This window comes from Hoeflea prorocentri (assembly GCF_027944115.1).
In the GTDB taxonomy this organism is placed as follows: domain Bacteria; phylum Pseudomonadota; class Alphaproteobacteria; order Rhizobiales; family Rhizobiaceae; genus Hoeflea_A; species Hoeflea_A prorocentri.
On the sequence record NZ_JAPJZI010000001.1, the window covers coordinates 1544275 to 1659617 of the forward strand.

At 57.2% G+C, this 115343-nt stretch carries 112 protein-coding genes, 6 tRNA genes and 2 pseudogenes (2 of these 120 only partly in view); 67 read left to right on the forward strand and 53 right to left on the reverse strand.

All coding sequences use genetic code 11. From position 1 onward, the window contains the following. Both ald and OQ273_RS07145 read left to right on the forward strand, forming a co-directional pair. Positions 1-276, forward strand: partial view of an alanine dehydrogenase gene (gene ald / locus OQ273_RS07140; protein ID WP_267989777.1) — the end only. The gene continues 843 nt to the left of window position 1, outside the view; 276 of the gene's 1119 nt are visible here — the last part of the coding sequence; its start codon lies off the left edge, out of view; its stop codon occupies positions 274-276. 224 nt (positions 277-500) lie between these two features. Then, complete coding sequence (locus tag OQ273_RS07145; protein WP_267989778.1) at positions 501-875, forward strand: hypothetical protein; 375 nt, start codon at positions 501-503, stop codon at positions 873-875. Positions 876-937: 62 nt separating this feature from the next. Here OQ273_RS07145 and OQ273_RS07150 read toward each other — a convergent pair whose 3' ends face one another. The 7 genes from OQ273_RS07150 to OQ273_RS07180 all read right to left on the reverse strand — a co-directional run bounded on the left by OQ273_RS07150 (position 938) and on the right by OQ273_RS07180 (position 6764). Then, a complete protein-coding gene (locus OQ273_RS07150; protein WP_267989779.1) occupies positions 938-1564 on the reverse strand; it encodes an OmpA family protein in 627 nt (208 codons plus the stop codon). A 116-nt stretch (positions 1565-1680) separates the two neighbouring features. Beyond that, positions 1681-2241 carry a GNAT family N-acetyltransferase gene (locus tag OQ273_RS07155; protein WP_267989780.1) on the reverse strand — a complete coding sequence of 187 codons (561 nt, stop codon included), beginning with the start codon at positions 2239-2241 and terminating at the stop codon, positions 1681-1683. Further along, positions 2241-3110 carry a 3-mercaptopyruvate sulfurtransferase gene (sseA, locus tag OQ273_RS07160; RefSeq protein ID WP_425493356.1) on the reverse strand — a complete coding sequence of 290 codons (870 nt, stop codon included), beginning with the start codon at positions 3108-3110 and terminating at the stop codon, positions 2241-2243. Before sseA ends, OQ273_RS07155 begins: the two co-directional genes overlap by 1 nt. Further along, a complete protein-coding gene (locus OQ273_RS07165) occupies positions 3107-3841 on the reverse strand; it encodes an alanyl-tRNA editing protein (RefSeq protein ID WP_267989782.1) in 735 nt (244 codons plus the stop codon). The genes sseA and OQ273_RS07165 overlap by 4 nt, the downstream gene beginning before the upstream one ends. A 3-nt stretch (positions 3842-3844) precedes the next feature. Further along, positions 3845-4882 (reverse strand): cysteine synthase A, encoded by a 1038-nt coding sequence (locus tag OQ273_RS07170; protein WP_267989783.1) that lies wholly within the window; start codon positions 4880-4882, stop codon positions 3845-3847. 175 nt (positions 4883-5057) lie between these two features. Continuing rightward, positions 5058-6323, reverse strand: coding sequence for an SAM-dependent methyltransferase (locus OQ273_RS07175; protein WP_267989784.1), 1266 nt, complete (start codon positions 6321-6323; stop codon positions 5058-5060). 258 nt (positions 6324-6581) lie between these two features. Further along, on the reverse strand, positions 6582-6764 hold the full coding sequence (locus OQ273_RS07180; RefSeq protein ID WP_267989785.1) for a hypothetical protein: 183 nt from the start codon (positions 6762-6764) through the stop codon (positions 6582-6584). Between the two features lie 350 nt (positions 6765-7114). On the opposite strand from OQ273_RS07180, the gene OQ273_RS07185 reads away from it, so the two are divergent. Further along, positions 7115-7549, forward strand: coding sequence for a hypothetical protein (locus OQ273_RS07185; RefSeq protein WP_267989786.1), 435 nt, complete (start codon positions 7115-7117; stop codon positions 7547-7549). 110 nt (positions 7550-7659) lie between these two features. On the opposite strand, the gene OQ273_RS07190 is transcribed toward OQ273_RS07185, so the two are convergent. Both OQ273_RS07190 and OQ273_RS07195 read right to left on the reverse strand, forming a co-directional pair. Next, positions 7660-7782 carry a hypothetical protein gene (locus OQ273_RS07190; RefSeq protein ID WP_267989787.1) on the reverse strand — a complete coding sequence of 41 codons (123 nt, stop codon included), beginning with the start codon at positions 7780-7782 and terminating at the stop codon, positions 7660-7662. Positions 7783-8555: 773 nt separating this feature from the next. After that, a tRNA-Asn gene (locus OQ273_RS07195) sits at positions 8556-8630 on the reverse strand. A 156-nt stretch (positions 8631-8786) separates the two neighbouring features. Between OQ273_RS07195 and OQ273_RS23730 the strand changes: the two genes are divergently transcribed. The 7 genes from OQ273_RS23730 (at position 8787) to OQ273_RS07230 (ending at position 15132) form a co-directional block, all read left to right on the forward strand. Next, positions 8787-9065, forward strand: a complete 279-nt coding sequence (locus tag OQ273_RS23730) for a hypothetical protein (RefSeq protein WP_267989788.1) — start codon at positions 8787-8789, stop codon at positions 9063-9065. A gap of 43 nt (positions 9066-9108) precedes the next feature. After that, entirely contained in the window at positions 9109-9624 is a 516-nt protein-coding gene (locus OQ273_RS07205) for an O-acetyl-ADP-ribose deacetylase (protein ID WP_267989789.1), read from the forward strand. Between the two features lie 186 nt (positions 9625-9810). Continuing rightward, positions 9811-9884: transfer RNA gene (locus OQ273_RS07210), tRNA-Cys, on the forward strand. A gap of 228 nt (positions 9885-10112) precedes the next feature. Next, positions 10113-11066, forward strand: coding sequence for a glycoside hydrolase family 19 protein (locus OQ273_RS07215; protein ID WP_267989790.1), 954 nt, complete (start codon positions 10113-10115; stop codon positions 11064-11066). 454 nt (positions 11067-11520) lie between these two features. Next, the gene (crtY, locus tag OQ273_RS07220; protein WP_267993043.1) at positions 11521-12678 is read left to right on the forward strand and encodes a lycopene beta-cyclase CrtY; all 1158 of its coding nucleotides are present in this window, start codon (positions 11521-11523) and stop codon (positions 12676-12678) included. Continuing rightward, the gene (locus tag OQ273_RS07225) at positions 12671-14176 is read left to right on the forward strand and encodes a phytoene desaturase (protein WP_267989791.1); all 1506 of its coding nucleotides are present in this window, start codon (positions 12671-12673) and stop codon (positions 14174-14176) included. Before crtY ends, OQ273_RS07225 begins: the two co-directional genes overlap by 8 nt. Continuing rightward, positions 14173-15132 carry a phytoene/squalene synthase family protein gene (locus OQ273_RS07230; RefSeq protein ID WP_267989792.1) on the forward strand — a complete coding sequence of 320 codons (960 nt, stop codon included), beginning with the start codon at positions 14173-14175 and terminating at the stop codon, positions 15130-15132. Before OQ273_RS07225 ends, OQ273_RS07230 begins: the two co-directional genes overlap by 4 nt. Here OQ273_RS07230 and OQ273_RS07235 read toward each other — a convergent pair. From OQ273_RS07235 to OQ273_RS07250, 4 genes are all read right to left on the reverse strand, one after another. After that, on the reverse strand, positions 15129-15644 hold the full coding sequence (locus OQ273_RS07235) for a sterol desaturase family protein (protein ID WP_267989793.1): 516 nt from the start codon (positions 15642-15644) through the stop codon (positions 15129-15131). The two genes, OQ273_RS07230 and OQ273_RS07235, sit on opposite strands and share 4 nt — an antisense overlap. Before the next feature lie 105 nt (positions 15645-15749). Then, on the reverse strand, positions 15750-16958 hold the full coding sequence (locus OQ273_RS07240; protein WP_267989794.1) for an ABC transporter permease: 1209 nt from the start codon (positions 16956-16958) through the stop codon (positions 15750-15752). After that, positions 16955-17938 carry an ABC transporter ATP-binding protein gene (locus OQ273_RS07245; protein ID WP_271292094.1) on the reverse strand — a complete coding sequence of 328 codons (984 nt, stop codon included), beginning with the start codon at positions 17936-17938 and terminating at the stop codon, positions 16955-16957. Before OQ273_RS07245 ends, OQ273_RS07240 begins: the two co-directional genes overlap by 4 nt. Before the next feature lie 18 nt (positions 17939-17956). Then, positions 17957-18730: a polyprenyl synthetase family protein gene (locus tag OQ273_RS07250; protein WP_267989796.1), complete on the reverse strand. Its 774-nt coding sequence runs from the start codon at positions 18728-18730 to the stop codon at positions 17957-17959. A gap of 365 nt (positions 18731-19095) precedes the next feature. Here OQ273_RS07250 and fni point away from each other — a divergent pair, with 365 nt between their 5' ends. The 7 genes from fni (at position 19096) to OQ273_RS07285 (ending at position 29048) form a co-directional block, all read left to right on the forward strand. Beyond that, positions 19096-20121 carry a type 2 isopentenyl-diphosphate Delta-isomerase gene (fni, locus tag OQ273_RS07255; protein WP_267989797.1) on the forward strand — a complete coding sequence of 342 codons (1026 nt, stop codon included), beginning with the start codon at positions 19096-19098 and terminating at the stop codon, positions 20119-20121. Between the two features lie 120 nt (positions 20122-20241). Continuing rightward, a complete protein-coding gene (locus tag OQ273_RS07260; protein ID WP_267993044.1) occupies positions 20242-20910 on the forward strand; it encodes a protein-L-isoaspartate O-methyltransferase family protein in 669 nt (222 codons plus the stop codon). 166 nt (positions 20911-21076) lie between these two features. Further along, the gene (locus OQ273_RS07265; RefSeq protein ID WP_267989798.1) at positions 21077-22432 is read left to right on the forward strand and encodes a TolC family outer membrane protein; all 1356 of its coding nucleotides are present in this window, start codon (positions 21077-21079) and stop codon (positions 22430-22432) included. A gap of 157 nt (positions 22433-22589) precedes the next feature. Continuing rightward, positions 22590-23396, forward strand: a complete 807-nt coding sequence (locus OQ273_RS07270) for a PopZ family protein (RefSeq protein WP_267989799.1) — start codon at positions 22590-22592, stop codon at positions 23394-23396. Positions 23397-23521: 125 nt separating this feature from the next. Next, positions 23522-26296 (forward strand): valine--tRNA ligase, encoded by a 2775-nt coding sequence (locus tag OQ273_RS07275; protein WP_267993045.1) that lies wholly within the window; start codon positions 23522-23524, stop codon positions 26294-26296. A gap of 243 nt (positions 26297-26539) precedes the next feature. After that, positions 26540-28264, forward strand: a complete 1725-nt coding sequence (ilvD, locus tag OQ273_RS07280; protein ID WP_267989800.1) for a dihydroxy-acid dehydratase — start codon at positions 26540-26542, stop codon at positions 28262-28264. A 28-nt stretch (positions 28265-28292) separates the two neighbouring features. Then, on the forward strand, positions 28293-29048 hold the full coding sequence (locus tag OQ273_RS07285) for a tetratricopeptide repeat protein (RefSeq protein ID WP_267993046.1): 756 nt from the start codon (positions 28293-28295) through the stop codon (positions 29046-29048). Positions 29049-29084: 36 nt separating this feature from the next. On the opposite strand, the gene OQ273_RS07290 is transcribed toward OQ273_RS07285, so the two are convergent. The 3 genes from OQ273_RS07290 to erpA form a co-directional block, all read right to left on the reverse strand. Beyond that, entirely contained in the window at positions 29085-29408 is a 324-nt protein-coding gene (locus tag OQ273_RS07290; RefSeq protein WP_267989801.1) for a hypothetical protein, read from the reverse strand. A 98-nt stretch (positions 29409-29506) separates the two neighbouring features. After that, positions 29507-30310, reverse strand: coding sequence for an exodeoxyribonuclease III (gene xth, locus OQ273_RS07295; RefSeq protein WP_267989802.1), 804 nt, complete (start codon positions 30308-30310; stop codon positions 29507-29509). Between the two features lie 10 nt (positions 30311-30320). Then, on the reverse strand, positions 30321-30653 hold the full coding sequence (erpA, locus tag OQ273_RS07300; RefSeq protein WP_267989803.1) for an iron-sulfur cluster insertion protein ErpA: 333 nt from the start codon (positions 30651-30653) through the stop codon (positions 30321-30323). A gap of 106 nt (positions 30654-30759) precedes the next feature. Between erpA and OQ273_RS07305 the strand changes: the two genes are divergently transcribed. From OQ273_RS07305 to OQ273_RS07370, 14 genes are all read left to right on the forward strand, one after another. Next, positions 30760-31974, forward strand: a complete 1215-nt coding sequence (locus OQ273_RS07305; RefSeq protein WP_267989804.1) for a deoxyguanosinetriphosphate triphosphohydrolase — start codon at positions 30760-30762, stop codon at positions 31972-31974. 69 nt (positions 31975-32043) lie between these two features. Then, on the forward strand, positions 32044-33804 hold the full coding sequence (gene argS, locus OQ273_RS07310) for an arginine--tRNA ligase (protein WP_267989805.1): 1761 nt from the start codon (positions 32044-32046) through the stop codon (positions 33802-33804). 63 nt (positions 33805-33867) lie between these two features. Continuing rightward, positions 33868-36258, forward strand: a complete 2391-nt coding sequence (locus OQ273_RS07315; RefSeq protein ID WP_267989806.1) for an SPOR domain-containing protein — start codon at positions 33868-33870, stop codon at positions 36256-36258. Positions 36259-36344: 86 nt separating this feature from the next. After that, a complete protein-coding gene (nagZ, locus tag OQ273_RS07320; RefSeq protein WP_267989807.1) occupies positions 36345-37373 on the forward strand; it encodes a beta-N-acetylhexosaminidase in 1029 nt (342 codons plus the stop codon). A 12-nt stretch (positions 37374-37385) separates the two neighbouring features. Beyond that, entirely contained in the window at positions 37386-38246 is an 861-nt protein-coding gene (locus OQ273_RS07325) for a segregation and condensation protein A (protein WP_267989808.1), read from the forward strand. Further along, positions 38247-38990 carry an SMC-Scp complex subunit ScpB gene (gene scpB, locus OQ273_RS07330; RefSeq protein WP_267989809.1) on the forward strand — a complete coding sequence of 248 codons (744 nt, stop codon included), beginning with the start codon at positions 38247-38249 and terminating at the stop codon, positions 38988-38990. A 32-nt stretch (positions 38991-39022) separates the two neighbouring features. Then, positions 39023-40114 carry an ABC transporter ATP-binding protein gene (locus OQ273_RS07335; protein WP_267989810.1) on the forward strand — a complete coding sequence of 364 codons (1092 nt, stop codon included), beginning with the start codon at positions 39023-39025 and terminating at the stop codon, positions 40112-40114. 42 nt (positions 40115-40156) lie between these two features. Then, the gene (locus OQ273_RS07340) at positions 40157-40357 is read left to right on the forward strand and encodes a twin-arginine translocase TatA/TatE family subunit (RefSeq protein WP_267989811.1); all 201 of its coding nucleotides are present in this window, start codon (positions 40157-40159) and stop codon (positions 40355-40357) included. A 75-nt stretch (positions 40358-40432) separates the two neighbouring features. Continuing rightward, a complete protein-coding gene (gene tatB, locus OQ273_RS07345; RefSeq protein ID WP_267989812.1) occupies positions 40433-41059 on the forward strand; it encodes a Sec-independent protein translocase protein TatB in 627 nt (208 codons plus the stop codon). Positions 41060-41094: 35 nt separating this feature from the next. Then, entirely contained in the window at positions 41095-41886 is a 792-nt protein-coding gene (tatC, locus tag OQ273_RS07350) for a twin-arginine translocase subunit TatC (RefSeq protein ID WP_267993047.1), read from the forward strand. Positions 41887-41964: 78 nt separating this feature from the next. After that, complete coding sequence (serS, locus tag OQ273_RS07355; RefSeq protein ID WP_267989813.1) at positions 41965-43248, forward strand: serine--tRNA ligase; 1284 nt, start codon at positions 41965-41967, stop codon at positions 43246-43248. 23 nt (positions 43249-43271) lie between these two features. Next, positions 43272-44027, forward strand: coding sequence for a 5'/3'-nucleotidase SurE (surE, locus tag OQ273_RS07360; protein ID WP_267989814.1), 756 nt, complete (start codon positions 43272-43274; stop codon positions 44025-44027). Beyond that, positions 44024-44677, forward strand: coding sequence for a protein-L-isoaspartate(D-aspartate) O-methyltransferase (locus OQ273_RS07365; RefSeq protein ID WP_267989815.1), 654 nt, complete (start codon positions 44024-44026; stop codon positions 44675-44677). The genes surE and OQ273_RS07365 overlap by 4 nt, the downstream gene beginning before the upstream one ends. 160 nt (positions 44678-44837) lie before the next feature. Continuing rightward, the gene (locus tag OQ273_RS07370) at positions 44838-46559 is read left to right on the forward strand and encodes a peptidoglycan DD-metalloendopeptidase family protein (protein ID WP_271292095.1); all 1722 of its coding nucleotides are present in this window, start codon (positions 44838-44840) and stop codon (positions 46557-46559) included. Positions 46560-46632: 73 nt separating this feature from the next. Here the strand turns inward: OQ273_RS07370 and OQ273_RS07375 are convergent, their stop codons facing one another. Continuing rightward, the gene (locus OQ273_RS07375; protein WP_267989817.1) at positions 46633-47520 is read right to left on the reverse strand and encodes an ATP-binding protein; all 888 of its coding nucleotides are present in this window, start codon (positions 47518-47520) and stop codon (positions 46633-46635) included. A 184-nt stretch (positions 47521-47704) separates the two neighbouring features. Here OQ273_RS07375 and yajC point away from each other — a divergent pair, with 184 nt between their 5' ends. From yajC to OQ273_RS07400, 5 genes are all read left to right on the forward strand, one after another. Further along, complete coding sequence (gene yajC / locus OQ273_RS07380; protein WP_267989818.1) at positions 47705-48046, forward strand: preprotein translocase subunit YajC; 342 nt, start codon at positions 47705-47707, stop codon at positions 48044-48046. Between the two features lie 78 nt (positions 48047-48124). After that, positions 48125-50701, forward strand: coding sequence for a protein translocase subunit SecDF (gene secDF, locus OQ273_RS07385; protein ID WP_267989819.1), 2577 nt, complete (start codon positions 48125-48127; stop codon positions 50699-50701). A 3-nt stretch (positions 50702-50704) separates the two neighbouring features. Beyond that, a complete protein-coding gene (locus OQ273_RS07390; RefSeq protein ID WP_267989820.1) occupies positions 50705-51091 on the forward strand; it encodes an Mth938-like domain-containing protein in 387 nt (128 codons plus the stop codon). 15 nt (positions 51092-51106) lie between these two features. Then, positions 51107-51964: a phytoene/squalene synthase family protein gene (locus tag OQ273_RS07395; RefSeq protein WP_267989821.1), complete on the forward strand. Its 858-nt coding sequence runs from the start codon at positions 51107-51109 to the stop codon at positions 51962-51964. 61 nt (positions 51965-52025) lie between these two features. Continuing rightward, positions 52026-52499 carry a hypothetical protein gene (locus tag OQ273_RS07400; protein ID WP_267989822.1) on the forward strand — a complete coding sequence of 158 codons (474 nt, stop codon included), beginning with the start codon at positions 52026-52028 and terminating at the stop codon, positions 52497-52499. On the opposite strand, the gene OQ273_RS07405 is transcribed toward OQ273_RS07400, so the two are convergent. From OQ273_RS07405 to OQ273_RS07430, 6 genes are all read right to left on the reverse strand, one after another. Then, a complete protein-coding gene (locus OQ273_RS07405) occupies positions 52485-53330 on the reverse strand; it encodes a crotonase/enoyl-CoA hydratase family protein (RefSeq protein WP_267989823.1) in 846 nt (281 codons plus the stop codon). The two genes, OQ273_RS07400 and OQ273_RS07405, sit on opposite strands and share 15 nt — an antisense overlap. Before the next feature lie 9 nt (positions 53331-53339). After that, complete coding sequence (trmFO, locus tag OQ273_RS07410) at positions 53340-54758, reverse strand: methylenetetrahydrofolate--tRNA-(uracil(54)-C(5))-methyltransferase (FADH(2)-oxidizing) TrmFO (protein WP_267989824.1); 1419 nt, start codon at positions 54756-54758, stop codon at positions 53340-53342. 159 nt (positions 54759-54917) lie between these two features. Beyond that, positions 54918-55064 carry a DUF1127 domain-containing protein gene (locus tag OQ273_RS07415; RefSeq protein ID WP_267989825.1) on the reverse strand — a complete coding sequence of 49 codons (147 nt, stop codon included), beginning with the start codon at positions 55062-55064 and terminating at the stop codon, positions 54918-54920. Between the two features lie 296 nt (positions 55065-55360). Then, complete coding sequence (locus tag OQ273_RS23690; RefSeq protein ID WP_333781702.1) at positions 55361-55501, reverse strand: DUF1127 domain-containing protein; 141 nt, start codon at positions 55499-55501, stop codon at positions 55361-55363. Positions 55502-56198: 697 nt separating this feature from the next. After that, complete coding sequence (locus OQ273_RS07425; protein WP_267989827.1) at positions 56199-56468, reverse strand: hypothetical protein; 270 nt, start codon at positions 56466-56468, stop codon at positions 56199-56201. Between the two features lie 2 nt (positions 56469-56470). Then, positions 56471-57322: a hypothetical protein gene (locus OQ273_RS07430; RefSeq protein WP_271292096.1), complete on the reverse strand. Its 852-nt coding sequence runs from the start codon at positions 57320-57322 to the stop codon at positions 56471-56473. 485 nt (positions 57323-57807) lie between these two features. Between OQ273_RS07430 and OQ273_RS07435 the strand changes: the two genes are divergently transcribed. After that, positions 57808-57892: transfer RNA gene (locus OQ273_RS07435), tRNA-Leu, on the forward strand. A 12-nt stretch (positions 57893-57904) separates the two neighbouring features. Here OQ273_RS07435 and OQ273_RS07440 read toward each other — a convergent pair. Together OQ273_RS07440 and OQ273_RS07445 are read right to left on the reverse strand one after the other, a co-directional pair. Beyond that, complete coding sequence (locus OQ273_RS07440; RefSeq protein WP_267989829.1) at positions 57905-58465, reverse strand: hypothetical protein; 561 nt, start codon at positions 58463-58465, stop codon at positions 57905-57907. 259 nt (positions 58466-58724) lie between these two features. After that, complete coding sequence (locus OQ273_RS07445) at positions 58725-59903, reverse strand: helix-turn-helix transcriptional regulator (RefSeq protein ID WP_267989830.1); 1179 nt, start codon at positions 59901-59903, stop codon at positions 58725-58727. A 194-nt stretch (positions 59904-60097) separates the two neighbouring features. Here OQ273_RS07445 and OQ273_RS07450 point away from each other — a divergent pair, with 194 nt between their 5' ends. Both OQ273_RS07450 and tig read left to right on the forward strand, forming a co-directional pair. Next, entirely contained in the window at positions 60098-61291 is a 1194-nt protein-coding gene (locus tag OQ273_RS07450; RefSeq protein WP_267989831.1) for a cytochrome P450, read from the forward strand. A 328-nt stretch (positions 61292-61619) separates the two neighbouring features. Further along, positions 61620-63107: a trigger factor gene (gene tig, locus OQ273_RS07455; RefSeq protein WP_267993048.1), complete on the forward strand. Its 1488-nt coding sequence runs from the start codon at positions 61620-61622 to the stop codon at positions 63105-63107. Positions 63108-63168: 61 nt separating this feature from the next. Here tig and radC read toward each other — a convergent pair. From radC to OQ273_RS07480, 5 genes and pseudogenes are all read right to left on the reverse strand, one after another. Next, positions 63169-63831, reverse strand: a pseudogene (gene radC / locus OQ273_RS07460) (RadC family protein); the annotation flags it as partial. Between the two features lie 54 nt (positions 63832-63885). Next, positions 63886-64713, reverse strand: a complete 828-nt coding sequence (gene map / locus OQ273_RS07465) for a type I methionyl aminopeptidase (protein ID WP_267989832.1) — start codon at positions 64711-64713, stop codon at positions 63886-63888. Between the two features lie 9 nt (positions 64714-64722). Further along, on the reverse strand, positions 64723-65433 hold the full coding sequence (gene sfsA / locus OQ273_RS07470) for a DNA/RNA nuclease SfsA (RefSeq protein WP_267989833.1): 711 nt from the start codon (positions 65431-65433) through the stop codon (positions 64723-64725). Positions 65434-65493: 60 nt separating this feature from the next. Beyond that, positions 65494-66276 (reverse strand): aminoglycoside phosphotransferase family protein, encoded by a 783-nt coding sequence (locus OQ273_RS07475; RefSeq protein ID WP_267989834.1) that lies wholly within the window; start codon positions 66274-66276, stop codon positions 65494-65496. A 53-nt stretch (positions 66277-66329) separates the two neighbouring features. Next, on the reverse strand, positions 66330-68111 hold the full coding sequence (locus OQ273_RS07480; protein WP_267993049.1) for a PHA/PHB synthase family protein: 1782 nt from the start codon (positions 68109-68111) through the stop codon (positions 66330-66332). Between the two features lie 283 nt (positions 68112-68394). Here OQ273_RS07480 and OQ273_RS07485 point away from each other — a divergent pair, with 283 nt between their 5' ends. The 5 genes from OQ273_RS07485 (at position 68395) to recJ (ending at position 74588) form a co-directional block, all read left to right on the forward strand. Continuing rightward, on the forward strand, positions 68395-68853 hold the full coding sequence (locus tag OQ273_RS07485) for a hypothetical protein (protein WP_267989835.1): 459 nt from the start codon (positions 68395-68397) through the stop codon (positions 68851-68853). An 86-nt stretch (positions 68854-68939) separates the two neighbouring features. Continuing rightward, the gene (locus OQ273_RS07490) at positions 68940-70157 is read left to right on the forward strand and encodes an LL-diaminopimelate aminotransferase (protein WP_267989836.1); all 1218 of its coding nucleotides are present in this window, start codon (positions 68940-68942) and stop codon (positions 70155-70157) included. Between the two features lie 75 nt (positions 70158-70232). After that, positions 70233-71552 carry a homoserine dehydrogenase gene (locus OQ273_RS07495; protein ID WP_267989837.1) on the forward strand — a complete coding sequence of 440 codons (1320 nt, stop codon included), beginning with the start codon at positions 70233-70235 and terminating at the stop codon, positions 71550-71552. Between the two features lie 167 nt (positions 71553-71719). Next, on the forward strand, positions 71720-72706 hold the full coding sequence (gene glpX, locus OQ273_RS07500; protein WP_267989838.1) for a class II fructose-bisphosphatase: 987 nt from the start codon (positions 71720-71722) through the stop codon (positions 72704-72706). Between the two features lie 79 nt (positions 72707-72785). After that, positions 72786-74588: a single-stranded-DNA-specific exonuclease RecJ gene (recJ, locus tag OQ273_RS07505; RefSeq protein WP_267989839.1), complete on the forward strand. Its 1803-nt coding sequence runs from the start codon at positions 72786-72788 to the stop codon at positions 74586-74588. 19 nt (positions 74589-74607) lie between these two features. Here the strand turns inward: recJ and OQ273_RS07510 are convergent. The 3 genes and pseudogenes from OQ273_RS07510 to OQ273_RS07520 form a co-directional block, all read right to left on the reverse strand. After that, positions 74608-74682, reverse strand: a tRNA-Glu gene (locus OQ273_RS07510). Positions 74683-74785: 103 nt separating this feature from the next. Then, positions 74786-75169, reverse strand: a pseudogene (locus OQ273_RS07515) (YcbK family protein); the annotation flags it as partial. Positions 75170-75772: 603 nt separating this feature from the next. Then, positions 75773-76213, reverse strand: a complete 441-nt coding sequence (locus OQ273_RS07520; protein WP_267989840.1) for a VOC family protein — start codon at positions 76211-76213, stop codon at positions 75773-75775. Positions 76214-76395: 182 nt separating this feature from the next. Here OQ273_RS07520 and OQ273_RS07525 point away from each other — a divergent pair, with 182 nt between their 5' ends. The 7 genes from OQ273_RS07525 (at position 76396) to OQ273_RS07555 (ending at position 79036) form a co-directional block, all read left to right on the forward strand. Next, positions 76396-76974 carry a cold-shock protein gene (locus OQ273_RS07525; RefSeq protein ID WP_267989841.1) on the forward strand — a complete coding sequence of 193 codons (579 nt, stop codon included), beginning with the start codon at positions 76396-76398 and terminating at the stop codon, positions 76972-76974. A 59-nt stretch (positions 76975-77033) separates the two neighbouring features. Continuing rightward, a complete protein-coding gene (locus OQ273_RS07530; RefSeq protein ID WP_267989842.1) occupies positions 77034-77516 on the forward strand; it encodes a DUF192 domain-containing protein in 483 nt (160 codons plus the stop codon). A 52-nt stretch (positions 77517-77568) separates the two neighbouring features. Continuing rightward, positions 77569-78012, forward strand: a complete 444-nt coding sequence (locus tag OQ273_RS07535) for a TspO/MBR family protein (RefSeq protein ID WP_267989843.1) — start codon at positions 77569-77571, stop codon at positions 78010-78012. 130 nt (positions 78013-78142) lie between these two features. Continuing rightward, positions 78143-78219: transfer RNA gene (locus tag OQ273_RS07540), tRNA-Pro, on the forward strand. A 47-nt stretch (positions 78220-78266) separates the two neighbouring features. Next, the gene (locus tag OQ273_RS07545; protein ID WP_267989844.1) at positions 78267-78572 is read left to right on the forward strand and encodes an ETC complex I subunit; all 306 of its coding nucleotides are present in this window, start codon (positions 78267-78269) and stop codon (positions 78570-78572) included. A 29-nt stretch (positions 78573-78601) separates the two neighbouring features. Next, a tRNA-Arg gene (locus OQ273_RS07550) sits at positions 78602-78678 on the forward strand. A 43-nt stretch (positions 78679-78721) separates the two neighbouring features. Continuing rightward, on the forward strand, positions 78722-79036 hold the full coding sequence (locus OQ273_RS07555) for a TfoX/Sxy family protein (protein ID WP_267989845.1): 315 nt from the start codon (positions 78722-78724) through the stop codon (positions 79034-79036). A 27-nt stretch (positions 79037-79063) separates the two neighbouring features. Here OQ273_RS07555 and OQ273_RS07560 read toward each other — a convergent pair whose 3' ends face one another. The 4 genes from OQ273_RS07560 to bcp form a co-directional block, all read right to left on the reverse strand. Continuing rightward, positions 79064-80470, reverse strand: coding sequence for a DEAD/DEAH box helicase (locus tag OQ273_RS07560; protein WP_267989846.1), 1407 nt, complete (start codon positions 80468-80470; stop codon positions 79064-79066). Positions 80471-80733: 263 nt separating this feature from the next. After that, entirely contained in the window at positions 80734-82002 is a 1269-nt protein-coding gene (locus OQ273_RS07565) for a M23 family metallopeptidase (protein ID WP_333781682.1), read from the reverse strand. 77 nt (positions 82003-82079) lie between these two features. Continuing rightward, positions 82080-82916 carry a ferritin-like domain-containing protein gene (locus OQ273_RS07570; protein WP_425493359.1) on the reverse strand — a complete coding sequence of 279 codons (837 nt, stop codon included), beginning with the start codon at positions 82914-82916 and terminating at the stop codon, positions 82080-82082. Between the two features lie 35 nt (positions 82917-82951). Then, positions 82952-83416, reverse strand: a complete 465-nt coding sequence (gene bcp / locus OQ273_RS07575; protein WP_267989847.1) for a thioredoxin-dependent thiol peroxidase — start codon at positions 83414-83416, stop codon at positions 82952-82954. Positions 83417-83557: 141 nt separating this feature from the next. On the opposite strand from bcp, the gene OQ273_RS07580 reads away from it, so the two are divergent. After that, positions 83558-87094 (forward strand): YhdP family protein, encoded by a 3537-nt coding sequence (locus OQ273_RS07580; protein ID WP_267989848.1) that lies wholly within the window; start codon positions 83558-83560, stop codon positions 87092-87094. A gap of 13 nt (positions 87095-87107) precedes the next feature. Here the strand turns inward: OQ273_RS07580 and tyrS are convergent, their stop codons facing one another. Further along, positions 87108-88361: a tyrosine--tRNA ligase gene (gene tyrS, locus OQ273_RS07585; protein ID WP_267989849.1), complete on the reverse strand. Its 1254-nt coding sequence runs from the start codon at positions 88359-88361 to the stop codon at positions 87108-87110. Positions 88362-88478: 117 nt separating this feature from the next. On the opposite strand from tyrS, the gene OQ273_RS07590 reads away from it, so the two are divergent. Further along, a complete protein-coding gene (locus OQ273_RS07590; protein ID WP_267989850.1) occupies positions 88479-89639 on the forward strand; it encodes an anhydro-N-acetylmuramic acid kinase in 1161 nt (386 codons plus the stop codon). On the opposite strand, the gene OQ273_RS07595 is transcribed toward OQ273_RS07590, so the two are convergent. Next, positions 89636-90517, reverse strand: a complete 882-nt coding sequence (locus OQ273_RS07595; RefSeq protein WP_267989851.1) for a formylglycine-generating enzyme family protein — start codon at positions 90515-90517, stop codon at positions 89636-89638. The genes OQ273_RS07590 and OQ273_RS07595 overlap by 4 nt on opposite strands. A gap of 15 nt (positions 90518-90532) precedes the next feature. After that, positions 90533-91210 carry an alpha/beta hydrolase gene (locus tag OQ273_RS07600; RefSeq protein WP_267989852.1) on the reverse strand — a complete coding sequence of 226 codons (678 nt, stop codon included), beginning with the start codon at positions 91208-91210 and terminating at the stop codon, positions 90533-90535. Between the two features lie 200 nt (positions 91211-91410). Here OQ273_RS07600 and OQ273_RS07605 point away from each other — a divergent pair, with 200 nt between their 5' ends. From OQ273_RS07605 to sufA, 7 genes are all read left to right on the forward strand, one after another. After that, complete coding sequence (locus OQ273_RS07605; protein WP_267989853.1) at positions 91411-92589, forward strand: cysteine desulfurase family protein; 1179 nt, start codon at positions 91411-91413, stop codon at positions 92587-92589. A gap of 156 nt (positions 92590-92745) precedes the next feature. Continuing rightward, entirely contained in the window at positions 92746-94215 is a 1470-nt protein-coding gene (gene sufB, locus OQ273_RS07610) for a Fe-S cluster assembly protein SufB (protein ID WP_267989854.1), read from the forward strand. Between the two features lie 72 nt (positions 94216-94287). Continuing rightward, positions 94288-95043 carry a Fe-S cluster assembly ATPase SufC gene (sufC, locus tag OQ273_RS07615; RefSeq protein WP_267989855.1) on the forward strand — a complete coding sequence of 252 codons (756 nt, stop codon included), beginning with the start codon at positions 94288-94290 and terminating at the stop codon, positions 95041-95043. A gap of 26 nt (positions 95044-95069) precedes the next feature. After that, a complete protein-coding gene (gene sufD / locus OQ273_RS07620) occupies positions 95070-96341 on the forward strand; it encodes a Fe-S cluster assembly protein SufD (protein WP_267989856.1) in 1272 nt (423 codons plus the stop codon). 16 nt (positions 96342-96357) lie between these two features. Then, the gene (locus OQ273_RS07625) at positions 96358-97590 is read left to right on the forward strand and encodes a cysteine desulfurase (protein WP_267993052.1); all 1233 of its coding nucleotides are present in this window, start codon (positions 96358-96360) and stop codon (positions 97588-97590) included. 21 nt (positions 97591-97611) lie between these two features. After that, entirely contained in the window at positions 97612-97989 is a 378-nt protein-coding gene (locus OQ273_RS07630) for an SUF system Fe-S cluster assembly protein (RefSeq protein ID WP_425602978.1), read from the forward strand. A gap of 56 nt (positions 97990-98045) precedes the next feature. Beyond that, positions 98046-98444, forward strand: coding sequence for a Fe-S cluster assembly scaffold SufA (gene sufA, locus OQ273_RS07635; protein ID WP_267989858.1), 399 nt, complete (start codon positions 98046-98048; stop codon positions 98442-98444). Between the two features lie 89 nt (positions 98445-98533). Here the strand turns inward: sufA and OQ273_RS07640 are convergent, their stop codons facing one another. Beyond that, positions 98534-99022: a LysM peptidoglycan-binding domain-containing protein gene (locus OQ273_RS07640; protein ID WP_267989859.1), complete on the reverse strand. Its 489-nt coding sequence runs from the start codon at positions 99020-99022 to the stop codon at positions 98534-98536. A gap of 158 nt (positions 99023-99180) precedes the next feature. Then, entirely contained in the window at positions 99181-99630 is a 450-nt protein-coding gene (locus OQ273_RS07645) for an SRPBCC family protein (protein ID WP_267989860.1), read from the reverse strand. A 165-nt stretch (positions 99631-99795) separates the two neighbouring features. On the opposite strand from OQ273_RS07645, the gene OQ273_RS07650 reads away from it, so the two are divergent. The 5 genes from OQ273_RS07650 to OQ273_RS07670 all read left to right on the forward strand — a co-directional run bounded on the left by OQ273_RS07650 (position 99796) and on the right by OQ273_RS07670 (position 103786). Beyond that, positions 99796-100290, forward strand: a complete 495-nt coding sequence (locus tag OQ273_RS07650; protein WP_267989861.1) for a GNAT family N-acetyltransferase — start codon at positions 99796-99798, stop codon at positions 100288-100290. A 28-nt stretch (positions 100291-100318) separates the two neighbouring features. After that, on the forward strand, positions 100319-100705 hold the full coding sequence (locus OQ273_RS07655; protein ID WP_267989862.1) for a methylglyoxal synthase: 387 nt from the start codon (positions 100319-100321) through the stop codon (positions 100703-100705). Positions 100706-100712: 7 nt separating this feature from the next. Then, the gene (locus tag OQ273_RS07660) at positions 100713-101720 is read left to right on the forward strand and encodes a threonine ammonia-lyase (protein ID WP_267989863.1); all 1008 of its coding nucleotides are present in this window, start codon (positions 100713-100715) and stop codon (positions 101718-101720) included. A 162-nt stretch (positions 101721-101882) separates the two neighbouring features. Continuing rightward, a complete protein-coding gene (mgtE, locus tag OQ273_RS07665; protein WP_267989864.1) occupies positions 101883-103298 on the forward strand; it encodes a magnesium transporter in 1416 nt (471 codons plus the stop codon). 101 nt (positions 103299-103399) lie between these two features. Then, positions 103400-103786, forward strand: a complete 387-nt coding sequence (locus OQ273_RS07670) for a MerR family transcriptional regulator (RefSeq protein ID WP_267989865.1) — start codon at positions 103400-103402, stop codon at positions 103784-103786. Positions 103787-103792: 6 nt separating this feature from the next. Here the strand turns inward: OQ273_RS07670 and OQ273_RS07675 are convergent, their stop codons facing one another. The 4 genes from OQ273_RS07675 to OQ273_RS07690 all read right to left on the reverse strand — a co-directional run bounded on the left by OQ273_RS07675 (position 103793) and on the right by OQ273_RS07690 (position 106944). Then, positions 103793-104296: a methyltransferase family protein gene (locus OQ273_RS07675; RefSeq protein ID WP_267989866.1), complete on the reverse strand. Its 504-nt coding sequence runs from the start codon at positions 104294-104296 to the stop codon at positions 103793-103795. Beyond that, the gene (locus OQ273_RS07680; RefSeq protein WP_425493410.1) at positions 104257-105225 is read right to left on the reverse strand and encodes a heparan-alpha-glucosaminide N-acetyltransferase; all 969 of its coding nucleotides are present in this window, start codon (positions 105223-105225) and stop codon (positions 104257-104259) included. Before OQ273_RS07680 ends, OQ273_RS07675 begins: the two co-directional genes overlap by 40 nt. A gap of 1 nt (position 105226) precedes the next feature. Then, the gene (locus OQ273_RS07685) at positions 105227-106111 is read right to left on the reverse strand and encodes a DMT family transporter (RefSeq protein WP_267989868.1); all 885 of its coding nucleotides are present in this window, start codon (positions 106109-106111) and stop codon (positions 105227-105229) included. A gap of 140 nt (positions 106112-106251) precedes the next feature. Then, on the reverse strand, positions 106252-106944 hold the full coding sequence (locus OQ273_RS07690) for a DUF599 domain-containing protein (protein ID WP_267989869.1): 693 nt from the start codon (positions 106942-106944) through the stop codon (positions 106252-106254). Positions 106945-107507: 563 nt separating this feature from the next. Between OQ273_RS07690 and OQ273_RS07695 the strand changes: the two genes are divergently transcribed. Both OQ273_RS07695 and OQ273_RS07700 read left to right on the forward strand, forming a co-directional pair. After that, positions 107508-108908, forward strand: coding sequence for an L-serine ammonia-lyase (locus OQ273_RS07695; protein WP_267989870.1), 1401 nt, complete (start codon positions 107508-107510; stop codon positions 108906-108908). A gap of 78 nt (positions 108909-108986) precedes the next feature. Further along, positions 108987-109424 (forward strand): DUF1489 family protein, encoded by a 438-nt coding sequence (locus OQ273_RS07700; protein ID WP_267989871.1) that lies wholly within the window; start codon positions 108987-108989, stop codon positions 109422-109424. On the opposite strand, the gene OQ273_RS07705 is transcribed toward OQ273_RS07700, so the two are convergent. The 7 genes from OQ273_RS07705 to OQ273_RS07735 form a co-directional block, all read right to left on the reverse strand. Beyond that, the gene (locus tag OQ273_RS07705) at positions 109421-110392 is read right to left on the reverse strand and encodes a branched-chain amino acid ABC transporter permease (protein WP_267989872.1); all 972 of its coding nucleotides are present in this window, start codon (positions 110390-110392) and stop codon (positions 109421-109423) included. The genes OQ273_RS07700 and OQ273_RS07705 overlap by 4 nt on opposite strands. Next, positions 110392-111282, reverse strand: coding sequence for a branched-chain amino acid ABC transporter permease (locus tag OQ273_RS07710; protein ID WP_267989873.1), 891 nt, complete (start codon positions 111280-111282; stop codon positions 110392-110394). The genes OQ273_RS07705 and OQ273_RS07710 overlap by 1 nt, the downstream gene beginning before the upstream one ends. Then, a complete protein-coding gene (locus tag OQ273_RS07715) occupies positions 111279-111998 on the reverse strand; it encodes an ABC transporter ATP-binding protein (RefSeq protein ID WP_267989874.1) in 720 nt (239 codons plus the stop codon). The genes OQ273_RS07710 and OQ273_RS07715 overlap by 4 nt, the downstream gene beginning before the upstream one ends. After that, positions 111995-112768: an ABC transporter ATP-binding protein gene (locus tag OQ273_RS07720; RefSeq protein ID WP_267989875.1), complete on the reverse strand. Its 774-nt coding sequence runs from the start codon at positions 112766-112768 to the stop codon at positions 111995-111997. Before OQ273_RS07720 ends, OQ273_RS07715 begins: the two co-directional genes overlap by 4 nt. A gap of 17 nt (positions 112769-112785) precedes the next feature. Next, entirely contained in the window at positions 112786-113988 is a 1203-nt protein-coding gene (locus OQ273_RS07725; protein WP_267989876.1) for an ABC transporter substrate-binding protein, read from the reverse strand. A 62-nt stretch (positions 113989-114050) separates the two neighbouring features. Continuing rightward, on the reverse strand, positions 114051-115139 hold the full coding sequence (locus OQ273_RS07730) for a cupin domain-containing protein (RefSeq protein ID WP_267989877.1): 1089 nt from the start codon (positions 115137-115139) through the stop codon (positions 114051-114053). A gap of 10 nt (positions 115140-115149) precedes the next feature. Then, on the reverse strand, positions 115150-115343 hold the end of the coding sequence (locus OQ273_RS07735; protein ID WP_267989878.1) for a GntR family transcriptional regulator. The gene runs 514 nt beyond the window's last position; only the last 194 of its 708 coding nucleotides appear in the window; the start codon falls outside the window, past its right edge; the stop codon is at positions 115150-115152.

Sequence of the window (115343 nt, forward strand, 5' to 3'; positions counted from 1 at the left end):
ACACATTCCGAACCGACCTACGAGGTCGACGGCATTATCCACTACTGCGTTGCGAATATGCCCGGCGCCGTGCCGGTGACGTCGGCCCATGCGCTTAACAACGCAACGCTGCACTACGGTCTGCAATTGGCTGACAAGGGTCTGAAGGCAATCGCTGAAGACCGGCACCTGCGCGCCGGCCTGAATGTACATCGTGGCCGTATCACCAACGCACCTGTTGCAGATGCGCTCGGTTATGAACTTGCTGAGCCAGACGCGGTTCTCCAGGTCGCCTGACCAACCAGTCCAGGCAGTTTGAAACCGCTCGCCAATCGGCGGGCGGTTTTTTCATGCACGCGCTGTGGAAGATTGCCGTGTGTCTACAATACCCTTTGCGCCGCATTTGCCGGAAGTGTATGGAATCCTGAAATAATTTCTGTTGAATTTTATCAAATTCCTCAATCGGACTGAAATCCTGTTCATGTACAAATATGTGAACTGAAAGTTGGGGGGCTTGTCAGGTGAATACTGGATCATTTGTGATTGCCGGCGTTTTTGGTGTGGCCTTGTTTGGTGCTATGGCCAATATGCAGCCGAGCATTTTGACCCAAGAGGACTATGAACGGCTGGTGGCGCCGTCGGATGATTTCGGGCAACATGGACCAGCCTTTGCCGGTGCAGCCCGCTGGCTGATCGAGGCAGGCATCTGCGCCGAGAACGACCTGCGGGTTAATGGCGGCTGGGTGACATCCTGGACCCATAGCGATCAGCCGATCTATTTTACCTATTGTGGCGGATCGAACCTGGCGGACAGAGTGTATTTCAACGCTGAATCCATGGAGTTTTACGGCCGCGCCAGAGGTACGGGCGACAATGTCAGGTTGGTGGATATTTGACCGCCGGCCGATTCTGAACCGGGCGTCCGCGCCGCTCATAGGCCGCGCGGACTGCTTTTGCGCTATTGATAGATGATATCGGTGATCCGGCGCAGCGTGACACGGCGATTGCGCCAATCTGCATGGGGTGTCGGCACAAGAAGGTCATCCTCTCCATATCCGACGGTCTCAAGCGCGTGATCGGGCACGCCGAAATATTCCGACAGGACCCGGTAGAGCGAGTAGGCGCGCCGTTCAGACAGATATTGATTGCTTTCAAAGGATCCGACGGCATCGGTATGGCCCTCGATGAGGAACACCTCATTTGGGTTGTTGCCCAGCATATTGTGCATCGCCATGGCAATCTGTTCGACTTTCCAGTGCTGGCTGGAATGAATGCGCGGTGAACCGAATGCGAAGTTGATGGCCTGGATTTCTATCGATGGCGCAATGTGACGCAGGGCCTTGCGGCGTTTGACGTCCTTGATGCTTCCCTTCATGGATGGCTTGATCTTTACCTTGGGCGGCGCCTTGAGACTTTTCTCGATTGTCAGAGCGGATGGTGCCTTCTTGTTGTACTTCTGCGCGATGAAGGCGGGTTTGACCGGCGTATCGGTCCCGACGGACAGCTTGAGCTGGCTGGCCGAGGCGGCTGTGATCGGTGCTGCCGCCAGAGCGGCAAGGGCTGTGATGAATGTGCGGCGCTTCATGACGGTTGTCCTTCTTTTGCGGATCCGAAGCGCTGGAGCGCTTTGGATGAGAGGACGTTAGTCTTGCGCCGCTGAAGCCAGGATGAACGGCCTGTTCAGACAATTGACGGGATGCATCAAGGTGATTTTGCGGTGCGCAGGAGATCGGCGTCGGTCAGGGGATGGAGAAAGGTTTCACTTTGACCGATCGGATCAAAGCCGAGCTTTTGATAAAGCGGCAGCGCAGCGGGGTGATCCAGCGTGCAAGTGTTGACGGTCACCTTTGACGGGCTGTTCTCCCACGCGGATTCCAGTGCCTGGGAAAGCAGCCAGCGGCCGAGACCGCGCCCATGGGCATGGGGCATCAGGCCGAAATACTCCAGATTGACCGTTTCCTTATTTGTCTGACAGAGTTCAAAAAAACCTGAAGGCGCGCCATTGAGATAAAGCACATTGATGGACGTTTCCGGTGCGTGGACGATTTTTGCCAGTGCGTCATCGTCCAGCCGCAACCTGGCAACCCAATGCCACTCCCGGCCCGTACGGTAGTGCAGGTAGCGGTAAAAATGCAGCGGGATATCCTGCTGCTTCATCAACGCCACATGAAGATTTACGGGCATCGGACACAAAAGCGCCGGGCGTTGCCTTTGTTCAAGATAGGTGACGACCGCTTTAAGCGGCGCGCGGCCTTTTGGCATCACTCTTCTCCGGTGACGACGGGTGTATCCTTGCGGGCGCCCCATTCTGACCAGGATCCGTCATAGAGCTGCGTGTCTTCATTGCCAAGCGAATGCAGCGCAAGTGTGATCACCGCAGCCGTCACACCAGAGCCGCATGTGGTGATGACGGGGCCATTCGGGTCAATTCCGGCCTCTTCAAGCGTCGCCCGTAAATCTTCGAGGGATTTGAGCTCTCCGTCTTGCGAAAGCGAAAAAACGGGCACGTTCCGGGCACCGGGCATATGACCGCATCGCATGCCCTCGCGTGGCTCCGGCTCATCGCCGGTAAAGCGCCCCGGACTGCGCGCATCGGCGATCTGACTTGAGCCGTTTCCGGCAACCTCGAGGACGCGCTCAAGGTCTGCCGCCCAACCGTCCCTGAAAACGGCTTTGAACGTGCCGCGGGCGTATTCGGGGATCTCGGTCGTTACAGGTCTGCCATCGGCCTTCCAGCGATCAAAGCCGCCATCGAGAACAAAGACGTTCGGCGCGCCCATCGCTCTGAACATCCACCACACGCGCGGTGCGGTGAACATGCCCGGACCGTCATAAACGACGATCGTGTCGTCGGTTGATATACCAAGACCGGAGACCTGCCCGGCAAAATGTTCAGGGCCGGGCAGGGCATGGGGAAGGTCCATGTCCGGATCGACCACGACATCCTGGTCAAAAAACACCGCTCCCAAGATATGCCCGCTCTCATATTCCGAGCGGGCGTTGCGCCCCTGCGCCGGCAGATACCAGGACGCATCGACGATCTTCAGTCCGGTGTTCCCAATGCGTTCCTGCAGCCAGTCCGCCGATACAACAAAAGCGCTTTTTTCAGCCATGGATTTTGCGCGGATCATTGCGGCATATCGCCGAAGCGAATGCGGAACCGTCTGTTCTCGCGCCCTTTCTTTTCAATCTTGCCAATGTGTATGGCGCCTACTTCGCCGGTTTCGGACACATGTGTTCCGCCACAGGGTTGGCTGTCTATGGCCGCGTCTTCGCCGATGCAAATCAGCCTGATGCGCCCGCTGCCCTGTGGCGGCCGCACATTCTTGGATTTGACGAGGCCAGGATTGGCTTCGAGTTCGCTCTCGTTGATCCAGTTTGAAAAGACCGGATGATTGGCGTTGACCAGCTCCATGAGTTTTTCGGTCACGGAAACCTTATCGGTTGCTTCACTCATGTCGAAATCGACGCGGCTTTCGTTTTCACCGACGGAAGCGCCGGTGATCGGAAAAGGGCACACGACGGTGAGCAGATGACATGCGGTGTGCATGCGCATCAAACGGTAGCGCCGCTCCCAGTCGATATGCAGGACCAGCGGTTCGCCTATTTCGGGTACGGCCTGTTCATTCGACGGAACGTGGACGATTTCCGACTTGCTCTGTCCGTTGACTGTTGCGGCGATCTCGATCTTCGAGCCGTCCTCGCGTTCAAAAAAGCCGATATCACCAGGTTGGCCTCCCGATGTTGCGTAGAAACAGGTCTGATCGAGAAGGATGCCGCCGCGGTCATTAACGGCCGTGACCTTTCCCTCGGCGGTCGAGAGGTAAGCGTCTTCAATGAACAGCGGATGTGTTTGTGACAAGGCTCAAACCTCTTCAAAGGGGATGGATATATCCGGCACGGTTTCCATCCATTCAGGAACCGGCAGATCCTTGGAGCGAAGGAATTCCGGGTTGAACAGTTTTGACTGATAGCGATTTCCGTAGTCACAAAGGATGGTGACGATGGTATGACCCGGCCCCATGTCACGGGCCATTTTCATAGCGCCGGCGATGTTGATGGCCGACGAGCCGCCAAGGCACATGCCTTCCTCCTCAATCAGCCGGTAGATATACGGAAACGATTCCGCGTCGGAGACCTGGTAGGCAAAATCCGGCGTGAAACCCTCAAGGTTTGCCGTTATGCGTCCCTGGCCGATTCCTTCAGTGATCGAACTGCCTTCGGATTTCAGTTCGCCGTTCTTGTAGTGATTGTAAAGCGCGGCGCCCTGCGGGTCGGCTATGCCTATCTTGACGCCCGGGTTGCGTTCGCGAAGCCCGACCGCGACACCCGCCAGCGTTCCACCCGAGCCGCAAGCGCAGATGAAGCCATCGACTTTGCCGTCGGTATCGTTCCAGATTTCCGGCGCGGTGGTCTCGATATGGGCCTGTCGGTTTATCGTGTTGTCGAACTGGTTGGCCCAAATGGCGCCGTTGGGATCCTCTTTCGCCAGTTGCTCGGCAAGGCGGCCGGACAGGCGGACATAATTATTGGGATTGCGATAGGGCAGGGCCGGCACTTCGATCAACTCAGCGCCCAGCAGGCGCAGGGCATCTTTCTTCTCTTCGCTCTGCGTTTCGGGAATGACGATGACCGTGCGATATCCAAGAGCCTTTGCAACCATGGAGAGGCCGATTCCGGTATTGCCGGCGGTGCCTTCCACAATCACGCCGCCCGGTGCCAGCTTGCCGCTTTTGATCGCATCACGAATAATGAACAGTGCGGCGCGATCCTTGACAGACTGGCCGGGATTAAGGAACTCGGCCTTGCCAAAAATAGTGCAGCCGGTTTCCTCCGATGCTCTTTTCAGTTTAATCAGCGGTGTGTTGCCGATGCCATCCAGTACGGATTGTAAAATAGTCATTTCCTGGCCCCGATTGAGTTGCTGCGACAGTATTTTGCCGGTTGTGCATTATCAACACGGCCGGTGGCAAGAAATGCCATTTGCCGAAGGCATTTACCGGAAAAATTCTATTCCAGCCTCTGCGCGGGCGGTTTTGTCTGCGGCTGCTGTTGACGGGCGCGAATTGCGAAACCGCTCAGCTTGAATTTCTCTGGTAGACGATCTGGCGCACATTGATGTTTTCGGCGCGAAAGCCGGCTTCACAGTAGTGAAGGTAGAATTCCCACAGCCGCTTGAACCGGTCGTCAAATCCCATCGGCCGAATACTCGGCCACGCATCCCAGAACCTTGTGCACCATTCGGACAGGGTGCGGGCGTAGTCCTGAGCGAATGCCCGGTGACCGGCAAGCTTCAGGTTTGCCTTGCGCCCCAGGTCCTCGAGTATCTCGTAGGTCGGCAGCATGCCGCCCGGGAAGACGTAGCGTTGGATAAAATCCGGGTTGCGGCGATAATTCTCGTAGGCATCCTCGTGGATCGTAATGATCTGAAGACCGGCGCGGCCACCCGGTTTGAGGCACTGGTGAATCTTGTCGAAATAGCCTGACCAGTATTTCTCCCCCACCGCCTCGAACATCTCTATCGACGCGACGTGGTCATAAACGCCCTGCTCATCGCGATAATCCTGGAACTTTAGATTGACCCGGTCCGACAGGCCGGCCTTTTCCATTCGCTTTGTTGCATAATCGAGCTGTTCGCGGCTGATGGTCAGGCCGGTTACACGCGCGCCGATTTCGCCAGCCGCATACTCCGCGAAGCCACCCCAGCCACAACCGATTTCAAGGACGTGACTGTCTCGCGTGATGCCGATTGCATCCGCGAGCGCCTTGTATTTGGCCTTCTGGCCGCTTTGCAGATCGTTTGCGCCCGTCTGAAACAGCGCTGAAGAATAGGTCATGCTCGGGTCGAGCCATTTTTCATAGAAGGCATTGCCGAGATCGTAATGGGCGGAAATGTTCTTCCTGGCCTGCGACTTTGTATTTGACCGGAACAGGTGCCGCAGCTTTTCAATGATGCTCGCAATGCCTTGCGCGCCGCTTGCAACATGATTTCCGATGTCGGTATTGACCAGGAAAAGCTCCAGGAAGGTCGGGATGTCCGGGCTTTCCCAGTCACCATCCATATAGCTTTCCGCAACGCCGATCGTCCCACGGCGGAACGCGCTATAGGGCAGGTTCCAGTTGTTGAGGGTGATTTCGGCGCGGGGTCCCGACTCCTGTCCCTCAATGCGGATATGCCTGCCGTCGGGCAAGTTCATGTCCAGGGCGCCGCGCCTCAGCTCGGAAATCGCCCGCAAGGCCAGTTGAGCCTTGAAGGGAAGGCCCCTGGAGATATCACCGACATTGTCTGCCGATACGATTTCTACTGCGTTTTTCACGCCTTCATTTTTGTCCGTGATGTTCATTCGAGTGCCTCCGGTGCGCCTCCAGACGATCCCGCTATGAATAATCGTTACAGACGGAACAATCATTCGTACGGAGCAGGCGCTACATCCACCCATATTGTTCATCCACCGGCACAGTTATGCAAGTGTGAAGAAACTTCAAGAGCTTAAGAAAACTGTGAGCAGTGGAATTAGCCGGTTATCTTTCGCGCCGGAACCGGAATTTCGGCATTGAACCCGGCATATGCGGGCCGGATTCAATGCTGTGTGACGCCAGGCTCAACTGACATGTGGCGGGCGCATTTCATGAATGGCCGCTCGAACACGCCGCCAGTTTTCCGCGTCTTCGACTTTGCCCTTCGCATCCAGGTCAATCGCTTTTTGCGCTGCTTCGGCTTCTGCACGGTCACCATGTGCGTCCAGAAGTTGACGGGCATGTTCGACAATCTTGGTGGCTTTCATCATCTCCTCCATTGCTGGATAGGTATCATGTTCCAACCGGAGCCGCAGATCTTGACGCAGGTCAATCTGTTGGTCATTGCCGCACCCTCATGGCGCGCGTGCCGGAAACAAACACGCCACTTGCGACCATAGGTCCGCTTCTCAGGCCTACTACCATTAGTTTAGGGCAGTGTTCGCACCGCCGCCACTAAGCATATAGCTGGCGGCATGCTCAAACGCCTCCTTTGCCGGCCGCGAACTCATCAGGATTCATGTGTTGAGCGGCGGGCTGTGATGTGGGATGACGTCATTGGCGCTAACTTGCGGAAACAGCGATTCAATGACGCAACAAAGGATACTGGAGAACGCCTTTGAAAAGGATATCGAGCACATTTGCGCTGCTGGTTCTGTCGACGCAGATCGCTTGGGCCGACCGACCTGTGACTGCTGAGGAGCATGCAAGGATCAATTCGGTGATTGCCGCCTTCGGCTGCTTTGCAACCGATATCGAGTTCGATGATGACGACAATCGATATGAGATTGACGACGCGGATTGTGGTGGCCGGGAGCGCTACGACATGGAGTTGAACACGTCATTTGAGATTGTTGACGGCGAGCGCCCGGTAACGCCGCTGGAAAGGCAATTGATCGACGCGGCGCTGGAGAAACTGGGCTGTAGCGGCGGGACCGCCGAGTTCGAATTTGACGACAAATATTTCGAGATTGAAGATGTAAGATGCGATGGCGGGCGCTATGAGGTGAAGTTGACCCAGGATTTCGACTTCATCCAGAAATCGCCGGACTAGCCATTGGCTTTGCCATGATCAACAGCAACAGCGCGGCTACCCGGACGTGGCCGCGACCAATTTGTACGTTCGATATGAGGCGCCGATTTCCGGCTGAGTGCGCGTAGCCGCTAGGTGTTGCCCGGAGGCGTAAACGGAATGAACTTTGGCGCTCCGGACACTGTCAGCTTGGCTGTTACCTGGCTGAGTTTCGCACGTTCAGTAACGCGCGGCTTTTCATAAGTTTTTTTCACGACTGTATCCCATCTGTTATGATATTTTTTAAACCAATACTTTCTTGGTACTTTCCGGTCAATGCTTCAGAATTTGTATCACTGAAGTTATCCCAAGAACCGTAGCGTTTGATATTGAACAGATGGTGGTCGACGGCCCATCATTTCTGAAAACCCGAAACGCCTACCTGGTATACGATGACCTGGGTTGCAGCGGCAAACGCTGCGCGGTGCAATCGGTCCCGGACTTCGGCCTCATCCGGAAATCGCTGGGCTAGCCCTCGGCACCCATTAGGCGAAAAAAGTCGCGGCCACCCGGAAGTGACCGCGATTGATTCAGAAGTTTGATAAAAGGCGCCGGTTTTAGACTAGGCGCGGATTGCAGCTAGCTGACTTCTTCAATCAGCGGAGGTATTGCAATCTTCCGCACACCAGACGCTGGCGCCACCAGGGCTGTCACCCGGCTGAGTTTTGAATTTGCAGTAACCTGCGGCTTCTCATAAGCTTTTTTCACAGTACACCCCATCTGTTGCTTGAGCCTTACGACGGATACTTTTCCAGTATTTGTTAGTCAACAGCCTATTGTTATTTGGGCGAAAGATGTCACAAGAATAACACACTTGGTTGCTGAAACATGCAACGCGTGGCGGGCCACAATTCTGAAAACTCGAAATGGACACGCCGTGCTCGCCGATAGGGACCCTGCGGCAAGTGCTAAGAGGTGGAGCGGATCCACGATCCCGGTCTCATCCGAAAACGAACCGGATTGAACGTGTTGTGTTGTGAGAAAAAAGTGGCTCCCCGGGCCGGATTCGAACCAGCGACCAATTGATTAACAGTCAACTGCTCTACCACTGAGCTACCGGGGAACGGGCCATGATGTGGCGTGGGACGGCGTATAGAAAAGAAATACGCCCTTGCCAAGCCATTTCACAAAAAAAATCTTCTGCCTTGCGCATTCGCCTGCTCGTGGCCAAATGTGCCTGTGCGCCGCGACGTCCATGCGGTCAGCCAGGATTGGGAGAATGATGGCGGATAGCGGTTCGGATCGCCATTCGGTAAACGGTTCAGCGGGCAAGGTTCTTCGCATCGGCCCATACCGTATTCGCATGCCAGAAAGCCGGCTGCTGCGGATCGGGCTTGGTTGTCTCCTGATATTCTGCGGTATACTCGGCTTCTTGCCCGTTCTCGGCTTCTGGATGATCCCGCTTGGCCTGCTGGTGCTGTCGCATGATCTTCCAGCCGTGCGCCGTTGGCGTCGGCGTCTGGCCGTCAAATGGGGGCAGAGGAAGAGAAAACGGTGACAGGCTGCCCTGATTGCCAACGCTTCCGGGGATCAAGGCATTCATGGAACTGACACCGGTCAGAACGGATATTACCAAACTCAAGGTCGATGCGGTGGTCAATGCCGCAAACCCGTCTCTTATGGGAGGTGGTGGCGTCGATGGGGCGATCCACCGCGCCGGTGGGCCGGATATCCTTGCTGAATGCGGGGCGATTATCGACCGGATCGGGCGTTGTGAACCGGGGCAGGCTGTTATCACACATGCCGGACGTCTTCCGGCCCGTTTTGTCATTCACACGGTCGGTCCGGTGTGGCGTGGAGGTGGCGAGGGGGAAGAGCACGTGCTGGCGTGCTGTTATCAAGCAAGTTTGCAGCTGTGCTTCGAAAACGGCCTGCGCTCCGTGGCGTTTCCCAATATCAGCACCGGCATTTACGGTTACCCAAAACAGGCCGCTGCGAAAACGGCAATCGAGACAATCAAAGCGGCCGCCGTCTGCGATCAGATGGAGGCGATTTTCCTGTGCTGTTTTGACTGGGAGAACTTCCAAATCTATCAGGAATTACTTCGGGTTGAGTGAGCAAATACATAGCGTGAAGCGGCTGTGTGTCGGCGACTGCGAATGACACAGCGGCAACCGATAGCTGCCGGTTACGTTTCGGCAACCTAAAGCTTTTTGAATCTGCGGATTTGCAGCAATGCCCTCTTGCGCATCCGTGGTTTTCATTCTAAGTGCGGGCGTCGGTTGAACAGACCGGCCTTGCGAGGCCTCGTGGCGGAATGGTTACGCAGAGGACTGCAAATCCTTCTATCCCGGTTCGATTCCGGGCGAGGCCTCCAGCAAATCTCATTTTTCATAGTTCTTACAATCGCATAGCGCGTAACGCGCCGTGGCGGGGCTTTCTCGAGTTACAGGCCCATGGCCCGATCGGACCCGGGCTGTGCCGAGTGGCGATAAACACTTGTAATTCGGCCGCGAATATTTCTTGAACGGGTCATATGCTTGCCTGCGGCAGGGGGTTGGCGTACAAATATTTCTCTCAGCGTTTTGCAAAGTCGGGAATCCAAATGGACCGTGCAGCATTCTATGCGGCGCTGCGGCGTCGGTCGAGTGGCGTCTTTGGAACATCGCTTTCCCAACCGCAAGTTGACGGTATGGAGGGGATTATGGACGCCTTCGTCACCCACGGAGACGGCCGCCCCAAGACGCTGGCCTATGCTCTTGCCACGGCCTACCATGAAACAGGCCGCCAGATGATGCCGGTGCGCGAGGGATTTGCAAAAACCGACGCGCAGGCGCGCCAGCGGGTCAACCGCCTTGCTGCCCAGCGCGGACCGAATTCTGCCGTCGCCAAATATGCCAAGCCTCAACCGCCCCACGGTCACGTCTATTATGGTCGCGGTCAGGTGCAACTCACCTGGAAAAAGAACTACGAGACGTCCAGTGCGGATGCCGGCATCGACCTCGTTCGCTTTCCGGACAAGGTCCTTGATCCGGTGATCGGGGCGAGGATCCTTGTTCGCGGACTTCTGGACGGCCGGTGGAACGGTCATGGCCATGGTATTGCGCATTATCTGCCAGACAGCGGCACCGATGATCTGCGCAACGCGCGCCGGACAGTCAATATCACAGATAAATGGCAGCAGATCGCCGACTATTACCGGTCCTTCCTCGGAGCGATAGAGACGGCGGGTGGCGTGCCGACCACGGTGGTGTCTGAGGATGTCGATACGCCCACGGACACGCCAGGTGCTGAGGTGGGTTCGCCGGAAACGGAAGAGACGATCGAAACGGATACTGCCGCCGATGGTGGTGCAACGCCCCTGGACGGGCCGTCGGCGGGCCATGATGAGCCTGACGCGCCGGATGTGGCAGACGCGCCCGTCATCGCGGAAGACCCGGTCATCCCGGATGCCCCGGTTGTTCCGGAGGTAGCTGATGTTGCTCCCGAGCCTCCTAAAACCGGGCTCGGAGCGCTTTGGGACAATGTTGTCGGCTTCTTCACCGGCCGGAGCCGATGAGCCTTGCGTTGGTGCAGTCTCAAGACCGAAAAACCTGCTCCCGAAAACGTGATTTCCGGGCCGTCGCCTGACCATTGCGGCACCGGTTTGGCGTATCCATATCTCTTTCAGTTGCCCCGCCTTAGGGCGGCGGAGGGGATAGCGCTCTCCTTGCGAACCCCGACCGTAACTCGACCCGCGCAGCGCCGGATGTCACCGCGTTTGCAGGCGCTCAGGCGGGGCAACAAATCTTTCTTTCCTGCATATCGTGACAATGCCAAATTGACGGCCATATTGATTGCTGTTGATATGCTTCGGTTGAGTGCGTAAGGGGTAGCAGCTGGTCGGCTCGCTGCAGCCCGCGTGGCGCAGGACCGTCTGGCATGGCGTCTCAAACGACGACCTGAAGAACAATAAAAGGATTGCGGCACTGGCAGCTTCCGAAACCGATCGCACGGCGAAAGCGGATGTCATCCTGGCGGGCGGCGGCCTTGCCGGCTGTATCGTGGCGCTGCGTTTGGCCGAATGCGGGATGAGGATCCTGATTGTCGAAGCCTCAGAGCGTATATGCGGCAATCACACCTGGTCGTTTCACAAGACCGATATATCACCGCTTGACTATGAGCGGCTGAGGCCAGCCATCGGTTACGAGTGGTCCGGGCAGCAGGTCATCTTTCCCGAATTCAAACGAAAACTGTCCACGCCCTATGCCAGCCTGACGTCGGAGCGTCTGCGCGACACGGTCTATGCGGCAGACGGCATTGAGGTTCTTGAAAACACACGGATCGAGCAGATTGCCGAAGATGGTGTCGTCCTGTCCGATGGTTCGCAGATTTCCGCAGCGTGTGTGATCGACAGCCGGGGTTTTGCGCCGTCCGAAGGCCTCAAGCTTGGCTATCAGAAATTTGTCGGTATCGAACTGGAGCTTGGCAAGGCGCATGGCGAGGATGTTCCGACGATCATGGATGCCTCGGTGGATCAACTCGACGGCTACCGGTTCTTCTACGTGCTGCCCCTGTCAGACACGCGCCTGCTTATCGAGGATACGCGATACAGCGATAGCGCCGGTCTGGATTTTGATGCGCTGCATTCCGATGTTCTTGCCTATGCGGCGAACCGCGGTTGGGTCGTGAAAAGATCAATTCGTACTGAAAAGGGTGTTCTGCCCATCACACTGGCCCATGATGCCGAACTGTTCTGGGGCGGCTTTGCGGACCACCTTGCCCCAATCGGTCTTCGTGCGGCACTCTTTCACCCAACGACGGGATACAGCCTGCCGATGGCGGTTGAGACGGCGAACATTGTTGCCGGGCTGAAAGCGCCGCTGACGACGGCTGCCGCGCGCCAGGCAGTTTTTGTCCACGCGCAGAAACGTATCGCGGATCAGGCCTTTTATCGCTTCCTCAACCGTATGCTTTTTCAGGCCGCTGTTCCGTCTCTGCGTTATCGCGTTCTGCAACGGTTTTACCGATTGCCTCAATTGCTGATCGAACGCTTTTATGCCGGTCGCATCAGGCGGTCGGACAAACTGAGAATTCTGATCGGAAAACCGCCCGTACCGATCCAAAGGGCGGTCGGTTGCGTAAGTGAGGCAAGGGCATTGGCAAAGGAGCGGCAGGTGGTGAATGGGTAGCGGCAGGACGGCGGCAGTCATCGGTTCAGGTTTCGGAGGATTGGCTCTGGCCATCCGTCTGCAAAGCGCCGGCATATCGACAACACTCTACGAGAAGCGCGACCGTCCCGGCGGACGGGCCTATGTCTATGAAGATGAAGGCTTCGTGTTCGATGCCGGGCCGACGGTGATCACCGATCCCGCATCCTTGCGCGAGCTTTGGGAGTTGTCCGGGCGCAACATGGATGACTACGTTACCCTGCTGCCGGTCGATCCGTTCTATCAGTTGTGCTGGGAGGACGGCTACCGGTTCGACTATGTTAACGACCAGGAACGGCTGGATGCGCAGATAAGCCAGAAATCTCCGCAAGATGTGGATGGCTACCGGCGCTTCCTTGAGTATTCCAACGATGTTTACCGGGAAGGTTATGAGAAGCTTGGCGCGGTGCCTTTTTTGAGTTTCTGGAACATGGTGAAGGTCGCACCCCAGCTTATCCGTCTGGAGAGCCATCGCAGCGTCTATTCAAAAGTGTCGGCCTTCATAAAGGACGAGCAGCTTCGGCAGGCGTTTTCGTTCCACTCACTGCTGGTTGGCGGCAATCCGTTCGATACATCGTCGATCTATACGCTTATTCACGCGCTGGAGCGGCGCGGCGGCGTCTGGTTCGCCAAGGGCGGGACCGGCTCACTGGTTCGTGGCATGGTCAGGCTTTTTGAGGATCTCGGCGGAACGGTCCATCTGAGTACCCCTGTCGACCGGGTCGAAACGGAAAACGGACGTGCAAGGGCGGTTATCGCCCAGGGCAAACGCACCGCGTTCGACATGGTGGCCTGCAATGCCGACGTCGTGCATCTGTATGAGCACCTCCTGCGTGACGACGCCCATGGCAAAGGCCAGGCAAACGCCCTGAAAAAGAAGCGCTTTTCCATGTCGCTCTTTGTCATTTACTTTGGATTGAAGGGCAAGCGGCCGGACCTGAAACACCACATGGTCCTGTTCGGACCGCGATATCGCGAGCTGATCAACGATATCTTCAAGGCGGACCAGCTTGCCGATGATTTTTCACTTTATCTGCATTGCCCATCGGTGACGGACGATACGATGGCGCCAGAGGGCGATAGTGCCTATTACGTGCTGTCGCCGGTGCCGCATCTGGGAACGGCCGACATAGACTGGGAACAGGAAGCGCCGCGCTATCGCGACCGCATTCTGGATTATCTTGAAGAGCGGTATATTCCGAACCTGAAGCGTGATCTTGTGACGTGTCGGACATTCTCGCCCTTTGATTTTCGCGATGAGCTTAACTCGCATCTGGGCTCGGCCTTTTCCGTTGAACCGCTTCTGACCCAGAGTGCATGGTTCCGGCCGCATAACCGCGATTCAAAGATAGAAAATCTCTACCTGGTTGGAGCAGGAACGCATCCGGGTGCGGGTATCCCCGGCGTGGTGGGCTCAGCAAAGGCGACAGCCGGGCTCATGATCTCCGAGGCGGATTTGGACATTGCAGACGCCTCATGAGCGCCTCGATGGAAAGCAACGCCGCCACGGACACTGTTTTACGCGTCAGCGAAGAGATGATCGCCGCGGGGTCCAAAAGCTTCGCTGCGGCCTCGCGGCTCTTTGACCCTGAAACGCGTGCCGATGCGGTCATGCTTTATGCGTGGTGCCGCCATGCGGACGATGTGATTGACGGGCAGACACTTGGTCATGGGATGACTGCCGATCATCGTGCGGGTCAGCAGGCGCGGCTTGATGAGCTTCGCGATATGACGCAGGCCGCTTTAGCCGGTCAAAAAACGGACGATCCTGTTTTTGAAGCGTTGCGGCAGGTGATTGCGCGCAACGATATCCCGCACCGTCATCCTTTGGAGCTGCTGAAAGGCTTCGAGATGGATGTGAATGAACGTATCTATCAAACCGAAGCCGACATGCTGGATTACTGCTATCACGTTGCGGGCGTGGTCGGTGTCATGATGGCGATGATCATGGGTGCGCGCGAACAAAGCGTGCTGGACCGGGCCTCCGATCTCGGACTTGCCTTTCAACAGACCAACATTGCGCGTGACGTGATCGACGATGCGCGGGCAGGGCGGACCTATCTGCCAGCCGAGTGGCTGACGGAGGTCGGCATCGTGCAAGTCGATGCGGATGATCCGGATCAATGGCCGAAGCTGCACCGGCTCGCGCTGCGCCTGTTGGACGGTGCCGAACCATATTATGAGTCCGCCTATTGGGGGCTTGCAGCGCTGCCGTTTCGTTCCGCCTGGGCGGTGGCCGCCGCGCGGCGTGTCTACCGTGAAATCGGCAGGGTATTGCGGGCCGGCGGTCCGGAGGCGTGGAAAAATCGCGTTTCCACGTCGAAACAGCGCAAGATCATTCTGCTGGCCCTTGCGCTTGGCGACGTGATCGCGACGCGCTTCAAGGGTGCTGCATCCGGTGCTGAAAGGGTTGGTTTTTATCAAAGACCGCTTTAGCGATCGTCCAGCGTGGCGGTATTGTCGTAGAGTTCCAGATCCAGCGCCTTCCTGTTCTCGCGCAGTTCTTCCTTCAGACTGTCCAGGCTCGGCGCCCACAAAAACCCGAAGGATACGCAGCCTTCCTTGCCCTTGACCGCATGGTGCAGGCGATGAGCCTGGTAAAGACGTTTGAAATAGCCTTTTTTGGGAACGTAGCGGAACGGCCAGCGATGATGGACCAACCCGTCATGGGCGATGAAATAAAGCGCGCCGTAGCATGTTATTCCCACGGCGAGCCACCAGATGACCCAATAGGTTGTCCCGATCCAGAACAACGCTATCGCCACGCAAGCAAAGACGGCAGCGTAGAGGTCGTTCTTCTCGAAAGCGTCATCGTGCGGCTCATGGTGGGAACGGTGCCAGCCCCATCCCCATCCATGCATGACATATTTGTGCGCCCACCAGGCAAACAGCTCCATCAACGCAATGGTGCCGACGACTATGGCTGCAGCGATCAGAAAGTTGCTCATGGTTCCTTCACATCCTGTGTGGTGTGCCCGCCGGCGGTCTCACTATAGCGCAATGTAGTGGAGCCCGGCAGTGCGGCAATCGGACCGCACCGGCTTTTAATTCCCTTATCCGATTTTCAACCGGTAGCGCGACAGGGCCAGGGCCGCGGCAAGGCCCAAAAGGGCGGCGACGGCCAGCGGCCAGAACGACGGTAGCAAAGCCGTCAAAGGTGCACCGCGCCATAGTGCGCCCTGATAGGCTTCGATCGCCCAGGCGTTCGGCGTGAACCATCCAAGGTCCTGCAACCAAGGTGGCATCATGAAACGCGGCACCATCGAGCCGCCCACAGCAGAGGCGACGAGGACGAGGAAACTCGAGATGGTATTGGCCTGTTGCCGCGAGACGCAGGCCGACGCCATAGCCAACGCAAGGCCCGCTGCCGCGGCGGCTGCCAGCACCGTTGTAAAAGCCCACGGCACAAAACTTCCCGGAACATTGACGCCATAGGCCAGCCACGCGACGAGAAAAATCAGGCTGACTTGCAGGATGCCCTGTATCGACAGGAACAGGAACTTTGCCAGCACAATGACGTCCGTACCTGCCGGTCCGACTGCAACCCGGTCGATAATGCCGGAACTGCGCTCCTCGATTAAGGTTGCCGCGCCTTGCATGGCTGAAAACAGCAAAAACATGATGGCTACAGCGCCTGCGTAGTAGCTCACGGTCACGCCGCCGGATCGCCCGGTCAGTGTTTCGATGGAAACGAGTGAAGTGCCGGCGTCACGATCCTTATCTTCGCCCTCTTCCATGGCAGACAGTCCTGCATCAAGCCGCGCACGCTGTTCCGCCGAAAGGCCGCCGGCAAGTTCTTCGACAGCCGGGAGTGACCGCTGCATGGCGACAGCGGGCAGGTTGCGGGCAATCAGCCGCTGAACCTGGCCTGCAAGGATCGGGCCGGTCATCGAACGGCCGGCGTCTGCCACAACCAGTATCGGCGCTTCGTCGCTTTCCCCCAGCAGGTCGCCACGGACGACCAGTCCGACATCGGCATCACCGGAGAGAACGGCGGCGCGAACAGCCGCCTCGCTTTCGAATGCCGTTTCATGCAGGCGCAGCGTCGGTTCTTCACGGAGTGCTTCTTCAAGCGTTTGCGATTGCTGCGAGCCGACCGCATTGAACAGCGCGACCTTCAAACGCATTTCGTCGCCGCTGGTGCCGGAAAAAATTGCGGCGAAAATCACAAAAATCAACGGCGGCAGGAGGAAAGCCATTGCGAACGCGCCACGATCACGCACCAACCCCAGAACCATGACCTTCAAAATTGCTCCGGTCATGGGCTCTTTCTCTTGCGGGCGAGCTTCAGGAACAGCGTATCAAGACCCGGTTCGCGAAACCGTATTTCCTTGATGTGCAGATCGGTCTGGTGCAGTGCGCGTGTGAGTGCCGCCTGTTTTTGCGCCGATGCGTCGATCATCCGGCTCCATTCCAGGCCGGATGGATGTTCCTGGAAGCCGATGCGTCGAAGCATGACACGGGTGTCTTTTGAGGCGTGCTCGAAAAGATCGACCAGCAAGACGCGGTTGTCGCCGAACGCCTTTTTCAATAGGTCATCCGGCCGACCCGACGGTGATATCGTGCCCCTGCGAAGGAAACCGACACGTTCGCAAAGTGACTGGGCCTGATCGAGATCGTGGGTGGCCAGTAGTACGGCCAGGCCGGACCGCCCGAGATCGCGGATGACCTCATGCAGGGCATTGCGGGCGTCGACATCCACGCCGACCGTGGGTTCATCGAGTATGAGCAGGGACGGGCGATGAAGCAGTGCCGCGGCGATGTTGGCGCGTCTTTTCCATCCGCCCGACAAGGTGTGGATATAGCTGTCCGCCCGCTCGTCAAGGCGTGTCGCCTTCATGGCAAAACGCAGGGCGTCCCGGCATGATTTGCGGGACAGACCCGACAATTGGCCGAAGGCCATGAGATTTTCCCGGGCGGTCAAGTGCGGATAAAGGGCAATCTCCTGCGGAACCAGGCCGATGCGGCGCAGCGCAGCGCGTTTGCTGTTTTTTTGTCCTGCAATGCGTATCTGCCCGCTGGCCGGGCCGATACGGCCGCAAATGGTGCGCACAAGCGTTGTCTTTCCGGCCCCGTTCGGTCCCAGCAGGCCGAAGATCTCACCGGGCCGGATTGCCAGGTTGAGACCATTGAGAACCCGGGTCTGACCGTACTGCACAGATAGACCCTCGACCTGGAGAGCCGCAACATCACTCGAGGCTGATCGTGGCGTGCGGGCACGCTCATGCGCTAAGTCGGTCAAGGTCATATCGACTGCAGCTTATATTTTGGAACCGAAGATGCTGTCCACCAGCCCTGCCAAACCTATTCGGTCAAGGCCGGCGCCGGCAAGGGCGTTTTCCGCATCCTCGAGATGTTCCTCACATGAACGCCTTGCGGCCTCGGGACCGGACAGGGAGACCAGGGTCGGCATGCCGACATCCTTGCCTACATCCTTGCCTATTTTATCGGGATCTGCGGACTGGTCGATCAGATCATCGGCTGTCTGAAAGGCAAGGCCAACCGATTTTGCGAAACCTTTCAGTGCCTTGACCCCGGTCTCGTCGAGCCCTGCCGCTATCGCGCCGATATGCGCGGAGGCAACAAACAGCACACCCGTTTTCAGCCAGTTGAGGTCCTCAATCGGCGGAGCGCGCCGGAATTCGCTTCTTTGGTGGAGGTCGATTTCCTGGCCGGCGATCATGCCGTTTGAGCCAATAGCGTTGCTCAGTACCTTGAGGGCAGCGGTTTTGCTCTCATCTGCCGCATCTGTGTTTTCGGCTATGATGCCGTAGGCGCGATTCAAAAGCCCGATCGCCGCAAGTATCGCGGTTGCTTCGCCAAACTTCTTGTGGGTGGCCGATTGGCCGCGCCGCATATTCGCATCATCCATGCAGGGGAGATCATCAAGTACCAAGGAGGCGGTGTGGACGCATTCGATCGCGCAGCCCGCGTCCAACGCAAATGATCGTCCTTTGCCCTTTGCCGCCTCGCTTATCAGAACGCTGAGGATGGGCCTGATTCGCTTGCCCGAGCCAAGGGTGGCGAAACGCATTGCTTCATGCAGCTTAACGGGATGCGTGTCGGCCGGGGGGAGGAGCTGGTCGAGACGCTCGTTGACCTCGTCTTTGAGCCGGGCGACATGCCTGTCGGCGTGAAGCGGGTTTGTCGCTCTGTTGAGCGTTTGTGCGAATGTACTGATGTTAGTACCCCTCCATTATGGCGAACGGCTTTTTTCCGTATTCTCTTTTTTTACAGGTTGGACGATCAACCCGTGCTGCGGCAAGCTGAAAATTCCACTTGACCGATAAACAAATTTTTCCACCTACTATGTGGCCACATGATGCTGTCACGGTCGATCCCGTGTTTGGGGCATAAAACAGGGGGCTTTATGAATCCGGTGCGGGGACTTTGGTCCAAATGCTGACAAGCCGAAAAGATGAACACCTTTCGGTCGTTCTTGGGCAGCGGCACAAAAAGTCCGGCAAGACGACCGGGTTCGAGGCCATTGATTTCGTTCACTGCGCGCTTCCCGAGATGAAGTTAGACGACGTCGATGTTAGTACGACGTTTTTGGGCAAACGGATCAGTGCTCCTTTGCTTGTCAGTTCGATGACGGGTGGTCCCAAGCGCGCCGCGTCGATCAATGAGAACCTTGCGCGCGCCTGCGAAGATCTCCGGTTGCCGTTTGCGGTCGGTTCGCAAAGGATTGCGATAGAGGAAAGCGAATATGGTGGACTGGGCCGCAGCTTGAGGACGCTTGCGCCCTCTGTGCCCATTCTTGGAAATTTCGGCGCCGCCCAGCTCAATTTGGGTTTTGGTCTCGATGAGGCGCGCAAGGCGGTCGAGATGATCGATGCGGATGCGGTTTATATCCACCTCAATCCGTTGCAGGAAGCGGTGCAACCGGAAGGGGATCGGGATTGGTCGGGACTTTTTGACAAGATCGTAGCTCTCTCCGATGCATTGCCGGTGCCAGTTGCGATCAAGGAAGTCGGCTCGGGAATTTCCGCCACGCTTGCAAAGCGGTTTGTCGGGGCCGGCATCACGATCATAGATGTTGCCGGCGCGGGCGGAACCAACTGGGCGGCCGTGGAAGCCGCTCGCATGAAGGACCCGCAGCGGGCGGCCCTGGCCAATGCCTTTTCCGATTGGGGTATCCCCACCGCACTGGCCGTGGCCGACATTCGTGATGCCTGTCCGGATGCCACAGTTATTTCTTCCGGCGGGATTCGGTCCGGGATCGATGTGGCGAAGTCAATAAGAGTTGGAGCAAATCTTGCCGGGCAGGCTGCGGGACTTCTCCAGGCCGCCAATACATCGGCCGACTCACTTGTCGATCACTTCACCAATGTGATCGATGAGCTGCGCATCTGTTGTTTTTGTACCGGATCTCAAGACCTGGAAGCGCTCCGCAGTGCAGAGATCAGGCGCGTGTTGGGGTGATCATGGCCAACGCCCGCTCAATACTCCCCGCGCAAATTGGATGCATGCAGTTTGTTCGCTTGAATAGTGCGTCGGCCCGCATTAAGAGCAGGGCAGAAAAACCGGAGAGACCGCATGACAATCGATTTTGACGTTGCGCGCACCAGAATGGTGGACAATCAGATCCGGACAACAGATGTCACTTCGCACGCCGTGCTGTCAGCATTCCTGTCCGTTGCCAGAGAGAAGTTCGTTTCGGGGAACATGCGCGCACTTGCCTATATCGACGACGATATTCGACTTTCATCGGGTGAGGATGGTGTCCCCGACCGTTATCTGATGGAGCCGTCTCCGCTGGCTAAAATGATCCAGTTGGCAGAAGTGCGTGAAGGCGACGTTGTTTTGGAGATCGGCTGCGGGACGGGCTATGTCTCGGCCCTGCTTTCACAGCTTGCCGATTCCGTTGTTGCGCTTGAATCTGATCCGGCCCTTGCGGAAACCGCCGTTCAGACCCTGTCGGAGCTGGGCTATGACAATGTGGCGGTTGTAACCGGAAAGCTGCCGGAAGGGTACAAACCGGAAGCGCCCTATGATGTCATTTTTATTGCCGGAGCCGTTGAAGAACTGCCAAGCGCGTTGTTCGATCAGCTTCGCGATGGCGGGCGCCTGGTGGTCGTGGAAGGCCATGGCAACGCATCCAAGGCAAATCTTTATGTGCGCGAGGGCGGCCATACATCAGCCAGGCGGGGCTTCAACACGTCGGTTAAACCGTTGCCGGGCTTTGAGAAAAAACCGGAGTTTCAGTTCTGACCGGGTGGTCAGGCACTGTTGTTAATGGGTAACACAGCAAACGATACTCGGCACTTGAGCGCAGGAGCTGATGGACAATGGTGAAATCTTAATACCATCGTGTACAATCGTTTAACGTGGCTTTGCAGCTGAATCCACCGGGCGGCCTGTTGAGGGGATTTCGAACTTGTCCAGATTGCGTCAGAAGTTGTTTGTTTCCGCGGCATTGGCTGCTGCATCGATTATGATCTCCGCTCCGGTTTCCGCCGAAACCATACTCGGAGCCATGGCAAAGGCTTATGAAAACAATCCCGATCTGAACGCAGCCCGCGCCGGTTTGCGCGCGACGGATGAAGGCGTTGCCATCGCCAAGTCAGGGTACAGGCCGAAGGTGACTGGAACGGCCAAGGTTTCGGCCAATCGAACCGATGTCGGCGGTGCACCGATCACCAGAAATACAATCGACAGCTCGGTTGGTGTGACCTTTACACAGTCTCTTTTCGATGGCTTTCAGACCAGGAACAATGTGCGCGCCGCCGAAGCGAATGTGTTTGGCGGACGTCAGGACCTGCTGAACACGGAGATGTCGATCCTTCTGTCGGCAGCCCAGATTTATGCAAATGTGGTGCGCGATGCGCAGATTGTGCGTGTTCGCAGGCAGAATCTGGAGTTCCTGCGAGAGCAGCGCAATGCGGCTCAGGCGCGGTTTGATGTGGGTGAGGGGACCCGCACAGATATCGCACTGGCTCAGGCGCAGCTTGAGTCTGCCCGTGCGTCGCTGTTGTCGGCGCAGGCCCAGTATAAATCCAGCGTGGCCGTCTATGTTCAGATCGTTGGCATCGCTCCTAAGAATCTCAAACGTCCCAGCCCGACACGCAAAGCCATGCCCGGCTCCTCATCTGCCGCAGTGCAGATTGGCTTGCGGGATCATCCGAGTATTTTGAGCGCACAATACACCGTCGATGCGGCCGCCTTCTCGGTCAAGGCGGCGGAGGGAACCTTGCTTCCCAGCGTCACTTTGAAAGGATCGGTCAATCATGCGGACGGCGGAACAACGACAAGTTCTGTCGGCGCTGATCTCAGCGTGCCGATCTATCAGGGCGGCTCGGCGTCGGCGTCCGTACGTCAGGCCAAGGAGACGCTCGGACAAGCGCGCATTCTTGTCGATTCGGCCCGCCGCGAAGTTCAACAGAATATTGTAACCGACTGGGCGCAGCTTGAAGCCTCGAAAGCATCGATCGCCGCCAACCAGGCACAGGTGCAGGCCGCGCAACTGGCGTTGAAGGGTGTTGTCGAAGAACGCAAAGTCGGCCAGAGCACGACGCTGGATGTGCTTGAAACCCAGTCCAATGTTCTGTCCGCCCAGGAGAGCCTTGCCCAGTCTCAACGGGATGCGGTGGTTGCCAGTTACAGTCTTCTGAGTTCCATGGGCCGCTTGACCGTGGCGCGTCTGGGCCTGCGAGTGGCGAAGTACCAGCCGGCCAAGCATTATGATGCGGTGAAAGACAAGTGGTTCGGATTGCGCACCGTGGACGGGCGTTAAAACCAGCCTGAATCGCTTTTCATTATCTGTGCACCGGACGGGCAATTCCTGCGCCTGGGATTCTCATTCTCATATCAATAGCCTACACTTGGGTTGTGATTCGGGTTAACCGCCTTGCGGCACGCGGGTCCTGATGCGGCAATTTTCGAGGGACGGTATGGCACAGGCGAATGTGGCAAGTGAGCCGAGTATGGAAGAAATTCTTGCTTCCATCCGGAAAATTATCGAGAGCAATGACGATGCGGAAGGTGATGGTGCCGAGGGTTTCCCGCCTGCAGACGACGCACCGGCGCCCCTGACTGCAAAGTCCGAAGAAGAGCTGGCGGCAAAGGGTTCAAAGGCGGATGATTTCAAGCGGTCATCTCCATCGGCAGATTCACCACTCGGTTCCTCCAATCCGCCCAAGCCTGTCATGCCGCTTGGAAAGGAAGCTGGCCCGGGTGTGCAGCGCGAGACGTTTGCGCCGCGTGGCCTTCCGGGTGATCCGGCACGCACCAAGCCACCCGCGACGCCAATGTCTGCACCCAAGCAACCAGTCTCACTGGCGCAACTGGCAGCAGAAGCCGATAGCGGACTATCGCCCCGGTCGGAGCAAGGAAGCCGGCCCGGCGATGCGGTGACCGAGAGTGAACAGAAACCGGTTGTTCTGAATGGCCCCGGACGTTCAGACGAGAGGTCTGCGCCGAAGGAGGAGACCATGGCACCACAAGGTCAGTCTGAAAGCAGTCTGTTGGACACGCCCGCGAAAGCTCCGGCTCTGATCTCCCCGCAGGCAGGTGCGAAAGTGGCAGCATCTTTTGACAATCTCAACGATGCGCTGGTGAACGGTCCCAGCCGGTCTTTCGATGAAATCGCCGAGGACATGCTGCGGCCGATGCTGCAGCAGTGGCTTGACGATAATCTGCCGACACTTGTGGAACGTCTGGTCAGGGAAGAAATAGAACGCGTGGCCCGCGGCCGGTAAACTCCCGATACGGATACAGCATTGAAAATCCGCGCGGCTTCCGGGTCGTGCGGCGATTTGGCTTGAACGGCTCCCTGAGGGAAGGTACACCGCACTGCGATATTCCCAGACAGATGACCGGTCACATGCTTGAAAAAAACTACAATGCCGCTCAAAGCGAGCCGAAGATAGCCCAAAAGTGGGAAGAAGCCGGTGCCTTCAAGGCAGGTGCCGGGGCGAAAGACGATGCCGATTCCTATTGCATCGTGATCCCTCCGCCCAACGTGACCGGTTCGCTTCATATGGGGCACGCGCTGAACAATACCTTGCAGGATATCCTGGTGCGTTTTGAACGCATGCGCGGCAAGGACGTTCTGTGGCAGCCTGGAATGGACCATGCCGGCATCGCAACCCAGATGGTTGTCGAGCGTCAACTCATGGAGAGGCAGGAACACCGGCGTACCCTTGGCCGGGAAAAGTTCATCGAACGGGTCTGGGAGTGGAAGGACGAGTCGGGCGGCGCCATCTTCAACCAGCTCCGCCGTCTTGGCGCATCCTGCGACTGGTCACGTGAACGCTTCACGATGGATGACGGGCTTTCAAAAGCTGTTCTTGAGGTTTTTGTCACGCTCTACAAGGAGGGCCTGATCTACAAGGACAAGAGGCTCGTCAACTGGGACCCGAAGCTGAACACCGCCATATCAGATCTTGAGGTCGAGCAGGTCGATACCAAGGGGCATTTGTGGCATTTCCGGTATCCTCTGGAGGATGGCGTCACTTACGAGCATCCTGTTGAATTTGATGATGATGGCAAGCCGACAGCCTGGGAGACGCGACCCTATCTCGTTGTTGCCACCACGAGGCCGGAAACCATGCTTGGCGACACCGGTGTTGCCGTCCACCCCGACGACGAACGTTACAAATCGATCGTCGGAAAACATGTGGTTTTGCCTCTGGTTGGTCGCCGCATGCCGATTGTCGCGGACGAATATCCTGATCCCGAAGCTGGAACGGGCGCCGTCAAGATGACGCCGGCTCATGATTTCAACGATTTCGACGTCGGCAAAAGGGCGGGGCTTCGCGCGGTCAATATCATGACGCGCGACGGGCATATCACCCTGAAGGGCAATGAAGATTTTCTTGAAGGTTTGCCGCAGAGCGACGAGCTGGCGCAGACCCTTGAAGCCTATGACGGCGTGGAGCGGTTCGCAGTCCGCAAGAAGATCGTCGAGCGTATGGAAGAGCTCGGCCTTCTGGAGAAGGTTGAGGCGCACAAGCACATGGTGCCGCATGGGGACCGTGGCGGCGTGCCGATCGAGCCTTACCTGACGGACCAGTGGTACGTGAATGCCGAAGTCCTGGCCGCGCCGGCCATTGCTTCGGTTCGCGAGGGCCGAACCGCCTTTGTACCGAAGAACTGGGAAAAGACCTATTTCGAGTGGATGGAAAACATCCAGCCCTGGTGTATCTCCCGGCAATTGTGGTGGGGGCACCAGATTCCGGCCTGGTACGGCCCCGACGGCACGGTCTTTGTAGAGCGTACCGAGGATGAAGCTCTGGCCGAAGCCCACAAGTATTACGGAAAGAGCGTTGAGTTGACCCGCGACGAGGATGTCCTCGATACGTGGTTTTCATCGGCCCTGTGGCCGTTTTCAACGCTCGGCTGGCCTGAACAAACGCCTGAACTCAAACATTATTATCAGACCGATGTGCTGGTGACCGGTTTCGATATCATCTTCTTCTGGGTTGCCCGGATGATGATGATGGGCCTTCATTTCATGAAGGACGACAGCGGCACGCCGCTTGAACCGTTTCACACCGTTTATGTCCATGCGCTTGTCCGCGATAAGAACGGCGCAAAGATGTCCAAATCCAAGGGCAATGTTATCGATCCGTTGGAACTGATGGATGAATACGGCGCAGACGCGCTGCGCTTTACCCTGGCCATCATGGCGGCTCAGGGACGCGACGTGAAACTGGATACGCAAAGGGTCGCCGGTTACCGGAATTTCGGAACAAAATTGTGGAACGCGGCCCGGTTTGCCGAGATGAACGGCGTTGCGCGCAAGGAAGGGTTCGATCCTTCAAGCGTCGAACTGACCATTAACCAATGGATACTGACCGAGCTTTCCCGCACCATAGAGGACGTTACTTCAGGGATCGAGAGTTTTCGCTTTAACGAGGCGGCGGCGGCAGCCTACCGGTTTGTGTGGAACCAGTTCTGCGACTGGTACCTGGAGTTGCTCAAGCCGGTTTTCAGCGGCGAAAACGAGCATCAGAAGAAGGAGGCGCAAGCCTGTGGCGCCTATGTTCTGGATGAGGTCTACAAATTGCTTCATCCCTTCATGCCCTTCATGACCGAAGAACTGTGGGATCAGACCCCCGGTCGCAAGGGTCTGCTGTGTCATGAACGGTGGCCTGCCGCCGGTTACCGGAACGAAGAGGCTGCCGAGGAGATCAACTGGCTGGTTGATGTGATTTCTGAGCTCCGCTCCGTGCGCTCTGAAATGAATGTGCCGCCTTCCGCCGTTTCCCCGCTTGTTGTTGTGGGTGCGCGGGACAAAACGCCGATGCGCCTTCTGCGTCACGATCCGGCCATCAAGCGGCTCGCCCGTGTTGACGATGTGATTCTCGAACAAAATCCGCCGAAGGGGAGCGCGCAGATTGTCGTTGGCGAGGCGACCTATTGCCTGCCGCTGGGAACGCTGATCGATATCGATGTTGAAAAGGCACGGCTGCAAAAGGCGCTCGCAAAGGTCTCGGACGACAAGGCGAAGGTTGCCAAGAAACTTCAGAACGAGAAGTTTGTGGCAAATGCCCGTCCAGATGTCGTCGAGGCGGAGAGGGGACGGTTGCGCGATCTTGAAAGACAGCACGAAAAACTGTCATCGGCTTTGGCCAACATCACAGAGGCTGGCTGACTGCAATTCAGGCCGGTCATTACACGTTTTGTGTGGCCGGCTTGCCCGCACCTTTACTTTTTGATCCAGAATCACCACGTGACTCCTCTATGTGACGAATTGGCAACACTTTTTTGTCAAAGGTTTGCTATGACCGCTGGAACGAGCGGTGGTCAATTTGCCGCCACAAACCGGTTGCATCCGTCGTGTAGCTAAAGTGTGCCCGGTTTATGCGAATACACGTTTTGCATACTGAGGAATTTTATGGACGCCAAATCGATTGACAAATCTAAGCTCCCCAGCCGCTATACAACGGTAGGGCCGGCGCGTGCGCCGCACCGCTCATATCTTTACGCGATGGGGCTGTCGTCCAAGGAAATTGCGCAGCCATTGGTCGGCGTCGCCAGTTGCTGGAACGAGGCTGCACCGTGCAACATTGCGCTGATGCGCCAGGCGCAGGTCGTCAAGAAGGGCGTGGCTGCTGCAAACGGTACGCCACGCGAGTTCTGCACCATCACCGTGACCGACGGCATCGCGATGGGTCACCAGGGCATGAAATCGTCGCTGGTTTCCCGCGATGTCATCGCAGATTCTGTTGAACTTACAATGCGCGGCCACTGTTACGACGCCATCGTCGGTCTGGCTGGTTGCGACAAGTCCCTGCCGGGCATGATGATGTCGATGGTGCGGCTGAACGTGCCGTCCATCTTTATCTATGGCGGGTCGATCCTGCCGGGCAATTTCCGCGGCCGCGAGATTACGGTGCAGGATGTTTTTGAAGCCGTCGGTCAGCATTCCGTCGGCGATATGTCGGACGAGGATCTTGCTGAGATCGAGCAGGTTGCCTGTCCGTCAGCCGGATCCTGCGGCGCGCAGTTCACGGCGAACACGATGGCAACGGTCGCCGAAGCAATCGGACTGGCTCTGCCTTATTCGTGCGGTGCGCCGGCTCCCTATGAGATTCGTGACCGGTTCTGTTATGCATCCGGTGAAAAAATCATGGAGTTGATTGCGAAAAATATACGCCCGCGCGACATCGTTACACGCGAGGCGTTGGAAAATGCCGCTGCTGTTGTCGCCGCCTCGGGTGGCTCGACCAATGCGGCTCTCCATCTTCCGGCGATTGCCCATGAATGCGGCATTGAATTCGATCTGTTCGACGTGGCGGAAATTTTCCGCAAGACACCTTACATCGCGGATCTGAAGCCCGGCGGCAGATATGTCGCAAAGGACATGTTCGAGGCAGGCGGCATTCCGCTCTTGATGAAGACACTGCTCGACCATGGATATCTGCACGGTGATTGTATGACGGTGACCGGCCGCACAATTGCCGAAAACATGGAATATGTAGAATGGAACGATAAGCAGGATGTCGTTCGCGCGGCAAACGACCCGATTACCGAAACGGGTGGTGTTGTCGGGCTGAAAGGCAATCTTGCTCCCGAAGGCGCGATTGTGAAAGTAGCTGGAATGGCCAATCAGGTGTTTTCCGGACCGGCGCGTTGTTTTGATTCTGAGGAAGAATGTTTCGAGGCCGTCACCAACCGAGACTACAAGGAAGGTGAGGTGCTGGTCATTCGATATGAGGGTCCGAAGGGTGGGCCCGGAATGCGTGAAATGCTCGCAACGACCGCGGCGCTTTATGGCCAGGGCGTTGGCGACAAAGTCGCGCTTATCACCGATGGCAGGTTTTCGGGCGCTACCCGTGGATTCTGTATCGGACATGTGGGGCCGGAGGCTGCCGTTGGCGGGCCAATCGGTCTACTCAAGGATGGCGATATCATCGATATCAACGCCGTCGAGGGCACGATCGATGTGCGCCTGAGTGATGAGGAGCTGGCCAAAAGGCGCGAGGGCTGGCAGCCGCGTGAAACGGATTACACATCCGGTGTATTGTGGAAATACGCTCAAACTGTCGGAACGGCACGCGAGGGCGCTGTGACACATCCGGGTGGAGCAAAAGAAAAACAGTGTTATGCAGATATCTAGTTTGACTGCCGGGCGTGTCTTTGCCTGCATGATGGTCCTGACTTTCGGCTTTGCCGGAAGCGCCATGGCGTTCGATCCGGATGCGGGCGTTAACGAAAAGTCCGGCCCGCTTGTTTTGTTCAAGTTCGGCTTTTCTGCCTACAAGAAGGGCAAGAAGGACGATGCCGTCGAGGCATACAGGCACGCAGCCGAGCAAGGCCACCCGGGTGCGCGCTGGGCGCTTGCAAACATGTATGCAGCCGGTGACGGTGTTGTCGAGAATGACTACGAGGCGTTCAAGATCTATGACCGGATTGCGCGTGAGGGTGTCGAGCCCGGTTCCAGCGAAACGGGTTACTTCGTCAACGCGCTTGTTTCGCTAGCAAGTTATTACCGCAGAGGAATTCCGGACAGTCCGGTCAAAGCCGATCCGGCTCAGGCGCGTCAGCTTTATTTTCAGGCGGCCTCCGCATTCGGCATTCCCGAAGCGCAGTTCCAGCTCGGCCGCATGATGTTGCTGGGAGAAGGCGGCAACTCAAATTTGCGGCAGGCAAAGAAATGGCTGAACCGTGCACGCCAGTCGGGCCATCCGGGTGCATCGGCCTTGTTCGGCGACGCCATCTTCCAGGAAGGTCACACCGTTCGCGGTCTTGCCTATATGACCGTGGCGCTTGAGCGGGCTCCAGCTGCCGACCGCGGCTGGATCCGGGACATGCAGGAGCAGGCCTTCTCGGTCGCAGAAGAGGCCGATCGCAGGACGGCGATTGCGCTTGCCGAGGATATGCTCACAAAGGGCAAGAACTAATCTCAACAACACCGGCGGATTTCAGCCGTTGCCAAATCAGCTTAACGGTTTGTCGGGCATCGGTGACCAGTTGACGACGCTCGGGCAGCCCTCCTGCAAACGTTTCCAGGACGTGTTGTTGAGGACCCGTTCGCAACGCGCCAGAAACTCTTTGCCCGAGGCGGCTTTGATGCAGTGGAGCTTGCCCAGCTCGATGCGTTCGCCATTGGCAACGCAATTGCAATCTGTGCCGTCGCCCGCTGATGCCGGCACGGCAGTCAAAAAAACCGAAGCAACAATCCCGGCGCAGGCAGCGGCCAACAGATAACGCTTGTGTGCGAGGCCTTCACGGCTGTCCGCCGACCCTATGTGGTTCTGCATAGCCATGGCTCATGATGCACCCGAACACGGCCTTCCGCAAGCCGGGCACGCGTCGGTAAGGCGTTTTACAAGTCTGGTGTTGGGCGGTTTGTCGGGTTCTAGGCCGGCTGGAAACCCAAATTCGCGACAACGGGCACATGGTCTGACGGTTTTTCCCAACCACGCACGTGTTTTTCGATGTCAGCCGATGTCAGCCGATCCGCAGCTTCGGGCGACAAAAGGAGATGGTCGATGCGAATGCCGTTATTCTTGGGCCAGGCACCGGCCTGGTAATCCCAGAATGTGTAGACCTTGTCCGCATCTGTTGTGTTGCGGATCGTATCGGTAAATCCGAGATTTTCCAGCCTTCGGAACGCGGACCGTGTTTCGTCACGGAAGAGGGCGTCACCTTCCCACACCGACGGATCATGGCAGTCGAAGGGTTGCGGAATGACATTGTAGTCTCCGGCAAGCACCAGTGGTTCTTCAAGCGCCAGACGACCGGCCGCCCACTTTTCGAGCCGATTCATCCAGTCGAGCTTATAGGGGAACTTTTGCGTATCCACCGGATTGCCGTTGGGCAGGTAGAGCGAGACGACCCGCAAGACGCCGCCATCGACAGAAAACACACCCTCAATGAAACGGGCCTGTTCGTCTGCCTCATCGGATGGCGACAGGAGTGGCAGGCCCCGGTTGATCTCGTCAGGTTTCTGCTTGGACAAAAGGGCGACGCCGTTAAAACCCTTTTGCCCGTGGGTTTCGACATGATAACCGAGCGCTTCGATTTCCAGTCGCGGAAAATTCTCATCGACGGATTTGATTTCCTGAAGACAGGCGATATCCGGTTGGCTCTCGGAGAGCCAGCTGACGAGGTTATCAAGGCGCGCCTTGATCCCGTTGATGTTCCAACTGGTAATCTTCATGGCGGGTCCGTCAGATCGTGAAGCTTGTCCCGCAACCGCATGATGCGACGGCGTTCGGATTGTTGATCTGAAAGGACTGACCCATCAGGTTATCGACAAAATCGATTTCAGAACCACCCATATAAACAAGCGAAAGCGAATCGATCAGAACGCGCGCATCGCCCTTTTCAAGCACCAAATCGTCGTCGCCCGCCTGGTCGGCAAGGTCGAACTTGTAGGAGAACCCGGAACAGCCACCGCCCTCGACGGAGACGCGAAGTGCCGACTTTCCATCTTCTGAAGCCAGTATTTGAGCGATCCGGCTTGCTGCCGCATCGGACAGCCTTACCTCATTTTTTTCCATCTTTTCACCTTCTGGCCGGGTTCAAGGCCCGGAGAGATTGTGATTGAACACGATTACCCTATAGGTATGAATAACAACATGCCGCGTCAACGGGGAAGGCGGATCTATGGCATTGGACGAGGGTGCGCTCGGTTTCGGAACCGGTGCACGCGCAGCATGGGCAAGTGATCCGAACCAGAGCAGAGGGCGGCTCTTTGCGGAGGATTCGAGCCGGACGCGTTCCGAATTTCAACGCGACCGGGACCGTATCATTCACACAACCGCGTTTCGCCGACTGAAGCACAAAACCCAGGTCTTCGTTGCCCATGAGGGCGATCATTTTCGTACGCGCCTGACCCACACGATCGAAGTGGCGCAGATCGCCCGTGCGCTGGCGCGTGCATTGAAGCTGGACGAGGATCTGGCGGAGGGCGTGGCTCTTGTGCACGATTTCGGCCATACGCCGTTCGGCCACACCGGGGAAGATGCGCTTGATGAACTGCTGCAGGACCACGGTGGCTTCGACCACAATGCCCAGTCCCTGCGTGTCGTGACCCAGCTTGAGCGCCGTTATGCCGATTTCGACGGACTGAACCTGACATGGGAGAGCCTTGAGGGGCTTGTCAAACACAACGGGCCGCTGACGGACCGGGCGGGCAAAGGTCTCAATGGCCCTGTGCCGCAGCCGATACTGGACTATTGCTCAAGCCAGGATCTTCAGCTTTCGACATTCGCGAGCCTTGAGGCGCAGGTCGCTGCAATTGCCGACGACATCGCCTATAATACGCACGATATCGACGACGGGCTGCGCAGCGGCCTGTTGAAACTCGATATGCTGGAGGATGTGCCTTTCCTCAACGATCTTCTGGCTGATGCTCGCGGCAGATATCAGGACCTTGAGGAAAGCCGGATGATCCATGAAGTCATGCGCCGGCAGATCACCCTCATGGTTGAAGATGTCATAACCGTTGCCCAGGGCAATATTGCCGAGTTGAAGCCGCAAAATGCGGATGATGTTCGCGCTGCTGACCGGTCCTTCGCGCAGTTTTCGCCCGCACTACGGAACGCCGACCGGACCATCAAATCGTTCCTTTACGCCAATCTTTACCGGCATGCGGATGTCATGCGCGTGCGCGAACAGGCCGCAAGCATCGTGCGCGATCTGTTCAATGCCTATGTGGCCGACCCCGCGTTGATGGGAGGCGTCTGGACCGAGGGGGTCACCCGATTCGATGAGGGCGGGATCGCGCGCCGTGTTGCGGACTATCTTGCGGGCATGACCGATAATTTCGCCATCCGTCAGCATCGCGCCTTGTTTGACCAGACACCGGATTTGCGTTAGTCAGCGGCAACTTCCGCAGGCCGGGATATCACCTATATCCCCGCTGCTGTCTTTCCCGGGCGAACAAAGATGAATCTTTTCAAAGACTTTGAAGGTCGAGTTTTAGTTGCACTTGAATCACTGGAACGGATTCGCGCGCAGAGTGATGCTGTTAACCTGCAGCGTGTGGCCGTAGAGCCGCCCCGTGATCCGAGCCACGGTGATGTGGCAACCAACGCAGCCATGGTGCTCGCCAAGTCTCTCGGCACCAATCCACGCGAGCTTGCGGCGGAGATTTCCGGCGTCCTGGAACGTGACGAGGACATTGAAAGCATCAGCGTTGCCGGGCCGGGCTTCATCAATATGAAGCTTTCGCCGGCCTATTGGCAGCGCACCTTGTCGGCTATCATTGCAGCCGGGGACGAATACGGCCGCAGCGATATCGGCGCCGGCGCCAAGATCAATGTGGAGTATGTATCGGCCAATCCTACCGGGCCGATGCATGTCGGACACTGCCGCGGTGCAGTCGTCGGTGACACGCTGGCTAATCTGCTGTCATTTGTCGGTTACGACGTGACAAAGGAATATTACATCAACGATGCCGGTTCCCAGATAGACACTCTGGCGCGCTCTGTTTTCCTGCGTTACCGGGAAGCGCTGGGCGATGATATTGGCGAGATTCCTTCAGGTCTTTATCCCGGAGACTATCTCGTTCCTCTGGGCAGGGAACTTGCGGAAGAATTCGGCTCAAAGCTGCGCGGCATGACCGAGGACGAGTGGCTGCCGCTCGTCAAGGACCGGGCGATCGATGCGATGATGAAGATCATCCGGGGAGATCTTGTTGCGCTCAATGTTGAGCACGAAGTGTTCTATTCCGAGCGCCAGCTGCATGCCAATGGGGCCAAGGCAATCCGTGAAGCCATCAATGAACTGACCTTTAAGGGCCACGTCTACAAGGGCAAGCTGCCGCCGCCGAAGGGCCAGCGCCCGGAAGATTGGGAAGATCGCGAGCAGACGCTTTTCAAGTCGACTGATGTCGGCGACGATATTGACCGGCCGCTCATCAAGTCAGATGGCTCTTACACCTATTTTGCCGCTGACGTGGCCTATTTCCATGACAAGTTCGAACGCGGCTTTGAGGAAATGATCTATGTGCTGGGCGCCGATCATGGCGGCTATGTCAAACGGATGGAGGCCGTGGCGAAGGCAGTGTCCGACGGTGAGGCGAAATTGACCGCGCTTTTGTGTCAGTTGGTCAAGCTCTACCGCGACGGCGAACCGGTCCGGATGTCGAAGCGGTCGGGAGACTTCGTGACGCTGCGCGATGTGGTCGACGAGGTGGGGCGTGATTCGGTCCGATTCATGATGCTTTACCGCAAAAACTCCGAACCGCTGGATTTCGATTTTGCCAAAGTGACGGAACAATCGAAGGACAATCCGGTGTTCTATGTGCAGTACGCCCATGCGCGCTGTCACTCCATTTTTCGCCAAGCTGCGGAGGTTTTTCCGCAGGTTGACCTTGAAGCGGCAGACCTTTCTTCGGCTGTGGACAATCTGATTTCTGACGCGTTCGAAATTCAGCTGGTTGCAAAACTTGCGGAATTCCCCAGGATCGTGGAAAGTGCTGCAGCAACTCACGAACCGCATAAGATCGTGTTTTATCTGTATGATGTGGCAAGTGCGTTCCATGCACACTGGAACAGGGGGAAGGAAAAGCCGGAACTGCGGTTTGTAAACGAGACGAAACCAAAATTGAGCATGGCCAGATTGGGGCTGGTTAGGGCTGTCGCTACGGTGCTCAAATCGGGGCTTACGATAACCGGTACGAATGCCCCGGCGGAGATGCGTTGAGCGTCACCTTTTGCCCACAATGTACTGGCATTAAGCTACGCTCAATGTGCACGAGTGGACGGAATGGCCGACAACCGAATTTCTGAAACGCGCCAGCCGGCGGAGGCGGATCGCAAAGATGACGATCCCCTTGCCGAATTGGCGCGTATCGTGGGATTTGATGACGAGGGAAGAAACGCTGCGGACAGCAGCGATGACGGGCATGCAGACTCGGGGTTCGACCTTGAGGCGGAGTTGATGCGCGAACTCGAAATCGATGTGGCGAGCGAAGACCAGGCAACGCCTGATACGCAGGTACCTGATGCGCCGTTTGAGCAGGTGCAGGAGGAAATCCAGACGACCAGCTCCAAGCGCGCAAACGACATGGTCATGCCTATGCAGCCGGAACCGGAGACCGGACAAGTGTCTGAGAAAGCGGGTGCATGGCCGCATGCGACGTCTGGTGGCGCCACAACACAGATGACCAGTCTTGAGGCGGAATTGCAGGCTGCATTTTCTGCTCTTGAAGGCGATGCACGCAAGCCCGAACCGGTTCCCGTACAGGAGCCGGTGGTCGAGCCTGAACCGGTTGCCGTACCGCTCGAACCGGAACAGCCTGTCGCCGCAGCTGCGCCTGAAGCCGTGCGTATGCCGCAGGCGTCGACCGATTCGCTGGAGACGATTTCCGAGAGCGATGATCTCAAGCAAGCCTATGATCGCCTGCAACGCGATCTCGAAGCGACAAAGACGGATGAGCCCGTCGATGAAGGCGGTAGCCTGACGGATATGCTTCTGGCCGAAATGGCGGAGGTTGAAGCGCAAGCATCAGAGGCGGTTGCAGATGTTCCCGACATGCCTTTCGATCCTGCGGACATTGCCGAGACAGATGCCACGCCGGAAGCCATGTCAGACTTTGCGGTACCCGATTACGACGATGGAGCGGATGTCGTGCAGGACCCGAATGAGGGCAATTTCGGGCTGCCTTTGGAAGACGAACTCGACATGCTGTCCGGGCCCGAACCGGTAACTGCCGCGTCCGCCAACCGGCAAACCGCGCAGAGCTATGAGGATACCTCGCAGCTGCACGACAATGTCGACCTGGAGCCGGCGGCTCTGGACGGATTTGATGATGACTACGACACCGGCAACCTTTCTGCTGTAAATAATGGCTACGATGATCCCGAATTGGGCGGTTATGACGACGGTTATGACCCGGACGAATTCCCGGGCGACGACGACTTTTCCGTTGATGACCTCGCGGCTCCGGAATACCAGGAAGCCGGTGAAGAGCAGGGCGGTCGGCGCGGAATGGTGGCTGCTATCGTCGTTCTGGTGATCGCGGTCGTCGGAGGCGGCGGTTTCTACTGGTGGAATTCCAGCCTTGGCAGCACCGGCGGGTCGGGCGAGCCACCCGTCATCTCGGCTGATAATGACCCGGTAAAGGTCAAGCCCGAAGATCCGGGCGGCAAAACCGTGCCGAATCAAGACCTTGCCGTCTACGACAGAGTTGCTGGAAACGAAACATCGGGAGCAGCCGAGCAGAGTCTGGTGACGACCACGGAAGAGCCGGTTGATGTGGTTCAGCGGACACTGGACCCGGAGACATTGCCTCTCGAAGGACGCGCGACGACGCAAGAGCCATCCGTTAAAGTCGAGGAGAGGCTGACGGCGAGCGAATCGCTCGATCCGGATCCCACAGCTGCCGACGGTAGCGCAGCAGGCGTTGCGCCGCGTAAGGTGCGGACGCTGATTGTCAGGCCTGACGGCACGATCGTTGCACGTGAAGCGCCGGAGCCTGCGGAGCAAACGGCGACTGTGTCCACACAGACAGTCCCTTCGGTATCTCCTGCCACATCTTCTGATGCGAGTGCACAGTCCGCCAATTCACAGAGTGCCGGCGGACAACAGACAGCCTCAACCCAGACGCAAACACCCGCGACGGCGACAAGTTCGGTTGGCACGTCGTCAGCGCCTGCCAATGAAGTCGCTGCCCTGCCGCCGATCGACGACAATCTGCGCGATTCCGGTGCGTTGCCGTTGCCATCGGGTAAGCCGGCGGTGGAACAGGCTTCGCCAGCCACTGGCGCTACGCAAACCCAAGCAGCGACAGCGACAGGCACGCAGTCCGGTGCGCCGGTCCCGGCCACCCGGCCGTCGGAGCAGCCTGTAACCATCGTTGAGGCTGTGACCGAACGGGGAAATCTGGCTGGAAGTCCACCGGCTGCAAATCCAGGTGGTTATATGATGCAGATTTCCTCGCAGCCGTCCGAGGCGGCTGCGCGCGCATCCTATGAGAACCTGTCGCAGCGCTATGCATCGATTATCGGTGGACGGGGCGTTGATTTTCAGCGGGCCGACATACCGAACCGCGGTGTGTTTTATCGCGTGCGCATCCCGGCGGGGTCGAAGGACGATGCAAACAACCTGTGTTCGCGTTACAAAGCCGCAGGCGGTAGCTGTTTCGTCGCACGTTAGAGGTGCGGCGAGCCCGGGTTTTTACTCGCAAACCAGCAATGAAATAGCGGGCTGTGCTTTGCGCTGCGGCGGTGTATGATTCGTCCATGGCCGAATCAAAAGCGATGATCCTTGGATGCGGCGGATTAACGCTTACGGATGAAGAAAGGTCCTTCTTCAGGGCGGAACGCCCTTGGGGCTTCATCCTGTTCGCTCGCAACATCCACGAAAGACAACAGGTCATCGACCTGGTGGCGTCGATGCGCGAGTGCGTGGGGCGTACCGATGCGCCGGTTCTTATTGATCAGGAGGGTGGACGCGTTCAGCGGATAAAGCCGCCACTTGTCCCGGACTATCCGCCTGCCTCGGCAATCGGAGATGTCTACCGATCCAGTGAGGCTGATGGATTGCGCGCCGCCTGGCTGATGGGCCGGCTGCATGCGCATGATCTTTCGGGATTTGGTATCAATGTTGATTGTCTGCCTGTTCTCGACGTGCCAATGGATGGCGGTCATGACGTGATCGGAAACCGGGCTTTTTGCAAAGAGCCCGAGGCAGTCGCAGCCCTGGGGCGTCAGGCAATGGACGGTCTGACCGCAGGCGGTGTGCTTCCCGTCATAAAGCATATGCCCGGACACGGACGGGCAACGGTCGACAGCCATCTTCACATGCCCGTCGTCGATGCGGAACCGGAGGACCTTGAGACTAGCGATTTCGTTCCGTTTAAGAAGCTGGCGGATGCACCGATGGCCATGACGGCCCATGTGATGTTTTCCAAAATCGATCCCGATCGCCCGTCAACCTCGTCACCGGTCATCATCGAGGACGTCATTCGTAAAAAAATAGGTTTTAACGGGCTGCTGATGTCAGATGACCTGTCCATGAAGGCACTTTCTGGGGATTTTGCTTCCAAGACCGATGCAATATTCGGGGCCGGATGCGATGTAGTGCTTCACTGTAACGGTGTGATGGAAGAGATGGTGGAGGTCAGCGCCCACAGTCCGGACCTTGATGGTGCATCAGCACGAAGGGCACAACACGTCCTTTCGCTTTTCGGTGCGGGAGAGAAAGCTGACGAAGAAGCATTGCGGGCTGAGTTTGCCGGCATCATGGGTAAGAAGAGCCCTCTGGTTTGAGGACCTGATATTATGGCGAATGCGTTACGCGAGCAGCAGAAACCGCAGGGGTCGAAAGCCCCGATGGACAAGCTGTGGGAAAATGCTGCGGGCACGGAACGCGGGCTCAGCGAACCGGCTCTGGTAATTGATATTGATGGCTTTGAAGGGCCGCTTGATCTGCTGCTGCACCTTGCACGCACCCAGAAAGTCGATCTGGCGCGGATTTCGGTGCTTTCTCTTGCCGAACAATATCTGACCTTTATCGACAGCGCGCGACGTTTGAGGCTGGAGCTTGCAGCGGACTATCTGGTGATGGCGGCATGGCTGGCCTTCCTGAAATCAAAGCTGCTCATTCCGCAAAAGGCGGATGGAGACGAGCCGACCGGCGAAGAGATGGCGGCGCAGCTGGCATTTCGTCTCAAGCGGCTTGAAGCGATGCGCGATGCGGCGACGCGGCTCGTCAACCGCAACCGGGTTGGCCGGGATGTGTTTGTGCGCGGAGATCCGGAACCGGTGGTTATCCAGCGCACGTCGGAATTCGAGGCCACGCTTTATGATCTACTGAATGCCTATTCCGGACTGCGCCAGCGCCAGTCGGTGACCCAGGTCACGATATCCAAGCGCCGTGTCTGGTCGCTGGGCGATGCGCGGGTGATCCTGCAACGCATGATCGGCGAGTTGCATGAATGGACGGCGCTCGATCACTTTCTCGTCAGATATCTGTCCGATCCGGAAGAACGGGCAACGGCTATTGCCAGTTCTTTTGCCGCCTCTCTGGAAATGGTGCGCGAGGGACGTCTTGAGATGCGGCAGGACGTACCGTTCGCACCGATTTACCTCCGGCGCGGTCAGGACGCGGACAAAAAGGACAATAAAGAGGAGACGGCCTAGATGGCGGAAGGAACGCAGGCCAATGTGGTGCCGTTCGACAAGGATGCGACTGTGACACCGGCTGGCGAAGACGGTGACGACGCGGTAAGGCGCGCACTGCTGGAGGCTGAACGGATCGCTGAAGCGCTGGTCTTTGCTTCAGCCGAGCCGGTGCCGGAAAGCGTGATCGCCGAAAAGTTGCCGGAAGGCACCGACGTCCGTTCCGTCATGAAGCGCCTTGCAGCGTTTTACAGTCTGCGTGGTGTCAATCTGCTGCGCGTGGACAACAATTGGGCGTTCCGCACAGCGGCGGACCTTTCCTTTCTCATTCACCGCGATCAGGTCGACGTGCGCAAATTGTCGCGGGCCGCGCTCGAGGTATTGGCGATTATCGCCTACCATCAACCTGTCACACGCGCCGAGATCGAAGAAATCAGGGGGGTTGCGACATCGCGTGGCACGCTGGATGTTCTGCTCGAATCCGGCTGGATCAGAATGCGCGGCCGCCGCAAGACTCCCGGACGGCCGGTGACCTATGGAACAACGCTGGATTTCCTGGACCATTTCGGGCTGGAGGAACTGCGCGATCTTCCAGGTGTCGAGGAACTGAAAGGAGCAGGGCTTCTTTCTTCGCGCATTCCGTCGAACTTCCAGGTTCCCGTTCCGCCGGCCAATGACGACCTTCTTGAGGACGAAGACCCGATCACACAGGCTGATCTTGAGGAGCTCGGCCTCTTGACACCGATGGGTGAAGAAGACGACTAGTAGCGGAGTTTGATCCACACTGAAGGCGTTCCTTGACTCTAGCCTCCGCACAGTCCCGTCCTCAGCCGAGCGCTGGCGTGACCATCGCCGCCGAGTTGGCGTTTGACGGCATCCGGCACGATTATCACGGCCAGTTCACGGTGGACGGTGTTTCGTTGCATGCGGAGCCGGGTGAGTTGCTGTGTTTGCTGGGGCCATCGGGGTCCGGGAAAACGACACTGCTTCGTCTTGCGGCGGGACTTGAGCTTCCGCGGGAAGGGCGCATCCTGCTGAATGGGCAGGAGATGTCGGGACCTGGTGTCTTCGTTCCGCCGGAGCGTCGTGGCGTCGGTATGATGTTTCAGGACTTCGCGTTGTTTCCGCATATGAGCGTTTTTGAGAATGTGCGCTTCGGATTGAACGCGCTGTCGGAAGCGGAATCCAAAAAGGAAGCGATGGCAGCACTCGAACGGGTTGGGCTTGCGCAATATGCCGAGCAGTACCCGCATGCGCTGTCCGGCGGCGAACAACAGCGGGTCGCCCTTGCGCGGGCGCTTGCGCCACGGCCGTCGGTCCTTTTGATGGATGAGCCGTTTTCCGGTCTGGATTCGCGCCTCAAGGACACCGTTCGCGACGAGACCCTCGCCATTTTGCGCGAAACCCGTGCGACCGCTCTCATGGTGACGCATGATGCCGAAGAGGCCATGCGGATGGCTGACCGGATTGCCCTTCTCAATGAAGGCCGTTTGGTTCAGATCGGCACGGCGGAAGATCTGTATTACCGGCCCGTCGATCTTTTTGCCGCCGCGTTCTTCTCTGAGCTCAACGTGTTTCATGCAACGGTTTCGGATGGCAGGGTTTCGACGCCGCTTGGCAACTTCGGTGCAGGAGATGCGCGGAACGGCGCCCGAGTTGCCGTTGCGATCCGGCTGCCGAGTGTGGAGGTGCGCGAAGATGAGGGAGATATTCCGGCCCGCATCGTGTTCCGCCGTTTTCTCGGTGTTGTCGAGCAATTGGGACTTGCTATCCCCGGTACCGAACAGGTTGTTCAGTCAAGAATAAGGGCAGGCTTGCTCAAGTCGGGATTGCGTGAGGTGATGCTTTGCGTTAACGACCGTGACATAATGGTGTTTGAAAGTGGTTAGAAACAACCTAAATCAGACATATATCCTCAGGGAGACACAGTAATGGGTAGTTTTAGCATTTGGCACTGGCTGATCGTTTTGGTCGTTGTGCTTTTGCTGTTTGGTCGGGGCAAGATACCCGAGCTAATGGGTGACGTCGCCAAAGGCATCAAGAATTTCCGCAAGGGAATGGGTGAAGAAGAGCCTACGGATACGGCAAAGACAGTTGAGCACAAGGCAGACGAGAAGACCGAAAAGAGCTGATCGGCTTTCGCGCCGAACAATCTGTTTTCTTAATATGCATTGTGACCGCAGTTCACGCTGCGGGGAGTGGCATCTATGTTGGATTTAGGCTGGCCCGAACTGCTGCTTGTCGCGATGGTGTTGATCATTGTCGTCGGGCCAAAAGACCTGCCGGCAATGCTGCGCACTTTCGGGCGCACGACCCGCAAGTTGCGTTCCATGGCGGGCGAGTTCCGCAGCCAGTTCGATGAAGCGTTGAAGGAAGCTGAGCTCGACGACGTCAAGGATGTCTTGAATGAAGCCAAGGGCCTCAATCCGAAAAGCATTCTGAAGGACGTCGTTGACCCGATCAGGGATGCCGGAAACGAGATCAAGGCCGATCTCGACAAGGCCATGAAGGATCCGGTTGAATCGAGCAGTGGTCCGGCGTCGGCGTCGACTGGAAAGACTTCAACGACTACGAAGCCAGCGGCGAAAAAACCGGCTGCTGCGGCACAGGCCAAAACTTCGCAATCGCAGACCGCCTCAAAGAAGAAACCGGCAGCACGAAAAACAACTGCCCGCCAACCGGCAACGAAAGCCAACGGTGCCGCCAAAGCGCAATCAGCGACCAAAAAACCGACGGCAAAGAAGCCGGCGGCAGAAAAGGCCACAGCTAAAACGAGTACTCGTAAGCCCCGGGCCAGCGCCAAATCTGCCAAGAGCAGCGGGGATGCCGCGTGACCACTGAGGAACTTGAAGACACTGCTCAGCCGCTGATGGCTCATCTGATTGAGCTGCGCCAACGCCTGCTCTGGGCGGTGGGTGCGTTTTTTGTTGCGTTTCTGGTTTGCTTTTTCTTTGCCAAGCAGTTGTTCAATCTGCTTGTCATTCCGTTTTCGTGGGCTGTCGAATGGGCGGGCCTTGAAGACCGGCAAATCGAATTGATCTACACCGCGCCTCAGGAATTCTTTTTCACGCAGATCAAAATTGCGATGTTCGGCGGCCTGATCATCGCGTTCCCGATGATCGCGGCGCAGATCTACAAGTTTGTGGCTCCGGGTCTCTACAAGAATGAACGGTCGGCTTTCATGCCGTTCCTGATCGCCTCGCCGATCCTGTTTCTGATTGGCGGTGCGCTGGTCTATTTGTTCTTTACGCCCATGGTACTCTGGTTCTTCCTTGCCATGGAGCAGCCCGCCGGTGGCGGACAGGTGGCGATCGAGCTACTTCCGAAGGTCTCTGAATATCTCGATCTGATCATGACGCTGATTTTCGCCTTCGGGCTGGTGTTCCAGCTTCCCGTGGTCACGACGCTGCTTGCCAGGGTCGGGCTGGTAACGGCCGACGGTCTGGCCTCGAAACGTAAATATGCGATTGTTGCGGCCTTCGTCGCCGCGGCCATCCTGACACCGCCTGATCCCGCCAGCCAGATCGGCCTTGCGCTTCCTACGATCCTTCTCTACGAGATTGCCATCTATGCAGCCCGACTCATTGAGCGGCGGCGTGCTGATGCCGTGTCTCAGGACGAGGAAGAGGACTCCTCCACAGAGGAAAAGGCGTCGTCGTAGACACCTGCTTCCCAGGATTGGGTTCCCGGGTTTATAGCCGGGACCGCATATGTTTTTAACTCGCTTCGGGCAAAGACCATGCTTGATATCAAATGGATACGTGAAAATGCTGCGGCTCTGGACGCCGCTCTCGCAAAACGTGATGCGGCGGCAGTCTCGGCCGAGATCATCCGAATTGACGAAGAGCGTCGTGAACGCGTTCAAAAACTGCAGGACATGCAGTCACGGCGCAATGCTGCATCAAAGGAGATCGGCGCCGCGATGGGGCGCAAGGATCAGGAGACCGCCGACAGGCTGAAGGCGGAGGTTGCGGAACTGAAATCGGCATTGCAGAGCGCTGAAGAAGAGGTCCGGGCGCTCGATTCACGCCTGGAAGTGGCGCTGTCCACCATTCCCAACATGCCTTTGGACGACGTGCCGGAAGGTGCGGATGAAGACGACAATGTGGAAGTTCGCAAGGTCGGCACAAAACCGGGTTGGAACCACAAGGCGATAGAACATTTCGAAATCGGTGAAGCGCTTGGGCAGATGGATTTCGAATTGGCGTCGCGGATTGCCGGCAGCCGTTTCGTGGTTCTGCGCGGTCAGCTCGCCAGGCTTGAGCGGGCGCTTGGCCAGTTTATGCTCGACATGCATACCGGCGAGCACGGCTATACGGAAGTTCAGCCGCCTCTGCTGGTTCGCGATGAAGCGGTCTTCGGCACCGGGCAATTGCCTAAATTTGCCGAAGACCTGTTTCACACGACGGATGGCCGCTGGCTCATTCCAACTGCCGAGGTGTCGCTGACCAATCTGGTTCGCGAAGAAATATTCGATCACGATCGCCTGCCGTTGCGCTTTACCGCGTTGACGCCCTGTTTCAGATCGGAAGCCGGATCGGCCGGGCGGGATACGCGCGGCATGCTGCGCCAGCACCAGTTCAACAAGGTGGAACTGGTTTCCATAACCGATCCGGAAAGCTCGCTCGACGAGCTTGAGCGTATGACGTCCTGCGCGGAAGAGGTGCTGAAACGTCTGGGGCTACACTATCGCGTGGTGGTCCTGTGTACCGGGGATATGGGCTTTGGCGCACGCAAGACCTATGACATCGAGGCCTGGCTGCCCGGGCAGGACACTTACCGCGAAATCTCGTCCTGTTCGGTGTGCGGGGATTTCCAGGCGCGCCGGATGAACGCGCGCTTCCGCAGATCCGGCGAGAAGGGCGTGCAGTTTGTGCATACGCTGAACGGTTCCGGCGTTGCCGTCGGACGGGCGCTGATCGCTATTATGGAGAATTATCTCAACGAAGACGGCTCGGTGAGCGTTCCGGATGCGTTGCTGCCCTATATGGGCGGCATAACGCGCATCGAACGCGCTGACTGATTGGATGTGAAAGTTACGGCGCCATGCGGATATTGCTGACCAATGATGATGGAGTACATGCCGAGGGACTGGCCGTTCTCGAACGTGTCGCAAGGCAGTTCTCCGACGACATCTGGGTTGTCGCGCCGGAAACGGATCAAAGCGGTCTGGCGCATTCGCTGACGCTTTCGGAACCCTTGAGGCTGAGGCAGATTTCTGATCGGCATTTTGCCCTTAGGGGCACGCCGACCGATTGTGTCATTATGGGCGTGCGCGACCTTATGGAAAGCCCGCCGGACTTGATCCTTTCGGGCGTGAATGCCGGTGTCAATATTGCCGACGGCATCACCTATTCGGGGACCGTTGCAGGCGCCATTGAAGGAACGCTGCTTGGAATTCGCTCGATCGCGCTCAGTCAGGCCTACCGCTGGTCGGAGGGGCGGGTGGTGCCCTGGGAAACAAGCGAGGCGGCGGCACCGGAGCTGCTTGCCAAACTGATCGGTATCGATTTGCCGGCAGGTACGTTCCTGAATGTGAATTTTCCCTATTGTGCGCCAGACGATATCGACGGCACCGTTGTGACGGCCCAGGGCAAACTCGTCCATGGCATCGATCTTGACCGGCGTGAGGACGCACGTGGCTTTCCCTATTACTGGCTGCGCTTTTCGCACAACACGACCGAGCATGTGCCGGGAACAGATCTTGCCGCGATAATGGAAAACAGGACGTCTGTTACGCCGCTCAAACTCGATCTGACCGATTACGAAGTCCAGCAGCGCATCGTGGAGGCGCTGGATTGAGAAGCAATCTGAGCGAGAAGGAAGGGTTTGCAGCACTGGTTCTCAGGCTGAGAGCCGATGGCGTGTCCGACAAGCAGATGCTGTTGGCTGTTGAGCAGACGCCGCGGAGCCTGTTTGCACCTCCGGCCTTTGTGGATCAGGCTTACGCGCCCCGTACCATCCCGATTGAATGCGGCGAGTCCATGGAAGGCGCCGATCTTGCGCTGAAGATGCTTCACCTGCTTGAGCTTGAACCCGGGCAACGGGTGCTCGAAGTGGGCACCGGCTCAGGCTTTACCGCGGCGGTGATCTCGAGGATTGTCGAACGCGTTGTGACGATTGACCGTTACCGAACGCTTTCCAAGCTTGCCGCGCAGCGCTTTTCCCATCTTGGTTTTTCAAACATTGTCGTCGAGACCCGTGACGGGCAGGAGCGGTCTGCCCAGGAGGGGACCTTTGACAGGATCCTGGTCACGGCGGCTTTTGAAGAAATGCCGCGCACCTTTGCCGAGCGACTGGTGTCGGGCGGTAAGCTCATAGCCGCGATCGGTTCGCCAGATCAGCCGCAGATGCTGGTCAAGCTGACCAAAATCGGCAGCCGCTTTGAACGGGAAGATTTGTTCCCTGTCCGGTTTCAGCCATTGTTGCCCGGTTGCGCCGCAGTTCTGTGACGGTGCCTTCAAGCGCCGACGTTGCGGTGCTTTGCCGACGTGGAACTGCCGTCGATGCGGTGTTTACATGCCGTTGAAATTTTTGCTTTTTGCTTAACCCGACAGTAACCTTAACACTGTTAGATACGCCCCATATGTTTTGCGTAAATGGGTTCGTATGATGCGTATCAGAATACCCGCCGTTTCTTCACGTGCCGCCAGCAAGCTGATCGGTGCGGTCTGCCTGGCAAGCCTTGCCGCCGGCTGCAGTTCCGAGGTAACGCGCTTTCAGGACGGTCTTTTCACGGGGACGGTTCCTGAGCCTCTCGGCCGGGGTGCGCCGTCGCGTCCGGCATCCCAGCAACAGCCCGACACATCCGCTCTCAATCAGCCTTATCCAGGTGACATGAGCGCCAATTCATCGGCCTATGACACGACGCATACCGGGTCGGTTCCACGGTCGGGCCCAGCCTTGGCGCGGCCTTCCCAGCCGTCATCGCAGCAGGCGCCGGTCTATGTTCAGCAGGCGGCAGTCGAGCGCAAGCCGCTCCGGCAGGCGCCTCCCGTTCAGCCTCGCGTCCGCGACATTGCGCTTTCACCTGTTCCGGTTGTGACTGAGCGGACCGTGGATGTGCCGGTCAAGAATATCCCGACACCCTATCCGGCTCCCACGCAGACTGCCGCTCTTGGCGCGTCAGCAAGCGTTCCGGTTGATCCGATCATTACCGGCGGTACTCCGTCAAGCACTGCGGCCCGCAAGGCGGAAGCCGCTTCCAGCAATGTTGTCGGCGGTTGGTCCACAACAGGTGGTACACGCGTCAAAATCGCGCCGGGAGAGACGATTTACAATCTGTCCCGCCGTTACGGTGTGCCGGCGCGCGAGATCATGAAAGCCAACAATATCGCCGACCCGTCGAAGGTTGCGGCTGGCGAGGTCGTTGTTATCCCGACCTACGTTTATTCGCGTACGGCTCCCATTTCGGCTCCGGACAACAATCCGAAGACACGTGCTGCGCGCGCCACCACGGGCTATCAGGGTGAGGCCCGTCCGGACAAGGTGCCGGTACCGGTGCCTGCGCCCGTTCGTCAGGCGGCCGTCCTGCCCACGGCGCCGTCGGTGCGCGAGCCTGTCAGGCAAAATGATGCAAGTCAGACGGCCGTAAGCCAGGGCACTGCAGCTGAGAAAAAACCCAAGCCTGCGGGCTCCAATGCTGCCGCGGCAAAAGGTACATACACCGTCAAGGCAGGTGATTCACTCAGTGCGATTGCATCGCGCACCGGTATGTCCGTGTCAGCGTTGAAGACTGCAAACGGCCTGAGCGATTCCAAGATCCGCATCGGACAGGTCCTTCGCGTTCCGCAATCGGCAACCGGCGTTGATTCTGTTCAGACCGCAAGTGTTGCCAGCAAGCCGGAAAAAAGGCCGGCATCGGCTGCCAGCGTCTCGACCTATGCCGTGGAAACCAAAAAAGCCGACAAGGTAAGCACTGTGGCTGCCGTCAAGGCGGATGCTCCGAAGGCCACCGGCATCGACAAATTGCGCTGGCCGGCCCGTGGTCAGGTCGTTGGCGCCTATGGGGCCGTCGACAATGGCAATAGAAATGACGGGATTGATATCTCGCTGCCGAAGGGAACGCCGGTCAAAGCGGCGGAGAACGGTGTCGTTATCTATGCCGGGACCGGCCTGAAGGAGTACGGCAAGACGGTTCTGGTGCGTCATGCCAATGGCCTGGTCAGCGTTTACGGCCATGCCAGTGAATTAATCGTCGAACGCGGTGATAGCGTCAGCCGTGGCCAGGTTGTCGCCCTTTCGGGAATGAGCGGACAGGCCAAGGCTCCAAAGCTGCACTTCGAGATACGGAAAGACGCCAAACCCGTCGATCCGATGACTTATCTCGAGTAGGGACGCTCCAGTCTCAAGCAGGAAAAGCCGGGTCCGCACGTTCCCTTGCGGGCCCGGTTTTATTTTGTCCGGATCAATCCCGGATTTCGTCGAAGCGCCTTCCCAGGCGTCCGGCGAGGTCCTGTGTGAATTGCCAGGCGACGCGGCCAGAGCGCGCTCCACGTGTTGTGGCCCATTCAAGCGCTTCGGCGCGCAGGGTCTCGTCGTCTACGTCGAGACCATAGTGTTTTGCATAGCCGTCGACCATTTCCAGATATTCGTCCTGGCTGCATTTGTGGAAGCCGAGCCAAAGTCCAAACCGGTCGGACAGAGACACCTTTTCTTCCACCGCTTCGGAGGGGTTGATCGCGGTTGAGCGCTCGTTCTCCATCATGTCGCGCGGCATGAGGTGGCGGCGATTGGATGTGGCATAGAAGACGACATTTTCCGCCCGGCCTTCCAGCCCGCCCTCAAGCGCGGCCTTGAGCGATTTGTAGGTGGTATCGTCATGGTCGAAGGACAGATCGTCGCAGAAGAGGATAAACCGTTCCGGCAGGCCGCGCACGAGAGCCATGAGCTGTGGCAGGCTGTCTATATCCTCGCGGTGAATTTCCACCAGCTTGAGCGCCGATGATGCATTGGCCGTTTGCGCGACAATGGCGGCATGTGTCGCCTTGACCAGTGAGGACTTGCCCATGCCGCGCGCGCCCCAAAGCAGCACATTGTTGGCTGGCAGGCCCTCGGCGAAACGCTGCGTGTTGTCGTGAAGAATATCGCGCACACGGTCGACCCCGCGGATGAGGCCGATATCGATGCGGTTGGGGCTGGTCACCGGCTGCAGATGGCTGGTTGCCGGGTCCCAGATAAAGCAGTCAGCCGCCGTCAGATCCGTTTTGACGGGGTGCGGGCCTGACAGCGCCTCCACCGCCGTTGTAAGCCTTTGGATTTCTTCAAGCAGTTTTTGAAGCGTCGCCTTGCTCACGGCAGTTCCCTTTTCCGGCCAAATCCGTCTGTGCGGTAGCATGATGATGCGCAGACGAAAAGGGCAGGCCGGTTGCGCGGGCAGTTGCAATAGTGCCCGCGACACTATATCTGGCACAGCAAAGGGCCGGTAATAGCGGTCTTCATGTGAGCTGGGTAAACCTTGCCTAAGAGGAGCTAATTAAATGTTTGTAACACCGGCATATGCGCAAGCTGCTGGCGGAGGCGGCGGCGACCTACTTGTGTCGATCATGCCGTTTATCCTGATTTTTGTTATTATGTATTTCCTGATCATCCGGCCGCAGCGCCAGCAGATGAAAAAGCGTCAGGAAATGCTTTCAAATGTTCGTCGCGGCGACCAGGTCGTTACAGGCGGCGGCATTACCGGCAAGGTTACCAAGGTGGTCGACGATACGGAAGTTGAAGTCGAGATCGCCGAGGGGCTGAAAGTGCGGGTCGTGCGCTCCATGCTGGCTGACGTGAAAGTGAAGGGCGAGCCCGTCAAAGAAACGGCGCAAAGCAAGTAGACTACTCAAATGGCGGGTTTATTTCCGCCACTTGGCTGAGTTACGCCTGAACCGATTGCCCGACGAACCGAGAATAATATGCTGTATTTTTCCCGCTGGAAAACCACTCTGATCTGGCTCGCTATTTTGGCCAGTGTCGTCTTTGCTGCGCCAAACCTTCTGTCACAGCAACAACTGGCGGCCTTGCCGGACTGGATGCCGAAAAAGCAGCTTACGCTCGGCCTCGACCTGCAGGGTGGCTCGCATATTCTTTTGCGTGTCGAACGCGAGGATATCGAGAAAGAACGGCTTGAAACCGTCGTTGACGATATGCGTCGGTTGTTGCGTGAAGAGGGGATCGGTTACACGGGCCTGTCCGGCAACGGTCTTGTCGCACAGGTTCGGATCCGTGATTCTGCAAATATCGAACGGGCCAAGGATGCGCTTTCGGAGCTGACGCAGTTAGTGAATGCCGGTCTGCTCGGCGGAGGCGCGTTGCGCGAAGCGGAGCTTGACGAGCCGCAACCGGGGCTGTTGCGCATTACGTTGACCGAGGAAGGTATCAACCACCGCATTTCATCGGCCGTATCACAATCGATCGAGGTGGTGCGGCGACGGGTCGATGAACTCGGCACCACGGAACCGGTTATCCAGCGTCAGGGCACGGACCGTATTCTCGTCCAGGTGCCGGGATTTGACGATCCACAACGCCTCAAGGATATTTTGAACCAGACGGCGAAACTGACATTCCATCTGGTCGACCGTTCCATGCCCGCCGAAGAGGCGCTCAGGGGACGTCCCCCCGTTTCTTCGGAAATCGTCTATTCCAATGATGATCCACCCATTCCGTTTCTGCTTCAGCGGCGACCGCTTCTTTCGGGTGACAATCTGGTCGATGCGCAGGCCGGGTTCGATCAGCGGACCAATGAACCGATCGTTACGTTCCGCTTCGACACGGCCGGTGCTCAACGCTTCGGCCAGATAACCCAGCAGAATGTTGGCTATCCCTTTGCGATCGTTCTCGACGAGGCGGTGATCACGGCTCCGGTTATCAACGAACCGATATTGGGTGGCACGGGCCAGATATCCGGCAACTTCACGGTTGAATCGGCGAACGATCTGGCTGTGCTTTTGCGGGCGGGTGCGTTGCCTGCGACACTGACGGTGATCGAGGAGCGGACTGTCGGGCCTGGCCTTGGCGCTGACTCGATCGCCGCGGGCGAAATTGCCGGGATCATCGGCGCCATTCTGGTTGTTACTTTTATCTTCGCAGCCTACGGGTTCCTGGGGTTGATCGCCAACCTGGCGCTGATCTTCAACGTCACGATGATCATCGCATTGCTGACCCTTATCGGTGCAACACTGACGCTGCCGGGTATTGCGGGCATTGTTTTGACTGTTGGTATGGCGGTCGACTCGAACGTTCTGATCTATGAGCGTATCCGCGAGGAACGACGGGGAGGGCGATCGCTCATTCAGGCCATTGATGCCGGTTTCCAACGGGCGTTCGCAACCATCCTCGACGCCAACATCACCACGCTCATCGCGGCTGTGATCCTGTTCTATCTCGGTTCCGGTCCGGTTCGCGGCTTTGCCGTGACGCTGGCCATCGGTATTGTCACGACGGTTTTCACCGCCTTTACGGTGACACGCTGGATGATTGCCGAGTGGGTTCGCCGCAGCAGGCCTAAGGCGCTGCCGAGGGGATTGCTCGCCGAACTGTTCGGCAATGCGCATTACAAATTCATGTGGCTGCGCAAATTCACCTTCATGTTCAGCGCCGCTGCCGCACTTGCGTCGCTGGTTCTGTTTGCCACGGTCGGTATGAATTACGGTATCGATTTCAAGGGCGGCTCTGTCATTGAGGTCCAATCGAAATCCGGGCCGGCTGACGTGTCGGATATTCGCTCGCGCTTGTCCGATCTCAATCTGGGCGATGTCCAGGTGCAGGAATTCGGTTCGCCGGAAGAGGTGCTGATCCGCGTTCAGGCTCAAGGTGGCGGTGAGAACGCGGAACAGACGGTTATTACCAAGGTGCGCGGAGATCTGGAGGACGACTATACGATCCGAAGGGTTGAGGTGGTCGGTCCTACCGTGTCGGGTGAACTGGCACAGGCCGGCACGATTGCCGTGCTGACGTCGCTCTTTGCCATATTGATCTATATCTGGTTCCGGTTTGAGTGGCAGTTTGCACTTGGCGCGATCATAGCGACGGTCAACGACGTGATCCTGACGATCGGTATGTTTGTGATAACGGGCGTTGAGTTCAACCTGTCGAGTATCGCGGCGGTGCTGACGATTGTCGGCTATTCGCTCAACGATACGGTGGTGGTCTATGACCGTGTGCGCGAGAATCTGCGACGATACAAGAAGATGCCGTTGCCCGATCTTCTCGATCTTTCGGTCAACCAGATGCTGTCACGTACCGTTCTGACGTCGGTGACGACCCTTCTGGCCTTGCTTTCGCTGTTTATATTCGGTGGAGAGGTGATCCGGTCGTTTACCTTCGCGATGATCTTCGGTGTCATCATCGGCACCTATTCGTCCACCTTCATTGCCGCGCCGGTTCTGATCCTGTTCAAGTTGCGGGGTGAGAACTTCCAGGCGGGCATGGGCAAGGACGAAGAGCAGCAGCAGGGCGAGGAAAGCAAGGGACCTGCGCCCGGGACGGCCTAGGCGATGGGCAGAGGCATAGAGATTCGCGATGCGCATTTCCCTGGCCGGGCGCCCATCGATGCCTATGGCGATGGCGGTTTCCGATTCGCCGACATGTCCCACCGTGGTTCTCTCCTGTGCCTGCCCTCCGGTATCCATGGCTGGGATGTAACGGAAGAAAGCACGCTCGATGTGGCGCTCTTCAAGCGGGTTCTCGATGAAGCCCGCGACATTGAAGTGCTTCTTGTCGGCACTGGCCAGGATATCCGGCGGTTGCCTCCTGAGTTGAAAATCAGGCTTCGCGATGCGCGGATCATATCCGACCCGATGAGCACCGGTGCTGCCGTACGAACCTATAATGTCATGCTTGCCGAATCGCGGGCCGTTGCTGCCGCGCTCATCGCCGTGTGACGCGGCGAGGGACCCGTGTCGGACGAACAGGCCATTCTGAACGATCCCTGCCTCTCAGTGCTGAGGGCAGGGGACCGCGACCGTTATCTGTGCGCTCTTCTTGCCCCTGAAAACAAGCGCGGCGCGATCAGCGCCCTTTATGCCTTCAACCTTGAACTTGCGCGGGTGCGGGAAAACATTTCCGAGCCGATGATGGGAGAGGTGCGCCTTCAATGGTGGCACGATCTTATCAGCGGAGAGGCCCATGGCAATGCGGCTGCGAACCCGATTGCGGCATCGCTGATGTCGGCTATCGAGAGTCATGAACTGCCCAAAGTGCCATTCCTGAATATGATCAAGGCCCGCCAGTTCGATCTTTACGATGACCCCATGCCGGATCGTACGGCCTTTGAGGGGTATGCCGGAGAAACCGCCTCAGCGCTGTTGCAGCTTTGCGTGAATGTGCTCAATCCGGATGCTGCGCGGCATTCGGCAGATGCAGCCGGTCATGCTGGCGTTGCGCAGTTGGTGGCGGGCACTTTGCTGATGTTGCCCATTCACCGTTCGCGCGGGCAGCTCTATGTTCCGGGCGACCTTCTGCGGGCGACTGGGCTTGATCGAGACGCATTTCTTGCCGGCAAAAATACGGACACGATCGCGCAGGCGGTTTCGGCATTTGTCTCCTTGGGCCGCGAACATTTGGCTGAGGCTCGCCGACGGTATGCTGGCCTTCCGGCAGAATGCATCACTGCTTTCCTGCCTGTTGCGACAGCCGAGCAGGTTTTTGACGGTGCCGACCGAGCGGGCGCTAGGTTGTTGACCGCGCCGCTGAAGATCCCGCAATGGCGGCGGCAGTGGCGCTTCTGGCGCGCGTCGATGAGGACGCGCTTCTAGCCAGATTGTTATTGCGCGCGCGAGGGCGCATAATCGCAGGCATCCGATTGGAGACAAACCGATGCATCTTCCGGGCGGGTCCTGGCCGCTTGTGGCCATCATTGTTGTTGGTGTCGGCATTCTGTTCTATTTGCGCTGGCGGCGCCTTGCCGAGGAAGCAAATAGAAGCGATGACGATACGGGGGCGGTGATACTGGCTTTTTCCAGGGCCTATCCGGATATTGCCGTGCGTGACGTCATCACCACCAGCGACGGCCACAGTTCTTTCCTGCGTCTGGCCGACGGCCGGGTCGGATTTGTCGAGCATGCCTCGCTTCATATGGCTGCGCGCTTGCTGGAACCAAGGACGTTGGAGGTCGGCGATCCCAGCGGCGAACAGATTATCAACGTCAAGTTCCCCGGCGAGGCCGGCAGTGACGGTCATTTCGAGTTTTCGAACGCTACTGAGGCGGCGGAGGTTTCGCTCTGGCTTTGCGGAGGTTTCCTCACAGCGGCCTCGCTCGCAGAATCCGAAGGCGTGTCAGATCGCCAGTGATCCTTCACCAAGCAGATTGGCAAAGACGGCTTGCTTCTTTGCCATCGATGCCTGAACGGCCTTGGTGAGGTCTTCAGGACGCAGCATGCCGGCATTCCAGGTTGCCATATAGTCCAGGCCATCATCGACGGCGTGGTCGCGGCTGTAGAGGAGGTTGCGTTTGACCCCGGCGATCGCCAGCGGTGATTTTGTGCTGATATCACGGGCCATTTCCATGGCAGCCGCAATCAGTCCCTCGCGGTCGTCGGCAAGGCCGCTGATAAGGCCGAAGGCTTGCGCTTCTTCTGCGCTGAAGCGGCGCCCGGTGTAAGCAAGTTCCGCGGCGATTGCCGGGGAGATCAGTTTCGGCAGTCGCTGCAGCGTGCCGACATCGGCAGTCATGCCGATATTGATTTCCTCAATGGAAAAATAGGCGTCACGGGTGGCAAGCCGGATATCGCAGGCCGATATCATGTCGATACCGCCGCCGATGCAAGCGCCGTGGATTGCTGCGATGACCGGAAACCGTACTTTCTCGATCGCTGAAAATGTGCCTTGAAGCTGCAGGATCTTTTCGCGTAATGCATAAGCGGCGCGTCCAGGCTCTTCAGAAAAGAGTGCTGCAATGGACGCAAAGGCCGCCAGATCCATCCCGCCGGTAAAATGTTTTCCCTCGCCGGTCAGCACCACGGCGCGAACGGTTTCATCACTGTCGAGGATTTGCAGAAGCCGTGGCAGTTCGGTCCAGAAGTCCGGTGTCATGCCGTTTGCCTTTTCCGGACGGTTCATCGAAAGCCTGACGACCGGGCCCTGCCGATCGACGTTGAAGAAGGATGATTCGAGTTCGCTCACGGATGTCTCCTATTCAGCGGCGGCTATTTTGCCTGCAAGGCCCAGCCACTGCCGGCAGTCGGAAAGAGCCCGAGCGGCGATGGTGCGTTTCTTCACGATGGCCTTGTCCTTGCCCCTGAAGCGCTTGACGCCTTCGGGCTTGACGATTTCCACCGGCGGGAAGAGGCCGAAATTCACATTCATAGGCTGGAATGAGCGCTTTCCGGGTTCGTCATCGGACGACAGATGTCCTCCCGTGATATGGCCGAGCAGTGCGCCGAATGCAGTCGTTACCGGAGGCAGGGACGGTTCCCCGCCCAACAGCTCGATTGCGGCAAACCGGCCGGTCAAAAGGCCAATCGCCGCTGATTCCACATAGCCTTCGCAGCCGGTTATCTGCCCGGCGAAGCGGAGTCCCTGCCGGGTCTTCAGTTGAAGAGACGAATCAAGCAGTTGAGGCGAGTTGATATAGGTGTTGCGGTGCAGACCGCCCAGACGCGCAAATTCCGCGTTTTCCAGACCCGGTATCATCTGGAATATGTCTTTTTGCGCGCCGTATTTCAGCTTGGTCTGGAAACCGACCATATTGTAGAGCGTTCCGAGCGCATTGTCCTGACGCAGCTGCACGACGGCGTAGGGTTTGATGTCGGGCGCATGTGCGTTTGTCAGCCCCATGGGCTTCATCGGTCCGTGGCGCAGTGTTTCCCGTCCGCGCTCGGCCATGATCTCGATGGGGAGGCAGCCATCGAAATAGGGCGTGCCCTCCCATTCCTTGAATTCCGTTTTCTCACCGCAGAGCAGCGCGTCGATGAAGCCGTTATATTGCGCCTCATCCATGGGGCAATTGATATAGTCCTTGCCGGTTCCTCCGGGGCCGACCTTGTCATAACGCGACTGGAACCAGCAGGTATCCAGATCAATACTGTCGAAATGGATGATGGGTGCGATGGCGTCAAAAAAAGCCAGAGACTGTTCGCCGGTCTCCCGCCTGATGGCGTCGGCCAGTGACGGGGCAGTGAGTGGTCCGGTTGCTATAATGCTGCGTTCCCAGTCCTGCGGCGGCAATCCAGTTACTTCACCGCGCTCTATCGATATCAGGGGATGCTGCTGAAGCGATTCGGTCACGGCATCGGAAAAACCGTCCCGGTCGACCGCGAGGGCACTGCCTGCCGGAACCTGATGGCGGTCCGCACTCGCCATGATCAACGATCCGGCCATGCGCATTTCTTCATGCAGGACGCCGACGGCATTTTGCTGATGATCATCTGAGCGGAACGAGTTGGAGCAGACGAGTTCGGCGAGCCCGTCGGTCTTGTGGGCGTCTGTCCCGCGCCCGGGCCGCATCTCATGCAAAATCACCGGCACGCCCATTTGTGCGGCCTGCCAGGCGGCTTCAGAACCGGCGAGACCGCCGCCAACGATATGCAATGGTTTTTCGGTCTTTTTCATGCGCGCCGTTCTAGCACTTTGAATATCATCATCCAATATCGGCTGCGCATTCAATAGGCACGGCAATGGCCCATACAATTCGGGCGCCGGACCGGTCATGCGCTCGAGGGATGCGCTTGTTCCGGTCGGCGCCCGTTTTCGGGAACCATGTCAGATGGCTCAGTAGTTGGCGGCTTTGCGCGCGTAAGCGTCAATGGCGTGACGGTCAACGCCGATATCCTGCAGAACCGTGTCGGGCAGGTCATTGAGTTGGGTAACGGTACGGCGGTATTTGCGCCAGTTCTGGTAATCTTTGAGGATGCTCATTTCTTTCTCCTTCCTCGGCCTGTGTTGTGAGCCTTATTTAGTGATTTTGTCGCCCGCAGTTAGATGGTTTTTGTCAAACCAGCTATGCAATGAGTGCAGTTCGAAACAGTGATTATGGCCGCTTTTTCAGAGCCTTGACGCAATCAGATCATGGCATGGCGCAAATAGAAAACGCCCACCGGGAAGTGCCGGCGGGCGTTTCTATAAGAGGCTGACGGACTTATGGGAGGAGGAGAAGCCGTCAGCCAATTTCCGGGTCAAGGGAGGAGGTTTGACCCGGTAACTGCAATGGGTGCCTATTTGCGGCGAGCAACAAACGGGATGTCGCCGCGGGCGATACCGATGTCGTTCAGTTCGCGGTCGGACATTTTGTACAGTTCGTTGCAGGTGTTGCGATAAGCACGCCAGTTTGCGAATGACTGTTTGAAAGAAACCATTTTTTTCTCCTTCATTGAGTGGGGGACGGTGTTGTGCACCGCACGTTGTCTGTTGAACTCAATATAGGAACGATCTTCCGATTTGTGCAGTGCAATATACGCAAAATTGCTATGCGTTTTTGCAGGCATTGCATGTTTGTTGGGCAATTGCACAAATAAAAAACGCTCGCTGGGGGAGGAGATCCAGCGAGCGTCTTTTTACGCGACTGACAGCTGGGAGGAGGAGTGCTGCCAGTCATATCGCAGGGACATTGGGAGGAGGAGTATGTCCCGGCGAATTCCTATATTCTTTTTTTACAACGCTCTAAGAGATATATGTTCAATCTCTGTGCGTTCAACTCCGAGGTCGGCAAGTTTACGATCACCTAAGTCAAAAAGGTATTTCGTATCTGCTCTGTTCAGTGCTGCCCTTGATATGTAATTATCAAAACCGCAGCTTCAATCCCTCGATTTGTCGCACCATCGTTTGCGTTGTCCACTTGGTCAAAATATAGGATGGGAAGTTGAATTTGTGCAGCGCAATATAGTCATAGGAGCTATGCGTAAAACGCAAGGCTCGCCATGCGTAAAGAAGAGAACACTATCTTGGGTTCGCCCCTTTCGCCGCTGTCGATTTCGTTGCGTTCTGGATGCAAGTCGACGTCAGGCGATTGCGAAACCCTTGTGATCTGCAAATGTCGACCGGCCGCAGGCCATGTCAATCCGTAGCGCCGGGGTCAGCGCCTTCTTCACGACGCCCGGTACCGTTTGCCTGTTGTGTCATGGCGGGTCCGGAAGGTTTGCCGAATGCATATTTGAGCATTGAAACGATCAGAAACGAGATTGCGGTACAGAGAAGGAATACAATGAAAACGGCGCCGATATTCAATGGATGAAGCCAATAGACGAGAAGAAAGGTCAAAAGAACGCCGAGTGCGACGGCGCTTGGCGATATTGACAACAGGGTCTTTGCCCAACCTGCTCCCATAGTCATCCCCCTATTGTTATGACATTTCCGAACATCTGGCCGTAACGGTTGATAATAGCCTGGATTTTTACCCGAAGTTTGCTCACGGTCAGTCCGTTCTCCCATTGGTCGGACTGAATGTCGTTGACCCATACCTGGAAATGGCTGAGCGCGCTGTCGTAGTCGTCGACTTGCGACAGGTCCCAGAACAGCATCACCGTTTTATCGCTGCCAATCATTTCGGTGGGTGACCAGGCAATAAGAAAAGGTCCACGACCAAAGGATTTGTTCAGCTTCTTCCTGGCGGCCTGAATGGCGGTTTGGCCTAGTGACTGATTGTAGTTCCTGACGGCAGCCTCGCACTGCAGCTTCTCATCCATCTTGTGGATCGAATTTGCCACATCGTCGGTGATAATCGGCCATACCGTAACAAGTTGGGAAACGGGTGGCACACCCTCTGGCGGCAGTGGCAACGCCTTCAAATAAGCCCTGCAGATAGCGGTGTGCCGTTCGACTGTTTCAGTAGAGGCGGTAGAGCTGAATGCGATGATCCCGTAGGCCGCATAATTTGCTGGCGGGTACTGGTTCGGGCCGGCAAAGATTCGTGTCGCTATGCGGCTTGATCCCAATGCCTGATTGAGCGTGGGGCTAGGCGTTCCAGGTGACGGTGAGGGCACCGCCGGTGCTGAGCCCCCGTCTGTCGGTGCAACCCCGATATCTATGCCGCCATCGACGAATTGGCCAATATCATTTAGCCGGTTCATCCACTTTTCTTCATCGAACAGGCCGCTGAATCCGAAAGTCTCGGCCCCCGCGTTTGTAGCAGGAGAAATGGAAAGCGATACGACAATCGATATGAAAAATAGCCGAAGCATCCCTGCCACCACCCAAGATGTTAATTAGTATATCACAACTTATGTGGGTATTGAATACTTTGTAAACAGCCTAGGCGTGGAGCCGAATCAAGAGTTGGCGGCGGTGTTTTCCTGCTCCGTGCAACACGTGTGATGGTCCAAGGCAATTGGAAACCTGGTTGCGTCAACCAGACGGTTATGCTGCGCGCATCAAACAACGTGGCTTGACCGCCATATTACGACTGTGGCACAGGACAGGCTCCTTCTGAAGCGGGCGTGGCGGAATTGGCAGACGCACCAGATTTAGGTTCTGGCACCAGATATTTTCTCTGGCGCAGCTAAATTTCGGCATCCTATTGATTCCGTATTTTATCTCGCAATTTCAATATCTTCGTTAGCGGGAAGTCTTCGTTAGCGTTGTGACTCTCGTTTGACGCGAGCCTATTGCTGATACACGTACTTGACCCACATCACACTGATATGGCAAAGCCCGCACTTCTATACGTGCGGGTGTGGCGGAATTGGTAGACGCACCTGGTTTAGGTCCAGACGCCGAGAGGCGTGGGGGTTCGAGTCCCTCCACCCGCACCAGATTTATATTTATTAGTCACCGATACGCGGGTGACCGTTGTACGTGCCATCGATAGTCAACTCAAAGTCCACACCCCGATGTTCCATCAATGTGGCTGCTTCGCTGCCAGATAGAGGCAAAGTGATCGTAGCCAACCGAGTGGGTCTCCTTCGCCCCACGATGCTGACCATTATGTCTATTTCATACTTACCGGCCTCAAACTGAAAATCTTCCCGCAACTTTGACTGCAGAAAATGATGGTTCGCGGTAAGTCCATCTGGCCCGATGTAGAGGCCACTGCCACGGGAAAAGTCTCCGGATTCACCGTAACCCCAAACCTCAAACATCCATTGTTGGTTGTTCCGGCGAACTCGTGCATACATTGCCTCAATGAACTGGCCACGCTTAGATGTACTGTACAGCAACGTCCGCAAGTGTATTTTGGGACAAGCCCAGGGCACAAAGTCGTATCCGAAATAAACATGTGTCGGAGTTGTCATTGCCAGCCTACCACGGTGCAGAAATACAAACCAAAATGTGCCGATCGAGACAACAAGCGATAAAACTGAAATAGGTAGGGCGACGAAATCCATAGGTACTGCTAGCAACCACGACGCAGTTGCACAACAGTCGGTTGAGGTCAGCTGTGCTGCCACGCTAAGCCACATAAAATCGAAAACTACCGTGACAAATCTGTGCCAAGTTGTGCCATGTGTGACAACTTCTAGGGATTTTGTCTCAATTTTTCATACTGTTAATCGATGCGGCAATTGATTTAGGTTCTGGCGCCGCAAGGCGTGGGGGTTCAAGTCCCTCCGCCCGCACCAAGTTCAATCCAAGGCAACAGTGTCGCTAGGCGGTACCGGCCTTGTTTGTCGTTTCGGCCTTGTTTTCCGGCTCCCGGATGAAATCCGCCCCGAAGCTCATCAAGAGCCTGACGAACTGGGTTCTGGTTGAACAATGCGTCTTCGACAGGATTGATTTGACCTGCGCGTTCACCGTTGCCACGGCCCGGCCCCTGCGTTCGGCGATCTGGGCGTTGGTCAAACCTTCCGCGATTGACTCTGCCAGATCGAGTTCCGCGTTGGTCAGGCGATAGGCGAGTTTGAGGGGCGATGTGTGGCAATGCACCGGCATGCTGGTGTCGGTGCTATAGAGAATGCATCCATCGAAGACCCCTGCGCCAAGGTCTTCGGATTTGTAGAGTGGCGATATCTCGATGCACAGGTAGGACTTGTTATCCGTCGATATGGCCTCCTTGCGCGGACGGGCGCCGAACTTCCCGTGATTGACGGCATCGGCCTTTAAGGCTTCCAGCCGCATCTGATCACCGTCCCTTAGAAGCATCAATTCTCCGCGCAGGGATGTGCGGAAGACCTTGTAGGTATCCAGCTGACGGGAAAACTCCTCATTGGCAACAACAACACGGCCCTTGCCATCGAGTACGCACACGCCGATTTTCAAGCGGTCCATCGCTGCGAGCATGCTTTGATGCTCGAGCGCAAGCTGTCTGGCCGGCCGACCAAGGTCGAGCGCCTTTGCGATGTGCGGAAGAAGTTCATTCAGATAGGCGCTCTCTGCAGCCGTGATGCCCTTCCGATCCGACCGGAATTGTACGGAGAACCTTGAGACATTCGGGTTGTCCTTGTTGAGCAGCGCTGCCGCACGGTGCAAGATGCCGAACTGCATGACGTGGCGTACGTTTTTGCGGGCCCTGAACTCCTCGAGGTCTTCGTACAGGACGCTGTCGGACACGATATCCACTGCGTCATGGGCGAGGCTCTGCTTGCGGAATATCTCGTGATCCGCCAATTCCGACACGCGGTGTTGCCGGATATAGTCTTCGAGGGCCGCGGGTTCGTACCAGGAGGACATATGCGGTGTCGCAAGGCCGGTTTCGCCAAGCTCGAAGACCAGGCAACCGCGTGCATTGAGCCGATCGGTTATCTCGTCGAGCACCGGTTGCCAGTTCCGCTGATCGGCAATGGTGTCGTAGATCCTGAGTATGATCTCCCTTTTGTCGTGTTCCATCGATTTTGTCATGTCGACCGCGGGCCAAATCCAGCATCAGTTTCGTGAACACAACATCCTCGTTAAACGGCTTCATTTTTCAATAGAATTTTCAACCGAAAGTGAAATTCGCAGATCGCACGCTTGACGGTATCAAAACTGTCGTATTCGTTTCGCTCGCGGCGACGTGATCGCCGTGAGCAAGGAAGGGCTTCATGCAGTTTGATCTCACACGGCCGAGTGCGGACTTTATCCGCGATCCGTATCCGACCTACCGCTATCTTCGGGAGCAGGAACCGATTTGCCGGCAGGCGGACGGATCGATCATCCTGTCGCGCTATGCGGATCTGGAGATGGTGTACCGCGATACGGCGCGCTTCATTTCGGACAAGAAGAAGGTTTTTGCGCCGAAGTTCGGCGCTGAAACGCCGCTTTACGAGCATCATACGACGTCGCTTGTCTTTAATGATCCGCCGCTTCACACGCGTGTCAGGCAGGTGATGGTCGGCGCGATGAACCCGCGCGCACTCAAACATATGGAACCGGGCCTCATTACGTTGGTCGACGATCTGATCGAGCAGATGGCACAGGCGGCCGATGTTGAGATCATTCGGGATTTCGCTGGTGCCATTCCCATTGAGGTGATCGGCAATCTGCTTGATCTGCCGCGTGCCGCGCGTGAGCCGCTTCGCGACTGGTCCCTCGCCATTTTGGGTGCATTGGAACCAGTGTTGACACCGCAGCAACATGAAGAGGGCAATCGGGCTGTTTCGGATTTTGTCGACCTCTTGCGCACGATCATTACCGAGCGGCGGGCACGGCCGGGTGATCCGGACGTTGACGTTCTGACCCGGCTGATCCAATCGGATACGGACGGGGGACTGAGCGAGGTCGAGCTCTATCAGAACTGTATCTTCATTTTGAATGCCGGCCATGAAACGACAACCAACCTGATCGGCAATGCGCTGGGGCTTCTTGATCAGGACCGGGACGCAAGGCGGCAGCTGATCGCAAATCCCGACCTGATCGCTACCGCAGTCGATGAATTCCTGCGGCTGGAAAGCCCCAATCAATTTGGCAACCGTCTTGCCGCGGATGACATATTCATAGGCGGTGAAGCCGTCTCGGCCGGGACGGACCTGCATCTATGCATCGGCGCGGCCAATCGCGATCCCGACCAGTTTGAGGAACCGGATCGCATGGTCCTTGACCGGCGGCCCAACCGGCATCTCGCCTTTGCAAGCGGTGCCCATACCTGCGTCGGCCTGTCGCTCGCACGCATGGAAGGGCGTATCGCTGTTGGCCGGTTTCTTCAGCGCTTTCCCGATTATCAATTGACCGAGGGCGGCGAGCGCAGTGGCCGGATCCGTTTCCGCGGCTACAGCCGTCTTCCGGCAGTGCTGCAATAGTGCCTGATGTGTTAGACTGTCAGGTGTGATGATTGCCGGCCCAATTTACGTGCCAAGGCCTGCTATTGCGCGGTTTTGCATTGCGGGCTTGCAACCAATTTGCTATTGCGCGGCGAACGCCCGTTGGCGGCAACCGTTTTCAGTGCGCCCGAACCATAAGGTTTTGTGGCCGCGAGGCGGAAAAAGTCAATAAAACCAATGGTGCAGCGCCGAATACGCCCCGGCAAATGCGCCGCGACATATCGCTGCCGTACTCGGCAGGCAAATGGGCATCGCGATGACCGGTGAAATTATCGGTTGCGGCGACCAGGAAATTGAAGGTTTGAACATGCAGGTTACAGAAACGCTGTCGGAAGGTCTGAAGCGGGAAATCAAAATCGTCGTCCCGGCCAAGGACATGGAAACGCGGATGAACGAACGACTTATCGATGCCAAAGACAAGGTTCGTCTCAATGGCTTCCGCCCCGGCAAGGTTCCGCTTGCTCATATGCGCAAGGTCTACGGCAAATCGATCATGGCCGAGCTTGTCAATGAGATGATCAATGAGAAGCCAACGGAGATCCTTTCCGAACGCGGCGAGAAATCTGCCACCCGCCCGCAGATTTCCATGACGGAAGACGAAGCCGAGGCCAATGAAATTCTCGATGCCAAGGCTGATTTCGAATTTTCAATGTCCTACGAGGTCATTCCGCAGTTTGAGGTTGGCGATGTTTCAAAGCTGAAGCTCGAGCGCCAGGTTGTCGACATTGCCGAGGACGAGGTTGAGGAGCAGGTCAAACGCGTTGCGGAAAGCGCGCGCACCTATGAAACCAAATCCGGCAAGGCGGCTGACGGTGACCGTGTGACCATGGACTATGTCGGCAAGGTCGATGGCGAACCCTTTGAAGGCGGCGCTGACAATGACGCAAATCTCGTCCTCGGTTCAGGCACGTTCATCCCCGGCTTTGAAGACCAGCTCGTCGGCGTCAAGGCAGGCGATGAGAAGACCATCAAGGTAACCTTCCCTGAAGACTATCAGGCCGCGCATCTTGCAGGAAAGGAAGCGACCTTTGACGTGACCGTCAAGGAAGTGGCTGCTGCTGGCGAACTGGTGATTGACGACGAACTCGCCAAGACGCTTGGCCTTGAATCGGCCGAAAGGCTTCGCGAAGTCGTGCGCGAACAGATTGAAGGTCAATATGGCCAGTTTACGCGCCAGAAGATCAAGCGGCAGATTCTCGATGCGTTGGACGAAGAGTATCAGTTTGAGACGCCGGAAGGTCTGAGAGACGTTGAGTTCAACAATATCTGGGGCCAGATTTCAGCAGACCTGGAACAGTCGGGCAAGACCTTCGAAGACGAGGATACGACCGAAGAAGAAGCGCGCGAGGATTACGGCAAGCTCGCCGAACGGCGTGTGCGCCTCGGTCTTGTCCTGTCCCAGATCGGAGAAAGTGCCGAGATCCAGGTAACGGACGAAGAAATGCAGCGCGCCGTTTACGATCAGGTGCGCCAGTATCCCGGTCAGGAACAGCAGGTGATGGAATACTTCCAGAAGACGCCTGATGCCGTTGCGCAGCTTCGTGCCCCGATCTTTGAAGAAAAGGTGATTGATCACATCATTGCTTCGGCCGATGTCACCGACAAGACGGTGAGCAAGGAAGAGTTGATGGCCGAGGACGACGAAGACGCCAAGGCTGAGGCAAAGCCGGCAAAGAAGAAAGCCGCGCCGAAGAAGAAGGCCGCGGCCAGCAAAACCACGGAAGAAAAGAAGGCCCCGGCCAAAAAAGCGCCGGCAAAGAAAAAGGTACCTGCTAAGAAGGCGGACGCTGAGTAAGCCGTATCAAGAACATTTGAAAAAGGCCGCACCCGATGCGGCCTTTTTTTGTGCGTCAAACTCAGATGAGTGAAAGGCCCTTCAGACTGGCGTGACCGGCGCGTCCGATGATGATGTGATCGTGGACGGCGACGCCCAGCGGCGTGGCTGCTTCGATGATCCGGTGGGTCATCTCCACATCGGCGCGCGATGGTGTCGGATCGCCAGAGGGGTGATTGTGTACCAGAATGATGGCCGTCGCCGAGAGTTCAAGTGCGCGGCGAACGACTTCACGCGGATAGACGGGCGTATGGTCGACGGTCCCGCTCTGCTGAACTTCGTCGGCAATCAGGCGGTTTTTCTTGTCCAGGAACAGAAGACGGAATTGTTCGCGGCGTTCATGCGCCATGACGGCGTTGCAATAGTCGATCACGGCTGACCAGGAAGACAGAAGCGGGCTGTCAATCAGGTCGCTCTGCAGCATGCGCTGCTGCAGGGCGGCAATGGCTTTCAGATCCGTCGCCACTTGCTCGCCAATGCCGGGGACTTCGCACAAAAGATTTTCCGGCGCGCCCATAATGGCGGAGATGGAGCCGAATTTTTCCAGCAGCGCCTTGGCGACAGGTTTGGTGTCGCGGCGCGGTATCAGTCTGAAAAGAACGAGTTCAAGCAGTTCGTAATCGGCGAGCGCGGCGGCACCAGCCGTCTGAAACCGTTGTCTCAACCGTTCGCGGTGACCTTTGTGTCGGGCGCTGTCTGAAGCCTCGGGCAAGGGGCTCTCCTGTTAGACAGGTATCTCTTAAAGGTCGAGGCCGGGTGTGAAGAGACCCGCGGGCGAAAGGGTGAAGATTTCGCAGCCATCTGCGGTTACGCCGACGGAATGCTCATATTGAGCGGTCAGTGAGCGGTCGCGGGTTACGGCCGTCCAGCCGTCGGACAGCACCTTCACATGCGGTTTGCCCAGATTGATCATCGGTTCAATCGTAAAAATCATGCCTTCGCGCAGCTCGACGCCCTCATGGGCGCGACCGTAGTGAAGAATGTTCGGCACATCGTGAAAAAGCTGGCCAAGACCATGGCCACAAAAATCGCGCACGACCGAGCAGCGTTCCGCTTCCGCATAGCGCTGGATGGCCTCACCGATTGCGCCGGTTCGGGCGCCGGGCCTGACTGCAGCAATGCCGCGCATCAGTGATTCATGCGTGACTTCCATCAGCCTTTGGGCTGCGCGCTTGATCGTTCCAACCGGATACATACGGCTTGAGTCGCCATGCCAGCCGTCGAGCACATAGGTTACGTCAATATTGACGATATCGCCTTCGCGCAGCGGTTTTGCGCTCGGGAAGCCGTGGCAGACCACATGGTTGATAGAGGTGCAGCAGGAATTGGTATAGCCGCGATAATTGAGCGTCGCCGGCACTGCTCCATGGTCCATGCCGAATTCGAACACGAATTTGTCGATTGCCGCCGTGGTGACGCCAGGTACGACCATTGCCACCAGTTCATCAAGGCAGCGTGCTGTCAACTGGCCGGCCTTGTGCATTCCGGCAAAACCTTCCGGCCCGTGCAGCTTGACCTGCCCATTGTTTTTCATTGGCGCGGCGATGGCGTCGATATAGCTAACCAATTTCTTTCCTCACAAACCCGGTTCATCAACGGGAATCAGCCGGTCGAAGCGTATCTCCTGCGGAGTGATTTGGCATCGCATTGCCAGCGCTTCAACCCCGCGGGCTATTGCGCGGTCGAAGGCCTTGCCATAATTGCTATCGAGATCGCGGCAGATTTTCAATCTCTCGCAGTCCGCCCGCTGCACCAGATAAACCATGACGGCCCGGTTTCCGGCATCGACCATATCACCCAGTTCGTCAAGGTGTTTGGCTCCGCGCTTCGTCGCACTATCGGGAAATTCGGCAAGACCGGCGGTACGAATAAAGTGCACGTTCTTGACCTCAACATAGGCCGGCGGGCGTTCGGGGTCCTGCAGGAGAATATCGATCCGCGAGTTTTTGCCGTACCTCTGCTCGCGTTTCATTTCCGCGTAACCGTTCAGCGGATCGACGGCGCCGGTGGATAGCGCTTCCTCGACAATCTTGTTGGGCAGGCCCGTATTTATCCCCACCGTCGTTCCGTCGGCCTCAACCAGCTCAAGCGCGTGTTTGTATTTACGCGTCGGGCTGTCATGCAGAGACATCCAGATACGTGACCCGGGGTTCGTCAGCCCGAGCATGGAGCCGGTATTGGGGCAGGAGCCGGTGATCTTTTCACCTGAATCCAGTTCGGCATCGAAAAGGAAACGTTTGTAACGCTTTATGAGCGTTGCAGGAACAAGGGGGCTATTGAAAAACATGGCTCGTCATAAAGGATGCGGGGCAGGCATGGAACCTGTCCGACATCGATTCATGCCGTGTCATTCAAGGTTTTTCGCCAATCTGCCTATATATGCTCCGAAGGCGTCACATTCGCTGCGCCAGTGGTCGAAATGCCCGTCCATGCGCAGGGCATCGGTAGCCTCGCGTCCGACAAGACGCACCGCGCGGTCTGCATCGGCCATATCGTCGAGGACCTCTGCCACCATCTCAAGAACGGACCCATCTGCTTCAATACCGTATGACCGGCAGAACAGCTTAAGGCGCCGGCTGCCGTTCTCCACGTCATCCAATGCATGCGACCTCAGATCGCCTGCACCAAACGCCAGGGGTGCCGACCAGTAGGCGGCATAGGCGATGTCGCGCATACGCGGGCCGGGACCGGCAAGATCGAAATCGATCATTGCGACAGGCATGTCACCGTTGAATATGAGATTGTACGGGGCAAAATCATTGTGACAGATGACCTCGTGGCGCGCTGTATCCGGATACTCGGCGGTCCAATGGCAGTCGGCGTTGCAAAAATCTGAGGTCGCTTCGTGATAATCCCGCAACAGATCTGCGGTGGCGATAAGCGCCAAGTCGTTTGCCCAGATACTGGGCGGAAGCTCGGTTTCGCCTTCGATAAAGGTGAGAATCTCCCGGTTATGGCCGTCGATGCCCAAAAAACGCGGGCAAGCGGAGAAACCGCTGAGCTCCAGATGCTGCAGAAGCTTATGGATCGTCGGGCTGGCGGGTGTCATCGCCCGACGGACCGTATCACCCACTTTGACAACACATCGGTTGGTGTTGCCGCCGGTCATCGGGATTTCTGAATTGTTCATTGAGCCTTCCGCATCAAGGCTGATGTGCCATTAACCCAGTTTTTCCAGAGCTCCTAGACGCGTGCGCGGACGAAACTGCCGGGGGCATCTTCAATCGAATTGAGCTTGCCGCCTCCAGGTTCGCGCGCTTCGACCTCGCTCTTGTCCTGTTTTCTTATCCAGGCATCCCAGTGTGGCCACCAGGAACCAGGATACTCCTTGGCCTTTGCCGTCCAGTTGTCGAATTCACCGACGGGTTTTCCGCCGGTCCAGTACTGGTATTTCTTTTTCTCAGGCGGATTGACGACACCCGCTATATGGCCGGAACCCGCCATCACGTAAGTCACCTTGCCGCCGAATGATTTGCAGCCGATGAACACCGATTTGGCCGGGGCGATATGATCTTCCCGTGCTGCAAGATTGTAGACCGGTATGGTCACGTCCTTCAGCGAAATCTTCTTGCCGGCAAGTTCCATGCGGTCGTTGGACAGATTGTTTTCCAGATAGCAGTTGCGCAGATAGTAGGAATGGTTGGCGGCCGGCATGCGCGTTGCGTCGGAGTTCCAGTACAACAAATCGAAGGGCAGGGGCTCCTTGCCCCTCAGATAGTTGTTGACGACATAAGGCCAGATGAGCTCGGAAGCGCGCAACATGTTGAACGCCGTCGCCATCTTGGAACCATCCAGATAACCGTGCTCTTTCATGGTTTCTTCAATGAAGTCGATGTTCTCGGCATCGGCGAAGACCATCAGGTCGCCGGCATGAACGAAATCGACCTGGGTGGTAAAGAAGGTGGCGGTCGCAATCCGGTTGTCGCCTTCCTGGGCAAGCAAAGCGAGCGTGGCCGCAAGCAATGTGCCGCCGACGCAGTATCCGATGGCGTTGATCTGCGTTTCACCGGTCACCTTCTCGATTGTGTCAGTGGCGAAGCAGATGCCTTCCCTAGCATAGGCTTCCCAATCCTTTTTGGCATGGCGTTCATCCGGGTTGATCCAGGAGATGACAAAAACGCTGTGACCCTGATCAACGGCCCACTTGATGAACGATTTCTGCGGATTAAGGTCGAGAATATAGAATTTGTTGATCCATGGCGGGCAAATGAGAAGCGGCCGCTTCAGCACTTTCTCGGTCGTGGGCGCGTATTGAATCACCTGACAGATGTCGCTTTGAGCGATTACCTTGCCGGGCGTCATAGCCAGGTTTTCGCCGACTGCAAATTTGCTGTAGTCGGACTGGCGCAACTTCAGATCGCCACGCCCCGCCTTGATGTCTTCGGCCAGCATACGCATGCCGCGCACCAGGTTTTCGCCGCTTTCGGCGACGGTTTCCTTGTAGACCTCGGGATTTGTCAGGACGAAATTGGTCGGCGAAAGGGCGCTGGTGATCTGCTTGACATAGAACTGTGCCTTGTGACGCGTGTGCGGATCGAGCCCGTCGGCATCTTTGACGAGCTTGTCAGCCCAATCGGCAGTGACCCAGTAGGCCTGGCGCAGAAAACTGAAAAAGGCATTGTCCTGCCAGTCTTCGTCGGAAAAGCGACGATCGGCCAAATGGTCTGCCGCCGGGTCTTCGGTTTCTTCTCCGGACACTTTGCGGATCGAATTCGACCAAATGTTAAAATAGCTCGTCAGCAGATGGGTCTGCGCCTCGACTGCACGTTTTGGGTCTGAAAGCCAATATTCCGACAGCTTTGAAAAGGTTTTGACCATGTCCGTTGCGGGGCCGGCGACACTGTCCTTCTTTTCGCCTGCCTCGCGCGGCGAAACCCATGCGGACGCTGCTTTGCCAAGCTCCTCAACGACGTGGGCCATATTTCTCGCCATGGCTTCCGGGTCTTTGACGATAAAGGGCTCAATGGCCGCAAGATTTGCTGCTTCGCTCTCGCCGGTTTTCTGATCGGCGGTCTGTCTGGTGGTCTTTGTCTTTTTTGGCGCGGCAGGCTTGGCTGTTCGCTTCCTGGTGCCGCCGTTGCTTGAATGTCCGCCCTGTTTGCGGGTCTTCTTTTCTGCCACAGGTTCCTCCTGCCACCGGCCCATTTAGTATGGCCGCTTTGTCGGCCACTTTATTGTGCAATTGGTACAATAATATTATTACACAGAAATTGCTTCAGAATGGTGTACTTTAGACAAAGGCGGGATCATGCAAGGGCGCAAAATGCCTCAAGGTAAATTCCGGATATCAGTTTGTGTTGCGGCGCTTGTGCCGGTCATGGGTCTTGCGGCCTGTGTTTCCCCGTCGCTGGAAGATGCCGCGCCGCGGCCTGAGCAAGGGGCCGGCATTGCGGATACGGGGGCAGACGGACAGGCGGCGGCCGGATCCAACGCTGCCTCACAGTCCGGGCAGGTCCGGGACAACAGCTTTGTTGACGAAGGCGCCACCCGCAATGAAAAATTCCCGACCTTCGAGGTGATGCCCCAAGGGGCAACCGCGCAGCTCAGTGAAGAAGAAAAACGTGCGATTCTGGCGGAAATGAAAGCGATCCGGTCAGCGCGCGGAGGTGGCGGATCATCCGCTGCAACGCAGCAGCGTTATGATGAGCTGAAGACGATTGCCAACACACATGGTCTCGAGGCCAAGCAGGAAATCCAGGACCAATAAGCCCGATACCGGGCTTTCTGTTGCATTTTATGCCATAATGAACGCATAAGCCGGCTTGTCACCGCCTGGAAACAACCGAGGTCGATATGCAAGAATTCCACAAAGTCCGCCGTCTGCCACCTTACGTCTTTGAGCAGGTCAACCGCTTGAAGGCGAGTGCGCGAGCGGCCGGAGCGGATATTGTCGACCTGGGTATGGGCAATCCTGATTTGCCAACCCCGCAGTCGATTGTCGACAAGCTGTGCGAGGTGGTGCAGGATCCGCGCACTCACCGCTATTCGACCTCGAAGGGCATACCGGGACTTCGCAAAGCGCAGGCGCGTTATTACGAGCGTCGTTTCGGGGTCAAGCTCGATCCGGAAACACAGATCGTCGCAACACTCGGGTCGAAAGAGGGATTTGCCAATATGGCGCAGGCCATCACCGCGCCCGGCGATGTCATTTTGTGCCCCAATCCAACCTATCCGATCCATGCGTTCGGTTTCATTATGTCCGGCGGCGTCATCCGTTCCATGACGGTCGAGCCGGATGACAGCTTCTTTTATTCGCTCGAACGTGCCGTTCGGCACTCCATTCCGAAGCCGCTGGCACTGATCCTGAACTATCCATCCAATCCGACGGCGCATCTTGCGGATCTGGATTTTTACAAGGATGTGGTCGCATTCGCCCGTCGGCACGACATCATCATCCTGTCCGATCTGGCCTATGCTGAGGTCTATTACGGCGATGCGCCGCCACCATCCGTGTTGGAGGTCCCTGGCGCTGTCGACGTAGCCGTCGAGTTCACCTCCATGTCCAAGACATTCTCCATGCCGGGCTGGCGCATGGGATTTGCCGTCGGTAACGAGCGCCTCATCGCTGCGCTTTCGCGGGTCAAATCTTACCTTGATTACGGAGCCTTCACGCCGATCCAGGTCGCGGCGACAACCGCGTTGAACGGCGACGGTTCGGAGATCGAGATGGTCCGCAATACTTATCGCAACCGCCGCGATGTGATGGTTGATTCTTTCTCGAATGCCGGTTGGGATGTGCCGGCGCCACAGGCGACGATGTTCGCCTGGGCGCCGTTGCCCGAACGGTTCCGTGATATCGGATCGCTGGAATTTTCCAAGCTGCTGATCGAAAAGGCCGATGTCGCCGTGGCTCCGGGTATCGGGTTCGGAGAATATGGCGATGGCTATGTGCGCATCGCACTTGTCGAAAACGAACACCGCATCCGGCAGGCGGCGCGCAATATCAAACGCTTTCTTGCGTCCGGTGATGAAAGCATGCAAAACGTCGTGCGGCTGAATACTCGGCGATAAACATTATCGTTCTTTCTCTTTTGCGGCGGGCTATTGGGTCTTGCCCGCGATATTGGACAACTGGATCGAATAGACATGGCACACGCCCTCAAGATCGGTATTGCGGGCCTCGGTACCGTTGGCGCATCGCTCGCCCGTATCCTCAACGGTCGGCACAACAAACTTGCGGATATTTGCGGGCGGCCGATAGAGATCGTCGCCGTCAGTGCGCGTGACCCCGACAAGGATCGGGGTGTCGACCTTTCCGGTGCCACTTTCTATGCCGACCCGGTGGCTCTCGCCCGCGAGGCGGATATCGATGTGTTTGTCGAACTGATCGGAGGCGAGGGTGATCCGGCGCTTAGCGCTGTGCGGGAGGCGCTGTCGCGCGGCTGCCATGCGGTTACGGCCAACAAGGCGCTGTTGGCCCGCCACGGTGTGGAACTGGCAGGCATTGCAGAGGAGAAGGGCGTTCTTCTGAACTTCGAAGCTGCCGTCGCCGGCGGAATTCCGGTGATCAAGGCGATGCGTGAATCGCTGACCGGTAACAGCATCACTCGGGTATTCGGAATACTGAACGGCACCTGCAACTACATCCTGACGGAGATGGAGAGGTGCGGGCTTTCCTTCGAAGATTGTCTGAAAGAGGCGCAGCGGCTTGGATATGCCGAGGCCGACCCGACCTTTGACGTTGAGGGCAATGACACGGCTCACAAGCTTGCCCTGCTGACAAGCCTTGCCTTCGGAACCCGTATCGCACCTGACGATATTTATCTGGAAGGCATATCGAATATCACAATCGAGGATATTCGGGCCGCCGCCGATCTCGGCTTTCGCATCAAATTGCTCGGTGTCGCCCAGCGCACCGATTCAGGCATTGAACAGCGCGTCCACCCGACTATGGTGCCGAAGGATTCTGTCATCGCACAGGTTGATGGCGTGACCAATGCCGTGGCCATCGATGCCGATGTTCTCGGCGAACTGATGATGTCCGGGCCAGGTGCCGGCGGTGATGCCACAGCCTCGGCCGTCATGGGCGACATTGCAGATATTGCCAAAGCGCGGCCGGGTCATCAGCACGGTCCCGTGCTGGGGCGTCCGGCAGTTCATCTGGAAACCTATGAACGTGCGCGCATGCGCAGCCACGAGGGCGGCTACTTTATCCGTCTGACCGTCGAGGATCGCACCGGCGTGTTCGCCAGCATCGCAGGACATATGTCTGACAATGACATCTCGCTTGAGTCCATCGTTCAGCGACCGGGTGAAAACGGTGCAAATGGCGATCGTAAAACGGTCATTCTGGTCACACATGCAACGATGGAAGCGTCGGTACGAAAAGCCGTTGAAGCCATTTCGGCAGATGGTTATCTCGTCGGCAAGCCGCAGGTCATCCGGATCGAGCGGCCAGAAAGCTGATCAGCTGCCGGCCTCCTAAGACCTTTGACTGAAAGCACTAATCGATTTAGTCGTGTGCAAATGTGGTTGAATGACAAAAAGGCCGGCCAAATCGGTGAAGCGGCGTTGCAAACCGCCATGGCATCGGGCTATCAGGACCGAAATCGTCAACAACAGGATCATCACACATGGCGACCAAGTCCGGCGCGCAAAGCAGCCTCGACCGTATCCTTACCCTTGAGATTGTCCGTGTAACGGAGCGGGCCGCTGTGGCAGCGGCACGGCTGCGCGGACGGGGCGACGAAAAAGAAGCTGACCAGGTGGCCGTGGACGCCATGCGCCAGGAACTGAACAAGCTTCCAATCCAGGGCAGGGTGGTGATTGGCGAAGGTGAACGCGACGAAGCGCCGATGCTCTATATCGGCGAGGAAGTCGGTATCGGGAAAGGCCCGAAGGTCGATATCGCGCTCGACCCTCTGGAAGGGACAACGATCTGCGCGAAAAACCTTCCCAACTCGCTGGCCGTCATAGCCGTTGCCGAAAAGAGCAGCCTTCTTTACGCGCCGGACGTTTACATGGAGAAGATCGCGATCGGTCCGGGTTTTCCGGACGGCACGGTGTCACTCGACGCTTCGCCGAGCGAGAACATCAACGCCGTCGCCAAAGCCAAGGGTGTCAGGATCGGCGATGTCACCGCCTGTATCCTCGACCGCCCGCGTCATGCCCGCATGATCGAGGAAGTCAGGTCTACCGGCGCGGCGATCAGGCTGATCGGGGACGGTGACGTTGCCGGCGTTATCCATACGACCGATCCTGACGAAACCGGCATCGATATCTATATGGGCATTGGCGGCGCGCCCGAAGGTGTGCTGGCCGCGGCTGCGCTGCGCTGTATCGGTGGACAGATGGAAGGGCGTCTTCAACTCAACACGGATGAAAAGATCGCGCGCGCCAGGACCATGGGCATCGAGGATCCCACGAAGGTCTACTCAATGGAGGAGATGGCCAGCGGCGATGTGGTCTTTGCGGCAACCGGCGTGACCGATGGTAATATGTTGGGCGGCGTTCGCTTCACACGCGATGCAATCGTCACCCATACGATCGTCATGCGGTCTTCTTCGCGCACGGTTCGCGAGATCAAGGCCCGGCATCAGGATCTTGGGAAATTCGGCTGACGCCTCTACAACCGGCGTGCAGATGATGCAAGGATGATCGTTCAGGCTAATATGTTCTGATCAATCTGGAGAGGAGTGCGTGGACGCCAAGGCAGATCCCAAGCGGCAACCCGCTTTCCTGGATGTTGAATCATCGCTGATGGGCCAGCGCTGGGTGCAGCGGCTCGACCCGGCCGGCCTTAATCGCGCACTGGCAATCTCGCAGTTTCACGGTATTTCCGATCTCGTTGCACGCGTGCTCGCTGGCCGCGGCGTTGACCCCGCAGACGCCAAAGCCTTCCTTGCACCGGCCATCCGTGACCTGATGCCCGATCCGTCCAGTCTGCAGGACATGGAGGCGGCGGCGAACCGGCTGGCCGACGCCATCTCCTACGGCGAGCGCGTTGCTGTTTTTGGCGACTACGATGTGGATGGGGCGGCTTCGTCTTCTCTCCTGCGCCGGTTTCTTGATCATTTCGCTGTCGACGGCGAGACCTATATCCCCGACCGGATCTTCGAAGGTTACGGGCCCAACCCTTCGGCAATGGACGAGCTGATCGACCGGGGCGCCGGATTGATCGTGACGGTCGATTGCGGCTCGACCAGTCATGAGGCGCTGGAACGGGCCAGGGAGCGCGGCGTCGACGTGGTTGTCGTTGATCACCACCAGGTTGGAGCGGACAGGCCTCCCTGCGTCGCGCTGGTCAATCCTAACCGGGACGACGATCTTTCCGGGCAGGGACATTTGTGCGCGACCGGGTTGGTGTTTCTGCTGCTCGTCGCCACAGCACGCGTCCTGCGCCAGCGCGGTGATAATCGCGCTGCGACGATAGACCTGCTGTCCCTGCTCGACCTCGTCGCGCTGGCAACCGTCTGTGATGTTGTGCCGCTGAAGGGACTGAACCGCGCCTTTGTGGTCAAGGGGCTGCTGGCGGCGCGTCATATGAGCAATCCCGGTCTTGCTGCACTGATGCGTGTTGCCGGGGTGGATGGTCCTGTCACACCCTATCATCTCGGCTATCTCATCGGACCGAGGATCAATGCGGGCGGCCGGATCGGAGATGCGGCGCTCGGAAGCCGGCTGTTGACGCTCAGCGACGCAACGGAGGCCCAGGATATCGCCGACACGCTGCACCGGCTCAATCAGGAGCGTCAGGCGATGGAACGGGCAATCCTTGAGCAGGCGGAGGCCGAGGCGCTCGCCGAAATGGGTGGAGGCGACGGTCCGGCTGTGATCGTTACCGAGGCCGAAGGTTGGCACCCGGGCATTGTTGGTATTGTCGCGGCACGGCTGAAGGAAAAGTTTCGCCGTCCGGCCTTTGCCATTGCCTTCGACCCATCCGGAAAGGGCACCGGCTCCGGACGGTCGATTGCCGGTTTCGATCTCGGCGGCATGGTTCGCGAAGCGGTTGCGCGGGGTCTTGCAACCAAGGGCGGCGGCCATGCGATGGCGGCGGGCCTGAGCATCGACCGCGATCAGCTCGGCGCGCTGCGCAGCTTCTTTGAGGAAACTGCCGCCTCGTCGGTCAACGCCTTGCGCGATGTCCACAGCGTCAAGATAGACGGGGCGCTTGCCGCCTCAGGAGCAACTTTGGACCTCATTGACCAGTTGGAACAGGCAGGCCCTTTTGGTGCCGGTCATCCGCAGCCTGTCCTGACGCTGCCGGATCATCGACTGACCGACGCGCGTGTTGTGGGAACCGATCATGTGAAGCTGCGCTTTGCCGACGCGACCAGTGGGCAGATTGATGCCATCGCGTTCCGGGCATCTGAAAACCAGATGGGCAAGGCGCTGCTTGAGGGAAGGGGGCGGCGGTTTCATGTCGCCGGAATGTTGTCGGTCAATTATTGGCAAGGCAGGCGCCGTGTCCAGCTTCGCGTCATAGACGCCGCCAACGCGTGATCTGTATATGGGGAAGAAGTGGTACGCCCTAGGGGAATCGAACCCCTCTTTCCAGAATGAAAATCTGGCGTCCTAGCCGATAGACGAAGGGCGCGCGGTGATGGTTATATAGTCAGGTCGCCGGATTCCCGCAAGCCGGAATTTTGTATTTTTGTAAAAAATATGACGCTTGTGCCAGATGCCTGAAAAGGCATGATTTATCGCGGTTTACAGCTCCAGTTCCAGTCCCTTTTCCTGCCGATGTCTATGTGCACCGACTTCATATGGCAGTAGGTTCCGACGCCGCCCCTGCCGGGCAGAGCCCGCAGAAATCGTGCCAGCTCCCATTTGCTGACACCCGGAACCTGAATGTCCGCCGCTTCGCATCGGATGTGTCGTGACCCGCTGACGCCGCCGACACGGCGATTGTAGCTGACCGAACGGAAACCGGACGTGATGACGATGTCCTGCCCGTAATGGTGCCTTACAGCTGCCAGTAAACGCAGCAGCTCCGGTTTGAGGCATGCCGTATCGACCTTGTCATGCTGCTTGCGCAGGCCGTTGGGTGTCAGCCTTGCGAGACCGGCGGCAGAGGCAATCTTTTTCGGTTTGAGCGCGGGTGGGCTCATATCATCTTCGGAGAACGTCGGTGAGCTGGGCGGATGTACCGGCGTAATCGCCCCTTTGAGGGATTTGAAAGCGGGCAATCTGGTCGCCACAGCGCCTCGGGTCAGATTGACCTTTTGCGCCGTGCCATACAGACCGACAAGACGGACTTGCGGTTTTTTGTGGCCAAGCGAATAGAGCTGCGGGGGCCGGGGAGACTTTGGTTCAGGGTTTTCAAATGCGTTCACCGTGGTCGCGGTGCCGATGACTTCTTCATCGAACTGAGTACTCGGCCTGTCTGCTGTCACGGCCGGTGAAAGGTCATAGTCTGAAATCGCAAAGTGTGGATCGTCCGCTCTCTGACTATCCAATGCCGCATTCTGGAGCAGGCTGAGGTCAAAGTGTAAGCCGTCTGAGGACACGCATGCTGAAAGCAAGGCGCTCGCCAGTAGAACGAGCACCGTGATAGTTGCGCGCGGAACGCCTGGTTCAAATGCCCCCAATTCGCCTTCAACCCCAACGGTGAATGTCCGCCGTCACCCATATGGCTGAACGGCGGGCATATCATGCGTCAGGGGGCTTGTGTCAGACTTGCCGCCTTACCAGCTGCCTGTATTTTCCATCGAAGCCCATGGCTCCTTCGGCTCAAGCGAGCCGTCACGCTGCAGCAGTTCGATGGAAATCCCATCTGGTGACCGGATGAACGCCATGCGGCCGTCACGCGGCGGCCTGTTGATCGTTACTCCATTGTCCATGAGCGACTGGCACAGAGCATAGATATCGTCGACCTCATAAGCGAGGTGGCCGAAATTCCGTCCGCCGGTATAGTCTTCCTTGTCCCAGTTGTAGGTCAGCTCCAGGAGTGGAGCGCTTGCCTTCTCACCGGCTTCGGCATCGCGCGATGCGGCGAGAAAAATCAGTGTGAAACGGCCGGCTTCGCTCTCAATTCTGCGAATTTCCACAAGCCCGAGTTTGTTGCAATAAAAGTCAAGAGAAGCGTCCACGTCGTGGACGCGAACCATTGTGTGTAGATAACGCATTGATCTTTCCATGATTTTCAAACCGCCGACAAGATAGAGCAATGGGGTGCGGAAACAAGGGAGCCGGGATTTTCGGACTGAAGCAAACTAGCACTTGCATCACCTTACGTTACCAATGTTATCCTTATGTAAAGAATCACTGGACGATTCTTTGGGTTTGCGTGTTTGAGAGGCTGGGGTGCATGGGGGACAAATCTCCACACAAGGGTGAGGCGACTCAGGCTGCTTTGTCCAACGAAGCCGTGGACCTGATAGAGATATCAGGCGTCATCAAATGGTTTGACGTGGCAAAGGGTTTTGGCTTCATCATCCCGGACAATGGCATGCCGGATGTGCTTTTGCACGTCACCTGCCTTCGGCGAGACGGCTACCAGACCGCGCTTGAAGGAACGCGTGTTGTCTGTGAAATCCAGAAGAGAGACCGGGGCTATCAGGCATTCCGGATCCTGTCCATGGATCAGTCGACAGCCGTTCATCCTTCTCAGCTTCCACCGGTGCGCACACATGTTCAGGTAACGCCGACAAGCGGCCTGGAACGGGCTTTGGTCAAGTGGTTCAACCGCTCCAAGGGCTTCGGGTTCCTGACGCGGGGCGACGGGACCGAGGACATTTTCATACATATGGAGACCTTGCGCCGTTACGGTTTGACCGAGCTTCGGCCCGGACAGGTTGTTCTCGTGCGCTATGGCGAGGGCGAGAAAGGCCTGATGGCGGCCGAGGTTCATCCGGATATCGATTCGGACTTTCCAAAATCCCATTAAGTGTGCTGTTGCGGGGCGTAACCGTTGCGCACTCCTGATCACATGTGCAATCTGCTGACATGACAATCATCTATGACAATCGCGCGTTTGTGCGCGCCCATGCTGCTGTGCTCGCTGTCCTTGCTATCCTTCTGTCGGCGGGTTTGGCGCAAGCGCTGACTGCCGAAGACCGCCTGCAGGTGGTCACCCAAACCGGCACCTACGATTTCGATGTCGAACTGGCGCTGACCCCACCCGAGCGTGCCGTCGGCCTGATGCATCGCACGCATATGGATCAGGATGCAGGCATGCTGTTTCGTTTCGATGCGATACGGCCAGCCCTGATGTGGATGAAAAACACACTGATCCCGCTCGACATGATCTTTATTCGCCCGGACGGGTCGGTCGCCGACATTCACCGCAATGCGCAGCCGCATTCTGAAACGGTGATTCAATCAAGCGAACCAGTTCGCTATGTGCTGGAACTGAATGCCGGTGTTGTCGATCGCATCGGGCTTGCACCGGGCGACAAGGTGGTTCATCCGATCATCGACGGCAACTAGGCCGGCCGAACCCGGCCAGGATTCGGACACGGATTGAGGGCAGGGCATATCAATGGCTTTCATCATCTTTCTCGCCCTGGTGCTTGCAGCGGCAGCAATCGGATCGGTCTACAAGCCGGGCCGATGGTACGCTTCGCTCAAAAAACCGCAATGGACGCCGCCTAACTGGGCTTTTCCGGTCGCATGGAGTGCGCTCTACCTGTTTATGGCTGTCGCCGGCTGGCTGATCTGGCGGTCTGAAGGTTCGGGCCCGGCGATAGCTGCATGGGCGCTTCAACTGATTTTCAACGGCGCCTGGTCATGGTTGTTTTTCGGCCTTCGTCAGATGACAATCGCTCTCGTCGATATCGTATGTCTCTGGTTAACAATCGCAACCTTTATTTTCCTGGCCTGGCCGGCATCGCCGTTGGCGGCGATTCTGTTCGTTCCTTATCTGCTATGGGTTAGTTTCGCGGCGTTTTTGAACTTACGCATCAGGCAGTTGAACAGTCTTTGACACGAACAGCTGCTTGAGCAGGAGCACGCAATGGCGATCGCTGGCTGCTTCGCTGTAATTATTGATGGCAATTGAAGAAAAGCATATTGCAGGCTGAACACGAAGCGTGTATCTCCCGTCGGATCATGGACGGAGCGTAGCGCAGCCTGGTAGCGCATCTGGTTTGGGACCAGAGGGTCGCAGGTTCGAATCCTGCCGCTCCGACCAAGAGCCGGACAGCGCGGCAGCGCTCAGATCGGATGGAGTTGTTTGGCATGTCGGCAAAAATATACCGCCCCGCAAAAACGGCCATGCAATCGGGCAAAGCCAAGACTCATTTATGGGTTCTCGAATATGACCCGGAAGTTGCGCGGACCATCGACCCCATCATGGGTTACACCTCCTCTGGCGATATGAAGCAGCAGATCAAGCTGAGCTTTGAAGACCGCGATGAGGCGATCAGCTATGCCGAGCGCAATGGTATCCCATATCGTGTGGTCGAGCCGCATGAACCAAAGCGCAGACGTGTTGCTTATTCCGACAATTTCCGATTCGACCGGCGTCAGCCCTGGACGCATTGACCGGCTGTTTCTGGAATTGGATTTCAAGTGGCCCCGTAGCTCAACCGGATAGAGCGAGCGCCTTCTAAGCGCTAGGTTGTGGGTTCAAGTCCTACCGGGGTCGCCAATTCCTCATTATCCTGCACCTTTGCAGGACGGGAATTCAACTTATGGACAATGAAGCAATTCGCGACATGTTCGATGGCCTGGGACCGGTCACGATCAAAAACATGTTTGGCGGCAAGGGCATTTATCACCAGGGACGCATTCTGGCGCTCGAGGTTGACGGTGAGATATTGCTGAAGGCAGACGCAGAAAGCTCAGGCCTTTTCGAAGCCGCCGGTTCCACGCAGTGGGTCTATGACGGAAAAAGCAGGCCCGTCAAAATGCCGTACTGGTCGATCCCGGACGAGGCACTGGATGATCCTGACGAACTGACAAAATGGGTGCGTGTCGCCTATGACGCGGCACTTAGAGCCAAATAGTCATTGCCTGAAGGGCCTGTGCGATCCTCAGCGCTTAGCGCCAATCATCATAAAGGCAGGGATTTCATCGCCAAAGCCGATGGGTGTCGGCGAATCATCTCTTTCACCGCGCCTGGAGCGGCGCTTGTCATCATTGTTGTTCGCTGCCTTCTTGCCCTTTTTGGACTTATCGTCCTTTGAGGCTTCGGCCGGCTCTTTCTTGTCTTTCCTGCCGCGATCTACGGCCTCGGTTTGGCTCTGTTTTGACCCGCGCCGTGATCTTGACTTTGGCTTTACGGCTTCCGTGTCTTCCTCGGCGAGGGAAGAGATGTCACCGTTGTGCCATTCGATATCCTTGCCGATGAGTTTTATAATCGCATCAACCTGCTTGGCGTCGCGTTTTGTGACGAGTGTGAACGATTTCCCGGCGCGTCCGGCGCGTCCGGTACGTCCGATGCGGTGAACGTAGTCTTCCGCATGGATCGGTACGTCGAAATTGAAGACGTGGCTGACGTCGGGAATATCAAGACCGCGTGCCGCCACATCCGAGGCAACAAGAAGCTGGATATTTCCTTCCTTAAAATTATGCAGCATCGTCATGCGTGCGCGTTGGTCCATGTCGCCATGAAGCGCGCCAACGGAAAATTCGTGGCGTTCAAGCGAACGGAACAGGTCTGACACGTCGCGTTTTCTGTTGCAGAAAATGATCGCATTCTTCACGTCATCCTGTTCGCGGATCAAATCGCGCAAGGTGCCGCGCTTTTCGTAGTCCTTCGATCCGGTCGCAATCAGCCGCTGTGCGACCGTGTTTGCCGTCGTGGATGGCGGTGCCACCTTGATCTCTTCCGGGTTCTGCAGGAACCGGTCGGCAAGCGTCTGAATCTCCGGCGGCATGGTGGCGCTGAAGAAGAGTGTCTGGCGCGTAAAGGGGATCAACTTGGCGATGCGTTCAATGTCAGGAATGAATCCCATATCGAGCATCCGGTCGGCTTCGTCGATGACGAAAATTTCGACACCGGTCAAAAGCAGCTTTCCGCGTTCGAAATGATCCAGCAGGCGGCCTGGTGTTGCTATCAGCACATCGGCGCCGCGTTCAAGCTTGCGGTCCTGCTCGTCGAAGGAAACGCCGCCGATCAGCAAAGCGATATTCAGCTTGTGGTATTTGCCGTATTTGACAAAATTCTCTTCAACCTGCGCAGCAAGTTCGCGTGTCGGCTCAAGAATAAGTGTCCGGGGCATGCGGGCGCGTGCCCGGCCTTTTTCGAGCCGTGTCAGCATAGGAAGGACGAACGATGCCGTTTTGCCGGTTCCGGTTTGCGCGATACCAAGCAGGTCGCGGCGTTCCAGAGCGGGCGGAATGGCGCCCGCCTGAATAGGTGTCGGCGTGGTGTATCCAGCGTCTTCGACGGCTGAAAGCACCTTTTGACTTAAGCCAAGATCAGAAAATGTTACCAAAGGAAATGTCGTTTCCGCTGTAAGAGCCTTGGATAATTGGGGTGCTGTTACACTCCGTCCATATTGCGCCCCGACTAGTCCGATCAACCCCGCAAGTCAAGGAAATCACGGATTTTGTCCCTGTTCGGCACAAAATATGGGGTATTTGTGGCAAAAACAGTTAATTCTGTCGTATTATGAATAGGTTCGAAAGCGCGGCTGATCACAGGCGTATTGTGGTTGAGGCTGCCCGCGATTTCAACGTCGAGCTTCCATTGCCATTATCAAAGATAGTTGCTTAGCTGCTCGCCGGCGGTCAGGAACCTCTGGGGATTGACCGCAACATTGTTGAGCCGGATTTCATAGTGAAGATGTGGTCCGGTTGAGCGGCCGGTGCTTCCGGCTGCACCGATGCGATCTCCCGCCTCGACCGTCTCGCCGACTTTGACTTGGATGCGCGAAAGGTGCGCGTATCGCGTTGTGATGCCATTGCCGTGATCAATCTCGATCATCTTGCCATAGCCGCCCTTGCGTCCTGCCTTCACAACCTTGCCGTTTCCGGTGGAAAATATGCTCTGGCCATAGGGCGTCTTGAAATCGATCCCGGCATGATGTGCGAGGCGCTTGAAAAACGGATCCTTGCGCTTGCCGAATCGGCTGCTTACCGGATGGTTCGGGACAGGGTGGGCAACAGGCACCTGACGTGCCAATGATTTGGCCTGTTCCAGCGTTTCAAGAGCATCGCCAAGATGGTTCAGAGAACTGTCAAAAGCCGATGGCTTTTCAGCGCTGATGAAAGGCCCGCCAACTGCATTTTGAAGATTGGCAGGTATGCCGGTCTGTAGAAGGATGGACCGGATCGTTTCGGCATTCTGGTAGGCATTGGATGTGAGTACCTGAACTTTTTTGAACTGCTCCTGTTCAATTGTATTCAAGGTGCCGATGACGTTGTCGAATATTGTCTCGGCCTGCCGGGCGGGCGGGGCAGCGAAGGCGAGTTTGCCGGTGCGGATTTGCGTGTCCTCGACAGCCGGCTCCAGACGGGCGCTCTTGCCTTCTACGGGCGTATCAGCGCGGCGGAGTGGCTTCGCAACGTCAGCCTGATCGGGGCGTGCCGTCGGCACGGGGATTTGTTCAGGAACGAATTCCACGATTTCGGCACGTTTAAGCAGCATATCGAGACGCCCGTGTCGGGTGCTCAGCATGGCCTGCTGCTCCAGGAGCCGGGTCATCTTGTCGTCCATCAGCTGCTGATCGAGGAGTTGCCGGCTTGTGATCCGGTCAACCTGGGACCGCAGGGATGCAATCCTGTCTTCGTAGGCGTGCTGCATATGAGCCTGGCGGGCCATGGCCGCGCCAATAAGATCATCGCGCAGAACCAGATAGGTCGTACCGAGAAGATAACCGATGGCGAAGACTGCCAGTACGCTTGCCGTTACGCCAAGCATCCAGGGCCGAACGGTCCAATGCCGGATTTGATCGCCGCTGGCCAGAATGATCGTGTGCTGTTTGGTGCGTTTGCCAAAAACGCGGCCGACTGAACTTTGCGACACAATTACCCCCGCGATGCCGTCTTTACTACGACGCCATTACACTGCGTTAAGGTTAATAAAGGCTTGAGTTGGTGGCTTTATGAGGCGTTTGTTGATGTCAGATTCCGGTAAAATGACGGTGTGAGCCCGGCCTCTGCCCGGGCTACGTCATTAAAGGGCGCTTTCAACTGCCCACGGAAATTGGCCCGGACCAGTTTTTTGAAGGTTTCCTCCGGATTTTTTCTTTGCCGATGGCACAGAAAACGGAACCATTTCGCGCCGACGGCGACATGTTTCTTTTCGTCGTTGTAGATGATGTCCAAAATGGCCGCGCTTTCCGTGTCGCCGGTCTGGACCATCTTAGCCTGTAGAGGCGGCGTGACATCCAGCCCGCGCGCCTCCAGTATGAGGGGAACCACTGCAAGCCTTGCGTTCAGATCGTTGCGTGTATCATGCGCAGCCTGCCACAGGCCGTCATGTGCCGGCAGGTCGCCGTAATCGGCACCAAGAGCGCGTAAACGGGCCCTGATCAGATTGAAGTGTTTGGCCTCTTCATAGGCGACCTGCATCCAGCCATCGAAGAAGGTAAGCGGAACCTTTTCGCTGGCAAACCTCGCCACGATGTCCAGCGCGAGATCAACCGCGTTCAACTCGATATGAGCCAGCGCGTGCAACAGGGCGATGCGGCCCTGTTGCGTGTTGAGGTTACGCTTCTTAACGAGCCGGGGCGGTAGCAATTCAGGTTTTGCGGGCCGTCCCGGCCTTTCTGCAACCGGCTCGTCGAGCGGTGAGCGCAGTGAAACGGCGCGCGCATGCCAACGCCGCGCGGCCTCTTGTGCGATCGCTGTCTTGATATCGAGGTCGCTTGCCCGAATGGCCTTGTTGGCGCCGTCGCGCAGCGACCTGAACGATATGGTGTCGCTTTCAGACATCATGCGCGTTCTTCAGCAAGATAATTTGCCGAAGCAGCCTACCCGCCGACGGCTTCGAGAACGGCCTCGGCGTGCCCCGGAACTTTAACCTTGCGCCAGATTTTTTCGATATTACCGTTTTCGTCGATGAGAAAAGTTGAACGCTCTACGCCCATGTATTTCCGGCCGTACATGCTTTTTTCAACCCAGACCCCATAGGTCTGCAGGGTTGTCTTTTCCTCATCAGAAGCCAGCGGGACGGAGAGTTCGTGTTTTGCGATGAACTTGTCGTGCTTTTTCACGCTATCGGGAGACATGCCCAGGATAGCCGTCCCCGCAGCCTTGAATTTGTCCTCAAGTGCAGTGAAGGCAATGGCCTCGGCCGTGCAGCCGCTGGTGTCGTCTTTCGGGTAGAAAAAGAGAACCAGTTTACGGCCGGAATAATCGGAAAGGGCCACTGTCTCGCCACCATCTCGCGGCAAGGAAAATTCGGGCGCCTTCATGCCTTCGGCAAGTTCAGTCATCAGGTATGCTCCCCTCTCGTTCTGGTAAGCTGTTGCTAGGATTGCCGAGCTATATATAGTTGGAGTTAGAATCGTCCAATTCCCGAAGCCACAAAAAAGGGACATGGACGTGGCAGTTGTGTGGCATTGGAAGCGCAATCCATGACAGACACACATGGCGGACGAAAAAGAGGCAGGCGGCGCGACTCGGTCGTGCTGCACAAAATGCCGTCTGCAAACGCCCATGAACCGATCATCGTGAATACGCCGGCCCGGTTCGGACTGCTTCATCATTTTGCCAAGGGGTTTGGCATTCTTTCCGCACTGGTCATCTTGTTGCTGGTGGGGACTCTGGTGCTTCTGGAGAGCGGAGCCGCTGACGGTGCCCTGACAGGTCGGGCACAGGCCCTACTGCAAAATGCCGCAGGCGATCAGTATCAAGCGACAGTCGACAATACGCGGATCAGGCTGGCCAAGCGCGGAATGGTGGCGCTGGAGGCACGAGATGTGGGACTTCGGCGGGTCGCAGATGGTGTAGAGGTACTCCACGCGGAGAAGGCGAAAATCGCCTTGCAGATCCTGCCGCTTTTGTCCGGTCAACTTGAGATTTCACACATCGAGATCGTAGGGGGTCTTGTAAACGCCGCGGAAACGGAAGGACCCGGTCAGGCTGCCGAAAATGCGCAGAGGGAGCCTTTTCAGATCGCCAATCTCGAGCCGGTGACCGACCAGGCACTGACCCTTGTACGGTCTTTGTCTACAATGCTTGAGGATCGCGGAACCCGTTCGGTATTCCTGTCTGATATGACGCTGGACGGCGTTGCCGGCGGAGGCAGTTCGCTGACGGTCCGTTCGGCGGAGGTTTCCCGCGATGGTGCAGGCGGGATCGAGGTGCAGGCGGGTCTCGATTTCGCCGGCCAGGAGATTGACATCAAGGCCCACGCGGCTCCGGCTGGATCCAATGGCGACCGGACACAGCTCGATGCGCAGGTCACAGGCGTGCATCTTGGCAAAATGATCCGGGGACTTTCCAATAACCCCGAGCGGAAGTTTCGCCTTGAAAGCGATGTTGAGATCGATTTGACCGCGCTCAGCCGAGGTGCCGGACAGTTGTCCGAATTGAGCGCCGACCTGGATTTCTCCGCCGGCGAGTTGTTTATGGATGGCGTTGCCGCCGACCTGAGGCCGAGCCGCGTTAATGTCGCCATGGACACAAAGCGGAAATCCATAGAGATTCGATCGTCCAGGCTTGCTATCGGCAAATCCTCCTACAGTTTCAACGGCGGCATCATCGACCTGCTTAGTTTGCCTGACCAGAAGGACGAGGGTATCGCGATTGACCTTCTTGTGGATCGGGCCACGGTGGCTCCAACCGATTCAAGTGAACCTGCGATCGACGTTGCCATGAAGGCTTTTGCGCGCTTCGTTAGAGCGGAGAGGCGGCTTTATGTTGACGAGTTCATTGTTACGAGCAAGCAGGGCAGCATGTTCTCCTCGGCCAGTGTACAGCTTTCCGACACCAGCCCCGAAGTCAGTTTTGTCGCCAATATCGACCGGATGGATACCGCCTCGGTCAAACAGTTGTGGCCCTACTGGATCGCCAAGATGGCCCGGTCCTGGGTTTTGCAGAACCTGTTCGGCGGTACAGTGCATGATGGCCAGATAAAGGTCTTTATTCCCGAGGGACGCATGGCGGCGGCGCTGCCCAACGCGCTCCATCTGGATGATCAGCAGCTTCAGATCGATTTCGATATCAAGAATGCACGGTTTGATGTTGCGGGCGATATTCCGCCGGTCAGGAACGCCGACGGGTTGTTCAGCCTGCGCGGTAACAGGATGGAACTCAAGATCGACAAGGGCACCTCCTACTTTGCCTCAAAGCGCAGCGTCGAGGTTTCAAACGGTCTTTTTGTCATCGGAAAAACGGATGAGCGCCCGCTGATGGCGGAACTCGATATCGAGGTTTCGGGAGAAGCGGCAGCGGTCGCGGAACTGATCTCCTATCGCCCGATCAATGCCTTGGAGCGCACACCCTATAAAGCCGATGATTTCGAGGGAACGGTCAGTTCGAAAGTTCATGCCGTGTTTGGCCTCGTTCATAAGCAAAACCCGCCGAGCCCGGTCTGGGATGTGTCGCTCGATCTTGATGGCGTCAGTATCGGGCCGAAGGTCGACGGCGTGAAAGTGACCAATGCCACCGGAAAAATGCATGTCGACACGACAACGATCAAGATTGATGCGCAGGCTGAGTTGAACGGCATTCAGTCGCAACTTGATTTTACGGAGCCGCTGGAAGCCGGAAACGGCGTTGCTTCGGACCGGACCGTCAAGTTCCAGATCAGCGAAAAGGATCGGGCTGAGTTTGCCCCGCAACTTAATGAATTGATCAAGGGCACGGTGTTTCTGAAGGCCAAGCTGGGCAAAGAGGGCCGGCAGGCGTTTGATGCAGACTTCACCGAGGCCAAGTTGATCCTGCCGTGGATCGGATGGTCGAAGGGAAAGGGGATCAAGGCGACCGCCACTTTCGACCTTGTGCCGCAAGAGACCGGCGGCGAAGAGGCAACTGCCCGGGACGAGACTGACGAAGAAGAGCGCAAGGGATTGGGGTTGCCCGGTGCGTTCACGATAAAGGATTTCAATCTGGCGGGAGAGGGTTTTGCGGCCAGAGGCAATCTGGAACTTAGAAACGGGCAATTGATCAACGCCGATATTTCGCGCGCATCGCTGAGCCGGGACGATGAATTCTCCGTAGACGTGACCAGAAAAGGCAGCACCTTTGTGGTCAACGTTTCGGGTAAGGCTGTGGATCTGCGATCGTCGATAAAACATCTTCTGGCCGACGGGGAAGGCGAATCCACCGAAACGTCGCAAGAAAAAGTTGAACTGAAAGTCAGGACCGACCGCGCCATTGGCTTCGGCGGCGAGACGGTCCAACCATTCAAGATGGATTATGTCGGGCAAGGCTCCAAAATTTTGGGGCTTGATCTGCAAACCACGACATCAGGCGGGAAGAAGATTGATGCCGTGGGCAAACATGATGGATCAAGTCTCGTCCTGACAATCAGCAGCAAGGATGCGGGTGCCGCTGCGCGCTTTGCAGATATATACAGCAAGATTCGGGGCGGCACGCTGGACATCCAGTTGGTCAGGTCCGGCAACGGGCCTTATGTGGGTACCGTTGATATAAATGATTTCAGCGTCGTGAATGACGAGCACCTTCAAAAACTCGTATCAACACGACCGCAAGGAGGTGAAAGCCTCAATGAAGCCGTTCGCCGGGATATCGATGTCAGCCGTGCCTATTTTCAATATGCCTTTGCGCGCATTGATATGGGCAAGGGTTTCCTGCACCTGAGCGACGGCGTCGCGCGCGGCACGGAGGTTGGCTTCGCCTTCCAGGGCGATGTTTATGATTCTGATACAGGTATGGATATCACCGGCACGTTCATGCCGGCCTATGGCCTTAACAGATTATTTGGCGAGATACCTGTCCTGGGTATTATTCTCGGCAATGGCCGCGACCGTGGTCTCATCGGCATCACGTTCCGCCTGACCGGAAGTTTCGACGATCCGACGCTGGCCATCAATCCGATTTCTCTTATCGCGCCTGGAATATTCAGGTCGATTTTCCAGTTCCGCAACGACAGCACCAATGTCGATGCCGAGGGTAAATACAATTTCAGAAGCGAGACACGCTAGTCGCGCCAGCAGTTCAAAGCGGCCTGACGAGCATATGCTTCTTCTTGCCTAGGGAAAGCTTGATTATTCCGTCTTCGGTCAGATCCGACTTGTCGACCGCGCGCCGCTCATCCGTGACCTGTTTGTCATTGACCTTCACGGCGCCGCCTTTCACATGACGTCTTGCCTCGCCATTGGAGGCCGCAAGACCGGCAGATACGAACAGGTTCAGCAGGCCGATACCGGCATCGAGTTCCGATGCCGGGATCTCGATTGTCGGAAGATTTTCGGCTGCCAGGCCTTCCTCGAAGGTTTTGCGTGCAGTCTCGGCCGCTTCTTCCGCCGCCTTTCGACCGTGTAGAATCGCGGTGACTTCCGTTGCCAGGGTCTTCTTGACCTCATTGATCTCGGAGCCGCCCAGTGCCTCGAGCCGCGCAACTTCGTCCATCGGCAAGGTCGTGTAGAGCTTGAGGAAGCGCACGACATCGGCATCTTCCGTATTGCGCCAGTATTGCCAGAAGTCATAGACGCTGAGGAGATCGGCATTGAGCCATATGGCGCCTGTTGCCGATTTTCCCATCTTGGCGCCGGATGAGGTGGTCAGCAGCGGCGATGTGACCGCGTAGAGCTGCGGCGTACCCAGGCGGTGACCAAGATCGATGCCGTTGACGATGTTTCCCCATTGGTCGGAGCCGCCCATCTGCAGCCGGCATCCGGTGCGCCGGTTCAGTTCGACAAAGTCGTATGCCTGCAGGATCATGTAATTGAACTCAAGAAAGGACAGGGACTGTTCCCGGTCAAGGCGCAGTTTGACGGAATCGAATGAAAGCATGCGATTAACGGAGAAATGACGCCCGACATCGCGCAGGAATTCGACATAATTGATGCCCATCAGCCAGTCGGCATTGTTGACCATCAAGGCATCGGTCTCACCATCTCCGAATGTCAGGTATTTGGAGAAGCACGCCCGGATACCGGAGAGATTTTCCTCAATCTTTTCAGGCGTCATCAATTGCCGCGCTTCATCCTTGAAGCTCGGATCGCCGATCATGCCGGTACCGCCGCCCATCAGCGCGATCGGGCGATGCCCGGTCTGTTGCAGCCAGTGCAGCATCATGATCTGGATGAGGGAACCGGCATGCAGGCTCGATGCGGTTGGATCGAAGCCGATATAGGCGGTGACCGTCTCCTGGCGGAACAGGTCATCAAGTCCGTTGTTATCCGATGTCTGATGGATGAATCCGCGCTCGCTGAGTGTGTGGAGGAAATCTGATTTGAAGGCGGACATGATTTTTCCTTTGACGCCGGGTCGCGATGCGCGTTTTGTGACGGTTCGGCGGGCGTTTATCATCCTTTTTCGCTGATTTCACGCCATTTGTTTGAATGCATGATATCGGAGATGCTGATGAGCACGCGCATCGCAGGCAAAGCGGAAGTGCTGACCGCCATCGGATTGATGAGCGGAACGTCGATGGACGGGATTGATGTTGCCCTGGTTCGCAGCGATGGCGAGCAGGTGGTGGAACGGGGTGCGTTCCTTACCATTCCCTACAGACCCGATTTCAGGCGGCGTCTTGCCGATGCGCTGGAGGCGGCCAAATCAATTCGCGAACGGGATGAGCGCCCGGACGACCTTGGAAACCTCGAGCGGGAGCTGACACATTTGCATGTCGATGCAGTGGAGACCTATCTGTCTCGTTTCGGATTAACACCGGATCAGGTTGATCTTGTCGGCTTTCACGGTCAGACCGTTTTGCATCGGCCAGAGCGGGGCCTGACCGTTCAGATCGGGGATGGCTCGCTGCTGGCCGAACGGATCGGAATTCCCGTCGTTTACGATATGCGGGCCAATGACATGAAAGCCGGAGGAGAGGGCGCGCCATTGGCGCCTGCTTATCACGGCGCTCTTGCCAAAGGTCTCACCTGCGATTGGCCGGTGGCTTTTGTCAATATCGGAGGCATCTCCAACATTACGAGCGTCGATGCGGACGGGCAGCTCACGGCATTCGATACCGGGCCGGGTAATTCGCTGATCGACCAGTGGGTCGAGATGAAGGCCGGCATTCCGTTTGATCAGGGCGGCGCCATAGCCAGCGAAGGGCAGGTGCTGCGCCGGTTGATCGATCCCTATCTGGAGGCGGCATTCTTCGATGTATCGTCGAAACGCAGATCTCTCGACCGCAATGACTTTTTGCCGCCGGACCCGGATGAGGCCGGTCTTGAAGATGGTTCGCGAAGCCTCGCAAGGCTGACGGCCGAGGCGTTGCTGAAATCGGCGCAAAAGCTGCCTGAAATTCCAAAGACATGGATCATATGTGGCGGCGGCCGAAGCAATCGCATCATTATGGACGACCTTCAGGATCTCGTGACACCGAGTAGCGGCTCGGTTCTTCCTGCGGAAGACCTCGACCTCGACGGAGACGGTATGGAGGCCGAGGCCTGGGCCTTCCTTGCGATCCGGTCGCATCTGGGTCTCGCGCTGTCATGGCCGGGAACGACGGGATGCAGGCAACCGGTAACGGGTGGCAAGATTGCAAAGCCGTCCCGCAAGGTCGAGGCCGGTTAGGACGGCTCGCGCGCAAGGCGGAAACCGACGAGAATATGTTTGATGGTATCAGGCCGGCTGTGTCTTGCCGCGGGACGGCAGACCCCGCAGCCTTTGTCGTCCCAGGAGCCGCCCTTGACGATGTGGCGGTTGTTACCGGCGGGCGTTGATGTCCATTCGAAAACCTGGCCGGCGGCATCCAGCAGGCCGTAGGGGCTGGCGCCGGATGGGTAGCTGCCGACAGGTAACGTCGAGAAGGGGCCTTGATCATGGCTGTTAAGGCGTGCTGCGTTGAAGTCATTGCCCCAGGGAAAGTAAAGACCTTGTGGGCCGCGCGCTGCCTTTTCCCATTCAGCCTCCGTCGGCAGGCGCCACACATCACCGGTCTTTTTGCTCAGCCAATCAGCATAGGCGCGCGCGTCGCGTTGGCTAACCATGACCACCGGGTGTGATTCCCTTCCGCCGGGTGCTGCCGTCGAATTCCATATGTAAGGCTCGGCGCGTTCAAAGGGATGGATCAGACCATATCCCTCCCACACGTCGCGGCTGACGGTCGGTGGCGTATGTCCGGTTTCTTCGAGGAAGACGGCATATTGTGCGTTGGTGATCGGTGTTTTGGCGATCTGAAAGGATGGCAGATCAATGGTGCTTCGTGGTTCATGATCATACCAACCGCGTTCGCGGGTCACGCTGTGGCCATAGGCCTCTTCGTCCAGGCGATAGGCCATCTCGCGTTCGGTGGCGTCTGAGCCCATGATAAAAGGCCCTGCCGGGATTTCGGTTGTCTGCGGGATAGCGAAAGCGCTTTCGGCAGCAACCTTCCCAAGCGGCAGCAAAAGCATTGCCGCAACAAAAAACGCGGCCCGTTTTATTCCATCGTGCCGCGTTCTTCTGTTCATGGTCTGCTCTGTTTGTCAGCGGATACGTTTCGGCGCTGGTTCCGGGACCAATTCACCGGCAAGACGCCTGTCAAGATAATCGGTGCATTCACCGATCAGTTCGTCAACCTGACCGTTAAAGAAGTGATTGGCGCCAGGCATGATCTTCTGGGTGATCATGATGCCCTTTTGTGTCTTGAGTTTTTCGACAAGACCCTGAACGTCCTTTTCCGGCGCAACCCGGTCCGCATCGCCATGGATGATGAGGCCGGATGACGGGCAGGGTGCAAGGAATGCGAAGTCGTAAATATTGGGCTGTGGTGCGATCGACATGAAGCCTTCAATTTCCGGCCGGCGCATGAGCAGTTGCATCCCGATCCAGGCGCCGAAGGAATAGCCGGCGACCCAGCAGCTCTTGCTGTCGGGGTGCAGGCTCTGGATCCAGTCGAGTGCCGCTGCCGCATCGGACAGTTCGCCCGTGCCGTGGTCGAAGGCTCCCTGGCTGCGGCCGATCGAACGGAAATTGAACCTGAGCGTGGTGAAACCGCGCTGCTGGAACATATAAAAGAGCTGGTAGACGATCTGGTTGTTCATCGTCCCGCCGAACTGCGGATGCGGGTGCAGCACGATCGCGATTGGCGCGTTCTTTTCCTTGGCGGGCTGATATCGGCCTTCCAGCCGCCCCGCTGGACCATTAAAGATGACTTCGGGCATTGTGTCTCCGGCTCAAACCTACAATCTGATAGAACCGGCCAGCCAGGTTGGGCTCTGTACGTCGGTCCGCCAGCACTATGTAGGTTGGTTCGATTTGGTTTTTAATTATCCTTCCGGATATAAGCAGGTGTCATAAGCCATCGGCGTCCGGAATTTCAAGGAAAATAAGGCGTTGTCGACGGCGCCGAATCTGACGAAGCATGAAAAAGCCACGCATCTATATGGATTACAACGCGACCGCGCCTTTGCTGCCGCAGGCGCGCGAGGCGATGGAAGAGGCATTGGCCTTGCCCGGAAATCCGTCTTCGGTTCACGCGGAAGGCCGGGCGGCACGCGCAGTTATGGACAAAGCGCGCCGTCAGGTCGCAGCGCTCGCCGGCGCAAGTGCGGCGTGCGTCACCTTCACATCCGGAGCGACCGAGGCAGCAGCCACTGTGCTCACGCCCCACTACAAGATGGGGAAGGCAGATCTTGCGGTCTCGCATCTTTACGTGCCGGCGGTCGAGCATCCCTGCATTCTTGCGGGTGGACGCTTCGGGCCAGAACAGATCACGAAACTGGCAGTTGATTCGCAAGGCCTTGTCGATCTGGTGGCCTTGAAGACGCGTCTTGAAGATCATGATGCGGCGTCCGGGTTGGCACTGGTTGCCATCCAGCTTGCCAACAATGAAACCGGTGTTCTCCAGCCGGTCGCTGAAGCTGCAGCAATTATAAAGGAACATGGCGGCATACTGGTTGTCGATGCTGTCCAGGCCGGGGGGCGCCTGGCGGTCGATATCAGCGCCCTGGGTGCAGATTTCCTGCTGCTGTCATCTCACAAGATTGGCGGCCCCAAGGGTATCGGCGCGGTTGTCAGTGCTGGTGAAATCATGATGCCTGTCCCTCTTATCCCAGGCGGCGGGCAGGAAAGGGGACACCGTTCCGGCACGGAGAGCCCGGCGGCCGCGGCCGGCTTTGGCGCTGCCGCAGAGCAGGCACTTAATGATCTCGAAGCGAATGCCCGAAAGATCGCCGCCGACCGCGACCGGCTAGAAGCGGGTATCAGACAAATGGCACCGGATTGCATCATCCATGCGGGCGAATCGCCGAGGCTGATTAATACGACGTTTTTCTCTCTTCCCGGCCTCAAGGCGGAAACCGCGCAGATCGCATTTGATCTTGAAGGCATTGCCGTCTCAGCCGGTTCGGCCTGCTCATCGGGCAAGGTTGGACCGAGTCACGTACTGGCCGCCATGGGGAAAGATGCCGACCTCGGCGGAATCCGTGTCAGCATAGGATTGGAGACCTCCGACGCAGAACTAACTGAATTTCTTCGTGTTTTTGGAAAGATCAATGAAAAACGTGACAAAAACCGGAAAGAAAAAACGGCGCTAGTCTAGAAAAGTTACAAAATACGGCTTACAAGCGAATGCAGGTGCTGGAATCTGATTTCCAGAACACTAAATTCGCATTAGGCCCGGCTTTGAAACGGGCTGAAAGACATAATGACGTTGACAACTGCCGGACCTTGACCCCGGCGAGATTGGAGAGCGCCAATGCCTGCCGTGCAGGAGACGATCGATCAGGTCCGCCAGATCGATGTGGACCAGTATAAATACGGTTTCGAAACATTCATCGAAATGGACAAGGCCCCAAAGGGGCTGAATGAAGACATCATCCGCTTCATTTCCGCAAAGAAGGAAGAGCCGGACTGGATGCTTGAATGGCGTCTGGACGCCTACAAGCGCTGGCTCACAATGCAAGAGCCAAGTTGGGCGCGCGTAGACTATCCGCAGATTGATTTCAACGACATCTACTACTACGCGGCACCGAAAAACCAGACCGGACCGAAGACCATTGACGAGGTGGATCCGGAACTGCTTGCGACCTACGAGAAACTCGGTATCCCTTTGCGGGAGCAGGAAATCCTTGCCGGAGTTCAGGAATCCAAGGTGGCTGTCGATGCCGTCTTCGATTCCGTTTCTGTCGTGACCACGTTCAAGGAAGAGCTTGCCAAGGCCGGCGTGATTTTCATGTCGATTTCGGAGGCCATCCGCGAACATCCCAATCTGGTTCGCAAATATCTTGGTTCCGTTGTGCCCGTCAGCGACAACTACTATGCGGCGCTGAACTCTGCGGTATTCACCGATGGGTCTTTCGTGTTCATTCCAAAGGGCGTTCGCTGCCCAATGGAGTTGTCCACCTATTTTCGCATCAACGAGAAGGACACCGGCCAGTTCGAGCGCACGCTGATCATCTGCGAAGACGAGGGTTACGTTTCCTATCTGGAAGGGTGCACAGCACCGCAGCGCGATGAGAACCAGTTGCACGCAGCAGTGGTTGAACTCGTGGCGCTTGACGATGCCGAGATCAAATATTCGACGGTACAGAACTGGTACCCGGGAGACAGTGAAGGCAAGGGCGGGATTTACAATTTCGTCACCAAGCGCGGCGATTGCCGCGGCGCCAACTCGAAAATCTCCTGGACACAGGTTGAAACCGGTTCGGCCATTACCTGGAAATATCCATCCTGTATTCTGCGTGGCGACAATTCGCGCGGCGAGTTCTATTCGATCGCCGTGTCGAATGGACGTCAGCAGATCGACAGCGGAACGAAGATGCTTCACCTCGGCAAGAACACGTCGAGCCGCATCATCTCCAAAGGTATTTCCGCCGGACGTTCCAACAATACCTATCGCGGTCAGGTCTCCGCACACCGCAAGGCCACCAATGCCCGCAACTTCACACAGTGTGATTCATTGCTGATCGGCAATAATTGCGGGGCGCATACTGTGCCTTATATCGAGGCCAAAAACGCCACGGCGCAGTTCGAGCATGAGGCGACGACCTCGAAGATCTCGGAAGATCAGCTCTTTTACTGCATGCAGCGCGGTATTCCGGAAGAAGAGGCGATCGCCCTGATCGTCAACGGCTTCGTCAAGGAAGTGATCCAGGAATTGCCGATGGAATTTGCGGTTGAAGCGCAAAAGCTCATTGGAATCAGCCTGGAAGGCAGTGTCGGTTAACAACAGATAAGATCGCGGCGCGCGAGCCTGTGGGCGTTTCCGCGCTGCCGCCAATCGAGGGATTTGAAAGAAATGCTTGAGATTAAGAACCTGCATGCACGCATTGCTGAGGACGGAACGGAGATTATCCGTGGCCTCAACCTGACCGTAAAAAACGGCGAAGTGGCTGCCATCATGGGGCCGAACGGCTCCGGCAAGTCGACTCTTTCCTATATCCTGACAGGGCGCGAGGACTATGAGGTCACAGAAGGCGATATTCTCTATAATGGAGAAAGCATTCTGGAAATGGATACGTCCGAGCGCGCTGCTTCCGGCATATTCCTGGCCTTTCAATACCCGGTGGAAATTCCGGGCGTCGCCACGATGCAGTTTTTGAAAGTGGCCATGAATGAGCAACGCAAGGCGAACGGCGAGGACGAACTGACGACGCCTGAGTTTATCCGTCGCGTGCGTGCCGCTGCCGGCGAGCTTAAGATTGACATGGACATGCTGAAGCGCCCGTTGAATGTGGGCTTTTCCGGCGGCGAGAAGAAACGGGCGGAAATTCTGCAGATGGCGCTTCTGGAGCCGAAGCTGTGTGTGCTGGACGAGACGGATTCAGGCCTCGATATCGACGCGCTCAAAGTGGTGTCCGATGGAGTGAACGCACTTCGCTCACCCGACAGGGCCATCGTTGTCATCACGCACTATCAGCGTCTGCTTGAGCATATCGTGCCGGATACCGTCCATGTGCTCTACCAGGGACGCGTGATCAAGTCGGGCGACAAATCACTGGCGCAGGTGCTTGAAACCAACGGTTACGCCGAAATTATCGAGGATGCAGCCTGATTGCGGCTGGTTGAAAAGGTTTTGTGATGAATATGCAGAGCAAAAGACCGATCACTGCCGCGGAACAGGCGCTTGTCGACACGTTCGTCAATCGGATTGACAGTCTTCCCGGAGACGGCGCGATCGCTGCGATCCGAAACGGTTTCATGGATGATATCAAGTTCGATGGATTGCCGACCCGGCGCGTGGAAGCGTGGCACTATACCGATCTTCGCAACCTGTTGAAGTCGGTGCCTGAGGACAACGCCAATGGCGCATCGGATGCGGTGGCGCCGCTTGTCGATGGATCCGACGTGCTGGTCGTTTCCGATGGGCGTGCGTGGGACGCAACGATTTCCGGTGACGCTGAACTCAAACACTACCGCGAGGCGCTCAACACCGGCACCGCAGCGCATCGAATGGTGCTGCAGAGTACGGACGACCTGATCGGACGGTTGAATGGCGCATTGGCGGGTGATGGGTTCGACCTGACCGTTCCGGCCAATGCAGAACTCAAACGTCCGGTTGAAATTCAGGTCCTTCAGGACGGTGGACAGGCTCATTGCCGGTTTTCAGCGACCGTTGGCGAAGGTGCCAAAGGCACGTTTTTTGAGCGGCATATCGGCGGAGAAACCGACACGCTTGTTTCTTCAATAACTGATCTGAAGGTCGGCGCCGAGGCACAGGTTTTCTGGGTCATCAGTCAGGAAAGGGGACTTTCCGATACGCATTTCGGCCAGATAAACATTGAACTCGGCGCCAATGCGCAGTTGACGCTGTTCGTCGCGAATTCGGGCGGCAAGCTGGTGCGTCAGGAGATCAATATCAAGGCGAAGGGCGAGGGTTCCGAACTTGCTCTGAGCGGTGTCAACCTGCTCGGCGGCGACAGCCACACCGATGTCACCATGGTATTGGACCATCTGGAGCCTGACTGCGTATCCACGGAAACTTTCCGTAATGTGGTCTTTGATCGTGCGCATGGCGTGTTCCAGGGGCAGATCAATGTTGCGCAGATTGCCCAGAAGACGGATGCGCGCATGGCATGCAATACGCTTCTTTTGTCTGACGATGGCGACTTTTCGGCCAAGCCGGAACTGGAGATCTTTGCCGACGATGTACAGTGCGCCCATGGTGCAACGGTCGCCGATATCGATGAAAACCATCTGTTCTACCTGCGTGCACGCGGTATCTCCGAAAAGCGGGCCCGCAGCATGCTGGTCAACGCTTTCATTGCAGAGATCGTAGAAGAACTTGAAGACCCGGCATTGATCGAAGCCCTGGAAACGCGTTTTGAAAACTGGCTCGATCATCATGGCTGACACATCGCAGGCCGTTATGGGACAGGCTGACACCTACGATGTCGGGGCCATAAGGCGGGATTTTCCGATCCTGTCCCAGACGGTCTACGGGAAGCCGCTCGTCTATTTGGACAGCGGCGCGTCCGCTCAAAAGCCGCAGGCGGTGATTGATGCGGTGACACACGCCTATTCAAGCGAATACGCCAATGTGCATCGCGGACTTCATTATATGTCGAATGCGGCGACGGATGCCTATGAGGCCGCGCGTGAGAAGGTGCGCGGTTTCATCAATGCCGGCTCGGTCGACGAGATTGTCTTTACCAAGTCGACCACCGAGGCCATCAACACCGTGGCCTACGGATACGGCATGCCCCAGATCGGCGAGGGCGACGAGATCGTCCTCAGCCTGATGGAACATCACTCGAATATCGTTCCGTGGCATTTCATTCGCGAGCGGCAGGGCGCGGAGCTTAAATGGATACCGGTCGATGATGACGGAGCGTTTCATGTTGCCGATTTCGAGGCGCAACTGACAGAACGCACCAAGCTTGTCGCGATTACGCACATGTCCAACGTGCTTGGTACCGTGGTGCCGGTGAAAGAGATTTGCCGCATCGCCAAGGAGCGGGGCATACCCGTTCTGATCGACGGCAGTCAGTCTGCCGTCCATATGCCGGTCGACGTGCGCGATATCGATTGCGACTGGTATGTGTTTACCGGACACAAGGTCTATGGTCCGTCGGGTATCGGCGTTCTTTACGGCAAGAAGCAGATGCTGGAGAAAATGCGCCCGTTCCAGGGCGGCGGCGAGATGATCTTTGACGTCAGCGAAGACGCTGTGACCTATAACGATCCGCCGCACCGTTTCGAAGCGGGCACGCCGCCTATCGTGCAGGCTATTGGATTGGGCGCTGCGCTTGACTATATGGAAAGCATCGGCAGGGAAAAAATTGCAGCCCACGAGGCGGATTTACGAGCCTATGCACATGAAAAGCTTAGCCAAATTAATTCGCTACGCATATTTGGCAACGCTCCCGGCAAAGGCGCAATTGTCTCTTTCGAAATCGAGGGCATCCATGCGCATGACATTTCGATGGTGATCGACCGGGAAGGCGTCGCCGTTCGGGCCGGCACGCACTGCGCCCAGCCGCTGCTGAGGCGGTTCGGCGTTACGTCAACGTGCCGCGCGTCATTTGGAATGTATAATACGCGGAACGAAATCGATAAGTTGTACAATGCGCTGTTGAAAGCGCGCGAGTTTTTTGCCTGACGCGAAAGCGAGTCTGAGATGATGAGTGACGAACTGCAAACACCGGAAAAGACCAGCGGCACGTTTACCGCGTCAGCAATCCCGCGCGAGGAACTGGCGCGGATGACGGATGACATCATTGCCGCGATCAAGACGGTCTACGATCCCGAGATTCCTGCGGATATCTATGAGCTCGGTCTCATATACCGCATTGATATCGAGGACGACCGCAACGTGAAGATCGATATGACGCTGACCGCCCCCGGCTGCCCGGTGGCCGGTGAGATGCCCGGCTGGGTGGAAAACGCGGTCAATACGGTCGAAGGCGTTTCCGGAGTGGAGGTCGCGATGACCTTCGATCCGCCATGGACACCGGACCGTATGTCCGAAGAAGCGCAGATCGCGGTCGGCTGGTATTGAACGGTTCGATCGTGCCGCTCCGATATGGTGGTACGCGCGTATTCTGGAGGTGAATGATGGGCCAGTTTGAAGTCATGACATTGACTGACACGGCAGCCGAACGTGTCAGGAACATCGTTGCCAATGCCGACGAGCCGGCAGTGGGCCTGCGCATAGGTATCAAAAAGGGTGGTTGCGCCGGCATGGAGTATACGGTCGACCTTGTCGCAGAGGCTGACGGCAAAGATGATCTTGTAGAGCATGATGGAGCCCGGGTTTATATCGCTCCTGAGGCCGTGCTGTTTCTTCTCGGCACGCAGATGGATTTCGAGACAACCACATTGCGCTCGGGTTTTGTCTTCAACAATCCGAACCAGACGTCAGCCTGCGGCTGCGGCGAGTCGGTGGAATTGAAACCGGCTGATCTGAAAGCGCTCGCCGACAAGGGCGATCCGGTGGTGCGTGCCGACGGCTAGATCGCCACGGCAGCAAGCAGTTTGAAAGCCCCGCTCAGTTAAGCGGGGCTTTTTCGTTGACGGACAGGCCGCGGCCCGAGACTTTTGTTTTAGACATTGCGCGGAATGCGCAATACCTGTCCCTGAAAAATGAGATCCGGATCAGTGATAATATGCTGATTTGCCTGCATGATCGGTTGCCAGTCTGAACTGCCCTCATAATAATGCTGTGCGATTGAGGTCAGCGTGTCCCCCGGTGCGATCTGGTGTTGGAAATAGCCCGTGTAGCCGGGAAGGATCATCGGGCCGTAAAGAACCGGAACGGTGACCGTCGGGATTGCGCCTTCGCCGCCTGCGCTGTCATCGCTTACGGTTACGAAAAGCCTGTTCAATGTGAAGCCGATATTGTCGGGTATGAAAATGCTCGCCTGAAACTGGCGGATCGAGGTCGCTCCGGCTGTCGCCGAGCCGATCACCTCATCATGGCCTTCGCTTACTCTTATTGTCAGATGGGATTCGAACCCGACTGCATTGCCCGCAATGAGGATCTCCTTGCCGACAAGGTCGAAAGGTTGAGGCTGCTGGATTTCAATATTCATGGTCGCCATCTCCATTTGATGAGGTCTGCCGCAAAGTGACTTTCGCGCCCGGAGGCCAAACATATGGCGACCCTCCAAGCGCGTCTGTGGCAATCGCCACGACACCAATAACCCGGCTGTCGGATCGGTGAATGGCCGCGACGGCCCGGCCGCGGTTTTTACAGGCCTGGACGCCAGGCCGGATTAGCCCGCTGCTCCACATACCGCTTTATATCGGCCAGATCACGTTCGCACTGACGGCTCCAGGCGCCTGTTGCAAGGAGGGCAAACGCCTTAAATGGTGCAAATGTCCATGTTGTTACAGTTGCAGTTATCACAGTCCCGCCACGGCCTTCGGTGAGCTTGTATTCCAGGGATAAGGACATGCCGAGTTGGCGACGCCGGAATGAAATCAAGTGGGGCGGGCGTAGTGTCGTCACGGTCCATTGCCGAGCGGTCATCGCGCCGCGCCGTTTTTCTTTAAAGATCGTACCCGTCTGTACAGGCAGGGTTGAGATGACATCGACGCGCGATACCGAAGAAAGGATCAGGCTGCGGCCCTCAATATCGGAAAGAGCGGAAAAAACGGCCACTGGAGCTGCGGCAATGAAAAACGGCTCCGTTTTCATGACCTCTCCCGGCGCAACGGTTCGTTTATCGTGAATTGCGTGATTTGTTGCATGGTCTGGCCGGTGTGTGCGAGTTTTACGGCATTGTATCGGACTGTGCGCCTGATCGTGCAGATACCGTGTCGGGCTGCGGAAAGGAAGGCGCGCTGAATTGGGAAGGCTGAAATGATCGAGATACGCGAAGCTCGCCCGCAGGATTCGCGTCCTCTTACCCATATCGGAATACGGTCATGGGAAGCGGCTGTCGTGTCCTGGGGAGAAGATATCGATCGTATCCGCGAAAACGCCCACGCCGCTTACCGTGATTTCACCAGCAATTACTGGGACCGGATTCTGCTGGCGCATTCGCGCGGCACGATCATGGGCTGGGGTGCGCGCGAAAATCTCGATCACCAGATCTCCGATTTGTGGATCGACCCTGAATATCATCGCAAAGGGGCAGGGGCGGTGTTGCTTGCGGCGATGGAACAAAGTGTCCAGTCGGCGGGATATGATCGTGTCGAGTTGGAAACGCACGCCAGGAATGCCAACGCAATCGCTTTTTACAAGCATCTTGGATATCGGGTCACATCGTTTTCGGTTAAATACTCGACAAGCCTTCAGCAGGATATCGAGAAGGTGACGATGTGTAAGGAGTTTTCAGGCACAGCGGATGGCTGAAATCAGGACAGCCCGGGAAAGACAGTTCATGAACGCCGGAAAATTGGCCTTGGTGGCCCACGATGCCTGCAAGGAAAAGATGGTCGAGTGGGCCGGCCGCCATGGCGACCGGCTAAAGAAGGTCACGATTATCGCCACCGGAACGACGGGCGGCCGTATCTCGGAAAATTTCCCCGACCTTGATGTGGTGAGGCTGAAAAGCGGGCCGCTTGGCGGTGACCAGCAAATCGGCGCGATGATAGCCGAAGGCAATCTGGACGGGCTGATCTTCTTTGTCGATCCGCTCTCGCCAATGCCGCATGATGTCGACGTAAAGGCATTGACGCGGCTGGCGATCGTTTACGACCTGCCGATGGCGTGCAGCCCGTCCACAGCGGACGCGGTGCTCGATTATCTCCTTGACCCTCCTGCATGAGCATCCCATGAGCGAAACTGGTGAAACCGTTGATCTCAGACTGATAGAAGATGCCGCGGAGCGGCTCAACGGTCTGATCGTCCGCACGCCGCTTCTGGAGTCCGCTCAGCTTAACGAGGTGCTTGGAATGCGCCTTTTGTTCAAGCCGGAGTGTCTTCAACGGACCGGTTCGTTCAAGTTTCGCGGTGCCTATACAAAACTGTCCCGCATCTCGCCGGATCGGCGAAAAAAGGGTGTGGTTGCCTATTCATCTGGAAACCATGCGCAAGGTGTTGCCGCGGCCGCTCGGTTTCTTGGAATGGAGGCAACCATTCTCATGCCCAGCGACGCGCCGCGCATAAAAATAGACAGTACACGCAGCTATGGTGCGCGCGTTGTGTTCTTTGAGCGGCATCGCGACGACCGTCGCGCCCTGGCGGAAGAGCTGGTTGCTTCGAGCGGCGCAACACTTGTGCCGCCATTCGATGACCCCGATATCATTTCCGGGCAGGGAACAGCCGGCCTCGAGATAACCCGGCAGGCGGACTATATGAATATCGGCGTGGACGATGTGATTTGTCCCGTTGGAGGCGGCGGATTGTTGTCGGGGATTGCGACTGCTGTCAAAGCCCGCATGCCGCTGGCGAAAATCTGGTGTGCGGAGCCGGAAGGCTATGACGATGTCGTACAGTCGATATCCGCCGGGCAGAGAATATCCGTTGAAACCGGTAAGCCTACCCTTTGCGATTCCATCGCAACGCCGCAACCGGGCGAAATCACGTTTGAGATTATCAAAAGGCTCGTCTCTGGCGGGTTTGTCGTGTCGGACCGGGACGTCACAAACGCGGTTGGCGCACTCTTCGATCGATTGAAGCTCGTTGTTGAGCCGGGTGGCAGTGCTGCTTTTGCAGCCGTCGTCAAAGAACGCGAACGCTTTCAAAACAGAACGGTCGTCGTCGTTTTGTCCGGCGGCAATGTGGATCGTGATCAATTCGCGACAATACTGATCGAGGCCGATGGGGCGTGGCCGGCATAAAGCTCCGGAGCCGCTTCCTCCAGTAGGACCAAATGCTCTGCCGCTCCGGACGGTGATGCCGCAATTCTTTCTGCAGTCGTCTTTTTCATTCGAGGTATGCTTCAAGGCGCCGGAAACTTGCTCTAATGTCCCGGCAACCAACAGGCATCGGATTCGTGAAGAATGGACGAACAGCGCGCTCACATGGCGGCCTCGGAGCCGGCGCCCGACCGCCACGAGTTATATGACGAAGACGGGGTTATTCGCCCCGACTTTGTTGCGCGGGTCGGCGCGGCCATTGCCGACCGGGACACGCTCTACCTCAAGGGGCATGTCAGCGGTCTCCATGAATCCGAAATTGGCGACCTGATCGAATCGCTTCAGCCTGAGCAGCGCCACGCGCTTGTGCGTTTGATGGGCAATGATTTCGACTTCACGGCGCTGACGGAAGTCGACGAGGCCATCCGGCGCGACATCGTTGATGATCTGCCCAATGAGAAAGTGGCCGAGGGCATCGGCGAACTGGATTCGGATGATGCCGTTTACATTCTGGAAGACCTCGACGAGGAAGACCAGGAGGACATCCTCGCCAAGCTTCCGTTTACCGAACGTATCCGATTGCGGCGCTCGCTCGATTATCCGGAAGACACTGCCGGGCGGCGCATGCAGACGGAATTCGTCGCGGTCCCGCCATTCTGGAGCGTCGGGCAAACCATTGACTATATGCGTGAGGATGAGGATCTGCCGGATTCCTTCGCGCAGATATTTGTAATCGATCCGACGTTCAAGCTTCTCGGGACCGTCGATCTCGACAGGATCCTGCGCAGCAAGCGTGACATCAAGATCGAGACGATCATGCATGAGACGGCGCGCCCCATCCCGGCTGAAATGGACCAGGAAGAGGCAGCCCAGCTCGTTGAGCAATATGACCTTTTGTCTGCCGCTGTCGTCGATGAGAATGACCGGTTGGTTGGCGTTCTGACCATTGACGATGTCGTGGATGTTCTGCAGGAGGAAGCGGAAGAAGATATCATGCGGCTTGGCGGTGTCGGGGATGAAGAGCTTTCCGACGATGTGGCCTCCACCGTGCGGTCGCGTTTTCCCTGGTTGATGGTCAATCTGGCGACAGCTGTTCTGGCTTCCCTCGTCATTGGTCTTTTCGACGCCACCATTCAGCAGATGGTGGCCCTTGCCGTCCTGATGCCGATCGTTGCGTCGATGGGAGGCAATGCAGGCACTCAGACCTTGACCGTTGCCGTGCGCGCGCTCGCAACACGCGATCTCGACATCTACAACGCTGCCAGGATCATTCGCCGTGAGGTCTCGGTTGGCTTTATCAACGGTGTCTTGTTTGCGGTCGTCGTGGCGCTGCTGACCTGGGTCTGGTTCGGGAGCGGTCAGCTTGCGTTGGTGATCGCAGCCGCCATGGTCATCAATATGCTGTCAGCCGGGATCGCCGGAATATTCCTGCCCTTGTTGCTCGACAAGCTGAATGTCGATCCGGCGATTGCGTCCGCCGTTTTTGTGACCACGGTGACCGATGTCGTCGGGTTCTTTGCGTTTCTTGGCCTTGCCGGCTGGTGGTTCGGCCTGATTTGACATCATCTGATATGCTGCTCTGTCGGAGCCAATCCGCTTTAATTGACTTTTACGTAAAAGAAAGACAAAATTCCTAAAACCCAAGGAATTCAGGAATCGCAGTGCGCAAATACTACACCATTACCGAACTCACGCGCGAATTCGGTGTATCGACGCGCACCCTTCGCTTTTACGAGGACGAGGGGCTTATCCACCCGGACCGTCGGGGGCGGACGAGGCTCTACAGGGCCGGTGACAGGCATCTGATCAAGGAAATCCTGCGCGGTCGCCGACTTGGTTTCACCATAGCCGAAATCCGCGAGATCATAGATATCTATAAGGGCCCGCCGGGCGAACTCGGACAGCTTGAGCTGATGATGAAACGGGTGACGGAAAAGCGTAAGCAGCTTCACCAGAAACGGCAGGATATTGAGGATACGCTGGCCGAACTCGACAATGTCGATGAGGCCTGTCTTGCCCGCCTGGCGGAGTTGCGCGTCGGAACCTGATTGGTTTTACAGCCAGCGCCGGACCCGGCTGCAATAGGCTTCAAACTCCGCACCGAAGACGGCGAGCAAGTGGAGCTCCTCACGCTCAATCGCATAGCGCTGGATGATCAATGCTGCCGCTGCTGCGAACACGAGAAACCACGCGCTGGCGAAAATCAGGCCGAGGCCGATCAGGAAAAGCAGGTAGCCGCAATAGATCGGATTGCGGCTGACGGCGAAGGGGCCGGTCGTTACAAGATGGTTTGACTTGCGTGTCGGCAGAATTGTCGTGTGCGCGGCGCGCAGAGTAAGTGCCGCCCAGACATCGATACCGATTGCCGAAAGTACGAAAAGTACGCCGATCGACCTTAGAGCTGCAAGGTCCGGCAAGGGCAATGTCACCACCATTCCAAACAGGACAGCAAGAACAGCGGCCGCCGCCGTGATAATGGGTGGCCACGGCATGTTGCTTGGTCGTGCGCGATAGGCGTTCATTCCGCTTGATTTGCCTCCAAGGTCGAAGCAGTACATTGGTCCACAATCTCCTGTACGCCCGGTGTTAGGCCGACGTTGTTGCCACTGGTCTGCAGGGTCTCCAATAGATCCTCCTCGGCCAGGCGCTTGACGGTGCAATCGCAAAAGCGCTCGCAAAAATCCGCTGAATTGTTTTGCGCGCAGCTAAGCACGCAATTGTTGGTTATGCTGGTAAGCTGATTAACCGGGAAGGCCAGGCTCGCCAGATAAACCGACCCGATCAGCACCGGCTGATGAATCAGATAAAGGGCAAGACTATGGCGGCCAGCAAAAGATAGTGGTTTTCCCAACGGATTCTTTCCACCACCCAATGAGGCAATCGTTTCCAGCCAGTTTTGGGATATCGCGATCCTGGTGGTGGCGATGCCAATCAGCACCGGGCCAAACCAGGGAAACAGCGGCACATAGTCGTTGGAGTGGACGGGAAAGACCGACAGGCCCAACCAAAGAAGCGGTCCGTGACTGAAGGCGGTTGAAGCCAGATAGGGCGGTGCAAGGATGACAGCGACCCCGATTGCAGCCGTCAACAGTGCGGGCAGTCTGAGAAAGGCAAGGCCCAGGACGCTCGACACAGCGATACAGTGCAAAATCCCGAAAAAGATGAACCGATCGGGCATGGCGATACGCGTGGCCGCCGTAATAATCAGCGCTGCGCCGGCAACCATTGCCAGCCTCATGCCGAAGGGACGCCAGCGTATGGATTTACGGTGCGCAAGAACAAGACTGACGCCGACCAGAAACAGAAAGCTGCCGGCAATCAGGCGGGCAAAGAGCCTCCAGCCGCCTTGTGTGGTCATGCCGGGCGGGGCATATCCGAAAAACTCCAGATCCCACGTAAAGTGATAGATTGCCATGGCAAGCAATGCCAGGCCACGCGCCACGTCGATGAGGACAAGACGCTGACTGGCCGGCCTTGCTGTTCCCATCTCAGTCATTGACGGTCTTTCCCGGCATGCGTTTCCTTGGCTCTATCCGGGCGATGAACAGGCCGCAAACGATAAGCAACAAAGCCAGCAATATGCGAATCGACAGTGTTTCGCCCAGTAACACGACACCAAGCAGTACACCGAAAACCGGGATCAGATTAAGACCCATTGCAAAGGCCGAATATCCGATTTTTCGTATAAGGTAAAACCGCATGATGTAGGCAAGGCCAGTAGGTATGAGTCCAAGGTAAATCAGCGCGACCGTGCTCTGCATGCTTAGCTGAACATCCGGCAGACCATCACTCAAATAGGCAAGCACACACAAAATCGCCGTTGAAATGCCAAGGGCAAGACAGGCCAGCCGCCCGGGCGGTATGTCGATCTTGCGCAGGATCAGACCGGCAATGACGTAGCACAGGGAGGCCAGGAAACAGGCGAACTGGGCAAGAAGATTGGTCCTGCCGAGGCCGGCCAGGGCATCGAAGCCGACAATGACCAGCACGCCGCCAAAGCCGCATGCAACGCCGATCAGTTTGCCGGTGGTTAGCTTGTCATCATTTGTGAAGATGTGGCTTCCAAGCAATGCAAAAAACGGGCCGGTGCCCATGAGAAGCGATGTTACGCCCGCGTCGATCGACAGTTCCGCCCATGAGATCAAAAGAAACGGCACGACGACATTGAGCATCGACATGCCCAGCACCAGCAGCCAGACACGACCGGTTTTTGGCAGGATGATGCCTTTCCAGACTGCGTAGGGCAGCAGCACCAGAAAGCCGATGGCGACACGGCTTGCCGCAAGCCAGTACGGGCCGGTCTCCGGCACTGCCACCTTGATTGCGATGAAGGAGGAGGCCCAGATCAGTGCTGTGAGGGCAACAAGAAACAAATCCGAAACTGAAGCGCGTTGTATGGCCTGCAAGCGGCACCTGTCGATTTGTTCTGATGAGCGGCGCTCGAGGGATTTGACGCGGCTGTACCGGCTGCGGCGTCGCGTCAAACAATGCCGGGAGACTGGAACGCCCGGGGCTACAAGTCAACGCCTTCCATGAGGGCGGCGCGTGCTGCAGAGAAATATTGCCTTCGGGCAAGAACCAGCATGACCAGACCCGAACTGCACAGGAACACCACGGGGCCTATGAACCAGCCGATATATCCAAGCGAGATGAATATGGCCCGGAAGCCTGCATTGAAATGCTTGCCAGCCAGCTTGTTGATCGCAATGGCCCGTTTGACGCAGAGTTCGGCATGTTTGGGGTCTGCCTGTGCATCGTCGACCATCGGAACGGCGCCGATGAGCATCTGACAGTAGTTGAAAAGGCGCAGGGACCAGCCAAACTTGAAGAACGAGTAAGCGAAGATGACGATCAGCCCTGCAACCTTCAGCTCAAAAGCTTCGCGGTCGGCCGGCACGCTGAAAGGCAGGTGCGACAAAACCCCGAGGACCTGGTCCGTGGCTCCCAGGAGCGCAAAGCACCCGCCGATTGCCAATAGCGTTGTGGAGGCAAAAAAACCTGTGCCCTGCTGAAGGCTGGCCATGATGCTGGTATCAATCATTTTCAGGTCGCGTCGCAGGCAGTTTTCCATCCAGCGCGCGCGATGGACGTGCATGACTTGTGTCAGGCTGACCGGCAGCCAACTGTGTTTGCGGTCCGTTGACCAGGCAAACAGAAACCAGGCGGCAAAGCAGGTCGCGGCGGCAATGAAATCGAGCGTATTCATGTGCTACCTGTGTCACAGGTCTGCAGGTTTACAAAGACGCTCTGCGAATTGACGCTTGGAAATGTCTAATTTTGCCGCAATCTGCACAAAATTTCGCCGTCGGAATCCACATCCTAAGCGACTGAAATGGCTGAAAAGATTAACAAACTCTGAATCAATTACGGAAAATCGGCCCGCAAACCGCCATTTTTGCAGTTGCGAAGGCATTTTCCTTCCTCTAGAAGACTGCTCCACCACACGGCACAAAGAAATGCAGGTGGTTTTTTTGAGGCATCTTCTGGAGCCAATATGGAAGAAACAGTCCAAAAGTCCTGTTGGGGCATCACTGCAAGAGCAGTGTTTGGGTTTGTGGGCTTGCTGGCATTGATCTATCTTTTTGGTGGTCTTTAGGCCGGATCTACACAACGAAGTTTGTTCAGGCAGCGCGGGTCGTGACCCGCGCTGTTTGTATTTTTGGACCTAGCGGTGTCGCGGTCTGCCAAGTCAATGTCGGCTACCGGTTTCGGTATTTTCGCTACCGGATTTAAACTCAAGTCAGGGTCCATTTTCCGAAGGCGCCACACATGTTTCTGTCCGTTTTCGATGTTTTCAAGATTGGTATCGGTCCGTCCAGTTCACACACGATGGGCCCGATGGTTGCCGCCAGCCGTTTTCTCGATGAAATCCTGAACGGTGACTGGCCGCGTCCGTCCGGCTACAGCGTTGCCGGCATGACCGTCAGCCTGCACGGTTCGCTGGCCTTTACCGGCATTGGGCATGGTACCGGGCGGGCCGTCATTCTGGGTTTGATGGGACATCATCCCGAAACCGTCGATCCGGACGCCATGGACGGCATCATTGCGGGCGTGGAGGCTGATGGAAAGATTACTCCGCCGGGGCATCCGGTATACACCTTTGATCCGCAGACCGACCTTGTATTCGACCGCAAGACCCCGCTTTCCGGCCACGCAAACGGAATGACGTTCAACGCTTTTGACGGTGATGGACGTTTGCTGCTGAAGCGCATCTACTACTCCATCGGCGGCGGCTTTGTTGTCACCGAGCTGGAGCTTGAGGCAATGAGGACTGCCAAGGAAACGCCGGTAGAGCCCGGGGTGCCGTTTCCATTTCACAATGCCGCCGAGATGCTCGCGATGGCACAAAGCTCGGGCCTTTCAATCGCCGAAATGAAAAGGGCGAACGAGGAGACCCACCAGACGCGGACCGCGCTGGATAAGGGGCTTGACGGCATCTGGTCCGCCATGAGCCAGTGCATCGACCGCGGCCTTTCCCGCGACGGCGTTATGCCGGGCGGACTCAATGTGGCTCGGCGTGCTAAAGCCATGCATGAAAAACTGCAGGACGAGTGGAAACAGAACAAGGTCAACCCGCTGCTGGCCAATGACTGGCTGAGCGTTTACGCCATGGCCGTCAACGAGGAGAATGCTGCAGGCGGACGCATCGTCACGGCACCGACGAATGGTGCTGCCGGTGTCATTCCCGCGACGGTGCGCTACTACACGCAGTTTCATGACGGATCTGATTCAAAGGGCATTCATGATTTTATCCTCACCGCCGCCGCCATCGGCGGGATCATCAAGCACAATGCGTCCATATCGGGCGCGGAAGTGGGATGTCAGGGAGAGGTTGGCTCAGCCTCGGCTATGGCTGCCGCTGGACTTGCAGCCGCGATGGGCGGAACGCCGGAGCAGGTCGAAAATGCCGCGGAGATTGCTTTGGAGCATCATCTGGGGATGACCTGTGATCCCGTCGGCGGGCTGGTGCAGGTCCCGTGCATCGAACGCAACGCGCTGGGTGCCGTCAAGGCCGTCACGGCGGCTTCGCTCGCGTTGAAGGGCGATGGCACACATTTTGTGCCACTTGATGCGTGCATCGAAACCATGCGTCAGACCGGCCTTGATATGAACGAGCGCTACAAGGAAACAAGTGAAGGCGGACTTGCGGTCAACGTGGTTGAATGTTGAGCCTGTAAATCGGTCCGGCTTTGTGGACATGTGCGTCAAGGTCCTTGACGGGGCGGCTCAGCCCTATAGGTCAATGACATGACCTTGAACCTTGTGAAGCTGTGCGTCGGTGTCGAGAGCGTTGAGGACCTGCAGGCTTCGATCGACTTCGGTCTGGCTGACAAGAAGAGCCGCGGTCTTGAGGAAATCCAGTATCACACGACCCGTATGGTGCCGAAGCGTCTCGACGAACTGCTGGATGGCGGTTCGCTCTACTGGGTCATCAAGGGCAACATCCAGGTGCGACAATACATTGTCGAAATCCGGCCGTTCACGGACAAAGCGGACATATCGCGCTGCCGTATTGTCCTGGAGCCGCGCCTTGTCCTGACACAATGGCAGCCACGGCGCGCTTTTCAGGGCTGGCGCTACCTGACGGTCAAAGATGCGCCTGCGGATCTATCCGAGGCCAATGCCGGGCTGTTAAAGTTGCCGCCTGAGCTGCGACGTGAGCTTGCTGATCTGGGTTTGCTTTAATGTTTTAGGCGTTCCGGCTCTTCTTCTTCGAACCGGACCGGCGGCGATTTTTCAGGAATGAGGCCCGACCGGAACCGTTGCAGCACCACCTGAAGTAAAAGGCCAACGAGCAGCATGCGAATAAAGGAGCTGCGGGTTGCCCACTCGGGGGGCAGGCGGTTGGTGAAGATTTCCGTTGCCGACCAGATTGTCCAGATGGCAAGAGCACCGAGAATAGCGCCTTTGTTGTTGCCTGAGCCGCCGGCCATCAGCATCACCCAGACGAGAAACGTCACGAGAAGCGGGTCGGTCGCGGTCGGCGACAGGAAGCGGAAATAGTGAGCCGACAGCCCACCGGCGATGCCCATGACGGCGCAGCCGATCACGAAGGTCTGGATGCGGAATTTTTCGACATCCTTGCCGGCGGCGGAAGCCGAGGCTTCATTGTCGCGGATAGCGCGCAGGCTGCGCCCCCAGGGGCTGTCATAAAGGCGCGAAGAGGCAAGGAATACCAGAAGGACAATCAGCCAGACGAAGCCAAGAAAGACGACATCCGCCATGCGTCCCGTGGTCAGATCGGCGAGGGGGCGTGGAATTCTGGACATGCCGAGGCTGCCATTGGTAAGCCAGCTTTCATTGACGATGACGAGGCGCAGGATTTCGGCAATTCCTATAGAGGCCATTGCTAGGTAATCGCTTTTGAGACGGACACAGATCTTCGCGACTGCCCAGCCGGTCAATCCGGCAACGACTGCCGCGCCAACAAGACCGATTGGAACGGGCATCGAGAACCCGCCGAGATGTTTGCCCGAGGCCGCTGTTGTAAGGATCGCGGAGGTGTAGGCGCCGACGCCGAAAAAGCCGGCAATTCCCGCATTGAACAAGCCGCCCATGCCCCACTGTATGTTGAGCGCAAGGCACAACAGCGCATAGATGCCACCGAGGATCAGCAGGCTGACGAGATAAAAGAAAAGGCCGGTGAACTCCATTACAGCAGCCTTCCTTTAAAGAGGCCCTGCGGCCTGAAGATCAGCAGCACGATCATGATGACGAAGGCGACGGCCGTCTTGTAGGACGGTGAGATCAGGGCGCTGTCTCCGATCCAGTGGTAGGATGAAAGCTCCTCCGCCATGCCGATGATAAACCCGCCGGCCATCGCGCCCATCGGCTTGCCGATGCCGCCAAGAATCGCGGCCGCGAACATCGGCAGAAGGAGGTTCCAGCCGAGGTTGGGATGAGCGCTGGTGTTGAGCGCTGCAAAGGTCCCGGCGACAGCTGCAAGGGCAGCGCCGATAATCCAGGTCCAGCGCACCACCTTGGCCGTGTCGAGGCCGGAGACCTCTGCAAGCTCCGGATCGTCTGCAACCGCCCGCATCGAACGTCCGGTCTTGGTAGCAGTCAGGAAGAAGTGCAGCAGAACGGCAATGATCGCGGTTGCCACGATTGCCTGTAAATGCAGGACGGAAACCCGGAACGTATCGAACAGAACCAGCGGCGGACGCACACCGGTCGAAAAGATCTGATTTTCGGCGCCCCAGATGAGCTGTATCAGTGAGCGGAAAACAAGTGCGATGCCGAACGATGCGATGACGGTGTAGATCGTCGGCAGGGCACGTAACGGGCGGTAGAAAAACCGGTCCACAAAAAGCGCCGAGAAAATCGTCAGTGCCATTCCGAAGGGAATGAGCAGCAGGGGATTGACGGGCATGAGCGCTGCGGCCGCAAGAACCCCGTAGGTGCCGACCGTCATCAGGTCGCCATGGGCAAAATGCGCGAAACGCAAAATGCCGAAGATCATCGAGATGCCAACCGCGCCAAGCGCATAGATGCTGCCGATGGTCAGCGCGGGGAACAGATAGAAATTGACGAATTCACTCATGCCGCGGTGCCTCCGAGAAACAGGCGGCGAATGTCTTCATCGGCCAGCAATTCCTTACCGGTTCCGCTGGCGTGGTTGCGCCCGTTTACGAGAATATGGCCATGGTCGGCTATTTGCAGAGCCTGCCGGGCGTTTTGCTCGACCATCAATATGGTGATGCCGGTCTGGCGAATGTCGAGCAGGAGGTCGAATATGCGCTCCAGATATGCGGGCGAAAGCCCCGCTGTCGGCTCGTCCAGCAAGACGAGCTTCGGTTCGCTCATCAGCGCCCGGCCCATTGCCACCATTTGCCTTTGTCCGCCCGAGAGCTCGCCTGCGGGCTGGTTCAGCTTTCCTTTGAGATCGGGAAAGAGGGACAGGACCTTCTCCCGGGTGGCATCCTTGTCCGGCGGCGGAGCGGCATAGGTTCCCACATCGAGGTTCTCATCCACTGTCATGGATGGAAAGATGTTTTTGCTTTGGGGGACCGCCGAAACTCCGAGCGGCACGAGCACGGATGTCCTGCAACCCGTCAGTTCGCGCTCGCCGAGCAGAATGGAACCTGCGGACACCGTTGTAAGCGCGAATATGGTTTTCAGCAGTGTTGATTTTCCGGCTCCGTTCGGGCCGAGAACCACCGCTATTTCTCCAGGTTCCACGCTCAAGGAAATGTCTTCAATGATGGGCGGGCCGCCATAGCCTGCCGTCAGGCCTTTTACGCAAAGCTGCTCGGTCATGAATGGGCCTCGTACTTGCCGCCGCCGAAATAGGCTTCAATGACCCGCTCGTCGCGTCTGACGGTTTCGACCGACCCCTGCGTCAAGAGTGAACCCTGCGCCATCACAAGCACGTGGTCGCAAAGCTTGGAGACATAGTCGAGGTCATGCTCGATCAGGCAGAAGGTCAGACCGCGCTCCTTGTTGAGCATCAAAATCTTGTCCGCCAGTTTGGCAAGCAGTGTCCTGTTGATACCGGCACCGATTTCATCGAGCAGGATGATTTCGGGTTTGCGCATGAGTGCGCGTCCAAGCTCGACAAGCTTCTTTTGCCCGCCGGACAGGTTGCCGGCTTTTTCGTCAATGACATGGTCCAGTTCCAGCAGACGGACGGTTTCACGCGCCGTATCGTAGATTTCGCGTTCCTCGGCAGAATATCGCCCACGCCGGAAAACTACGTTGAGGACATTTTCTCCCTCGGGCGCCGAGGCGGACGCCATCAGGTTTTCAAGCACAGAAAGCCGTGTGAATTCATGCGGGATCTGAAATGTTCGTGCCATACCGGCCTGAGCCCGCTGATAGGGTTTCAGTTTGGTAATGTCGCGGCCGTTCAGCAGAACCCGCCCGGAACTCGGCTTAACGGCGCCGGCGATGACGTTAAAGACGGTTGTCTTGCCGGCGCCGTTCGGGCCTATGAGGCCGGTAATGAGGCCTGCGTCGATCTTGAAGCTCGCGTGGTCCACAGCCCGCAAACCGCCAAAATCGACGCAGATCTTTTCCAGTTCGATCACGTTGCGATCAGTTCGGCTTATTCTACAATCGCAACCTGTTTGTAGCCGTCGCCATCGACCACGAATTTACCGATATAGCCGCCAACGTCACCGTTTTCGTCAAACTCGGCCGTGCCGCTGGCACCGTCATAGTCGATATCCTTGCCTTCCTTGATCAAGGCAATGGCCTTTGCCCATTCTCCGGGGCCGATCTTTTCACCCGGCGCCATCGCAACTTCGCGCAGGGCCGCAGCCATTTTCGACCGGTCTGTCGATCCTGCCTTTTCAACGGCAAGAAGCGTCAGGAAGGTCGCGTCGTAGGTCTGGTCCACAAAGGCCTTGTCGGCTCCTTCGCCATATTCGGCGTTGTAAGCGTCATGCAGCGTTTTCTGCGCAGGGTTTTCAGCAGGAGAGGTGGGGGATGAAAAGAACGAGGTCTTCAGAGCGTCCGCGCCGACATTCTTGATCAACAGCTCGTCGCGCAGCCCGTCCGTTCCGATGAAGTTGTTGAACAGGCCGCCTTCGATCGACTGCCTGACGATCTTGCCGCCTGAGTCGCCCGCATAGGCAATTACAACAAGGGCCTGTGCATCGCCTTTGGCAAGGCTTGCCAGTTCGGAGCGGTAGGAATCCTTCTTTTCCTCATGCTTGGCCTCGGCGACGATTTCACCGCCGGCCTGCTTGTAAGCCTCCATGAACGTCTGGCCGATGCCGACGCCGTAGTCATTGTTCACGTAGGTGACCGCGACTTTGTCGATGCCTTCCTCAAGCACCATCTTGGCCAGGATCTCACCCTGATAGTTGTCCGAGGGCACAATGCGGAAAACCAGCCCGTTATCCTGCAGATCGGTCATTGCCGGAGACGTTGCCGTTGGCGAAATCTGCGTAACACCGGCCGGAATGATAGCTGCCTCGGCTGCCGCTATGGTGGTGCCCGACATCAGGGAACCCATGATGATCGGCACATTCTCGATGTTCACCAGTTTCTGTGCGGCATCGACCGCGCCTTGCGACGTGCCGGTCGTATCGCCGTAGACCGCTACGGCTTTGCCGCCGAGCAGGCCGCCCTGGTCGTTGACGTGTTTGACGGCAAGATTGGCCGCGTTCTGAAGTGGTGGAATGAAGTTGGCGATCGGTCCGGTGATATCCATCAGAACGCCGATTTTTGTTTCATCCGCCTGGGCCACGCTCACGGCACCAAGCAGTGCTGCGGCTGCAGCCATTATTGTAATCTTCTTCATGCTTTACTCCCCTTATCGTTGTTTGGCGTTTCATACGCGCCTGTCATCTCCTGCCAACAGGTTCAATCGCGCAAAACCTCAGTTTCGAACCGTCCCGGCAGGCTCACTTCGAGCAACTGCAGATCGGTCGTCGCGCCCCTGTATCGTGTCGCCATATCAGGCGGGATGACAAAGGCATCACCGGCAGACAGGCGGAACGGGTCTTTTCCTTCGCCTTCAAGCGTCATTTCGCCTGCCAGCACAAAGTTGAACAGAATATCGCAATCGTGGCTAGTCCAGGGGGCGTCCTCTTGGGTCGGCCGTGCGACCATGACCGAGGCTACTCCCTTTGTGTTTTCGCAGATTGTGGTGTCGCGCGCCTCAAAACCGGGAATACGGAACGGTTCAAACACGCCGTCCTTTGCGAGGCTGTGCACGAATTTCTGGCCCTGCCATTCGCGATCAGGCCGCTCATTCGGTGTCGGCAGGGTCATCTGATGATCGATTTCGGTGATGTGTTCGGCTGGAACGCCGATTTCTATCACTTCAATGCCGTCGGCGGCATGCATGACGCGATGCCGGATCTCCGGCGGCTGAATGAAACAGTCGCCGGCGGTTAGCCGGCGCATGCCGCCCTGATCCTCATAAAGAACATCGACCCAGCCACGCACACAAAAGATGAGCTGGAATCCAACCTTGTGGAAATGAACCATGTCGGGCACCGGGCCATCCGGCACCCGAATGTGGGAGGCAATCATTGCACCGCCCAGGCGCGTAGGCACAAGGTCCCTGTAGGCCATGCCGGCGCGACCGATAACCCAGGGAGCCTGGTCAGCCAGCCTGCGCACAACGAAGGCGTGTTCGGTTTTCGGCAGGACCAATGGCGGTTTCAATTCGTCGATCTCGACCCGGGTTCCGTTCGGCGCGATCAGTACACGTTCACCGTCGGCAAATTCTTCCGGAGCCTCGGTTAGAATCCGAAGTGTTCCAGGCCCTTCAGGCGCTCCCTTTTCCACCCGGAGCCGAAGGCCGTGACCTGAAAACACTGCAATTTCCGGGTTGTCCGCCGGATAGATCATGTCGAGGCGCATCTTCAGCGTCTTGGTGAAGAACGGTAGGTCCTTGCTGAGGTCCTGGGTTGGCAATCTGATTTCTGCACGGGTTTCGGTCATGCCTGATCCACTATCCTGCTTTGGCCGGCGGTCTTTGCCGGTCTATCTTCATTTCGGCATGAGCGGCCAGATAGGCTGCTTTCCCGTCAAAAACGAAACGCATGATCCGGTCAGCGGCCCCGACCGCGTCTCGGGCAAGAAAAGCTTCGAAGAGGCGGGTGTTGCCTTCGACAATCAACATATGATTTGCCGGATCCGCGAAGG

Bases quoted from the DNA above. Each gene is read 5' to 3' on its own strand.
- OQ273_RS07495 (WP_267989837.1), top strand. From the start codon at position 70,233: ATGGCACACGCCCTCAAGATCGGTATTGCGGGCCTCGGTACCGTTGGC.
- OQ273_RS07545 (WP_267989844.1), top strand. From the start codon at position 78,267: ATGTCGGCAAAAATATACCGCCCCGCAAAAACGGCCATGCAATCGGGC.
- OQ273_RS07490 (WP_267989836.1), top strand. From the start codon at position 68,940: ATGCAAGAATTCCACAAAGTCCGCCGTCTGCCACCTTACGTCTTTGAG.
- OQ273_RS07700 (WP_267989871.1), top strand. From the start codon at position 108,987: ATGACCTTGAACCTTGTGAAGCTGTGCGTCGGTGTCGAGAGCGTTGAG.
- mgtE (WP_267989864.1), top strand. From the start codon at position 101,883: ATGGACGAACAGCGCGCTCACATGGCGGCCTCGGAGCCGGCGCCCGAC.
- OQ273_RS07305 (WP_267989804.1), top strand. From the start codon at position 30,760: ATGGCATTGGACGAGGGTGCGCTCGGTTTCGGAACCGGTGCACGCGCA.
- trmFO (WP_267989824.1), bottom strand. From the start codon at position 54,758: ATGAAAAAGACCGAAAAACCATTGCATATCGTTGGCGGCGGTCTCGCC.
- OQ273_RS07235 (WP_267989793.1), bottom strand. From the start codon at position 15,644: ATGAGCAACTTTCTGATCGCTGCAGCCATAGTCGTCGGCACCATTGCG.
- tig (WP_267993048.1), top strand. From the start codon at position 61,620: ATGCAGGTTACAGAAACGCTGTCGGAAGGTCTGAAGCGGGAAATCAAA.
- OQ273_RS07285 (WP_267993046.1), top strand. From the start codon at position 28,293: ATGATGGTCCTGACTTTCGGCTTTGCCGGAAGCGCCATGGCGTTCGAT.
- surE (WP_267989814.1), top strand. From the start codon at position 43,272: ATGCGGATATTGCTGACCAATGATGATGGAGTACATGCCGAGGGACTG.
- sufD (WP_267989856.1), top strand. From the start codon at position 95,070: ATGAATATGCAGAGCAAAAGACCGATCACTGCCGCGGAACAGGCGCTT.
- OQ273_RS07600 (WP_267989852.1), bottom strand. From the start codon at position 91,210: ATGCCCGAAGTCATCTTTAATGGTCCAGCGGGGCGGCTGGAAGGCCGA.
- OQ273_RS07690 (WP_267989869.1), bottom strand. From the start codon at position 106,944: ATGAATACGCTCGATTTCATTGCCGCCGCGACCTGCTTTGCCGCCTGG.
- OQ273_RS07590 (WP_267989850.1), top strand. From the start codon at position 88,479: ATGAGCACGCGCATCGCAGGCAAAGCGGAAGTGCTGACCGCCATCGGA.
- nagZ (WP_267989807.1), top strand. From the start codon at position 36,345: ATGGCCGAATCAAAAGCGATGATCCTTGGATGCGGCGGATTAACGCTT.
- OQ273_RS07150 (WP_267989779.1), bottom strand. From the start codon at position 1,564: ATGAAGCGCCGCACATTCATCACAGCCCTTGCCGCTCTGGCGGCAGCA.
- OQ273_RS07605 (WP_267989853.1), top strand. From the start codon at position 91,411: ATGAAAAAGCCACGCATCTATATGGATTACAACGCGACCGCGCCTTTG.
- OQ273_RS07225 (WP_267989791.1), top strand. From the start codon at position 12,671: ATGGGTAGCGGCAGGACGGCGGCAGTCATCGGTTCAGGTTTCGGAGGA.
- sufA (WP_267989858.1), top strand. From the start codon at position 98,046: ATGGGCCAGTTTGAAGTCATGACATTGACTGACACGGCAGCCGAACGT.
- sseA (WP_425493356.1), bottom strand. From the start codon at position 3,110: ATGATCCGCGCAAAATCCATGGCTGAAAAAAGCGCTTTTGTTGTATCG.
- OQ273_RS07425 (WP_267989827.1), bottom strand. From the start codon at position 56,468: ATGGGAGCAGGTTGGGCAAAGACCCTGTTGTCAATATCGCCAAGCGCC.
- sufC (WP_267989855.1), top strand. From the start codon at position 94,288: ATGCTTGAGATTAAGAACCTGCATGCACGCATTGCTGAGGACGGAACG.
- OQ273_RS07290 (WP_267989801.1), bottom strand. From the start codon at position 29,408: ATGCAGAACCACATAGGGTCGGCGGACAGCCGTGAAGGCCTCGCACAC.
- erpA (WP_267989803.1), bottom strand. From the start codon at position 30,653: ATGGAAAAAAATGAGGTAAGGCTGTCCGATGCGGCAGCAAGCCGGATC.
- OQ273_RS07240 (WP_267989794.1), bottom strand. From the start codon at position 16,958: ATGACCGGAGCAATTTTGAAGGTCATGGTTCTGGGGTTGGTGCGTGAT.
- OQ273_RS07205 (WP_267989789.1), top strand. From the start codon at position 9,109: ATGGAACTGACACCGGTCAGAACGGATATTACCAAACTCAAGGTCGAT.
- OQ273_RS07650 (WP_267989861.1), top strand. From the start codon at position 99,796: ATGATCGAGATACGCGAAGCTCGCCCGCAGGATTCGCGTCCTCTTACC.
- OQ273_RS07270 (WP_267989799.1), top strand. From the start codon at position 22,590: ATGGCACAGGCGAATGTGGCAAGTGAGCCGAGTATGGAAGAAATTCTT.
- OQ273_RS23730 (WP_267989788.1), top strand. From the start codon at position 8,787: ATGATGGCGGATAGCGGTTCGGATCGCCATTCGGTAAACGGTTCAGCG.
- glpX (WP_267989838.1), top strand. From the start codon at position 71,720: ATGGCGACCAAGTCCGGCGCGCAAAGCAGCCTCGACCGTATCCTTACC.
- OQ273_RS07725 (WP_267989876.1), bottom strand. From the start codon at position 113,988: ATGAAGAAGATTACAATAATGGCTGCAGCCGCAGCACTGCTTGGTGCC.
- OQ273_RS07570 (WP_425493359.1), bottom strand. From the start codon at position 82,916: ATGATGTCTGAAAGCGACACCATATCGTTCAGGTCGCTGCGCGACGGC.
- tatC (WP_267993047.1), top strand. From the start codon at position 41,095: ATGGCTCATCTGATTGAGCTGCGCCAACGCCTGCTCTGGGCGGTGGGT.
- OQ273_RS07450 (WP_267989831.1), top strand. From the start codon at position 60,098: ATGCAGTTTGATCTCACACGGCCGAGTGCGGACTTTATCCGCGATCCG.
- secDF (WP_267989819.1), top strand. From the start codon at position 48,125: ATGCTGTATTTTTCCCGCTGGAAAACCACTCTGATCTGGCTCGCTATT.
- scpB (WP_267989809.1), top strand. From the start codon at position 38,247: ATGGCGGAAGGAACGCAGGCCAATGTGGTGCCGTTCGACAAGGATGCG.
- OQ273_RS07660 (WP_267989863.1), top strand. From the start codon at position 100,713: ATGAGCGAAACTGGTGAAACCGTTGATCTCAGACTGATAGAAGATGCC.
- OQ273_RS07625 (WP_267993052.1), top strand. From the start codon at position 96,358: ATGGGACAGGCTGACACCTACGATGTCGGGGCCATAAGGCGGGATTTT.
- OQ273_RS07230 (WP_267989792.1), top strand. From the start codon at position 14,173: ATGAGCGCCTCGATGGAAAGCAACGCCGCCACGGACACTGTTTTACGC.
- OQ273_RS07555 (WP_267989845.1), top strand. From the start codon at position 78,722: ATGGACAATGAAGCAATTCGCGACATGTTCGATGGCCTGGGACCGGTC.
- OQ273_RS07655 (WP_267989862.1), top strand. From the start codon at position 100,319: ATGAACGCCGGAAAATTGGCCTTGGTGGCCCACGATGCCTGCAAGGAA.
- OQ273_RS07400 (WP_267989822.1), top strand. From the start codon at position 52,026: ATGCATCTTCCGGGCGGGTCCTGGCCGCTTGTGGCCATCATTGTTGTT.
- OQ273_RS07595 (WP_267989851.1), bottom strand. From the start codon at position 90,517: ATGAACAGAAGAACGCGGCACGATGGAATAAAACGGGCCGCGTTTTTT.
- argS (WP_267989805.1), top strand. From the start codon at position 32,044: ATGAATCTTTTCAAAGACTTTGAAGGTCGAGTTTTAGTTGCACTTGAA.
- OQ273_RS07640 (WP_267989859.1), bottom strand. From the start codon at position 99,022: ATGAATATTGAAATCCAGCAGCCTCAACCTTTCGACCTTGTCGGCAAG.
- OQ273_RS07440 (WP_267989829.1), bottom strand. From the start codon at position 58,465: ATGGATTTCGTCGCCCTACCTATTTCAGTTTTATCGCTTGTTGTCTCG.
- OQ273_RS07530 (WP_267989842.1), top strand. From the start codon at position 77,034: ATGACAATCATCTATGACAATCGCGCGTTTGTGCGCGCCCATGCTGCT.
- OQ273_RS07645 (WP_267989860.1), bottom strand. From the start codon at position 99,630: ATGAAAACGGAGCCGTTTTTCATTGCCGCAGCTCCAGTGGCCGTTTTT.
- sufB (WP_267989854.1), top strand. From the start codon at position 92,746: ATGCCTGCCGTGCAGGAGACGATCGATCAGGTCCGCCAGATCGATGTG.
- OQ273_RS07180 (WP_267989785.1), bottom strand. From the start codon at position 6,764: ATGAAAGCCACCAAGATTGTCGAACATGCCCGTCAACTTCTGGACGCA.
- OQ273_RS07250 (WP_267989796.1), bottom strand. From the start codon at position 18,730: ATGCGTTTCGCCACCCTTGGCTCGGGCAAGCGAATCAGGCCCATCCTC.
- OQ273_RS07215 (WP_267989790.1), top strand. From the start codon at position 10,113: ATGGACCGTGCAGCATTCTATGCGGCGCTGCGGCGTCGGTCGAGTGGC.
- OQ273_RS07325 (WP_267989808.1), top strand. From the start codon at position 37,386: ATGGCGAATGCGTTACGCGAGCAGCAGAAACCGCAGGGGTCGAAAGCC.
- OQ273_RS07340 (WP_267989811.1), top strand. From the start codon at position 40,157: ATGGGTAGTTTTAGCATTTGGCACTGGCTGATCGTTTTGGTCGTTGTG.
- OQ273_RS07705 (WP_267989872.1), bottom strand. From the start codon at position 110,392: ATGGAGTTCACCGGCCTTTTCTTTTATCTCGTCAGCCTGCTGATCCTC.
- OQ273_RS07520 (WP_267989840.1), bottom strand. From the start codon at position 76,213: ATGCGTTATCTACACACAATGGTTCGCGTCCACGACGTGGACGCTTCT.
- OQ273_RS07680 (WP_425493410.1), bottom strand. From the start codon at position 105,225: ATGGGAACAGCAAGGCCGGCCAGTCAGCGTCTTGTCCTCATCGACGTG.
- OQ273_RS07485 (WP_267989835.1), top strand. From the start codon at position 68,395: ATGCAAGGGCGCAAAATGCCTCAAGGTAAATTCCGGATATCAGTTTGT.
- OQ273_RS07275 (WP_267993045.1), top strand. From the start codon at position 23,522: ATGCTTGAAAAAAACTACAATGCCGCTCAAAGCGAGCCGAAGATAGCC.
- OQ273_RS07415 (WP_267989825.1), bottom strand. From the start codon at position 55,064: ATGAGCATCCTCAAAGATTACCAGAACTGGCGCAAATACCGCCGTACC.
- yajC (WP_267989818.1), top strand. From the start codon at position 47,705: ATGTTTGTAACACCGGCATATGCGCAAGCTGCTGGCGGAGGCGGCGGC.
- tatB (WP_267989812.1), top strand. From the start codon at position 40,433: ATGTTGGATTTAGGCTGGCCCGAACTGCTGCTTGTCGCGATGGTGTTG.
- OQ273_RS07445 (WP_267989830.1), bottom strand. From the start codon at position 59,903: ATGGAACACGACAAAAGGGAGATCATACTCAGGATCTACGACACCATT.
- OQ273_RS07535 (WP_267989843.1), top strand. From the start codon at position 77,569: ATGGCTTTCATCATCTTTCTCGCCCTGGTGCTTGCAGCGGCAGCAATC.
- OQ273_RS07175 (WP_267989784.1), bottom strand. From the start codon at position 6,323: ATGAACATCACGGACAAAAATGAAGGCGTGAAAAACGCAGTAGAAATC.
- OQ273_RS07475 (WP_267989834.1), bottom strand. From the start codon at position 66,276: ATGAACAATTCAGAAATCCCGATGACCGGCGGCAACACCAACCGATGT.
- fni (WP_267989797.1), top strand. From the start codon at position 19,096: ATGCTGACAAGCCGAAAAGATGAACACCTTTCGGTCGTTCTTGGGCAG.
- OQ273_RS07630 (WP_425602978.1), top strand. From the start codon at position 97,612: ATGAGTGACGAACTGCAAACACCGGAAAAGACCAGCGGCACGTTTACC.
- OQ273_RS07675 (WP_267989866.1), bottom strand. From the start codon at position 104,296: ATGTACTGCTTCGACCTTGGAGGCAAATCAAGCGGAATGAACGCCTAT.
- OQ273_RS07315 (WP_267989806.1), top strand. From the start codon at position 33,868: ATGGCCGACAACCGAATTTCTGAAACGCGCCAGCCGGCGGAGGCGGAT.
- OQ273_RS07170 (WP_267989783.1), bottom strand. From the start codon at position 4,882: ATGACTATTTTACAATCCGTACTGGATGGCATCGGCAACACACCGCTG.
- serS (WP_267989813.1), top strand. From the start codon at position 41,965: ATGCTTGATATCAAATGGATACGTGAAAATGCTGCGGCTCTGGACGCC.
- OQ273_RS07710 (WP_267989873.1), bottom strand. From the start codon at position 111,282: ATGAGTGAATTCGTCAATTTCTATCTGTTCCCCGCGCTGACCATCGGC.
- OQ273_RS07715 (WP_267989874.1), bottom strand. From the start codon at position 111,998: ATGACCGAGCAGCTTTGCGTAAAAGGCCTGACGGCAGGCTATGGCGGC.
- tyrS (WP_267989849.1), bottom strand. From the start codon at position 88,361: ATGTCCGCCTTCAAATCAGATTTCCTCCACACACTCAGCGAGCGCGGA.
- xth (WP_267989802.1), bottom strand. From the start codon at position 30,310: ATGAAGATTACCAGTTGGAACATCAACGGGATCAAGGCGCGCCTTGAT.
- OQ273_RS07390 (WP_267989820.1), top strand. From the start codon at position 50,705: ATGGGCAGAGGCATAGAGATTCGCGATGCGCATTTCCCTGGCCGGGCG.
- bcp (WP_267989847.1), bottom strand. From the start codon at position 83,416: ATGACTGAACTTGCCGAAGGCATGAAGGCGCCCGAATTTTCCTTGCCG.
- OQ273_RS07580 (WP_267989848.1), top strand. From the start codon at position 83,558: ATGACAGACACACATGGCGGACGAAAAAGAGGCAGGCGGCGCGACTCG.
- OQ273_RS07730 (WP_267989877.1), bottom strand. From the start codon at position 115,139: ATGACCGAAACCCGTGCAGAAATCAGATTGCCAACCCAGGACCTCAGC.
- OQ273_RS07155 (WP_267989780.1), bottom strand. From the start codon at position 2,241: ATGCCAAAAGGCCGCGCGCCGCTTAAAGCGGTCGTCACCTATCTTGAA.
- OQ273_RS07430 (WP_271292096.1), bottom strand. From the start codon at position 57,322: ATGCTTCGGCTATTTTTCATATCGATTGTCGTATCGCTTTCCATTTCT.
- OQ273_RS07525 (WP_267989841.1), top strand. From the start codon at position 76,396: ATGGGGGACAAATCTCCACACAAGGGTGAGGCGACTCAGGCTGCTTTG.
- sfsA (WP_267989833.1), bottom strand. From the start codon at position 65,433: ATGTTTTTCAATAGCCCCCTTGTTCCTGCAACGCTCATAAAGCGTTAC.
- OQ273_RS23690 (WP_333781702.1), bottom strand. From the start codon at position 55,501: ATGGTTTCTTTCAAACAGTCATTCGCAAACTGGCGTGCTTATCGCAAC.
- OQ273_RS07370 (WP_271292095.1), top strand. From the start codon at position 44,838: ATGCGTATCAGAATACCCGCCGTTTCTTCACGTGCCGCCAGCAAGCTG.
- OQ273_RS07695 (WP_267989870.1), top strand. From the start codon at position 107,508: ATGTTTCTGTCCGTTTTCGATGTTTTCAAGATTGGTATCGGTCCGTCC.
- ilvD (WP_267989800.1), top strand. From the start codon at position 26,540: ATGGACGCCAAATCGATTGACAAATCTAAGCTCCCCAGCCGCTATACA.